This is a genomic window from Streptomyces sp. NPDC044061 (assembly GCF_056434305.1).
Genome location: NZ_JBWKFL010000014.1, coordinates 113,080 through 224,741 on the forward strand (window position 1 = coordinate 113,080; position 111,662 = coordinate 224,741).

Sequence of the window (111,662 nt, forward strand, 5' to 3'; positions counted from 1 at the left end):
GAAGTTCGCCTCCTCGCGGCTCGGCAAGACGGTCTTCGACCTCGAGGACGTCACCGTGCAGGCCGGACCCAAGGTGCTGCTCAAGCACGTCACCTGGCAGCTCGGCCCGGGCGACCGGATCGGTCTGGTCGGGGTCAACGGCGCCGGGAAGACCTCGCTGCTGCGGGCCATGGCCGACGCGGCGCGTACGGAGGGTGAGACGCAGCCGGCGGGTGGCCGTGTCGCCGTCGGCCGGACCGTGAAGCTCGCCTACCTCTCCCAGGAGGTCGCCGAACTCGACCCCACCTGGCGCGTCCTGGAGGCCGTGCAGCGGGTACGGGAGCGCGTCGACCTCGGCAAGGGGCGCGAGATGACCGCCGGGCAGCTGTGCGAGACGTTCGGCTTCAACAAGGACAAGCAGTGGACGCCGGTCGGGGACCTGTCGGGTGGTGAGCGACGGCGTCTGCAGCTCCTGCGCCTGCTCATGGACGAGCCCAACGTCCTCTTCCTCGACGAGCCCACCAACGACCTCGACATCGAGACCCTCACCCAGCTCGAGGACGTCCTCGACGGCTGGCCCGGCTCGATGATCGTCATCTCCCACGACCGGTTCTTCGTGGAGCGCACCACGGACCGGGTGTTCGCCCTCCTCGGCGACGGCGCCCTGCGGATGCTGCCGCGCGGCATCGACGAGTACCTGGAGCGGCGGCAGCGGATGGAGGAGGCGGTCGCCGCGCAGGCCTCCGCCGCGGCGACCAAGCCGGCCACCACCGAGAAGAGCGCCGCCGACCAGCGAGCGGCCAAGAAGGAACTCCAGCGGATCGAGCGCCAGTTGGACAAGATCTCCGAGAAGGAGTCCAAGCTGCACGCCCAGATCGCCGAGAACGCCACCGACTTCGGGAAGGTCGCCGAACTGGACGCCGAGCTGCGCGACTTGGCCGGCGAGCGGGAGGAACTGGAGCTGCGGTGGCTGGAACTGGCGGAGGATGCCTGACCTTTCAGGCATCTCACGCAAGGGGCGCGTGCGCCGCGTGAAGGGGGCGTGAAGGCGCATAACAACGGCATCACGGGCCGGTCCTCCCTTGGGAACAGGGGAGGGCGCGGCCCTCTGCGCTGTCTGCGCCGAGTGATAGAAAGAGCCGTCTGAGAACTGTCTGAGTACGACCTTGGGTCCGTGAACGAACCTCAGGGCGTGGCTAAAAATCAGTGAACGAGGGGGAAGAGCGCTGATGACTCAGCCGCCCGACCAGCCGCCGCAGGGCGGTTTCGGAGCACCGCAGGAACAGCCGCCGCACGGAGGTGGATTCGGCGCCCCGCCGCCGCCGCCCCCGCCGCCGGCGCAGCCGCCCCAGGCACCGGCTCAGCCTCCTCAGCCCCCGCAGCCCCAGCCCGGCTACGGCTATCCGCAGCAGCCCGGCCCCTACGCCCAGCCGGGCCCGTACGGGGCCCCCGGCGCACCCGCGCCCGGAGCGCCGGGCCCGTACGCCCAGCCCCAGCAGCCCGGGACGGGCCCCTACGCCGCCCAGCCCCAGCAGCCGGGGCCTTACGGCCCGCAGCCCGGCTACGGCTACCCGCAGCAGCCGGCCCAGTACCCGGGCGCCCCCGGCACCGTGCCCCCCTTCGGCCAGAAGCCGCCGTCCAAGGGCAGGACCGCGCTGATCATCGGTGCCGCGGCGGCCGCGCTGCTCGTCATCGGCGGCACCGTCTACGCGGTCAGCAGCGGCGGCGACGGCGGCGACAAGAAGCCGGTCGCCCACAAGAGCGACGACGGCAAGCAGTCCTCCGGCGCGCCGGTCGACTCCGGTGACGGCAAGGGCGCCGGCGGCGCGGACCCGGACAACCTCAACGACGGCCGCAAGCCCGGCGAGGCGAAGGTGCTCTGGTACAAGAGCGCACCCGACGCCCCCGGTTCCGGCGCCGACGCGGCCGGTATGTGGATCACCGACAGGACGGCGGTGAAGGCGGCGTACAAGCAGCTCTTCGCCTACGACGTCGGCAACGGCGACGCGGCCTGGGACCCGATCACCTTCCCGCAGAAGATCTGCGCGGTCACCCCGCAGAAGTCGGCCGACGGCAAGATCGTCGTGGCGTACATGAGCGGCGTCAGCGACCGCGCCAAGTGCAACCAGCTCCAGCAGGTCGACCTGGCCACCGGCAAGAAGGGCTGGAGCGGCGAGGTCGCCGACGGGGAGCTGTTCGACAGCGCGATCAGCGTGGAGCTGACCATCAGCGGCAGGACGCTGATGGTGGGCCGTTCGCAGTCGGGCACGGCGTACGACATCGACAACGGCCACAAGCTGTACGACAAGAAGAAGTACGGCTCGGCCTGCTTCCCGACCGCGTTCGCCGGTGGCGCGGGCCGGCTGGTCCAGGTGGCCTCCTGCGGTGCCGGCACCGGCAACGAGCACGACGAGATCCAGGAGCTGAACCCGGCCACCGGCAAGGTCAAGTGGACGCAGCCGGTCAAGAAGGGCTGGACGGTCGCGCGGACGTACTCCCTCGACCCGCTCGTGGTCTACCTGACCAACGAGGACAAGAAGGCCTGGAACATCTCCACCTTCACCAAGGACGGCAAGTTCCGCTCGGAGGTCAAGGTCAACGAGAAGTTCGCCCCGCGCTGCGGCTGGGCGATCCTCGAGCGCGACCTGCAGGGCTGCCAGGGCGTCGTCGTCGACGCCGACACGCTCTACCTGCCCACCGACGCCACGAGCGGCGCCAACGAGATCGTCGCCGTCAGCCTCGCCGACGGCAAGGAGAAGTGGCGGGTCAAGTCGCCGACGGACGAGTCGATGTCCCCGATGAAGATCGAGGGCGGCAAGCTCATCGCCTATGTGCGGCCGTCGTACGACGCGGGCGGACAGGTCGTGTCGATCCCGACCGGCGGTGGCTCGCACCGGCCCACCAAACTGCTGCAGAACCCCTCGGGCACCGCGCAGATCGAGAACGGCTTCTTCGACGGGGCCGTCGACTGGGCCGGTGGGCGCTTCTTCATCTCCTCCACGCGGCTGACCGGCAACGACGACTCGAAGGAGAAGCTGATGATGGCGTTCGGCAAGTGAGCCCCGGCCCGTCCCAGGTCTTCCTTCTCTTCCTTCTCTTCTTTCTCGTCGTCCCGCCGTCCGGCCCCGAGAGCGTCACCGAGGTACCTCTGTCATGACCCAGCCGCCCCCTCCGCCACCGAACCAGCCCCCGCAGCAGGGCGGTTTCGGCCCGCCCCAGGACCAGCCGCCCGCGAACCCGCCGGCGCCCCCGGCACCGCCGGGCTTCCAGAAGAACCCGCAGCCCGGTTACGGCTACCCGCAGCAGCCCCCGGCACCGCAGCCCCAGCCCGGTTACGGCTACCCGCAGGCCCCGCAGGCCCCGCAGGCCCCGCAGGCCCCGCAGGCCCCGCAGGCCCCGCAGGCCCCACAGCCCGGCTACGGCCATCCCCAGGCCCCGCAGCCGCCCCTGCCCGGCTACGGCTACCCGGGCACGCAGCAGAACCCTTACGCCCAGCCGGCCCCGGGTTCCTACACCCAGCCGCAGGGCTACGGCTATCCGGGCGTCCCCACCGCGCCCATACCGGCGCAGCCGGGTCGGCCCGGCGGCGGGAAGAAGAACACCGCCCTGGTCATCGTCGTCGCGGCGCTCGTCGTGATCGCCCTGATCGTCGGCGGCGGTGTCTGGTACGCCAAGTCCTCCGGTGACGGCGGCAAGAAGCACGACACCGCCGGCTCCAGCGGGGGCACGGGCGGCAAGGACGGCTCCGGGGGCACCACCGGCGGCGGCAAGGAGAAGGCACCGTCGAACCCCACCGCCAAGGTCCTCTTCAAGGTCCCGCTGCCCAAGTCCGACGGGACCGTCGTCACCGCGGGCTCCTGGCTGACCGACAAGGTGTACGCCAAGAGCGGCATCGCGGAGATCGTCGGCTACGACCCCGCCGGGGGCGCCAAGCTGTGGACGCTCAAGCTGCCCGGCCCGGTCTGCACGGCCGCCAAGCACGTGACGGCGGACAACCGGACGGCGATCGTCTTCCAGCCGAAGATGCCCGCCAAGAACTCCTCCGCGGGCTGCAGCCAGATCGCCGCCGTCGACCTCGACAAGGGCACCCGGCTGTGGACGAAGACGGTCAAGTCCGGTGACACGTCGATCAGCCTGGACAACGTGACGGTCGCACAGCACACCGTCGCGGTCGGCAGCACCAGCGGCGGTGGCGCGTTCGACATCGACTCCGGCAAGACGCTGTGGCAGCCGAAGCCGGGCGACTCCTGCTACGACGCCGGGTACGGCGGCGGCGCCAAGCTGGTCGCGGTGCGCAAGTGCGGCAGCTACGACAACCGCCAGCTGCACATCCAGACCATCGACCCGAAGTCCGGGAAGGTGATCTCCGAGTACAAGATGCCGTCGGGCATCGAGTACGCCAGCGTCGTCTCCACCGACCCGCTGGTGGTTGCCGCCGACGTCGGTGACAGCGCGGGCGACGGCAGCGGCATCTCGGACTACTTCTCCGTCGACAACAAGACCGGCAGACTGCTCGCCCGCATCTCCGCACCCGGCGACACCTACGCCGGCCGCTGCGACGGCATCACGCGCATGGAGGACTGCAAGGAGGTCGTGGCCGGCGCCGGCAAGCTGTACGTGCCGACCGAGGAGCACGACGGCTCCGGCAAGTACAGCAAGACCAACGAGATCGTCGCCTTCGACCTGACCACCGGCAAGGAGACCGGCCAGCGCGCCGAGGCCGGCGACGGCTACCTGCTCTCCCCGCTGCGCATGGACGGCGGCAACCTGCTCGCCTACGAGCGGCCGCCGTACGACAAGGGCGGCCAGGTCGTCAGCATCGACGGCGGCTCCTTCAGGACGACCAAGCTGCTGGAGAACCCGGCCACCCAGGACGTGCGGCAGGCGGAGACCACCATGCTCCCCGACTACGCGGAGATCCTTTACGGGCAGGGCCGGCTGTACATGTCGGCCGTGTACGCGCACAAGGCCTCCTCCTACGGCAAGGAGTACTTGCTGCTCGCGTTCGGCGCGGGCGGCTGACCGCACGCCCCGGGGTGCTTCCGAGCGCCCGGGGCGAATGCGAGGGATTACCAGGGAGTGCCCCGGATTTCATCGATCCGGGGCACTTCTCCTTCATAGGGGCAGCGCGACGTCGAACAAGCGTGTAGCTTCCGGGGGCATGAAGGGCGGGGTGCCGGGGGGCCCTCTGTCGTTGTGGACCGGTGGGCGTCCATAGTGGGGCATCCATGGGGGGGGACTGGGGGGTTGCTCTATGGGAGTGCGGCTCATGGTCGTCGACGACCATCGCCTGCTCGCGGAGGCGTTGGCGTCGGCGTTGAAGCTGCGCGGGCACCGGGTGCTCGCGGCGGCCGCGCCGGCCGCGGGCGCGGCGGATCTGGTGATCGCGCGGGCGCCGGAGGTGTGCCTGCTGGGCACGGCGGGGCCGGCCGAACCGGGGGCGTTCGACCCGGTGGTGAAGATCAAGCGGGAGCGGCCGCAGGTGGCGGTGCTGGTGCTGGGCCCGGTGCCGTCACCGAGGGGTATCGCGGCGGCCTTCGCGGCAGGCGCGTCGGGGTACGTACGGCACGACGAGCGGATCGAGGGAGTCGAGCGGGCCATCATGAAGGCCCGGGCCGGTGAGGCGGCGGTGGCTCCGCAGCTGTTGCAGGGTGCCTTCGGCGAGCTGCTCAATCCGGCGGCCCAGCCCGACGACGAGGCGCAGCGGCTGCTGGAGATGCTCACGCCGCGGGAGGTGGAGGTGCTGGTCAGGGTCGCCGAGGGGGAGGACACCCGGCTGATCGCCGCCGGGATGGGGATCGCTCCGAGCACGGCGCGTACACACGTGCAGCGCGTCCTGATGAAGCTGGGGGTCGGCTCCCGGCTGGAGGCGGCGGCACTGGCGGCGCGGACGGGCCTGCTGGACCGGGCGGGGCCGCTGACGGCGGGTCCGGAGGCGTACGGGCCGGAGTCTTAGGGGCCGGAGTCGTGCCGAACCCCGGCCCCGCGCCCTACTCCTTCTCCTGCGGCTCCTCCGGCAGCGCCTGCGGAGGCAGCGGCGGCGGGGTCGGCCGCAGCTTCAGCCATGCGAGGAAGAAGATGCCGAGGAGCAGCATGCCGATGCCGGTCCACAGGTTGATGTTGACGCCCTCGGCCTTGTCGATGGCGGCCTGGGAGTCGGTGATGCCGACGATCGTGACGATGACGCCGTAGACCACGAACAGGCCGCCGATGATGCGGCGCAGGTCGAACAGGCGGGCCGCGGTCTCGGACTTGCCCTCCAGCTCGGTGACTTCCCGCTGGACGTCGTCCTCGGAGTAGTGGAAGGGCTCGTGGTGCTCGGGGCGAGAGTGCTCGGTCATGGTTTCCTCATCCTCCCGCGGTCAGAACGAGAACGGGATGTAGCAGGCGGCGGCCAGGATGATCGCTCCCCAGCCCAGCAGGGCGGGCCTGCGGTACCAGGCCTCGTCGCCGGGCGCGGGCGGTTCGGCCATGCCGGGGGAACGGGTGCCGTAGACCAGGCCCTGCAGCTCGTGCGCCGGCTTCGGCCGGGTGAACAGGGACACGGCGAACATGACGACCGCGCCGGCGACGAAGCCCGCGATCGCGGAGACGAAGTTGGCGCCCTGGTCGGAGGGGATCGAGATGATGCCCCTCTTGTAGAACACGAAGTAGTTGATCATCGCGGTCACGGTGCCCGCGAGCAGCCCCCAGAAGCCGGCCTTGGCCGAGGCGCGCTTCCAGAACATGCCGACGATGAAGACGACGAACATCGGCACGTTGAAGAACGAGAACAGCGTCTGCAGGTAGGCCATGATGTTCGAGAACGAGGACGCCAGGAACGCCGTGCCGATGGAGGCGACGACGCCGACCGCGGTGATCAGGCGGCCGAAGCGCACGTAGTACGCGTCCTCGCGGCCCCGCACCACGTAGCGGCCCCAGATGTCGTTGGTGAACACCGTGTTGAACGACGAGACGTTGGCCGCCATGCCGGCCATGAACGCGGCGAGCAGACCGGTGACCGCGATGCCGAGCACGCCGTTGGGTAGCAGCTCCTGCATCAGGTACGGGATGGCGTCGTTGTACTGGTAGCCGGAGGCGGGGGTGCCGAAGTGCGGGACCAGCGCGGCGGCGACCAGGCCGGGGATCATCACCAGGAAGACGATGAAGACCTTCGGGTAGGCGGCGATCAGCGGGGTGCGCTGGGAGGCGGAGAGGTTCTTCGCGGACAGGGCGCGCTGCACCTCGGCGAAGTTGGTGGTCCAGTAGCCGAAGGACAGGACGAAGCCGAGGCCGAGGACGATCGTCAGCCAGTTGGCGCCGAGCGGGTTGGTGCTGCCGATGCCGGTGCCGCCCCACGCGGTGGTGAAGTTCGCGCCGTGGGACGCGGTGAGCTTGTCGGTCAGTCCGCCCCAGCCGCCGACCTTCTTCAGGCCCAGCACGACGATCGGGATGAGGGCCGCGAGGATCACGAAGAACTGGAGCACCTCGTTGTAGATCGCGGAGGACAGGCCGCCCAGCGTGATGTACGCCAGCACGAAGGCGCCGGCGACCACGATGGCCACCCACTGCGGCCAGCCGAGCAGGGCCTCGACGACGATCGCGAGGGCGTAGAGGTTGACGCCCGCGATCAGGATGGCGGCGAAGGCGAACAGGATCGAACTGAGCAGGTGGGCGCCCCGGTCGAAGCGCAGCAGCAGGAACTCGGGGACCGAGCGGACCTTGCTGCCGTAGTAGAAGGGCATCATCACCAGGCCCAGGAAGACCATGGCCGGGATGGCGCCGATCCAGTACCAGTGCACGGTGTAGGCGCCGTACTGGGCGCTGTTCGCGGCCATGCCCAGGATCTCGGTGGCCGCCAGGTTCGCCGAGATGAACGCGAGGCCGGTGATCCAGGCGGGCAGCGAGCGTCCGGAGAGGAAGAAGTCCAGGCTGGTCTTCACCGAGTGGCGGGCCGCGAAGCCGATGCCGAGGACGACGACGAAGTAGATCGCCAGGATCGTGTAGTCCAGCCAGTTGGTGGGGAGCCGTAGCGTCGCCGCCAGGTAGGCCGGGGCATCTGTGGGGGTTTGCATGAGAACTCGCTTCGTTGCGCGAACTGATCCAGTGCGGAACCTACGCCTCCGCGTTCAGAAATTGAACACTTCTGATGGGGTTCTTTGTTTGATTGTGATGGTCCTAGGTGTTGTCGGGTTGTGGTCTGTTATGTTTGATTGTGTTGAGTGATCGGGTCCGGGACGTAGAGGAGTCCGGCGTTGAAGAAGACATCGACACGGCTGGCCGACGGCCGTGAGCTGATCTACTACGACCTCCGCGACGACACCGTGCGGGACGCCGTCGACCGCCGCCCGCTGGACCGCACGGTCACCACGTCCGAGATCCGCTGCGATGTGCTGCTCGGCGACTCGGTCGCCGTCGCCTCCCACCGCCAGGGCCGCACCTATCACCCGCCGGCCGACGAGTGCCCGCTGTGCCCGACGCGGGGCGAGCGCCTCAGCGAGATCCCGGACTCCTCGTACGACGTCGTCGTCTTCGAGAACCGCTTCCCCTCGCTGGCCGGCGACTCCGGGCGCTGTGAGGTCGTCTGCTTCACCTCCGACCACGACGCCTCCTTCGCCGACCTCACCGAGGAGCAGGCGCGCCTGGTGCTGGACGCGTGGACGGACCGGACGTCGGAGCTGTCGCATCTGCCCTCCGTCGAGCAGGTGTTCTGTTTCGAGAACCGCGGGGAAGAGATCGGCGTGACCCTGGGCCACCCGCACGGTCAGATCTACGCCTACCCCTTCACCACGCCTCGCACCGCGCTGATGCTCCGCTCGCTCGCCGCACACAAGGAGGCGACCGGTGGGGAGAACCTGTTCGACGCCGTTCTGGAGCGGGAACTCGCCGGGGAGCGGGTCGTCCTTGAGGGTGAACACTGGGCGGCCTTCGTGCCCTACGCGGCGCACTGGCCGTACGAGGTCCACCTGTATCCCAAGCGGCGCGTCCCCGATCTGCTCGGCCTGGACGAGGCCGCACGCACAGAATTCCCCCAGGTCCATCTGGAACTCTTGAGGCGCTTCGACCGGATCTTCGGCCACGGAGAGCCTCCGACGCCGTACATCGCGGCCTGGCACCAGGCCCCGTTCGGCGCGCTGGAGGATTTCGACGGTGTCACGCGGGACGACTTCGCGCTCCACCTCGAGCTTTTCACCATCCGCCGCACTTCCGGCAAGCTGAAGTTTCTCGCGGGTTCCGAGTCCGGCATGAACGTGTTCATCAACGACGTGCCGCCGGAACGCGCGGCCCAGCGACTGCGAGAGGTAGCGAGTTCATGAAGTACCTGGTGACGGGTGGCGCGGGATACGTCGGCAGTGTCGTGGCCCAGCACCTGCTGGAGGCCGGCCACGAGGTCACCGTCCTCGACAACCTTTCCACCGGCTTCCGCGAGGCCGTGCCCGCCGGGGCCGCGTTCGTCGAGGGCGACATCCGCGACGCCGCCAAGTGGCTCGACGCCTCCTACGGCGGCGTCCTGCACTTCGCCGCCTTCTCACAGGTCGGCGAGTCGGTGGCGAAGCCGGAGAAGTACTGGGACAACAACGTCGCCGGCAGCATGGCCCTGCTCGGCGCGATGCGCGAGGCGGGCGTCCGCAAGCTGGTCTTCTCCTCCACGGCGGCCACCTACGGCGAGCCGGAGCAGGTCCCGATCGTGGAGACCACCCCGACCAGGCCGACCAGCCCCTACGGCGCCACCAAGCTCGCGGTCGACCACATGATCACCAGCGAGGCGAACGCCCACGGCCTGGCCGCGGTGTCCCTGCGCTACTTCAACGTGGCCGGCGCCTACGGTGCCCACGGCGAGCGCCACGACCCCGAGTCGCACCTGATTCCGCTGGTTCTCCAGGTCGCCCAGGGCCGCCGCGAGGCGATCTCCGTCTACGGCGACGACTACCCGACCCCGGACGGCACCTGCGTGCGCGACTACATCCATGTCGCGGACCTGGCCGAGGCCCACCTGCTGGCCCTGACGGCCGCGCGGCCGGGGGAGCACCTGATCTGCAACCTCGGCAACGGCAGCGGTTTCTCCGTCCGCCAGGTCATCGAGACCGTCCGCACGGTCACCGGCCACCCGATCCCCGAGGTCGTCGCCCCGCGCCGCGGAGGCGACCCGGCGGTCCTGGTCGCCTCCGCGGACACGGCTCGCGAGGAACTGGGCTGGAACCCGTCCCGCGCGGACCTCGCGGGGATCGTCGCGGACGCGTGGGAGTTCGCGCAGAGCATCGCAAGGGGGCAGTAGTGGGGGCACAGCAGGTCGCGGAGCGCTTCACCGAGCTGTACGGGACGGAGCCCGAGGGCGTCTGGGCGGCGCCCGGCCGGGTCAACCTGATCGGCGAGCACACCGACTACAACGACGGCTTCGTGATGCCGTTCGCGCTGCCGCACCAGGCGACGGCGGCGGTCTCCCGCCGCGACGACGGCGTCCTGCGCCTGCACTCGGCGGACGTCGAGGGCGGCGTCGTGGAACTACGGCTGGACGCCCTCGCCCCGCTGAGCGACGACAACTGGACGGCGTACCCGGCGGGCGTGGTCTGGGCCCTGCGCGAGGCCGGGCACCCGGTCACCGGCGCGGACGTCCACCTCGCCTCCACGGTCCCGACCGGTGCCGGCCTGTCCTCCTCCGCCGCGCTGGAGGTCGTGATCGCGCTCGCCCTCGACGAGCTCTACGACCTCGGTCTGCAACGCCGGCAGCTGGCCCGCCTGTGCCAGCGCGCCGAGAACGTCTACGTCGGTGCGCCGACCGGCATCATGGACCAGACGGCCTCCGCCTGCTGCGAATCCGGGCACGCCCTCTTCCTCGACACCCGGGACCTGTCCCAGCGGCAGATCCCCTTCGACCTGGCGGCCGAGGGCCTGCGCCTGCTCGTCGTGGACACCCAGGTCAAGCACGCCCACAGCGGCGGCGAGTACGGCAAGCGCCGGGCCGGCTGCGAGAAGGGCGCGGCCCTGCTCGGCGTGGACGCCCTGCGCGACATCGCATTCGCCGACCTGGACGCGGCGCTCGCCCGCCTCGGCGACGAGGAGGAGGTCGTCCGCCTGGTCCGGCACGTGGTGACGGAGGACCACCGGGTCGAGCGCGTCGTCGACCTGCTCCGCTCCGGCGAGACCCGCGCCATCGGTCCCGTCCTCACCGAGGGCCACGCCTCCCTCCGCGACGACTTCCGCATCTCCTGCCCCGAGCTGGACCTGGTCGTCGACACCGCCCTGGCCCACGGCGCCCTCGGCGCCCGTATGACCGGCGGCGGCTTCGGCGGCTCGGCGATCGTCCTCGCGGAGGCCACCGACGTGGACACCCTCACCAAGGCGATCCAGGAAGCCTTCTCGGCCTCCGGCTTCACGGCGCCCCGGGTCTTCGAGGCGGTACCGGCGCCGGGGGCACGACGAGTGGGCTGACAATACCTGCCCCTGCGCACCGCCACCGGCCCCGTACACGATCAGCGTGTACGGGGCCGGTGCCGTCGTTCCAGGCCCCTGCCCCGGGTCGCCGAAGTACCCGGCCCCGTAGGGCGCTTGGCACCGGCCGGTAATGTTCATCGCCATGACCGCCGGAGTCCGGCGGTGCAGGAGACACGGGGGAGGCCATACATGGCGTGGGAGGAGTGGGAGCAGCTGAAGGCCCAGACGGCCGACCAGCATTCCACACGGATGCAGCTCAATCAGTACCCGGCCGACCAAGGAGGCGGCGGCACGCAGGGAGACCTCGTCGTAGGACACAAGGATCTCGAGACGGTCGGCAAGGCGGCCCATGACCTCTTCGACGACTTCACGACCTACAGCGGGCACGCGCGCGTGGCCTCCGAGGCTGCCGCGGGCGGCCTCAAAGGTGAGGGTTTCGCCCTGGGTGGCGCGCTGGAGCATGTGACGGAGCGCTGGAGCGAGCAGTGCAAGACGCTGCTGGACGCCTGCGCCCACATCTCCAACCACCTGCGGTACACGAAGAACCAGCACGACGCCGACGACTCCTACATCGCCGGCGCGGTCAGCAGCATCGCCACGCTCGACGAGGGCTTCGACGACCGGAAGGGCCACTGACCGCCGATGCATCTCGACACACTGCGCCACGGCAACTTCGCCAAGCTCGGTGACGCGGTCACCGACTGGGAGCAGATGACGAAGAAACTCGCCGAGCTGAAGGACGACGCCGAGGGCAAGCTCAAGGCGAAGGCGGACACTGCCAAGTGGAAGGGGGTCAACGCCACTGTCAGCCGCGAGTTCATCGCCCGGACCGCCGCCGAGTTCGGCGACGCGCACACCCAGGCCGACTCCATCACCAAGATCCTCAGCGACACGCGGGGCGAACTGATCAGCTACCGCACCCAGGTGAACGATGCGATCAAGCGGGCCAACGACCAGCATCTGACCGTGGTCGACAATCATGACGGCACGTTCTCCGTGATGGGCAACACCCGGCCCGACTGGTCTTCGGACCCCAGCGGAAAGACCGGCGCGACGGACCAGAAGGTCGTGGACGCCTTCGCCAAGGAGATCCAGGGCATCCTGACCAAGGCCACAGAGAGCGACAACACCGCCTCGGAGGCTCTGCGCCTCCTCGTCGACCAGGTCAAGTACGGCTTCTCCGACGCCTCCTACGCGAACCGCGACGAGGCGGCCGAAGCCGTCGCGGCTGCCGAGAAGCTGGCCAAGATGGCCAAGAAGCCGTCCGACATGTCCCTGGACGACATCAAGTCCTTCAACCGCACGATGGCGAAGTACCACGACGATCCGCTGTTCGCGGAGAAGTTCGCGGCAGGCCTCGGAGCCAAGGGGACGCTGCAGTTCTGGACCGAGATGTCCTTCACCCATGCAGGTGCCAGGGGCTCGGAACTCGACACGATGAAGGACCTGCAGTCCAACCTGAGCATGACGCTGGCCACGGCGTCCTTCTCGGACTCGGACGCGATGAAGGACTGGAAGAAGGACCTCCTCGCCGAGACCAACACCAACTTCCTCGCGGACAAGTCGCCCAGCCCGATCGGCGCCCTCGGCTCCCAGGTCATCAGCAGCCTCATGCGCCAGGGCCAGTACGACACCGAGTTCCTCGACGACTACCGCGAGAAGCTGTTCAAGCAGGACAGGGGAGCGGGGGAGTCGAACACCGACGACCTGTGGGTCAAGGGCTACAACGCGACGGACCTCGTCTTCGGCGACGGCAACGGCCGGGACCCGCTGGAGGGACTGTTCGACGGCCTCTCCCACAACCCGGAGGCGGCCGAGCACGCCTTCGAGTCCAAGTCGGACCTGGACCACATGCTCGGCACGACCAGGTACACGGAGCGGGGCGAGTCTCTGGGGCGGGCTCTGGAGAGCGCGGTCACCGGAGTCGCGGACGACGACACGACCTCCGCGGCCCCGCCGCACAGCGCGGCCCAGATCAAGATCATGGCCAACGTGATGCAGGCGGTGGCTGACCCCGACAGGGGCGCGGACCTGGTGACCAAGGGGCTGGGCGAGAGTTTCGGGGACATGGCCGCGGCCTATATGCCGGAGATCAGCCAGGCCCTGGCCGGTCCCAACTCGGAATCCGCTTTCCTGACGAACAGTGAAGTCCCCGATGCCTTCCGAGGAAAGCGCATCCCCGATGTCGTGCGATTCCTTTCCGCCACTTCCGCTGACCCGGCGGGCAGGGCGGGGATCATCTTCGGTGAGAGTATCTACACCGGAAGTCTTCTCGAGTCACACCTTTCCGACCCTTCTTTGTTCCATGGATCCCGTGACCACGTCCTTCAGAACATCGGCAGAAATTCGGGCGTCATCGAGGGTATTGTCGGTCATTCCGTCGCTGACGGCGAAGTGAAGGCCGCCGTAGACGGAGAGACGGACTACAACAGCGCCCTGAAGGACAAGGGGGACGCAGCGAAGAGCTGGGTCTCGATCGCGTTCAGTGGCCTTGAGCTCCCCGCGGAATACGGTGGGAAAATCATGGGATCCGTAGTCGGGGGAACAGCTGGAGTCGTCGCCAATGGGGCTGTCGACCGGCTGATCGAGGCACAGCAGATGCACGGCGCCAAGGACAATGGGCTGTACACAAGTGCCAAGGACCTGTACGCGATGCGAGATTCCGTCAGTCAGCAGACACAGTGGTCGACTGAGGACGCGCTCGCTCGACATCATGTGGACCTGCCCAAGGACGATGCCAACGATCTGATCCGCACTTCCGTCAACGAAGGCTGGGACGAGAGTAGTCACTACTTGAGTAATACGAAGGAGCGTCCCTAGTGGAAGAGCAGAAGAGTCGAACGCGACTTGCTTCCTGGCGGAACACGAGAGTAATCCTTGTATTCTTTGTGGCTCTCGGGCTCTTCTGTGGCGCTGGATGGCTGTTCTTGAACAAGGGCCTCTATCTACTCCCGGACAAGATGTGTGAAGGCACTCTGAAGCGGGACCTGGTAAAGGAAGTGCTGCCCAGGGCACAATCGGCCGAAAGCGGCTCCGACACTCAGGGCGGAGGGGACCACCTCAGTTTCTGGTGCCATGTCACCACCAGCGACGACGTTTCCCTCTCCGGGGAGGCGCGGGTGCAGTCCGCCTCCCGTAAAAACTGGCTCGAATTCTATCGAGGCTCCGGGCTCCGCCATCACATCGTCCGTGTATCCGTGGGTGACGTGGAAGCGCTGGCCCAGATCGATAGCGAGGCGGACACGTCATCGGTCTACGTGCCCTGTACGCCGCGCGGCCTGACCAAGGACGACGCATCCCAGCCTTACGCCGTCATCGGTGAGACCCGGACATACGGCCGCGCCAAGGCCACCGGAGTGCCGCTGCGACAGGCCCTGACCGACTTCGCTTACCGGCTGGCTGAGCACGCCTACAAGCTGGCCGAGTGCAAGGAGTCCCGCGACTTTCCCGAGGAACTGCCCCGCTACAAGGACAGCTGATGAGGGACGAGGAGATCGTCGCGCACTTCGACGGCCGTGGCCGGGCGCACCTGCGGTTCGGCCACGTCGACGTCGAGAAGGCTCGCCGCATGGTGAAGACTGCTCACGCGCTCGGCTACCGGCCGCTCTCCACCGGCACGCTCGGCCGCGGGGGCGTCCCTCGCTACTACGAACGTGACGACGCCCCGCACGCCCGCCGCCGGGCCGAGCAGACCATCGAGCGGCTGCGGGCGGGCGGCCCGGTGTTGCCTGCGGTGGAGCCGTCTCCGCCTCCACCGCCACCTTCGCCCCCGGCCCCGCCCCTCACGCCCCGGCCGCCAGCACCCCGCCCCCGCCGGTCGATGGAACCCCAGCTACCTGGAGACGATCGCCGGAGCTCGTCGCCAACGCCCTGGAGCACAGCGACAGCCGCACTGTCACGGTCACCTGCGCCCTCATGGCCGACGTGGTCACGATCAGCGTGACCGACGAGGGTAATGGCCGCGCATCGGTGACTCCCGCCACGCCGCCCACAAGGCCAGGGCCGGATCAGGAACAGGGCCGTGGCTTACTGATCACTCAGGCCTTGGCGAACCGCTGGGGGACGTGGCGGATCGGCAGCGGCCTGATGGTCTGGGCCGAGATCCTCATCGGGGCCGGCGCTCAGCCCATTCCCACCCCACAACCCGCACCGGCAGGTCGTCGCCGTCATACTGAGAGTCGGGAGGACCGATGACTCAGCAGATCCTGTACCGGCGGCTGCGGGAGCGCCGTAATCGCATCACTCCGCCGCCGGGCTTCGCCTGGCCCGAGATCAGCGACGGACAGCTTGTGATGATGATGAGCCCGCGGCCTCGCCACCAGTTCACGGCGAAGCTGGTCTCCCGGCAGCTCGACGCGCAGGTTCCGCATGGCTACTTCGCGTTCGAGGCGACCGACACGGACGACGAGTCCCTTGGCAAGCTGCGGATCCCGGACATTCTCGTGTGCTCGGGCGAGGCCATGCAGACCGATGACCCGCTCGACCCGCACGAGATCGTCCTTGCGATCGAGATCGTCTCGCCGTCCAACCCCGAGAACGACTACGAGCACAAGACCCGTGACTATCCGGCCATGGGCATCGCCCACTACTTGATCCTGGACCCCCGCGACGGGACGTGGACCTACCAGTGGGGAATCGGCCGGACCGAGGGCCGACCCTGCTACGAGAACCGGTTGCACCTCCCGTACGGCAAGCCTGTCACCGTCGCCACCGACCTGGGCACCTGGACGATCGACACCACCGGTCTGCCCCGGTACAGTGCGAAAGAGCTGGGACTCCCTCCGGAGTGAGTGAAGGGGCGCCGGCGCTTCAGCCCAGCCGCTTGGTCAGGGTGTACTCCGTGATTCCGGGCGGGTAGTCGGGGATGACGCACACCACCTCGTAGCCCTGCTTCCGGTAGAAGCGCGGTGCCTGGAAGTCCCAGGTCTCCAGGCGGGCGGACGTGCAGCCGCGGTCGGTGCGGGCGATGCGCTCGGCCGTGTCGAGGAGGTGCGAGCCGAGGCCCGCGCCGCGGTGGCGGGAGTCGACCCACAGGTAGGTGACGTGCAGCCAGGTCGTCCAGGTGTGGCCGACCAGTCCGCCGGCCAGGTTGTCCGAGGAGTCCAGGGCCCAGACGTGCAGGGGGACTTCGCGTTCGCCGGGCGTGCCGCGCAGCGCGGCCAGGACGGGGGACGCCGCCGTGTTGGTGTCCCGCAGCCGGGAGCGGAGCAGATCACGTCGGACTTTGTCGACTTCCGCCTCAATACGAAACATGCGGCACACCATAAACGTGCCGGACGGCCAGTTCTGTAAATCGGCTTCCCCTCCCTGCTCCCATCCGTACTCTGATGAGCAGTGCCGGTGGGGGCCGGTGCTGATCAGGGGGCGAGACAGGCGGGTACGACGCCTGCGGTGGGGGTAGCAGTTTCCGCAACGGCGGCGGCCATGCGGTCGGCGTTCCCTCCGTAGGTGTCGTGTCCGCGCGGGTCGTCGTTCTCCGGACCTTGGGTATCCCCTGCTCCGCGCGGAGCCTGGGGAAGGGGGTTTCGTGGTTCGCATCCGAGTCCTGGTCGTCGACGACCACCGCATCTTCGCCGAGTCACTGGCCGCGGCGCTTGCCGCCGAGCCCGACGTCGACGTCTCCGCCGCCGGCAGCGGCCCCGCCGCGCTGCGCTGCCTGGAGCGCGCGGTCACCGAGGGCCGCCGCTACGACGTCCTGCTCGTCGACGCCGACCTGGGCGGCAACCTGCCCGGTGCCCGGCGGGCCGTGCCCGTCCAGGAGGGCAACGAGGAGGGCCTGGTCGACGGCATCTCGCTGGTCACGGGCGTCCGCTCGGCGCAGCCCGCGGTGCGGACCGTGGTCCTCGCCGAGAAGGACGACCCCCGGCGCGCGGCCCTCGCCCTGCAGGCAGGCGCCTCCGGCTGGGTCGCCAAGGACTGCTCGCTCTCCCGGCTGCTGACGGTGATCCGGGGTGTGCTGCGCGACGAGACCCATCTGCCGCCGGCCCTGCTCACCGGAGTCCTCAAGGAGCTGACGGCCGCGCGCAAGCACCGTACCGAGAGCGAGCGGCTGGTGGAGTCGCTGACCCCGCGCGAGCGGGAGGTGCTGCGCTGCATGGTCGCGGGCCTGGGCCGCAAGGCCGTCGCCGAACGGCTCTTCCTCTCCCCGCACACCGTGCGCACCCACATGCAGAACGTCCTCGGCAAGCTGGGCGTCCATTCGACGCTCGCCGCCGTGGCGCTCGCCCGGCGGGCGGGCGTGGGACCGGTGGACCTAGCCGGGGATGTTGTCGAACGGGGCGGTCAACTGGCGTAGCAGGCCGGCCAGTTCGGCCCGCTGGGCGCGGGACAGCTCGGCGAGGATCGCCCGCTCCTGGTCCAGCAGGCCCGCCAGCGCCTGGTCCGCGCGGTCCTGGCCCGTGGCGGTCAGCCGGACCAGCACGCCCCGCCGGTCGCTCGGGTCGGGCAGCCGCTCCACCAGGCCCTTCTTCGCAAGCCGGTCGATGCGGTTGGTCATCGTGCCCGAGGTGACCAGAGTCTGCGTCAGCAGCTGCCCGGGGGAGAGCTGGTACGGCGTTCCCGCGCGCCTGAGCGCGGTCAGTACGTCGAACTCCCAGGGCTCGAGCTGGTGCTCGGCAAAGGCGAGCCGCCGTGCGCGGTCCAGATGCCGGGCCAGTCTGCTGACGCGGCTGAGCACCTCGAGCGGCTCCACGTCGAGGTCCGGGCGCTCCCGGCGCCACGCTGCGACCAGCCGATCGACCTCGTCCTCCATGGAGATCAGTGTAGTGGTTGTGTCGACATGAAGTCTCTTGAGTTCAAGTTTCTTGACATCAAGATAAGTGGGCGGGACAGTGGGACGCATGACGACCCCCACCTGGGACCCCGCCCAGTACCTCCGCCACGCCGGCCACCGGGCCCGCCCCTTCCTCGACCTCCTCGCCCGGGTACCGGACCTGCCCGCCGGCCGGCCGCGCATCGCCGACCTCGGCTGCGGCCCGGGCAACGTCACCGCCCTGCTCGCCGAACGCTGGCCGACCGCCCACATCACCGGCTACGACAACTCGCCCGAGATGCTCGACAAGGCGCACGTCGACCACGAGGGAGCGACGGCAGGGGGCGGCCGGCTGGACTTCGCCCAGGCCGACGCCCGCGTCTGGACGCCCGAGGAGCCGTACGACCTGATCATCTCCAACGCCACCCTGCAGTGGGTGCCGGGCCACGCCGACCGCTTCGCGGACTGGACCGCCGCCCTGAAGCCCGGCGGCACCTTCGCCTTCCAGGTCCCGGACAACATCGACGCCCCGCTGCACGCCCTGATGCGCGAGCTGGCCGCCGGCCCCCGCTGGAAGTCCCGCCTCGCCGACGTCCTGCGCCACACGGACTCCGTGCACCGACCGGAGGTGTACCTGGACCGTCTCGCCCGCCTCGGCTGCGCGGCCGACGTGTGGCAGACGACGTACCTCCACGTCCTGACCGGCGAGGACCCGGTCCTCGACTGGGTGAAGGGCACGGGCCTGCGCCCCGCCCTGACCGCGCTGGCCGACGACCCCGAGGCCCGCGACGCGTTCGTCGGCGAGTACCGGGACCTGCTGCGGGAGGCCTACCCGAGCGCGCCGTACGGCACGGTGCTGCCGTTCCGCCGGCTGTTCGCGGTGGCGGCGAAGGGGGAGTGAGGATGCTCGTCGCGGTCGACCATGTGCAGCTCGCGGCACCGCCGGGGACGGAGGACGCCCTGCGGGCGTACTACGGGGACGTCCTCGGGATGACGGAGATCCCCAAGCCGCCCGCACCGGCGGCACGCGGCGGCTGCTGGTTCGCGGCGGGCACCGTCCAGCTCCACCTGGGCGTCGAGGCGGACTTCCGGCCCGCGCGCAAGGCCCACCCGGGGCTGCGGGTGGCCGGCATCGAGGCGTACGCGGCCCGGCTGGCGGCCCGCGGGGCGCCCGTCACCTGGGACGACGACCTGCCGGGCCACCGGCGCTTCTACTCCGAGGACCCGGTGGGGAACCGGCTGGAGTTCCTGGAGCCGGTGGAGCCGGCCGGGTGATCGGGCCCCGCTGCCCCGGTGGGCTCAGCTCTTGCGGTGCCCTATCAACCGGGGCTTCTGCTCGAGACCGTCCAGCCCGTGCCACGCCAGATTCACCAGATGCGCCGCGACCTCGGCCTTCTTCGGGCGGCGCACGTCCAGCCACCACTGGCCGGTCAGCGCGACCATGCCGACCAGCGCCTGGGCGTACAGGGGAGCCAGCTTCGGGTCGAAGCCCCGGCTCTTGAACTCCCGGCCCAGGATGTCCTCCACCTGGGTGGCGATGTCGGAGATGAGGGAGGCGAAGGAGCCGGTGGACTGGGGGATGGGGGAGTCACGGACCAGGATGCGGAAGCCGTCCGTGTACTCCTCGATGTAGTCCAGCAGCGCGAAGGCCGCCTGTTCGCACAGCTCGCGGGGGTGGCCGGCCGTCAGCGAGCTGGTCACCATGTCCAGCAGCCGCCGCATCTCGCGGTCGACCACCACCGCGTACAGGCCCTCCTTGCCGCCGAAGTGCTCGTACACCACCGGCTTGGACACCCCGGCCTTCGCCGCGATCTCCTCCACCGACGTGCCCTCGAAACCCTTCGTCGCGAAGAGTGTGCGACCGATCTCCAGCAGCTGCTGGCGGCGCTCCGCACCGGTCATACGGGTGCGGCGGGTCCGCCGCTGCTTGTCACTGCCGGGAGTGCTGCTGGAATCGGTCGCCACGGCGTCAATCATGCCGCCTCAGCGGTCTCCTTCCGGCGCCGGGAGCCGCCTTCCCCGGTGTCACGGCGCGAATCGATACGCGAGCGTGACGGCCAGCGCACGTCGTACGCCCAGCCGAGCAGCTCGAACCAGCGGATGAAACGCGCGGAGGAGTCGATCTGGCCGCGCATCACACCGTGCCGGGCCGAGGTCGGGTCGGCGTGGTGCAGGTTGTGCCAGGACTCCCCGCAGGACAGGACCGCCAGCCACCACACGTTGCCCGAGCGGTCCCGCGACTTGAACGGCCGCTTGCCCACCGCGTGACAGATCGAGTTGATCGACCACGTCACATGGTGCAACAGCGCCACCCGCACGAGTGATCCCCAGAAGAACGCGGTGCACGCGCCCCACCAGGACATCGTCACCAGACCGCCGACCAGCGGAGGCAGCGCGAGGGACACGGCCGTCCACAGGACGAACTGGCGGGAGACCGCCCGGATCGCCGGGTCCTTGATCAGGTCCGGGGCGTACTTGTCCTGCGGTGTCTGCTCCTCGTCGAACATCCAGCCGATGTGCGCCCACCACAGGCCCTTCATCAGCGCGGGGAGCGTCTCCCCGAACCGCCACGGCGAGTGCGGGTCACCCTCCGCGTCGGAGAACTTGTGGTGCTTGCGATGGTCGGCCACCCAGCGCACCAGCGGGCCCTCGACCGCCAGCGACCCCATGATCGCCAAAGCGATCCGCAACGGTCGTTTGGCCTTGAACGAACCATGGGTGAAGTACCGGTGGAAACCGATCGTGATGCCGTGGCACCCCAGGAAGTACATGAACACCAGCAGGCTCACGTCGAGCCAGCTCACCCCCCACCCCCAGGCCAGCGGCACGGCCGCCACGAGAGCCAGGAACGGCACGGTGATGAACAGGAGCAGCGTGATCTGCTCGATCGAACGCTTCTGCTCGCCACCCAGCGTGGCGGAGGGGATGGAAGTGTCGTTGGCCTTACGGGCTTCTTCGATCACATCGGAACTCGAGGTCATGCGCGTCCCCTGTGGGGTCGAGGGTAGAGGCAGGTGCCGGGCCGCCGGGACCGGACGGGACTCGGAGCGGTACTTTCCCTACGGTTCCGTAACCTACGGCGACGTAAGTATGGCAGCGCCTCGCTCGGCGACAAGAGCCCGAGAGTCTGCGCGTCCTCATCGACACCTATCCTTGGAGTCGGTCGGACAGCGCGGTCCGCTCTGAATCCTTCCCGGACGCTCCGGCCCGTATGCGGCACTCGCCGCGTGGTGGATGGATGCACCGGGTTCCCTCCCAGACGAGCTTCAACACTGCAAGGAGCCGCACCTGTGAGCAGTGCCGACGACCAGACCACCACGACCAGCAGCGAGTTGCGCGCCGACATCAGGCGACTGGGTGACCTCCTCGGCGAGACCCTCGTACGGCAGGAAGGCCCCGAACTCCTCGACCTGGTCGAGAAGGTCCGCCGCCTCACCCGCGAGGACGGCGAGGCCGCCGCCGAGCTGCTGCGGGGCACCGAGCTGGACACCGCGGCCAAGCTGGTCCGCGCCTTCTCCACCTACTTCCACCTGGCCAACGTCACCGAGCAGGTGCACCGGGGCCGCGAACTGCGCGCCAGGCGCGCCGCCGAGGGCGGCCTGCTCGCCCGCACCGCCGACCGCCTCAAGGACGCCGACCCCGAGCACCTGCGGCAGACCGTCGAGCACCTCAACGTTCGCCCGGTGTTCACGGCACACCCCACCGAGGCCGCGCGCCGGTCGGTCCTCAACAAGCTCCGGCGCATCGCCGCGCTCCTGGACACCCCCGTCCTCGACTCCGACCGCCGCCGCCACGACGTCCGCCTCGCCGAGAACATCGACCTGGTGTGGCAGACGGACGAGCTGCGCGTGGTGCGTCCCGAGCCCGCCGACGAGGCCCGCAACGCCATCTACTACCTCGACGAACTCCACGCCGACGCCGTCGGCGACGTCCTGGAGGACCTCACCGCCGAACTGGAACGCGTCGGCGTCAAGCTCCCCGACGACGCCCGCCCCCTCACCTTCGGCACCTGGATCGGCGGCGACCGCGACGGCAACCCCAACGTCACCCCCCAGGTCACCTGGGACGTCCTCATCCTCCAGCACGAGCACGGCATCAACGACGCCCTGGAGATGATCGACGAACTGCGCGGCCTGCTCTCCAACTCCATCCGCTACAGCGGCGCCACCGAGGAACTCCTCGAGTCCCTGGGGGCCGACCTGCAGCGGCTGCCCGAGATCAGCCCCCGCTACAAGCGCCTCAACGCCGAGGAGCCCTACCGGCTCAAGGCCACCTGCATCCGGCAGAAGCTGGAGAACACCAAGCAGCGCCTCGCCAAGGGCACCGCCCACGAGGAGGGCCGCGACTACCTCGGCACCAGCGAGCTGCTCGACGACCTGCGGATCGTCCAGACCTCCCTGCGCCGGCACCGCGGCGCCCTCTTCGCCGACGGCCGCCTCAACCGCACCATCCGCACCCTGGCCGCCTTCGGCCTCCAGCTCGCCACCATGGACGTCCGCGAACACGCCGACGCCCACCACCACGCCCTCGGCCAGCTCTTCGACCGCCTCGGCGAGGAGTCCTGGCGCTACGCCGACATGCCCCGCGAGTACCGCGCCAAGCTCCTCGCCAAGGAACTGCGCTCGCGCCGGCCGCTGGCCCCCACCCCGGCCCCCGTCGACGCGGCCGGCGCCAAGACCCTCGGCGTCTTCGAGACCGTCAAGCGCGCCCTGAAGGTCTTCGGACCCGAGGTCATCGAGTCCTACATCATCTCCATGTGCCAGGGCGCCGACGACGTCTTCGCCGCCGCCGTCCTCGCCCGCGAGGCCGGCCTCCTCGACCTGCACGCCGGCTGGGCGAAGATCGGCATCGTCCCGCTCCTGGAGACCACCGACGAGCTGCGCGCCGCCGACACCATCCTCGAGGACATGCTCTCCGACCCGTCCTACCGGCGCCTGGTCGCGCTGCGCGGCGACGTCCAGGAGGTCATGCTCGGCTACTCCGACTCCTCCAAGTTCGGCGGCATCACCACCAGCCAGTGGGAGATCCACCGCGCCCAGCGCCGCCTGCGCGACGTCGCCCACCGCTACGGCGTCCGCCTGCGCCTCTTCCACGGCCGCGGCGGCACCGTCGGCCGCGGCGGCGGCCCCTCCCACGACGCCATCCTCGCCCAGCCCTGGGGCACCCTGGAGGGCGAGATCAAGGTCACCGAGCAGGGCGAGGTCATCTCCGACAAGTACCTCATCCCCTCCCTCGCCCGGGAGAACCTCGAACTGACCGTCGCGGCCACCCTGCAGGCCTCCGCCCTGCACACCGCGCCCCGCCAGTCCGACGAGGCCCTCGCCCGCTGGGACGCCGCCATGGACGTCGTCTCCGACGCCGCCCACGCCGCCTACCGCAGGTTCGTCGAGGACCCCGACCTGCCGACCTACTTCCTCGCCTCCACGCCGGTCGACCAGCTCGCCGACCTGCACCTCGGCTCACGGCCCTCCCGCCGCCCCGGCTCGGGCGTCTCCCTCGACGGCCTGCGCGCCATCCCGTGGGTGTTCGGCTGGACCCAGTCCCGGCAGATCGTCCCCGGCTGGTTCGGCGTGGGCTCCGGCCTGAAGGCCCTGCGCGAGACGGGCCTCGACACCGTGCTCGGCGAGATGCACGAGCAGTGGCACTTCTTCCGCAACTTCATCTCCAACGTCGAGATGACCCTCGCGAAGACGGACCTGCGGATCGCCCAGCACTACGTCGACACCCTCGTCCCCGACGAACTCAAGCACGTCTTCGACACCATCAAGGCCGAACACGAGCTGACCGTCCGCGAGGTGCTGCGGGTGACCGGGGAGCAGGAACTGCTCGACGCCCAGCCCGCCCTGAGGCAGACCTTCACCATCCGCGACGCCTACCTGGACCCCATCTCCTACCTCCAGGTCACCCTGCTCAAGCGCCAGCGCGACGCGGCGGCCGCCGGCGACTCGCCCGACCCGCTGCTCTCTCGCGCCCTGCTCCTCACCGTCAACGGCGTGGCGGCGGGCCTGCGCAACACCGGCTGACGGTTCCGGCCGCACGGCCGCACAGCCGCACAAAGAGGGTGCCCCCGAGGTCCTTACGACCTCGGGGGCACCCTCTTTGCCTACGGCATCCTCAGCCCTGTCGGGCCCGGCGGCGCCTGGCCACCAGCCAGCCGCCCGCACCGACCAGCGCGGCGGCAGCGGCCGACAGCGGGCCCACCGGAACGCCGTTGCCGGTCTCGGCCAGATCGCCGCCGGCACCCTGCGCCGACGGAGCCGAGGACGGGGACGACCCGGAAGAGGGCGCCGCCGAGGAGGGGGCCGCGGAAGCCGGAGCCGCGGACGAGGGGGACGCGCCCGGAGCCGTACCCGAGGGCGAGGCGGACGCCGAGCCGGACGGCTTGCCGCCGCCGCCCCCGGAGCCCGAGCAGTCGGTCCAGAACACCTTGTGCTTGGCCGACCCCTTCTCACCCTCGAAGTTCCAGAACAGTTTGTAGTGGCCGTCCGGCAGTGACAGGTCCTCCGTACGGCCGTGACCGGCCGCGTCCAGGGTCAGGGCACCGGACTTCACGGTCTCGCCCTTCACGGCGGCCGTCGGCGCCCAGGCCTCGATGTGCCAGTCGACGCTCTGGACGCCGTCGAAACCGAAGGCGTCCAGGTAGAAGGTGCACACGTGCGGCTCGTTGCGGCGCAGCTCCTCGCCGGTCCGGGCGTCGTGGATCTTGACGGTGCCGTTGTCGCCGGGAGCTGTGGCGTGCGCGGCGGTGGGGACGGCGAGCAGAGCCGCCGAAGCGAGGGCGGTCAGCACGCCGACGCGAGTGAGGGTGGGCATAGGGCAGTCCATCTTCGAGATGCGAACAGGAAGACAACAGGAAGATGTGGAGGGGGCGGTTCAGCTTCCAGTTCCACCGGGCAGCCGGTCAATCACGAACAGGCAACACACAGGCCCCGCACAGACGTGAAGAACGCCCCAATCCCTCACAGCGCCACGAACGCCGCCGTCAGCAGCGCCGCCCCCGCCCCCGCCAGCAACCACGCCGGCCGCGTCAGCCGCATCCCGCCCGCGACCACCACAGAGGCCAGCAGCAACGCCCCGCCGAACGGTATCCAGGCGTACAGGATCCCCGCCGGCCCGGACCGCACCACCTCATCGGTCCCCGGCTTCACCACCACGTCGTAGGTCAGCCCCTTGCGCACCGCGACCGTCCGCGCGATCACCACCCGCGCACGGGCCCGCGCACCGTCCGACCCCGGCGTGAACGGACCACTGCACGAGTCCTCCGTACAGCCCGTCACCTTGATCGTGCCGCGCTCACGTCCCTTGGTCAGCATCACGTGCTGCGCGGTACCCCAGGAACCCCACACCCCGGCGAACAGGATCAGCGCGGCGACCGCACCCATCGCCGCGACCCGCCCGAACCGCAGCGCGGTCACGGAACCCTGGCGAGAGCTGGTGGCTGTGGCAGGCATGGCCGGGATCATTGGCCATACGACTACGATCGGTCAACTCGCCCGGGCGCCATGACAGGACAAGTCAGGAGTTGTACGCGCTCTGCGCCCGCTCCAGCCCCTCCGACACCAGACACTCCACCGCGTCCGCCGCCCGGTCCACGAAGTAGTCCAGCTCCTTGCGCTCCGCCGAACCGAAGTCCTTCAGCACGAAGTCCGCCACCTGCATACGACCCGGAGGACGCCCGATCCCGAACCGCACCCGGTGATAGTCCGCCCCCATCGCCTTCGTCATCGACTTCAGACCGTTGTGGCCGTTGTCGCCACCGCCCAGCTTCAGACGCAGCGTCCCGTAGTCGATGTCCAGCTCGTCATGGACCGCCACGATGTTCGCCAACGGCACCTTGTAGAAGTCCCGCAACGCGTTCACCGGACCTCCCGACAGGTTCATGAACGACATCGGCTTCGCCAGGATCACCCGCCGGTTCGCCGGCCCCACCGGACCGATCCGCCCCTCCAGCACCTGCGCCTGCGCCTTGCCCGCCCGCTTGAACTTCCCCCCGATCCGGTCCGCGAGCAGATCCACCACCATGAAACCGACGTTGTGCCGGTTCATGGCGTACTCCGGCCCGGGATTACCGAGCCCGACGACGAGCCAGGGGGCGTTGGCAGGGGTGGTCACGTCCATGTCTCCTTATGCAACAGCCGCTGCTCCCCCAAGGGAAGCAGCGGCTGTATACCACTGTGGGCAGTCGTTCCGCCACGGCGGAACGGGTGGGCACAGCCTGCGGCACCGGGACCCCGAAAAAGGCTCCCGGCCCCGCCACGGCCAGAAGCGCCGATGGGCCGGCTCAGGCCTCGGCGACTTCCTCGCCCTCGGTCTCCTCGCCCTCCACGGCCTCCTCGATCTGCGCCTGCAGGACCTGCAGGACGACCGCGTCCTCCTCGACGGCCAGCGTGACGCCGGACGGCAGGGTGATGTCCTTGGCGTGGATGGAGGCACCGGCCTCCAGGCCCTCCACGGACACCGTGACGGCCTCGGGGATGTGCGTGGCCTCGGCCTCGACCGGCAGCGCGTTCAGCACGTGCTCGAGCAGGTTGCCACCCGGGGCCAGCTCGCCCTCGGCGTGCACGGGAATCTCGACCGTGACCTTCTCGCCGCGCTTGACCAGCAGCAGGTCGACGTGCTCCAGGAAGCCCTTGATCGGGTCACGCTGCACGGACTTCGGGATCGCCAGCTCGTTGGACTTGCCGTCGATGTCCAGGGAGATCAGGACGTTCGGCGTACGCAGCGCCAGCAGCAGCTCGTGGCCCGGCAGGGTCAGGTGCAGCGGGTCGGAACCGTGGCCGTACAGGACACCCGGAACCTTGCTGTCACGGCGGATGCGACGGGCCGCACCCTTGCCGAACTCGGTGCGGGTCTCGGCGGTGAGCTTCACCTCGGACATATCGATCACTCCTCGTAGGAACTCGGAACGGACGTGGTCACCCGGCCACGAACGGCCTGCTACGAAGAGCGCGTCGATAACGGACCGCCGTGCCCCCGTCAGAAACGGAGTACGGCCTCCCTCGCCGAGCAACTGCAGCAGTCTACTCGGCAGGGGAGGCCGCATCCAAAAGGATCTTCAGCTAGCCCACGACAGGGGCCCGCAGAAACCTCACTGCTCGTCGAAGAGGCTGGTCACCGACCCGTCCTCGAACACCTCACGCACCGCACTCGCGATCGTCGGAGCGATCGACAGCACCTTGATCTTGTCCAGATCCACCGCCAGCTCACCCGGCGTCGGCAGCGTGTTCGTGAACACGAACTCACTCACCCGCGAGTTCTTCAACCGGTCCGCCGCCGGACCCGACAGCACACCGTGCGTCGCCGTCACGATGACATCCTCCGCACCGTGCGCGAACAGCGCGTCCGCGGCCGCACAGATCGTGCCACCCGTGTCGATCATGTCGTCCACCAGGACACACACCCGACCCTTGACCTCACCCACGACCTCGTGGACGGTCACCTGGTTCGCCACGTCCTTGTCCCGACGCTTGTGCACGATCGCCAGCGGCGCACCGAGCCGGTCACACCACCGGTCCGCCACCCGCACACGACCCGCGTCCGGCGACACGACCGTCAGCTTGTCCCGGTCCACCTTGTCACCCACGTAGTCCGCCAGCAGCGGCAGCGCGAACAAGTGGTCCACCGGCCCGTCGAAGAACCCCTGGATCTGGTCCGTGTGCAGATCCATGGTCAGAATCCGGTCCGCACCCGCGGTCTTCATCAGATCCGCGATCAGACGCGCCGAAATCGGTTCACGACCCCGGTGCTTCTTGTCCTGCCGCGCGTAACCGTAGAACGGCACGATGACCGTGATGGAACGGGCCGACGCACGCTTCAGCGCGTCGATCATGATCAGCTGCTCCATGATCCACTTGTTGATCGGAGCCGTGTGGCTCTGGATCAGGAAGCAGTCCGCACCACGAGCCGACTCCTGGTAGCGGACATAGATCTCGCCATTGGCGAAGTCGAAGGCCTTCGTCGGGACAACCCCGACACCCAGCTGCTGGGCGACCTCCTCGGCAAGCTCGGGGTGGGCGCGGCCGGAGAAGAACATCAACTTCTTCTCGCCGGTCGTCTTGATCCCGGTCACAGCACTGTCTCCTCAGAGGTGTCTCAGCCAGCCGGCTGCTCGGCGACCTCTCGGCTGGGCATGAGAGGCCGAATCAGCTGGTCGGGGTGCGGGGTGCACTCGTGCGGATGCGCACTTATCACGGTACGCCGTGTTCGGCGCACCCGTTTCCGGTCAGCCCTCGCGCTCGCCCTGCCGCGACGCCGCCTCGGCCGCCTTCGCGGCCGCACTCCCAGGACGCTTACGAGCCACCCAACCCTCGATATTCCGCTGCTGACCGCGGGCCACGGCCAGCGAACCGGGCGGCACATCCTTCGTGATCACAGACCCGGCAGCGGTGTAAGCACCGTCCCCGACCGTGACAGGAGCCACAAACATGTTGTCCGAACCCGTCTTGCAATGCGACCCGACCGTCGTGTGGTGCTTGCTCTCACCGTCGTAGTTCACGAACACACTCGCCGCCCCGATGTTCGTGAAATCACCGATCGTCGCATCACCCACGTACGACAGATGCGGAACCTTCGTCCCCTCACCGATCGAGGAGTTCTTCGTCTCCACATACGTCCCGATCTTGGCCTTCACCCCCAGACGCGTCCCCGGCCGCAGATACGCGTACGGCCCCACCGACGCCTGCGCACCGATCCGCGCACCGTCCGACACCGTGTTGTCCACCCGCGCCCCCGCACCCACCCGGGTGTCGTTCAGCCGGCTGTTCGGACCCACCTCGGCACCCGCACCGATGTGCGTCGAACCGGTCAGCAACGTGTTCGGCAGCACCACCGAATCCTGCTCGAACGTCACGGTCACATCGACCCAGGTACTCCCCGGATCCACCACCGTCACCCCGTCCAGCATCGCCCGGGTCAGCAGACGGTCGTTGAGGATCCGACGGGCCTCCGCCAGCTGCACCCGGTTGTTGATCCCCGCGATCTCCCGGTGATCGCCGGCCACCGAAGCACCGACCCGATGCCCGGCCTCCCGCAGAATCCCCAGCACATCGGTCAGGTACTCCTCACCCTGACTGTTGTCCCTCCGCACCTTCTTCAGCGCGTCCGCCAGCAACGACCCGTCGAACGCGAACACCCCGCTGTTGATCTCCCGGATCGACCGCTGGGTATCCGTCGCGTCCTTGTGCTCCACGATCGCCGTCACGGCACCGGACGCGTCGTCACGGACGATACGGCCGTAACCGGTCGCATCCGGAACCTCCGCGGTCAGGACCGTCACCGCGTTGCCGTCCGCGTGGTGCGTCGCCGCGAGCTGCTTCAGAGTGTCGGCGGTCAGCAGCGGGGTGTCCCCGCAGACGACCACGACAGTCCCGTCCACGGACCCGCCCAGCTCCTCCAGCCCCATCCGTACGGCGTGCCCCGTGCCGTTCTGCTGCGCCTGCACGGCCGTCCGCACACCGGGGTCGATCTCGGTCAGGTGCTCGGTGACCTGCTCACGGGCGTGGCCCACGACGACGACCAGGTTCGCGGGGTCCAACTCACGGGCCGCGGCCAGCACATGACCGACCAGGGAACGGCCGCAGATCTGGTGCAGGACCTTCGGCGTGGCCGACTTCATACGGGTGCCCTCACCCGCTGCGAGAACGACGACGGCTGCCGGGCGAATGGCGCTCACGGGGTTGCCCTTCGGCTCTGGATGGGTGGGGGTGACAGCCGCAGGATACCGGGGGGAGATCTGGGGGAAATGAGTGCGGGCCCTGACGGTGGTGTTACCGGTCAGGACCCGAACGTAGGTTTTGTGTGCTGTGGCTCCCGGAGAAGGATTCGAACCCTCATTCAACGGACCAAAACCGTTTGTCCTACCTTTAGACGATCCGGGATAGTTTGCACGCTATGTCCGATTCGATTGATCGGCTTCGCATGCGGCCTCCACTATGCCGCACCAAGAGCCTTCGATGCGACGGTACAAGTCGGCTCCTTTAAGGACTTTAACCGTGAGGCAACCCCGGTAGTCATCGCCGGTGTTCTTGCGGACCGTCTTGGGATTGTGCTTCTTGAGGTTCGTCTTGCAGAAGGAGGAGCGGTCCGCGCCGACGAGTCCGGCCCAGTACTCTTCCGCGCCTTGCACGTCTGCGGTTTCGTGGATCATCACGGTGTATCGGAGACGCTCGCGCTCCACCCCCAGGAGGTCGAGCCAGGCGAGGAAGACCTTGATCATGCCGGGGTCGCTGTTGACGAAGGTGACGTTTTCACGACGGGCGTAAGGCTTGTCCTTCCCACCCTCGGCCCAGTAGAGCCCCACGCCGACGAGGAAGAGCTCGCGGGCTGACAGGCCGCCCACGGCCTGCTTGGCTTCGTCCTTGGTTCGTCGGCGTTCTCCGTCCCGGATGCGCAGCTTCTCCTCCCAGCCCTTCTTGGCGATGGCTGCCGCCTCCTCCGGAGTGCGCTTGCGCTCCGGCTTCGGCAGATCCCGCACCCATAGCGAGATCGAACTCTTCGAGCACCCCAGCGCCACCTGAATCTGGTCGTACGTCCAGCCCTGGAGCCGTAGCTCGCGCGCCTTCTCCCTCACGTCGTCTTTCGCGTTGGGCCGCTTCGTCCACTCCGGCGGCGGTTCCCCCTCCAGGAGCCGGTTGAGGATGTCGTTGTTGTCGACGTGAAGCCGGTCACGGATCTGCCGTCGGCTCAGCCCCTCGCGGCGCAGTGCGACCGCTCGCTCTCGCAACCCCTCGAAGTCCTCGTACTTGCCGCTCTTGCCCGCTGAATGTGCCATGTGCATACCGTCCGGGCGGAATGTGCGCCTCCGGGCTCGAACGGGTGTGGTTCAGCAGTTCGAGGGATACCGGCGGGTTTCGAGGTCATTCGATTACGGAGTGTGGTGTGTGGCGGTAGGCGAAAGTCACCGGAAAAGCCGCCCCCGCCGCCCGTAGGCTGGACGCATGACCACGACGGGGGAAGAGCACGCCAGGGCCCTGACCGGCCCGTGGTGGTGGGCCAGGTGGCGCAGTGCGGTGTTGGACGGGAGTCTCGCGCTGGTGTCCGCCGTGGAGTGCGCCGCGGAGGGGATTCCGTTCGCCCGGGACGCGGGGCTCCCGGTGTCGGTGGGGATCGTGTTCGGGCTGATCGCCGGTTCGGTCCTGCTGGTGCGTCGTAAGTGGCCGATCGCCGTCGTGCTGGTAGCGATCGCGATCACGCCGGCCCAGATGGGTTTCCTGATGGGGATCGTCGGCCTGTACACGCTGGCTGCGTGCGAGCTGCCGCGGCGGATCATCGTGGCGTTGGCGGGGATGAGTCTGCTGGGCACGATGATCGTGACGTTCGTGCGGGTGCGGCAGGACATGGCGCGGGGTGATCTGACCCTCGGTGACTGGTTTGTGCCGTTCGCGTCCATCGCGACGTCGCTGGGGCTGACGGCTCCGCCGGTGTTGCTGGGGTTGTACGTGGGGGCGCGGCGCCGGCTGATGGAGAGTCTGCGGGAGCGGGCGGACAGTCTGGAGCGGGAGCTTCAGTTGCTTGCGGAGCGGGCGGAGGAGCGGGCGGAGTGGGCGCGCAACGAGGAGCGGACGCGGATCGCCCGGGAGATGCATGACGTCGTCGCGCATCGGGTGAGTCTGATGGTGGTGCATGCCGCCGCGCTGCAGGCGGTGGCGCGGAAGGATCCCGAGAAGGCGGTGCGGAATGCCGCGTTGGTGGGGGACATGGGGCGGCAGGCGCTGACGGAGTTGCGGGAGATGCTCGGGGTGCTGCGGTCGGGGGAGGCCGCGGGGCGGCGTGCGGCGGTGGTGCCGTTGGCGGCGGTGGCCGCGGCGGAGGCCGTGTCGAGGGTGGTGGACGAGGCGGAGGGTCCGTGTCTGTCCGAGTTGGACGAGTTGGTCGGGCAGTCGGCCGCTGCGGGCATGGTGGTGAATCTGTCCGTGGAGGGTGAGGTGCGGTCGTATGCGGCGGAGGTGGAGCAGACGGCGTTCCGGGTGGTGCAGGAGGCGTTGACGAACGTCCACAAGCATGCGGCGGGTGCGAAGACGCATGTGCGGCTGGCGCATCGGGGTGTGGAGATCGCGATGCAGGTGGAGAACGAGCCGCCGCCGGAGCCGGGGTCGGCGTCGGCGGCGCGGTTGCCGTCGGGTGGCAACGGCCTGGTGGGGATGCGGGAGCGGGTCGTGGCGCTGGGTGGGGTGTTCGTGTCGGGGCCGACGGATGCGGGGGGTTTCCGGGTGTCGGCGGTGATTCCGGCGGTGTGATCGCGGGGCCGGTCGGTGGTGGGGCGCAGTCGCTTTGTGTTCCGGCTGTCCTGGGTCTCCGGCGTCGGCCGGCTGCCGGTCGTGCCGGCGCCGCGGCTGCCGTCTGCCGTGCGGGCTGTGCGGCTGCTGTGGGTCGAACCGGCTGCTCAGCCGGCTTTCAGGCGTGCGGGTTCCGTGCCGGCGATGAGGGTGGAGAGGGCGTGGTCGATGTCGGGGCCGACGTACCAGTCGCCGGTGTGGTCGAGGGCGTAGACGCGGCCGTCGGTGTCGATGGCGAGGAGGGCGGCGGTGTCGGTTTCCTCGCCGAGGGGGCTGACCTCGGTGCCGAGGGCGCGGCCGAGGTCGCCGAGGGTGCGGGCGAGGTGGAGGCCGTGCAGGGGGTCGAGGTGGAGGGTGGCGGGGGCGACCTGGCGGCCGGGGCCGGTGGGGGTGATGCGGAGTCCGCCGAATTCGGCCCAGGCTTCGACCGCGGCGGGGAAGACGGTGTGCCGGTGCCCGGCGGGTGAGGTGTGGTCGCGCAGGGTGTCGGCCCAGATTTCCGCCTGCTTTATGTCCCAGCGTCCGGGTTGCCAGCCTGCGGTGCGCAGGGCGGCGTCGACGGGTACGGGGAAGCGGGTGGTGGAGGTGCGGTCGGGGTGCATCGGCCCTTCGATCGTCGTGTGTGCGGGGTGGTTCCGGGGACGCCGGGTTTCAGTCGTCGGTTGCGGTGGGGTCGACGATGCGGACGCCGAAGTGGGCGCTGAGGGCGGTGCAGGCGCGGCAGGGTGTGGCGAAGCTGCCGTGGAGGGGGTCGCCGTCCTCGCGTATGCGGCGGGCGGTGAGTTTTGCCAGTTTGAGGGTCTTGCGGGCTTCGCCGTTGGTCATGGGTTTGCGGGCGGCGCGTTTGCTGCGGGCGGCGTCTGCGGCGGCGATGTGCCGGGAGATGAGGATGGTTTCGGCGCAGCGGCCGGTGAAGCGGTCGCGTTGGGCGCTGGTGAGGGTGTCGAGGAAGTCCTGGACGAGGGGGTGGAGGGCTGGGGGCTGGTCGCCGCGGGCGGCGGTGCCGGTGAGGGTGGCGCCGCGGACGGAGAGGGCGGCGGCGACGGTGGGCAGGATGCCGTCGCGGCGGTGCAGGAGGGTGGGGACGGGGGGTGTGTCGGTGCCGCTCCAGCCGATGCGAGGGTCGCCGGCCCGCACGTCGCCACCTCCGGTCTGCAAGGCGTTCATGATCGTCATTCCCCTCCCGGGCATCCCCCCGAAGGACACAGAGTGCCAAATGCCGTGGCGGGTGCGGAAGCTGGGGCGGCGCGACACGCCCGTGTTCGGGTGGGCTGTCACGATGGGGTGACGGCTGGTCACGGAAGGGGAGGCGGGAAGTGGAGGGGTGGGGTGGAGGGCCGGTGACCCGTGTCCGTGTACCGCATAGGCTGTCGGCATCCGCGATCGACACCGCCGTTCAGGCCAGAGAGAACGCCGCAGGGGGCAACCGCCATGACGACAGGTCGGCTCGGGCAGCAAGCCGCGCCGCCGAACGCGGCCTATGCCGGGCAGGTCGTGCACTTCCCGGATCCGGTTCGGGCGGCGCGTCACCCGAGAGGGGTACGCATCGATGAGCGCGGTTACCCGGATTTCTCGCCGTATGCGCGCGCGGCGGCGGAGATCGCCGATCCGCCGGAAGGTTTCGGTGTCGACGAGCTGCGGCTGACCGACTATGTGTCGGCGAATGCCGCGCTGGCGGCGTCGGGGCACGAGTTGTGGGACACGGTGCCGGATGTGGCGACGCCGCACGGCTGGACGTGGCATCACGTGGTGGGTTCGCGGCGGCTGGAGTTGGTTCCGGTCGAGGTGAAGGCGTTGCTGCGGCACCACGGTGGGGTGGCGACGGCCCGGGTGGAGCAGGGCAAGCGGGGGACGCGGCCGTTGCAGGAGACGCGGCCGGCGCACTTCGGGCTGCCGAAGTCGGGTGTGGCGGTGACGGAGTCGCAGGTGCAGGGTGTCGAGGAGGATCTGGGCTACCGGTTGCCCGGTGCCTATCGTTCGTTCCTGAAGGCGGCGGGTGGGTGTGCGCCGGTGGGCGCTGCTCTGGACGCCGAGTTGGGGCTGCTGCTGGACCAGCCGTTCTTCACGGTGCGGGACGAGGCGGCGGTGAATGACCTGGTGTACGTCAACAAGTGTCTGCGTGACCACCTGACGAAGGACTACCTGGGCGTCGGTTTCGTGCAGGGCGGGTTGCTCGCGGTGAAGGTGAAGGGCGAGCGGATCGGTTCGGTGTGGTTCTGCGCGTACGACGATGTGCGGGACGTGGATCCGTCGTGGTCGCCGGCCGAGCGGGTGGAGCGGTTGTTGCTGCCGTGCGGTGAGGATTTCGATGTCTTCCTGTCGCGGCTCGCGGGTAATCCGCCGGAGTTGGAGACGGTGGCGAACCTGATGGTGGACGGCGGTTTCGCGCGTGCCGTTGCGGTGTCTTCCGGCTCGGTGGGGGAGTGAGTTCCAGGCGATGGTGACGTTCGCGCAGGCGCAGGAGCGCGCCGAGGAGTGGATCAACGGGGATGTCCCGGCGTACCAGCATCGTGAGGTGCGGGTGCGGGAGTTCGAGCTGGGTTTCGTGGTGTGGGGCGAGGACCGTGCGGAGGGCCCGCGTTCGGACGCGGGTGGGCAGCGGCTCGTCATCGCCCGGGACAGCGGTGAGGCGACGTTGTGGCCGGCGTTGCCGGTGGGTGAGGTGATCCGCCGGTACGAGGAGGAGTACGGCCGTGGTGACGACGTTCAGGACGCGGTGCCGGCGCCGGCTGCGCGGGTGGATCTGAATCAGACGTCGTTCCTGCTGTCTCCGCCGGAGTGGTTGCAGGAGGCGGCGGACAAGCTGGGGATCCCGGATCGGCGCGCGGGTGAGGGGTCGGGCGCTGCGGCGTCGGCTTCGCCCTCGGCCGTGGCGGATTCCGGTGCTGGTGCTGGTGCTGGTGTTGTGTCCGGTCGGGTCGGTGGGGGTTCCGCCGGGGGCGGGGCGCTCGCCGAGACGCAGGCCGGGGTGCCGGTGGGTGCGGATGCCGCGGCTTCGGCCGGAGCCGGCGGTGCGGGTGCGCCCGGTGGACCGGGGAGCGGTGCGTCGTGGCCGGGTGCCGGTGCGCCGCAGGTGCCTGTGGGTGCCACGCCGTGGGCCGGTACGGACACCAACGCGGATGCCGGTGAGGACCGTTCGGTGCCGTTGCCCGCGACGGTGTTCGCGCCGCCGTTGAGCGACCCGGACGGCGAGGCCCCGCGGCCGCCGGCGGCCGCGCCGGACGCGAAGACGGCGTTGATCTCGGGGGGCAGCCAGCTGCCGCCCACGGCGGTCGCGCCGGCGCTGGACTCGTCGAACGTGCCGGGGGCGCAGAGCTTCCCGCCGGGGGTGCCGGGTGCCCCGCAGGGGAGTACGCCTCCGCCGCCTGCGGGTGCGACGCCGTACGGCTATCCGCAGGCTGCGCCGGCGCCGGGTGCGCCGGCGCCGGGTGCGCCCGCCTACGTTCCGGCGCCCGGTACTGCGCCGGCGCCTCCTGGTGTGCCTGGCGCACCGGGTGCTCCGCAGGGGAGTACGCCTCCGCCGCCTGCGGGTGCGACGCCGTACGGCTATCCGCAGGGCCCGGGAGCGCCGGGTGTCCCCGGTTACGGCTATCCGCAGGCGCCGGGCGCCGGTCCGGACGTGCCGCAGCCTCCGGTCGGTCCGAACGCGCCTCACCCGCCGGCCGGGCCGGCCGCGCCGGGGCGGCCGCTCGCGCCGAACGCCGGGGACATCGCGGACGCCGCGACCAGCAAGGCAGCGCCGCCGCCGCGCAAGCCGCGCGCCGGGCTGGGCACGCCTCCGCCTCCGCCGGGCGCCCCGGGTGCGCCGGGTGCGCGCCCGGGGAGCACGCCGCCGCCGGCGCCCGGCGCGCCGGGTGGGCCCGCGGGTGGCTACGTACCGACGCAGCTCGTGTCGGCGCTCGGACCCGAGGGGCCTGAGGGCCCGGGTGTCCCGGGCGTTCCCGGTGGTCCCGGGGGCGCCGACGCGGCGCGGGGGCAGGGTGCGCCGAATGCGCCGGGTGCTCCCAACGCGCCTGGCGTACCTGGTGCTCCCGGTGGCACGCCCCCTGGGGGCGTGCACCATGCGGCCACGGTGCTGGCCGACCCGAGCCAGATGGGAGCCGCGCCGCAGCCGCCGGGCGCTCCGGGCGCCCCGGGCATGCCGAACCCGCCCGGCGCTCCCGCGGCTCCTGGCGCCCCCGGCATGCCTCCGGCCCCCGGCGCGCCTCACCTCGCGGGCTTCCCGGGCGCGCCTCAGCCTCCTGGCGCGCCCGGTGTCCCTGGCGCCCCCGCCGCGCCTCAGCCTCCCGGCGCGCCCGGCGTTCCCGGAGGCCCGGGCGGTGCCGTGCATCACGCGGAGACCGTGCTGGCCGCTCCTCCCGTGGGCGGCCCGGGCGCGCCCCCGCCGCCGCCCGCTCCGGGCGCACTCGGCGCCCCCGGCATGCCGCCCGGCGCTCCCGGTGTCCCGGGTGCCCCGCAGCCGATGCCGCCGGGCGCGATGCCGCCGCCGGGCGGTCCGCTGCCGGGGCAGCCTCAGGGGTACGGCTATCCGCAGCCGGGGCAGCCGACGGTGGGCCCGGGGTATCAGGCCGTGCTGCGCTACCGCGCGCAGGACGGTTCGGAGCAGCAGCTGATCCGGCGTTCGGCGCCGGGTACGCCGCACCCGGAGTGGCAGATCTTCCACGAGCTGCGCGCGATGAACGTGCCGCCGGACCAGGTGCTGGAGCTGCACACGGAGCTGGAGTCGTGTGAGCTGCCGGGTGCCTACTGCGCGCGGATGATCCGGGAGCAGTGGCCGCAGGCGCGGATCGCGAGCATCGCGCCGTACGGCACGGATCACGCGAGCCGGCAGCAGGGCATGCAGCAGTTGCTGGCGCACCAGGGCGAGTTGCACCAGGTGGCGGACGGTCCCGCGCGGCCGGCGCCGGTGCGGGCCCCGCTGGTGCCGGTGCAGGCCGTGCCGCCGATCCCGCCGGAGGGCATCGCGCAGGAGCTGGCGGCGGCGTTCGGGCCGGGGATCTTCCGGTTCGAACAGCAGGCGGTGTCGCGTCAGGGTGTGCCGCCGGTCGTGGCGCACACGCTGGTGGTGGCCGGACTGCCGTTGGACATGGGCCCGTTCTTCTGGGCGCAGGCCCAGCCGGGCCGTCCGGTGCCGACGCTGGCGGAGCTGGCGGCCGAGCGAGGGGTGCAGCCGGCTCCGGACGCGGGTTCGTACCTTGTGATGGGTACGGACTTCGGCAAGGCGCTCTGTGTGCAGTACGGGACGGCGAACATCGTCGCGGTGCCGGTGGAGGCGGGTCCGGGTGGTGCGCCGGTGCCGCCGCAGTTCGTGAACTCGGGGCTGCCGGAGTTCGCGCGGTGCCTGGCGCTGCTGGGCCGGATGTGGCGTCTGAGGTTCGGGTTGAACCAGGAGCAGGCGGGCCGCTGGACCGTCGACTTCCAGGCGCAGTTGGCCGCCCTGGACCCGGCGGCGCTCGGTTCGCCGGAGAGCTGGTGGTCGGTGCTGCTGGAGCAGATGTGGGACGGTCTGCTGTAGTCCGCTTGCCCGGAGCCCGGCAGTTGGTGCCGTAGCGGCTCGAAGTCCCCGTTCGTCATGCCCTTCACGCGTGCGTGGAGGGCATGACGCGTTTTCGCAGGCCGGTCCAGGGTGCCGGGCCCGCACCGCCGCATGGTCGGCCACGGCCTGTCGCTGATCGGAAAGTGCCGCATGTGGGGGAGATTTCGACCGTGACATGTATGCGGAGTGTCGCGTTATGCGCGATTACGCCCGATCCATCAAGATGTGCGCCACATCGTCCTGTCGTGTGTGTCCGGTGGAGAGGGGTTCCCAGCGTGAGCAGCGCATCGATGACGCCGCACCGTTTCGTGACTGTCCGGGGGCGCGCCTACCGCCCGGAACAGGTCGACGCCTACCTCGTGACGCTGTGGCAGGACCGGGACACCGCGTGGGAGCGTGCCGCGCGGCTGACCGTGCTCGCCAAGGACATGGAGGCGGAGGCCGCGCGGCTGCGCGAGGCGGTCGCGGGGCTCGAGCCGCAGACCTACGAGACCCTCGGGGAACGGGCGCGGCGCATCCACGAACTGGTGCTGCAGGAGGCGGTGGCCGTCCGTGAAAGCGCCCGGAGCGAAGCGCGGGAGCGGCTCGCGCGGGCCGAGGCGTACGCGCTCGAACTGAGCCGGGCGGCGGGGGAGGCGGCGGACGCGCTCGGCGTGGACGCCGAGGAACACGCCCGCCGGTGCCTCCTCGCGGCGCGCGCCGAGGCCGACGACCTGCGCGTCGGCGCCCGGCGCGAGGTGAAGGAAGGGCGTGGTGCGGCGCTCTCGGCGCTGCGCGAGGAGCGGCAGCGCACCACCGACGAGCTCGCCGAGCAGTCCAGGGAGCACGCCGAGCGGTGGTCCGCGGCCGAGCGTGAGGAGGGCGAACGGGTGGCCGAGTTCGAGGCCCGTCACGCCGAGCGGGCCGCCCTGGCGGAGGCCGCCCTGTCCGCCGCCGAACGTGAGCGCGTCGAGGCCGAGGAGGCCGCGCGCCGCTGCCAGGAGGAGGCACACGCGCGTGCCGCCGGCATCGTCGCCGAGGCACGCGCGCGTGAGGAGCGGATCGCGCGGGACACGGAACAGGTGCTGCGCGAGCACGGCGAGACCTGGGACTGCGTCCAGACACAGATGGATTCGGTGCGCGACAGTCTCATCTCGCTGACGGGCAGAGCGGCCCTGGACTAGCGGGCGCCGCCGCCGCGGGCGGCGCCCGTGGCGCCCTCTCAGCCGCCCCTGCGCACCGCCCCCGCCAGGATCCAGCCCTCCACCGCCTCGTACTGGTGCCGCTGTTGCTCCGCCTTCCGGCGGCCCGAGACGACCGTGCCCAGCCAGCCGAAGAAGAAGCCGGCCGGGATGGAGACGATGCCGGTGGTGGTGAACGGGAACCAGTTGAAGTCGGCCTGCGGGAAGGCCGAGACGGGCGAGCCGGAGACGAGGTTGGTGCCCGGCATGAGCAGCAGCACCGTCAGCGAGCCCCCGATCAGCGTGCACATCAGCCCGCTTCGGGTGTAGCGGCGCCAGAACAGGCCGTACACCAGGGCGGGCGCGAGGGCGGAGGCGCCCAGGCAGAAGGAGAGGGTCACCAGCGGCTGCAGGCTGTGGTGCTGCACCAGGGTGGCCAGCAGGATCGTCGGCACTCCTGTGGCGAGCGCGGAGAGCCGGGCCAGGGCCATCTCCCGGCGGGCCGGCATCTCCTGCACCCGGGCCGCGAACACGTCGTGGGCCAGGGAGTTGGCGCAGGCGAGGATCATCCCGGCCACGGAGGCGAGCAGGGTCAGGAAGATCGCCGTCGTCACCAGGGTGAACAGGAACGTCTCCGCCGTCGAGACGTCGGCGCCGAACACCGCCCGCGAGCCGAGCAGGTAGGCGGTGTTGCCCTGCGGGTCGGCCGCGGCGATCGTCGCACGGCCGACCAGGGCGGTGGCGCCGAACCCGACCACCGTGATGACCAGTACGAACAGGGCCACGATCGACACCGCCCAGGACATCGAGCGGCGCACCTGGCGGGCGTTGGTGGCGGTGTACATGCGCATGGTGATGTGCGGCAGACAGGCGCCGCCGAGGACGACGGTCAGCTCCGAGGCGATCATGTCCACCCGGGAGCGGGAGCCGGTGCCGAACTCCAGCCCGGAGCGCAGGAAGGCCGGGCCGGCCCCGCTCTGCGTCGCCGCCGCGTGGAACAGCGCGCCCGGGTCCCAGTCGAAGCGGCGCAGGATCAGCAGGGCGACCACGGCGCCGGAACCGACCAGCATCACGATCTTCAGGATCTGGATGAGCGCGGTGCCCTTCATGCCGCCGATCGCCGCGTAGGCGATCATCAGTGCGCCGAGGCCGACGACGCAGCCGGTCTTCAGCGACTCGTTGGTGAAGCCCAGGATGAACGCCATCAGCTGCCCGGTGCCGGCCAGTTGGACGAGCATCAGCGGCAGCAGCGAGGCGATGGTCACCGCGCAGACCGTGATGCGCACACACCGGCCCGGCAGCCTGCGGGCCAGCGCGTCGCCCATGGTGAACCGGCCCGCGTTGCGCAGTGGTTCCGCCAGCAGGAACATCAGCAGCATCAGCGACAGCGCCGTACTGAGGGCGAGCACGAGCCCGTCGTAGCCGCACAGGGCGATGACCCCGCCGGTGCCGAGGACGGTGGCCGCGGAGATGTAGTCGCCGGCGATGGCCAGGCCGTTGCGCAGCGGGGAGAGGGAGCCGTAGCCGGTGTAGAACTCGTCGAGGTCGTCGCGGTCCGGGCCGGTCATCACGCACAGCAGCAGGGTCAGGGTGGCCACGGTGGAGAAGGCCACCAGCGACATGGCCTGCGCCGAGTCGCTGAAACCGGTGAAGCCGGTGAGGCCGTTCGGGACCGGGGAGGCGCTGGTGGTCATCGGGCCGCTCCTCGCCGGGCGTTCAGTTCGGCCTCCTTGCGGATGCGGTCCGCGAGCGGGTCCACATGGCGGCGCGCGGTGTGCTCGTACAGGGCGATCGCCAGCCAGGTGACGGGGAGTTGGAGGAGGGCGAGCAGCAGGCCCGCCGGGATGCCGTCGGCGACCGTCCGGGTCATGACCTGCGGCGCGAACGCGGACAGCACGAGGAACAGGGTGAAATAGCCGAGCGCGGTGAGTGTGGCGGTGCGGCGCTGCCAGCGGTAGGCGCTGCGCAGCACGCGCAGGTCGCTGTGGTGTCCGAGGGCTTCGCGGGGCGGGGTGCGGCGTGGGCGGGGCGGTTCCGGGGGCGGGGGCTGCCAGGGGTAGGTGAAGTACGACGGCGGGTGCGGCGGGTCGTAGGACATCCCATTGGCTCCTTGCGTGGCTCGGGTCCGTGGCGGCGGACCGCAGGGAGGTGGGGGGCGCGGAGCCACGCACGCTACTCGCGGGGCCGGGGGCCGCGTGGCGTTTTCACCTAACTGGCCGGTCGGTATGCGACTACCTCCACGGAAGCGGCTGCGAGCGCGGGTGTCACCCGCGTTGACCCGCGGGAGCGGGAGTCACTCCTGCCGCATCGGGAACCGCCGCGGCGCCACCACCAACAGCACCACGAACGCCAGTGCCGCCGCGCAGGCGGCGCCGACGTACACCGCGTGCACCGCCGCGGCGATCGCCTCCCGGGTCGCCTCCGGCGCCGTACCGGCGTCCAGCGCGCGCGTGATCGACTCCAGGTCGCCCGCCCCGCCCAGCCGGGCGGCCAGCACCCCGTTGGCGACGGCGCCGAACACGGAGGCACCCACGGTCTGCCCGGTCTGCCGGCAGAACAGCACCGACGCCGTCGTGGTACCGCGCTCCGACCAGCCGACCGAGGACTGCACCCCGATGATCAGCGGCAGCTGGAACAGTCCCAGCGCCGCGCCCAGTACCAGCATCAGCAGCATCGGCTGCCACCAGGACCCGGGGTACGGCAGGAACGGGAACGCGAGCAGGATCAGCGTGCCGAGCCCGATGCCGATCAGCGCGGTGTCCCGGAAACCGATGCGCCGGTACACGTGCTGGCTGAGCGCCGCGGACGCCGACCAGGTCAGCGTCCACACGCACAGCACGAGTCCGGCGGCCGCGGGGCCCAGCCCGAGCACCGACTGCGCGTACGTCGGCAGGAACACCGACGGCGCCACCATCAGCAGCCCCAGCGCACCGAACGCCAGGTTGACGGCCGCGATCGTACGGCGCCGCCACACCCACCCAGGGATGATCGGCTCGGCCGCCCGCCGTTCCACCCACACCACGACCCCGGCCAGGGCGAGCCCGGCGCCGAACAGCGCCAGCGAGGGCGCCGACAGCCACGCCCAGGCCACCCCGCCCTGCACCAGCGCGGTCAGCAGCACCCCGCCGCACGCGAACACCGCGAGCGCGCCCGCCCAGTCCACGCGCGCGTGGGGCGCCTTCTCCCGCTCGGGCTCGTGGAGATGGCGGACGATCAGCCACAGCGCGGCGGCGCCGATCGGCAGGTTGACGAGGAAGATCCACCGCCAGTCGGCGTACGCGGCCAGCACCCCGCCGAGACCCGGCCCGGCGACCGCCGACACCGCCCACACCGTGGACAGCCTGGCCTGGATCCTCGGGCGCTCCGCCAGCGGGTACAGATCGGCGGCCAGCGTCTGCACCGTCCCCTGCAACGCCCCGCCGCCCAGCCCCTGCACGACGCGGAACGCGATCAGCGCGGCCATGTTCCAGGCGCCCGCGCACAACAGCGAGCCCAGCAGGAACACGGCGGCGCCCGCGACCAGGACCGGCTTGCGGCCGAAGGTGTCGGACAGCTTGCCGTAGACGGGCAGGGTGACCGTGACGGCCAGCAGATAGCCGGAGAACAGCCAGGAGAAGACGGAGAACCCGCCCAGGTCGCCGACGATCTGCGGCACGGCGGTGGAGACGATGGTGGCGTCGAGCGCGGCCAGCGCCATCGAGAGCATCAGCGCGGCGACGACCGCGCCTCTGCCGCGGGTGCCCTGCCCCGTGGCCGCGCCGTCGCGTGTCGCGGGTGTCGTACTCCCCACCGGAACCCCTCCCCGTGCCCCCTGCACCTATATGTCGTCCGACAGCTTCCCACTTGACCCTGACGCGACGGGAGGGTGGAGCCTTGCTGGGCCGGAAGGTGGAGCCGACCCCGACAAGGACTCCACCCGGCGGTGGACCACCCCTAGGGGTACCTCCGTACTACGGCTCGGGGAGGGTTCGTCCCGCCGGAGGACGAGAGGGGCCGGGTGCCGTCCTTAACCTGGCTTTACGCCGCTGGGGGGCGGCTGACCGAACCGGCGGGGGTGGGGTTTTCCCCCGCACAAGAGGGGTCTTCACACCAGCGCGCGGCCCACCCGCCGCACGCGAGACTCGTCGACGTACCCAGAACGACGCACCGGTCCACCGGGGCGCATCCGCAACTTGTCGACCGACATAGGAGACATACCGTGACATCGGCTGTGACCATTCCCAGGCACGGGGGCACTGGAGGGCGTACGGCCGTTGCCGCGCGGGCGCGGCAGGTCGTGAAGGCGTACGGGTCCGGCGAGACCCGTGTCGTCGCCCTGGACCACGTCGACGTGGACATCGCCCGCGGCCAGTTCACCGCGATCATGGGCCCCTCCGGGTCCGGCAAGTCCACCCTGATGCACTGCCTCGCCGGCCTCGACACCGTCACGTCCGGGCAGATCTACCTGGACGAGACCGAGATCACCGGCCTGAAGGACAAGAAGCTCACCCAACTGCGCCGGGACCGGATCGGGTTCATCTTCCAGGCGTTCAACCTGCTGCCGACGCTGAACGCGCTCGAGAACATCACGCTGCCCATGGACATCGCCGGCCGCAAACCGGACCGGGCGTGGCTGGACCGGGTCGTGGAGACCGTCGGCCTCGCCGGACGCCTCAAGCACCGGCCGACCCAGCTCTCCGGCGGCCAGCAGCAGCGGGTGGCCGTGGCCCGGGCGCTCGCCGCCCGCCCGGAGATCATCTTCGGCGACGAGCCGACCGGAAACCTCGACTCGCGCGCCGGCGCCGAAGTCCTCGGCTTCCTGCGGAAGTCCGTGGACGAACTCGGCCAGACCATCGTGATGGTCACCCACGACCCGGTCGCCGCCTCCTACGCCGACCGCGTCCTCTACCTCGCCGACGGCCGCATCGTGGACGAGATGTACCAGCCGACGGCCGATCAGGTCCTGGACCGCATGAAGGACTTCGACGCCCGGGGGCGCACGTCATGACCGTCCTGAAGACCTCGATGCGCAACTTCTTCGCGCACAAGGGCCGCATGGCGCTGTCCGCCGTCGCGGTGCTGCTGTCGGTGGGCTTCGTCAGCGGCACCCTGGTGTTCACCGACACGATGAACACCACCTTCGACAAGCTCTTCCAGGCGACGTCCTCTGACGTGACGGTCAGCGCCAAGGGCGCCTCCGACAACGGCGAGACCACCTCCCGCACCGGCAAGCCGCCGGTCATGCCGGCCTCCGTGCTCGGCGACGTCCGCAAGGCGCAGGGCGTGCGCAAGGCCGAGGGCACGGTGTTCTCCACCTCGGTCACCGTCATCGACGCCGACAGGGACAAGCTGTCGCCCAGCAGCGGCGCGCCGACCATCGTCGGCAGCTGGAACGGCAACGACGCCCGCACCATGAAGATCACCTCCGGTGCTGCGCCCAAGGGCCCGGGCCAGGTCATGGTCGACGCGGACACCGCCGACAAGCACCACCTGAAGCTCGGCGACGACATCGGCCTGATCTCCGCCGTCGGCACGCACCACGCGCGCGTGTCCGGCATCGCCACCTTCCAGGTCACCAACCCCGGCGCGGCCATCTTCTACCTGGACACCAGGACCGCCCAGCAGACCCTGGTCGGCCGGACCGGCGTGTACACCAACGTCAACGTCACCGCCGCCAAGGGCGTCACCGACGCACAGCTGAAGAAGAACGTGACCGCCGAACTCGGCCACGGCTACAAGGTGCAGACCGCCAAGGAGGTCGCCGATGCCAACCAGAAGGACGTCGAGAGCTTCCTGAACGTCATGAAGTACGCGATGCTCGGCTTCGCCGGGATCGCCTTCCTGGTCGGCATCTTCCTGATCATCAACACCTTCTCGATGCTGGTCGCCCAGCGCACCCGGGAGATCGGCCTGATGCGCGCCATCGGCTCCTCCCGCCGCCAGGTCAACCGGTCCGTGCTCGTCGAGGCGCTGCTGCTCGGCGTCATCGGGTCCGTCCTCGGCGTCGGCGCCGGCGTCGGCATCGCGGTCGGCCTGATGAAGCTCATGGGCAACATGGGGATGCACCTGTCCACCGACGACCTGACCGTCGCGTGGACCACCCCCGTGCTCGGCCTGCTGCTCGGCGTGGTCGTCACCGTCCTCGCCGCCTACCTGCCCGCCCGGCGCGCCGGCAAGGTCTCCCCGATGGCCGCCCTGCGCGACGCGGGCGCCCCGGCCGACGCCAAGGCCGGCATCGTCCGGGCCCTGCTCGGCCTGGCCCTCACCGGCGCCGGCGTCGCGAGCCTGTACGTCGCCGCCACCGCCGACAAGGCCAAGGGCGGCTCCGCGTGGCTGGGTCTCGGCGTGGTGCTGACCCTGATCGGCTTCGTCGTCATCGGCCCGCTGCTCGCCGGCGGACTGGTCCGCGTCCTCGGCGCGGTCATGCTGCGGATCTTCGGCCCCGTCGGACGGATGGCCGAGCGCAACGCGCTGCGCAACCCGCGCCGCACCGGCGCCACCGGCGCCGCGCTGATGATCGGCCTGGCCCTGGTGGCCTGCCTGTCGGTGGTCGGCTCCTCGATGGTGGCCTCCGCCACCGACCAGCTCGACAAGACCGTCGGCACGGACTTCATCATCCAGGAGGACCACGGCCAGGTCATCAACCCGCAGGCCGTCAAGGCCATCAAGGACACGCCGGGTCTGGCGCGGGTCACCGAGTACCGGTCGACCGTGGCCGACTACACCACTCCCGACGGCCGCACGCTCAAGGACACCGACATCACGGCGGCCGACCCGACGTACGCGCGCGACCTGCGCAAGAAGACCGTCGCGGGCAACCTCGAGGACGCCTACCGGCCCGACTCGATGTCCGTCCACGAGAAGTTCGCCAAGGCCCACGGCATCCACCTCGGCTCGAAGATCGGCGTCGCGTTCAAGGACGGCTCCACGGCCCATCTGACGGTCCGCGCGATCACCAGCAGCGACGAGGTGATCGACCAGGGCGCCATGTACACCTCGATCGCCACCCTCGCGAAGTACGTCCCCGCCGACAAGATGCCGCTCGACCAGCTGGTCTTCGCCACCGCCGAGAGCGGGCAGCAGGCGTCCGCGTACAAGGCGCTGAAGTCGGCGCTGCGCGACTACCCGCAGTACACCGTGCGCGACCAGACCGACTACAAGAAGGCGCTGAAGGACCAGATCGGCCAGCTGCTGAACATGATCTACGGCCTGCTGGCGCTCGCGATCATCGTCGCGGTCCTCGGTGTGGTGAACACCCTCGCCCTCTCCGTGGTCGAGCGGACCCGTGAGATCGGCCTGATGCGGGCGATCGGTCTCTCCCGCCGCCAGCTGCGCCGCATGATCCGCCTGGAGTCCGTGGTGATCGCCGTCTTCGGCGCCCTGCTGGGCCTCGGTCTCGGCATGGGCTGGGGCGCGACCGCCCAGAAGCTCCTCGCCCTGGAGGGCCTGAAGGTTCTGGACATCCCCTGGCCCACGATCATCACCGTCTTCGTCGCCTCGGCCTTCGTGGGCCTGTTCGCGGCGCTGATCCCGGCGTTCCGGGCGGGCCGGATGAACGTCCTGAACGCGATCGCGACGGACTAGCGCGCGGGCTTGGCCGACGGTCACCACACGGGCGTACGGCCGACGACCACCGCATACGGGGGTTGCGGGGGAGATCCCGGTGCCGGGGAGTCTTGGGGGACTTCCCGGCACCGGGTTTTCGGCGTGTCCCCGGCGTGTCCCCCGGCGGTCTCTTCGGCGTCTCTTCGGCTCTCGCTGTCCAGCGGACCGGGACGGGTGGGCATGGTGGGATGCCGGGACGGTCCACTGCGGCACCGGGCACCACGAAGCGGAGGTTGTCCACAGCCCCGGCACCCGCAGGCGCAGCGTCGTAGGCTGGACACCCCCGGCCCTGCACACGAGTCGGGCTCTTCGCGTTGCCCACACCCGGACGGAAAGCCTCCTCCATGAGCCTGCACGGTCTGCTCGACGCCGTAGTCAAGGACCCCGCCCTCGCGGAAGCGATCACGGCGGCCGCGGACGGCAACCGCATGCACGTCGACCTCGTCGGCCCCTCGGCCGCCCGCCCCTTCGCGGTGGCCGCCCTCGCCCGTGAGTCCGCCCGCCCGGTGCTCGCGGTGACGGCGACGGGGCGCGAGGCCGAGGACCTGGCGGCGGCCCTGCGCTCGCTGCTGCCCTCTGAGGGCGTCGTGGAGTACCCCTCCTGGGAGACCCTCCCGCACGAGCGGCTCAGCCCCCGCAGCGACACCGTCGGCCGCCGCCTCGCCGTCCTGCGCCGCCTCGCCCACCCCAGCCCGGACGACCCCGAGACCGGCCCGGTCTCCGTGGTCGTGGCGCCCGTACGGTCCGTGCTGCAGCCACAGGTCAAGGGCCTCGGCGATCTGGAACCCGTCTCCCTGCGGACCGGCCGGACCGCCGATCTGAACGAGGTCGTGGAGGCCCTCGCGGCCGCCGCCTACGCGCGCGTGGAGCTGGTCGAGAAGCGCGGCGAGTTCGCCGTGCGCGGCGGCATCCTCGACGTGTTCCCGCCCACCGAGGAACACCCCCTGCGCATCGAGTTCTGGGGCGACGACATCGAGGAGATCCGCTACTTCAAGGTCGCCGACCAGCGCTCCCTCGAAGTCGCCGAGCACGGCGTGTGGGCCCCGCCCTGCCGAGAGCTGCTGCTGACGGACGACGTGCGCGCACGCGCGCGTGCCCTCGCCGAAGAGCACCCGGAGCTGGGCGAACTGCTGAACAAGATCGCCGAGGGCATCGCGGTCGAGGGCATGGAGTCCCTCGCCCCCGTCCTCGTCGACGACATGGAGCTGCTCCTCGACGTCCTGCCCAAGGGCGCCATGGCCGTGGTGTGCGACCCGGAGCGGGTCCGCACCCGTGCCGCCGACCTGGTCGCCACGAGCCAGGAGTTCCTGCAGGCCTCCTGGGCGGCCACCGCGGGCGGCGGCGAGGCCCCGATCGACGTCGGCGCCGCCTCCCTGTGGTCCATCGCCGACGTCCGCGACCGCGCGCGCGAGCTGGACATGATGTGGTGGTCGGTGTCGCCGTTCGCGGCGGACCTCGAACTCGACTCCCTCGACGGCGACACCCTCAAGCTCGGCATGCACGCGCCCGAGACGTACCGCGGCGACACCGCCAAGGCACTCGCCGACACCAAGGGCTGGCTCGCCGACGGCTGGCGCACGGTCTTCGTCACCGAGGGCCACGGCCCGGCCGCCCGCACGGTGGAGGTGCTCGGCGGCGAGGGCATCGCGGCCCGCCTGGACGCCGACCTCGGCGAGCTCAGCCCCTCCGTGGTGCACGTCTCCTGCGGCTGCATCGACTACGGCTTCGTGGACCCGGCGCTCAGACTCGCCGTCCTCACCGAGACCGACCTGTCCGGCCAGAAGGCCGCCGGCCGCGACGGCACCCGGATGCCGGCCCGCCGCCGCAAGACCATCGACCCGCTCACCCTGGAGCAGGGCGACTACATCGTGCACGAGCAGCACGGCGTCGGCCGCTACATCGAGATGGTGCAGCGCACCGTGCAGGGCGCCACCCGCGAGTACCTGGTCGTGGAGTACGCCCCCGCCAAGCGCGGCCAGCCCGGCGACCGCCTCTACATCCCCACCGACCAGCTGGAGCAGATCACCAAGTACGTCGGCGGCGAGGCCCCCACCCTGCACCGCCTGGGCGGCGCGGACTGGACGAAGACCAAGGCACGCGCCAAGAAGGCGGTCAAGGAGATCGCCGCCGACCTGATCAAGCTCTACAGCGCCCGCATGGCCGCACCCGGCCACGCCTTCGGCTCCGACACGCCCTGGCAGCGCGAGCTGGAGGACGCCTTCCCGTACGCGGAGACCCCCGACCAGCTCACCACCATCGCCGAGGTCAAGGAGGACATGGAGAAGTCGGTCCCCATGGACCGCCTGATCTGCGGCGACGTCGGCTACGGCAAGACCGAGATCGCGGTCCGCGCCGCCTTCAAGGCCGTACAGGACGGCAAGCAGGTCGCGGTCCTCGTGCCCACGACCCTGCTGGTGCAGCAGCACTTCGGCACGTTCTCCGAGCGGTACGGGCAGTTCCCGGTGAGCGTGAAGGCGCTGTCCCGCTTCCAGACCGACACCGAGGCCAAGGCCGTCCTCGAGGGCCTGAAGGACGGCGCGGTGGACATCGTCATCGGCACCCATCGCCTGTTCTCCTCCGAGACCAAGTTCAAGGACCTCGGACTGGTCGTCGTCGACGAGGAGCAGCGCTTCGGCGTCGAGCACAAGGAGCAGCTGAAGAAGCTCCGCGCCAACGTCGACGTCCTGACCATGTCCGCCACCCCGATCCCGCGCACCCTGGAGATGGCGGTCACCGGCATCCGCGAGATGTCCACCATCACCACCCCGCCCGAGGAGCGGCACCCGGTGCTCACCTTCGTCGGGCCGTACGAGGAGAAGCAGATCGGCGCGGCCATCCGCCGCGAACTGCTGCGCGAGGGCCAGGTCTTCTACATCCACAACCGCGTCGAGTCCATCGACCGCGCGGCGGCGCGACTGCGCGAGATCGTCCCCGAGGCGCGCATCGCCACGGCACACGGCCAGATGTCCGAGTCGACGCTGGAGCAGGTGGTCGTCGACTTCTGGGAGAAGAAGTTCGACGTGCTCGTCTCCACCACGATCGTCGAGTCCGGCATCGACATCTCCAACGCCAACACGCTGATCGTGGAGCGCGGCGACAACTTCGGCCTCTCCCAGCTGCACCAGCTGCGCGGCCGCGTCGGCCGGGGCCGCGAGCGGGGCTACGCCTACTTCCTCTACCCGCCGGAGAAGCCGCTCACCGAGACCGCGCACGAGCGGCTGGCCACCATCGCCCAGCACACCGAGATGGGCGCGGGCATGTACGTGGCGATGAAGGACCTGGAGATCCGCGGCGCCGGAAACCTGCTCGGCGGCGAGCAGTCCGGGCACATCGCGGGTGTCGGCTTCGACCTGTACGTCCGCATGGTCGGCGAGGCGGTCGCCGACTACCGGCGCCAGCTGGAGACAGGGGAGGTCGAGGAGGAGGCACCGCTCGAGGTCAAGATCGAGCTGCCCGTCGACGCGCACGTCCCGCACGACTACGCCCCCGGCGAGCGGCTGCGTCTGCAGGCCTACCGGGCCATCGCCTCCGCCAACTCCGAGCAGGACATCAAGGCCGTCCGCGAGGAACTCACCGACCGCTACGGCAAGCTGCCCGAACCGGTGGAGAACCTGCTGCTGGTGGCCGGCCTGCGGATGCTCGCGCGAGCGTGCGGCGTCGGCGAGATCGTCCTGCAGGGCACCAACATCCGGTTCGCGCCGGTGGAGTTGCGCGAGTCGCAGGAGCTGCGGGTCAAGCGCCTGTACCCGGGCACGGTCATCAAGCCGGCCGTGCACCAGGTCCTGGTCCCGCGCCCGAAGACCGCGAAGGTCGGCGGCAAGCCGCTCGTCGGCCGCGAACTGCTGGGCTGGGTGGGCGAGTTCCTCGCCTCGATCCTGGGGTCGTAGAGGATCGGGCCCCGCTCGCCGAACCAAGCGCCGAGCGGGCCGGGCCGGGCAGTCCTGCCCGTGTCGGGTTCTGGGCGGTCGCACGTGAGGGCCGGACCGGGTGAGGGGCACGTCCGCGGCTGGAGCGGTGAGCAGTGACCGGCCGCCCGGGTCCGTCCGGCCGCCCGGGTCCTGGTCGAGCCGGACGGTACTGCCACGGAGGCGGGCCCTGCCCCGCGCCGCGGAGGAGGACACCGACCGCCTGGCCGCCGGCCCCTGGCGGGTGCTCGGCCGCGTCGCCACCCACCGCCTCGCCGGCCTCCTCCGCGACTACTGGTTCGCGGTCCTGTCTCTCCGGGCTGCTGTCCTCCGAGTCCACCCTGGGCATCGGCAAGGCGTGAGCGGGCGCACGGGCACGGCCCGTGGGCTCCGCCGGCACGCCGCCCCATGCCCCAAGTCGGTCCCGGATTGCCCCGGATCACCCCTTTGGGGCCCATCCGGCTGCAGCCGTACGCCCGTTACCGTGGGGGCAGGAACGATCCGCCCGCCACATCAGGGCGGACCAGGGCGAGCGAGGGGGACGCACCGTGACGCGTCTGAGGGGCGGGGCGGTCACCGCGGTGGTCGTCATGACGGTCGCCGTGGCCGGCTGCAAGAACGAGGGGATCACGGGATCCTCCGGTCCGCAGGAGACCGGGCGCGGCGGAGCGGCCGTCGCCGCGGCCGACTCACTGACCGCCAAGGGGCGTGCCCCGAAGACCGGTTACTCCCGCGCCCGCTTCGGCACCGCCTGGGCCGACACCGACTCCAACTCCTGCGACACCCGCGACGACATACTCAAGCGCGACCTGAAGGAGGTGAAGTTCACCGGCGGCACCTGCAAGGTCTCCTACGGCCGGCTGGAACCCGACCCCTACTCCGGCAAGGACATCACCTATCGGCGCGGCCGCAGCCAGGTCGACATCGACCACGTCGTCGCCCTCTCGGACGCCTGGCAGAAGGGCGCCAAGTACTGGGAACCCAGTAAGCGCATAGCCCTGGCCAACGACCCCCTCAACCTCATCGCGGTCGACGCGAGCACCAACCGCGGCAAGGGCGACGGGGACACCGCCACCTGGGTCCCGCCCAACAAGTCCTACCGCTGCACCTATGTGGCCGCCCAGGTGGCCGTGAAGAAGAAGTACGGCCTGTGGGTCACCGCCGCCGAGAAGGCCGCGATGAAGAAGGTCCTCGCCACCTGCCCGGACCAGAAACTCCCCACGGGCGGCAACCCGACCAACGCCCCGGAGCGCTTCCGGGCACACTGAGCCGCCCCCGCGCTCGGCGGCCGGACAATCGGTTCTCCGGGCCGGCCGCGCACCGCATACGGTGGCCGGCATGGACGTGCGTGTTAACAGCCTCGCCGAGCGGCCCGACCGGCTGCCGGCGGTGCTCGCGATGGCCGACGCATGGCCCGAGTTCGTGACCAACGACCCCGTGGGCACCGCCCACTACGGCCGCATCCCCACCGAACTGCCGCAGTACGCGCTGTTCGCCGAGGACGAGCGGGGCGAGATCGTCGCCCACGCCTTCAGCGTGCCCTGCTCCCTCGCCGCCGAGGGCCGGGGCGCCCTGCCCGCCCGCGGCTGGGACCAGATCCTGCTGTGGGCCTTCGCCGACCTGCGCCACGGCACCCCCCCGACACGGTCAGCGCGATCTCCGTCGTCGTCGCCCCGCACGCCCAGGGACACGGCCTGTCCGCCGTCATGCTCTCGGCGATGCGGGACAACGCCCGCGTCCACGGCTCTCGCGAGGTCGTGGCCCCCGTCCGTCCCAGCGCCAAGCACCGCGAACCGCACACCCCTGTGGGCGAGTACGCCCACAGGATCCGCCCCGACGGCCTCCCGCAGGACCCGTGGCTTCGCGTCCACGCCCGCGCCGGAGCCACCATCGACTCCGTCGCGCCGGCCTCCATGACCGTGGGCGCCTCACTGGAGGAGTGGCGCCGCTGGACCGGGCTGCCCTTCGACAGCCCGGGGGACGTCGAGGTGCCCGGCGCGCTGATCCCGGTCCGCTGCGAACCGGAGCGCGGGTACGGCGTCTACGTCGAGCCCAACGTCTGGATGCGCCACCCGCTCTGACCCGCGCGCCGGGCCCCCGCCCGGCTCAGCCGCCCAGGGCGTCCAGGTCGATGACCTTCCCGGAGGGCTTCTGCGCCGGGACCGGCTTCTCGTAGTCGGCGAAGGCCAGGTGCACCGGCTCCTTCGCGCCGGAGGAGCTGTCGACGCGCAGCAGATACGGCTTGCCCTCGGTCGCCACGTACAGCGTGTAGCGGTCCTTGCCGTCCTTCTCGTGCAGGACGATCGCCGGCTTGCCGTCGATGGTGGTGGTCTTCCCGCGAGTGGCGTCCGAGCTGACGTCACCCGCCCCGCCGAGGACGGAGTCCAGATCGCAGAAGCCCGCGATGTCCTTGGCGTCCTGGCCCTTCACCGCCATCTTGGTCCACTTGCCGGCCAGCATCGAGACGGCCGCGTCGGTGTCCGCCTTCGACTCGCCCTCGCTCTGGGCGCGCAGGAACGCCTCGTCGTACTTCATGTAGACGGTGTCCCCGGTCTTGACCAGGTCGGCCTTGCCCTGGCCGCCCATGCTCATCGTGCCGGCGCACTCGCCCCGCTTGTTCAGGGCCATGTCGATGCTGATGGTGCCCTTGCTCTGGTCGTCGGCGACATCGCCCTTCATCCGCAGCGACGAGGCCCCAGTGGTGGCCTTCATCGCGCGGTCGGCGATCCGCCCGCCGCTCAGGCCGGCGAACGGGCCCTTCGGCTTGCTGTCCGCCTTGTCCTGCCCCGGCAGACAGCCGGTGAGCCCCGCGGTGGCCGCGGCGGCGAGACAGAGAGCGGCGATTGCGGTACGGCGCATGGGAGTTCCTTGCTGCGAGAAGTGGAGTGAGAAGTGGGGTGAGAAGCGGAGTGAGCGGTGAGGTGAGTGATGCGGTGAAGTGAGTGATGCGGCGCGGTGAGTGCGTGGCGCGGCGAATCACGTGGCGTGATGTGCCGTGCCCCGCGCCGGGTGACCCGTCGGGTCAGCCCGTCTTCTTCCAGTCGCCGCAGCCGGTCGTCTTGAAGTAGGCGTCCGTGGAGCGGATGGTGACCACGGCCGTGCCGGACGCGTTGTCGTTGGCGATGATCGAGTCGAGCCCGTGCTCGGCGTCCTTGGCGCGCTCCCAGTAGCAGGAGTCGTCCTTGTTCCCGGCCGACCTGTAGGTGCCAGGGGCGATGTCCGTGCCGACCTTGAACATCCCCCCGTCGCCGTCCGCCGAGGAGGCGGGCGTGCCCTTCGCCTTCGGGCCGACGGCCTCCCAGTCGTGGCAGCCGGTCGACTTGAACAGCTTGTCGCCGGCCTTGACGGTCACGTAACTCGTGCCGGTGACGTTGTCGTTGGCGAGGATCGAGTCCGTCTCGCCCGAGGCGTCCTTGGCGCGCTCCCAGTAGCACATGTCGTCGGTGTTGCCGGTGGTGCGGTAGGTGCCGGGCTTGACGTCGGAGCCGACCTGGAAGTCGCCGTCCCCGTCGAAGGCGGCCTTCTTCTTCTCGGCCGCCTTGGCGCCCCCCGTGCCCTTCTTCGCGCCGGGCCGGTGCGCGGCGGAGGCCGCGGAGTCCTTGCCGCTGCCGCCGGAACCGCCCTCCTTGCTGTCGCTGCCGGCGTTCGCCGATACGACCCCGATGACGACGACCCCTACGACGGCGCTCAGCGCGATCTTGCCCTTCATGCCCATGACGGACCCCCTCCGATACGGCGGCCGCCCCCTCCGGCTGACCGCTCGTTCGCTGGGTCAATAAGACCAGAGCCTGTGAACCGAGTCAACACGATTCACATCTTCTAGTGTGTACACGAGCGTGAATGCAGGGATCTTGTGTACGCCGGTATGCTCGGCGCACACACGGGACGAGGGGAGCGGGGCCGGTGCAGGACAACGCGACAGAGGTGACCGCGGCCGGTATCGCGCGGCTCGCCGGAGTGGGCCGTGCCGCGGTCAGCAACTGGCGCCGCCGGCACGCCGATTTCCCCAAACCGGTCGGGGGCACCGAGACCAGTCCGTCCTTCGCGCTCGTCGCGGTCGAGGCGTGGCTGCGCAAGCAGGGCAAGCTCGCCGAGGTCCCGCTGCGCGAACGCGTCTGGCAGCAGCTCGCCGGGCATCCCGAGGGGCCGGTCACCGCCCTGGTGCACGCGGGCTGCGTCCTGCTGCTCATCCACGAGCGCCCCACCGTCTGGCTCGACGTGAGCGCCGGCTCCGACGAGCGGCTGGCCGCGATGCTGCCCGGTGCGCTGGAGCAGGTGCTCACCCCGCGCTTCGGCGCCGCGCCCGGCCGCGCTGTTCACACCGCCCGAGCCGGACACGTCTCATCGGCTGTGAACAGCCCGCTCTCTGTGAACAGCGGTACGGCGGATCACCATCCGGCCCACCCCCAGGCCGCGGGAGCTGTGAACGCCGCGCTGCCCGTGAACACCGAGCAGGCGGCTCACACCCAGCCCCACGCCCAGACGCCCGGGGCCGTGAACACCCCACCCGCTGTGCACAGCCCATCCGCCGTGCACAGCCCATCCGCCGTGCACAGCCCATCCGCCGTGCACAGCCCGCCCCCCGCCGCCGAGTCCGTCTCCGCCGCGCCGGCGGTCCACACCCCGACCGGCCCCCAGCTCCTCCCCTCCGCCCCCCTCCTGCGCGGCGCCGCCGAGCTGGCAGCCGACATGGGGGCGCGGCAGACCTTCGAGTTCCTGCTGGGCCGGCACCTGGACGCCAACCCGCGGCAGTACACGCTCACCCCGGCCGAACTGGCCCGTCTGATGGCCGACCTCGCAGGCCCGGCCCGCACCCTCCTCGACCCGGCCTGCGGCACCGGCGCCCTGCTGCGCGCCGTGGACACCCGCCCCGACCAGGAGCTGTACGCCCAGGACAGCGCAGCCGACCTCGCCGCGCTGACCGCGCTGCGCCTCGCCCTGCAGTCCCGGGCCACCGTGCGCGCAGCCGTCGGCGACACCCTGCGCGGCGACGCCCACCCGCAGCTGCGCGCCGACGCCGTCCTGTGCCACCCGCCGTTCAACGAGCGCAACTGGGGCCACGACGAACTCGCCTACGACCCCCGCTGGGAGTACGGCTTCCCCGCGCGCACCGAGTCCGAGCTGGCCTGGGTACAGCACGCGCTGGCGCGGCTCGCCGACGGCGGCACCGCCGTCCTGCTCATGCCGCCGGCCGCCGCCTCCCGGCGTTCCGGCCGCCGGATCCGCGCCGACCTGCTGCGCCGGGGAGCGCTGCGGGCCGTGGTCGCGCTGCCGGTCGGGGCGGCGCCGCCGTACAACATCCCGCTGCACCTCTGGGTGCTGCGCAGGCCCGACCGGACGCCCGCGGCGCCCGAGGTGCTGCTCGCCGACACCGGGCGGTTCGCGGGCGAGGCGCGCGGCGGCCCGGACTGGCAGGCGGTGCGCGAGGCGGCCCTGGGCACCTGGCGTGCCTTCGAACGCGCGGGGCGGCTGGAGGAGCGCCCGGGGCTGGCGCGTTCCGTGCCGGTCATCGAACTGCTCGACGACGACGTGGACCTCGCGCCCGCCCGCCATCTGCCGCCCCCGGCCGTGGCCGACGGCGTGGAACAGCTCGTGGCGGTGCGCGAGCGCCTCGGCGCGACCCTGCGGCTGACCGCCGACCTCACCCCGCCGCCCGCCGACCCGGTGCCGCCCGCCCGCTGGCCGCTCACCACCGTCGGCGAACTCGCGCGCGGGGGCGCGCTGGTGCTGCGTACCGGCGGAAACGGCGGCCACGCGCGCGTGCCCGCGCTCACCGACCATGACGTGCTCGCCGGAACGGCACCGTCCGGGACGCTTCCGGAGAGCGACGAGGAGGCCGTGCTGACCGAGCCGGGCGACGTCGTCCTCCCGGTGCTCGGCGGCGGTTCGGTGGCGCGCGTGATCGACGACGCGACCGGGGGCGCCGCCCTGGGGCGCAACCTCGTGCTGCTGCGCCCCGACCCCTCGGCGCTCGATCCCTGGTTCCTCGCCGGCTTCCTGCGCGGCACGGCCAACCACCGCCAGGCCAGCAGCTACGCGTCCACGGCCGCCCGCCTGGACGTGCGCCGCCTCCAACTGCCCCGGCTCCCGCTCGACGAACAGCTGCGCTACGGCGCGCGGTTCCGCGCACTCGACGAGTTCGAGCGGGCACTGCGCCGTGCGAGCCGGCTGGGGGAGCAACTCGTGCGCGGGATGTACGACGGGCTCACGGACGGCACCGTCGCGCCTGATTGACCGGAGCGCCCGGACAACGGTTCGGTACAACCTGGACCGGTTGTCCGTGTCGGGCCATATGCTCGAAGCGACCATCGCACGAGTGGTGTTGTCGGCCCGGCGGAGCACACCGGGCGGACACCTACGCCCATTTCAGGCATCAGGAGCAAGCATGCAGGGCCACGGCTACGCCCAGCCGGTGAAGCAGCCGCCGCACCCCGCGTGGCTCGTCTTCCTGCGCGTGCTGTTCGTCGCGGTCGGAGTCTTCAGCATCGGCTTCCTGACCTGGGTGATCCTGCTGCGGCTGGCCGTCGTGACGCGCAAGTCCCTGGACTGGGGCCTGTTCGTGGCGGTGCTGGCGGCCGACATCCTCAGCATCGTGCTGCTGGGCAGCGAGCCCGGCGACGAGATCCACACCCCGGGCGGCTACCTGGGCCTGGCCCTGCTCCTCGGCACCCTGGCCGTCGCGGTCGTGTACTACCTCGTGGCGGACAGCCGGCACTTCCAGGGGCTCCGGCAGGCGTACGGGGGCGGCCCGACGGTGTCCGGGTACGGATATCCGCGGCCTCAGTCACCGTTCACCGCGACGACCGTGCCGCAGAACCCCGCGCCCGTGCAGTCCCCGCCCGCCACGCCCCCGCCCGTCACGCCCCCGGTGGCGCACACGCCCGTACCGCAGCCCCCGCCGCCCCGGCGCCCGGCGCCCGCCCGGATCGACCAGGTGCGCGCCGAGCTGGACGAGCTGAGCGACTACCTGCGCAAGCACGACGGCCCCCATGACGGCCGTCAGGACGCCGGCCACGAGGGCGGACGGTGACCGTGGCGACAGGACGTGTCGTCGCCGGCCGCTACGAACTGTCCACCCTCATCGGCCAGGGCGGCATGGGCCAGGTCTGGACGGCGTACGACCAGCGGCTCGACCGGCGCGTGGCCGTGAAGCTGCTGCGCCCCGACAAGGTGGCCGGGCAGGAGGCGGACGAGTTGCGCCGCCGCTTCGTGCGCGAGTGCCGGGTGACCGCTCAGGTCGACCATCCGGGCCTGGTCACGGTGCACGACGCGGGCAGCGAGGGCGAGGAGTTGTTCCTCGTCATGCAGTACGTCGACGGCGCCGACCTCTCCGACCACCTCGCCGAACACGACCCGTACCCGTGGCAGTGGGCGGTCGCGGTGGCCGCGCAGCTGTGCGCCGTGCTGAGCGCCGTGCACGCCGTACCGATCGTGCACCGCGACCTCAAGCCGCGGAACGTGATGGTCAAGCAGGACGGCACGGTCACCGTCCTCGACCTGGGCGTCGCCTCCGTGATGGACACCGACACCACGCGGCTGACCCACACCGGCTCACCGATCGGCTCGCCCGCCTACATGGCGCCCGAGCAGGCGATGGGCGGCGCGGTCGGCCCGTACACCGATCTGTACGCGCTCGGCGTGCTGCTGCACGAACTGCTCAGCGGGGACGTGCCGTTCGCCGGTTCCACGGCGCTCGGCGTGCTGCACCGGCACCTGTACGAGCCGCCGCTGCCCGTGCGCCGCATCCGGCCCGAGGTACCCGAGGCGCTCGAGGCGCTCGTGCTGCGCCTGCTCGCCAAGGACCCGCAGCACCGGCCGGCCTCGGCGCAGGAGGTGTACGAGCACCTCGCGCTGCTTCTGCCCGCGCGCGGGATGCCGACCGGGGCGCCACTGGACCCCACGCGCCCCTTCCTCCGCCCGCACGCCCCCTGGCCGGACCGCGCCCGGACGCCCGCGCCCCAGCCCGCCCCCGTCGCGCCCGCGCCGGCGGTGACCGAGAAGCCCGACGTCGCCGCCGCCGTGGACGAGGTCAAGCGGCTCCTCGGGGAGGGGCGTATCACCCAGGCCGTGGACATACTCGGGGCGATCCTGCCCGCCGCGGCCGAACAGCACGGCGAGCACTCCCCGGTGGTGCGCACCCTGCGCAAGCAGTACGCGGCCACCCTCATGGACGACGGCCAGTACCGGCGCGCGCTGCCCGAACTGCGCCGCCTCGCCGACGAGCGCGCCGCCGAGGCGGGCCAGGCCGACCCGCAGTCCCTGCGCTTCCGCTACGAGGCCGCCCAGTGCCTGGAGCAGCTCGGGGAACCGGCGGCGGCACTCGCCGAGTACCGGGCGCTGCTGCCGTACTACGAGAACCAGTACGTCTCCGGCGACCCGCAGCTCGCCCACGACGTCCGGCGCCGCATCGGCCACCTGCTGCTCGCCCTCGGCGACCGCCCCGCCGCCCACGACACGCTCGCGCGGCTGCTGATGGACGTGGAGCGCTTCCACGGTCCCGGCCACCCGCTGGCCGCGGAGATCCGCCGCACCCTGCAGTGGCTGGGGCAGGTGCGCGGCTAGATTTTGCTGTTCCCTGGGGGATTCTTGTGATCTTCACGGGGTTGGGTTTCCCGAAGGCAGGAACGGCGCCGGATAGGTTGCGCTTCGTTTTCGCCACGGCACGCACGAGCAGGGGTGGGGTTTCATGTCCGGCCATCGGCAGTCGAAGAAGCGCAGGTACGTCACGTGGGCGGTGGCCGGGGCGGCCGTCGTCGCCGGCGCCGGCATCGCGGCGCAGACCTCCATGGCCGCCACCACCTGGCCCGCGCAGAAGACGTTCACCGGCCGTGCCTTCGACACCTGCACCGCGCCCTCCCAGTCCACGATGAAGGCTTGGCACACCGGCTTCTACGGCGCCGCCGCGGTCTACGTGGGCGGCAAGAACCGCGGTTGCGGCCAGCCCAACCTCACCGCGTCCTGGGTCAAGTACGTCACGGGCCTCGGCTGGAAGCTGATCCCGATCTACGTCGGCGCCCAGCCGCCCTGCCAGTCCGGCTCCAACCCGGAGAAGCTGACCGCCTCCACCGCGGCCTCCCTCGGCGCGACGGACGCCGCCGACGCCGTGGCCAAGGCCTCCGCCCTCGGCATGAAGGCGGGCAGCGCGATCTACCTGGACATGGAGGCGTACGACATCACGAACAAGTCGTGCAACGACGCCGTGCTGACGTACGTGCGCGCCTTCGACAAGGGGCTGCACGCCAAGACGTACCGCGCGGGCTACTACGGCTTCAGCAGCTCCAGCGCCAAGGCCGTCGCCACCGCCACCGACAAGACGGACCTGCCGGGCAACCTCTGGTACGCGCTGTGGGACAAGAACAACACCACCACCACGGACTGGCCGTGGGGCTCCACCCAGTTCACCGGCCACAGCCGGGCACACCAGTACATGGTCAACAGCAAGGAGTCGCACGGCGGCGTCACGCTCACCGTCGACCGTGACGCGTGGGACGCCCCGGTGGCCATCACCGGCTGACCGGAGCGGGGCGGCCCGACGGTGCCCGAAGCGCGCGTGAATCGTTGGTCGAATGGGTTGGCCGCAGGCTGCCGACTGCCTACCATCGATCACCGCAAGACTTTGTGCACCGTCGCACAATCTCCCTTGGAGGTTTCCTTGCACCGCCGCCGTCGCACCGCGCTCCTCCTCTCCGCCGCGATCGCCGCCGCGGCCCCCCTCCTCACCGCCTGCGGAAACGAAGCGCACCCGGGTGCGGCGGCCGTCGTGGGAGGGCAGCGGATCACGGTCGCCCAGCTGGAGAGCCGGGTCGACGAGGTGCGCGCGGCGCAGCGGGCCGCGGTGCCGGACGAGACCCAGTACCAGCAGGTCGTCGCCTCCACCGGCAGCCTCACCCGCGACACCCTGCACAACATGGTCCTGGACCGGGTGCTGCACCGCGCCGCGCAGGACGCGGGGATCACGGTCACCCGCAAGGAGGTCCTGCAGATGCGCGCCGGCCTGGAGCAGCAGGCCGGCGGCGCCAAGGGACTGCAGACCGCGTGGCTGCAGAAGTACGGGATCGCGCCCAAGCGCCTGGACGACAACCTCCGCCTCCAGCTGGAGGCCCAGAAGCTCGCCGCGAAGCTGGGCACCGACACCAGCAGGCCCGCCTTCTGGAAGGCCCTGTCCCAGGCGTCCGGTGAACTCCGCATCGACCTCAACCCGCGCTACGGCTCCTGGGACGTGCAGAAGAGCAGCCGGGTGGACGCCGGGACGCCCTGGGTGCGTGAGGTCACGGCGGGAACGCAGCAGCAGACGACGTGACGGGCGGTGCGGGGGGTGCCGTAACGGTACGGCGGAGGCCGCCGAAAGGCCGCCGGTCATAAGATCGCACGGCACCCTCACCCCTGTGGACAACCGATCCCGCCCGTCCGCGGAGTGGGTTACGTTCGGACCGTGAACGCAACCAGCCCCGAAGCCGCCCCCGGCCGCATCGTCCTGCTCACCACCAGCCACCGTGTCGCGCCCGGCCTGCTGTCCTGGCCCGCCTGGCAGGCGCTGCGCGCCGCCGACGCCGTGCTGTGCGCGGACGGCGCGCACCCGCAGCTGCCGTATCTGCGGGAGGCCGGGATATCCGTGGCGGAGGCGTCCCCCACCGCACGGGAGCTGGTCGACGCCTGCGCCGGCGGGCGGACGGCGGTGGTCGTGGCCACGGGCGAGGGAGAGCCGGCCCTCACCGACGGTCTGGCCCGCCTGGCCGGCTCCGGCAGGGTGCGCATGCCGGAGCTGGAGCTGCTGCCCGCCTCCTACGACCTGCCCGGCGCCCGCCTCCTCGACCTCGTCCAGGTCATGGACCGCATCCGCGCCGAATGCCCCTGGTCCTCCCGGCAGACCCACAAGGGCCTGGCCAAGTACGGCATCGAGGAGGCGTACGAACTGGTCGAGGCGATCGAGGCCGGCGACCGCGAGGAGTTGCGGGAGGAACTGGGCGACGTCCTGCTCCAGGTCGTCTTCCACTCCCGCATCGCCGAGGAGGACCCGGACGAGCCGTTCTCCATCGATGACGTGGCCGGCGGCATCGTCGCCAAGCTGATCCACCGCCACCCCCATGTCTTCGGCGAGGAGACGGCCGAGACTCCGGAGGACGTCAAGGAGCACTGGCTGCGCACCAAGGCCGAGGAGAAGCGGCGCACCTCGGTCACCGAGGGCGTCCCCCTCGGCCAGCCCGGCCTCGCCCTGACCGCCAAACTCGCCTCCCGCGCCCGCACGGCGAACCTGGACGTGCCCCTGCCCCAGGGCGAGGGCATCGGCTACGAACTGCTGGCACTGGCGGTCCGCGCCGAGACGGAGGGCGTGGACCCGGAGGCGGCACTGCGGGCGGCGGCTCGGGCGTACCGGGATGCGGTGCGGGCTGCTGAGGGGCTGCCCGGTCAGAACCGTTGCCTCGACGGGCGGGTGGGTGTTTCCGGAGACGCTTCCCCGCCACCCCGGCGCACCCGTGCCGACGAGCCGGATACCGTCGAGGAGTGACCGACCAGCCCCACCCTCCGACCGCCCCCGAGCTCTTCACCTGGGAGTTCGCCACCGACCCCTACCCCGCCTACGCCTGGCTGCGCGAGCACGCGCCCGTGCACCGGACGCGGCTGCCGAGTGGGGTGGAGGCCTGGCTGGTCACCCGGTACGCCGATGCCAAGCAGGCGCTGGCCGACCAGCGGCTGAGCAAGAACCCGGCGCATCACGACGAACCCGCGCACGCCAAGGGGAAGACCGGTATCCCGGGCGAGCGCAAGGCCGAGCTGATGACGCACCTGCTGAACATCGACCCGCCGGACCACACCCGCCTGCGCCGGCTGGTCAGCAAGGCGTTCACGCCCCGCAGGGTCGCCGAGTTCGCGCCCAGGGTGCAGGAGCTGACCGACCACCTCATCGACCGGTTCGCCGGGACCGGCTCGGCCGACCTCATCCACGACTTCGCCTTCCCGCTCCCCATCTACGCCATCTGTGACCTGCTCGGCGTCCCGCGCGAGGACCAGGACGACTTCCGGGACTGGGCCGGCATGATGATCCGGCACGGGGGAGGACCGCGCGGCGGGGTCGCGCGGTCCGTGAAGAAGATGCGCGGCTACCTCGCCGAACTCATCCACCGCAAGCGCGCGGAGCTGCCCGACACCCCGACGGCCGGTGAGGACCTGATCTCCGGTCTCATCCGGGCCTCCGACCACGGCGAGCACCTCACCGAGAACGAGGCCGCGGCCATGGCCTTCATCCTGCTGTTCGCCGGGTTCGAGACGACCGTCAACCTGATCGGCAACGGAACGTACGCCCTGCTCACGCACCCCGAGCAGCGCCACCGGCTGCAGGGCTCCCTGGCCCGCGGCGAACGCGGCCTCCTGGAGACCGGTGTCGAGGAACTCCTGCGCTACGACGGCCCGGTGGAACTGGCCACCTGGCGGTTCGCCACCCGGCCGCTCACCATCGGCGGACAGGACATCGCGGCCGGGGACCCGGTGCTCGTCGTCCTCGCCGCCGCCGACCGGGACCCGGAGCGGTTCGCCGACCCGGACGTGCTGGACCTGTCCCGGCGGGACAACCAGCACCTCGGGTACGGCCACGGCATCCACTACTGCCTCGGCGCCCCGCTCGCCCGTCTGGAGGGCCAGACCGCGCTCGCCACCCTTCTCACCCGCCTCCCCGACCTGCGGCTCGCGGCGGACCCGGCCGAGCTGCGCTGGCGCGGCGGCCTCATCATGCGCGGACTGCGCACGCTGCCAGTGGAGTTCACGCCGGTGGGCGGCGCCGCCGGTGGTCAGTAGTCCAGCGCCGCGAACCAGTCGCCACGGCCGCCCGGCGTCAGATCGAGGAGGTGCCAGACGGGGTTGAGCAGGTCGATGCCACGCTGGTCGATGTCCTCGGCCATGCGCGGGTGGGCGGAGTAGAAGTGGCGGACGGTGCCGTCGGCGTCCCGGGTGAAGACGGAGACGGTGGAGTCCTGCACGCCGTCCTCGTCCTCGCTGCCCAGGTCGTACTTGAAGGTGTTCTCCCCACAGCTCAGCAGGCGCAGCCGGGACCAGCCGCGGTCACGGGCGTGCCGGCGCAGGGCGGGCGGGTCCGCGGCCGCGGCGACGGCGAGGTCGGCGTTCCGGGCGAGGTGGCGGGCGACCCCGTTGAAGCCGTCGATCCACAGCGTGCACATCGGGCACGGGTCGGTCTGCCGCTTGCCGTACATCAGGTGGTAGACGATCAGCGGTCGGTCCGGGCCGGTGAACAGCTCGCTCAGGCAGACCTCGTGGACCGGGGTGTCGCCGGCGTCGAGGCCGGCGGGCCCTTCGAGGAAGACGTAGTCATCGACCCCGGGGCCCAGGGGAAGGGCCCGCCGCCGGACCGCGACCTCCTCGCGGTGCCGCATGAGGTCGATTTCGGCCCGGCGGAGTTCTTCACGGGCGGCGAGATAGTCCTCGGACTCGCCGGGCAGTCGGGTGTGCCGCAACATCGCTTCCTCCTGGCTGGGAACCCCCCTCAGGTCGTTTCGCGTCCATGGTTCCGGTTGCCCTTCGCGCCCGTCGGGAGACACCGCCGTGCCCTACGGGTGACAGCGCGAATGACCGTATAAGCGACAGCGAGGGACAAGCCGGAAGTAGTGCTGTCACAGGCAGAGATGACAAGCGTTCAACTCTGTGATCTTCACGTGATCTGTGCGGCATTAACTTGTGACAAGTGATCGTCTGCCGCTACGTTCACCCATCAGCGCGGCGTCGAGCCCCACCCGCCGCGCCGCTCCCGCTGTCGCACGAAAGGTTTCCGCATGCTCTCCGGGAACGGTCGTCACCGTCGCCCCCGTCAGGCTCCGGCTCTCCTCGTCGCGGCCGGAGTGACCGGCTCCGCCATCGCCATCCCGCTGCTCGGCGCCGCGAGCGCCAACGCGGCCGACGGAACCACGTGGGACAAGGTGGCCGAGTGCGAGAGCGGCGGCTCCTGGAGCGCCGACACGGGCAACGGCTACTACGGCGGTCTGCAGATATCCCAGGACGACTGGGACAAGTACGGCGGCGGTCAGTACGCGTTCAGCGCCGACCAGGCCAGCCGCTCGCAGCAGATCGCCGTCGCCGAGAAGATCCTCGCCGACCAGGGCACCACTCCCTGGGCCACCTGTGCCCTGCTGTCCGGTCTGACCTCCAACTCCGGCTCCGTGGACGTCGACACGGGCGTCGGCGGCTCCGGCAAGGGCAACTCCGGCAAGGACTCCTCGGACTCCGGTGACTCCTCCGGGTCCACGGATGCGTCCGGATCGGCCGGTACATCCGACTCGTCCGGCCTGCCGGATTCGTCGTCCTCGTCCGACTCCTCCTCGGATACGGCGACTACGCCCTCCCCCGGCGCGAGCAAGGACTCCGACTCCTCCGGCTCCGGCAAGAAGAACGAAGCCCCCAAGTCCGACAAATCCGCATCGCCGGACTCCGGGAGCGCGCAGGGGAGCGGGTCCGGTGTCACGGATCCCGCAACGGATGACTCGGACAATTCGTGGCAGACCGGCGGCTCTTGGAGTCTGGTCGACACCGGCTCCCTCAGCAGTGGCGGACGCCACCGCGGCGGCGGCGCGGACGAAAGCGTGACAAACGGTCAGAACGCCACTTCTTCGGGCCGGCACGCCTCCCGTGACGAGAGCACCTACACGGTCCGCGAGGGGGACACGCTCGCCTCCATCGCCGACTCCCTTGACGTCGACGGCGGATGGCACGCGCTCTACGCCCACAACAAGAAGGCCGTCGGCTCCGACCCGAACCACATCGCAGCCGGTCAGACCCTGGAAGTCGGTACCGAAACGGGCGATAAGTAGCGCGAGTTGACGCCCCGCTTCACGCCTAATGTCCGTTTTGGCGAAAGTGTGGGATGAGTCTCAGAAGCCCTGATCGTCTTTGAAATTCCGCCGAACGCATGTCTACGGTCGGGACCGCTCGTCACCACGAGCCCCGGCAGTCGCAACGCCGAATCCTGCCAGCGGTTGCCCGGGAACAGTCGTCGCGTCATGCGCCGCAGGCAGGAGCGGGGGACCCAAGGTAAGTGCCGGGCCCAGCAGTTGAGGCTGGATCCGGCTAGGGGTGAAGCCGTGCCTCCCCAGGGGGTGCGGCCGGGCAACTCAACCGGCCCGAACCCGACAGCTCACCTCGCAGGCGTCGGTGAGGGGATCGATCCATGCTGTTTTCCGGCAAGGGCAAGCACCGTCGTCCGTCCAAGGCCACCCGTGCCATCGCGCTCGCCGGTGTCACCGGCGCCGTCGTCGCCGCCCCGCTGATGGCGGCCGGCAGCGCCTCCGCCGCCACCTCCGCGGAGTGGGACAAGGTCGCCCAGTGCGAGTCCGGCGGCAACTGGTCCATCAACACCGGCAACGGCTACTACGGCGGTCTGCAGTTCTCCGCCTCCACCTGGGCCGCGTACGGCGGCACGCAGTACGCCGCCACCGCCGACAAGGCCACCAAGGCGCAGCAGATCCAGATCGCCGAGAAGGTCCTCGCCGCCCAGGGCAAGGGCGCCTGGCCGGTCTGCGGCACGGGCCTGTCCAGCACCCCCTACTCCGGTGGCTCCGCCTCCACGAGCGCGAGCGACAGCACCGCCACCCGCTCCACCGACCAGCAGGCCGCCACCCGCTCCACCACGCGCACGGCCCCGTCGGCGAGCAAGACCGTCACCACCCCGACCGGCAAGAAGGTCAAGAAGGGCGACGGCGAGTACAAGGTCGTCAAGGGCGACACCCTCAGCACCATCGCCGACAAGCACCACGTGCAGGGCGGCTGGAAGAAGCTGTTCGAGCTGAACAAGGACATCGTCCAGGACGCCGACCTCATCTACCCGGGCCAGCAGCTGCACCTGAAGTGACACCTGGTTCCCGCCCGGACCACAGCGCTCTCACATCACGGGCCCGCACACTGAGGGCCTCGTGAGGGTCGTCCCCCGTCCCCACGGGCTCCCCGCCCCGGCGCGTTTTCCCCCGAACGCGCCGGGGCGGGGTTCTTTGTTTCCCCGCTCTTCGCGCGGACCTCACCGACACCCCTCTTTGTTCCGCGCGTGAACAATGGGTACGGTCTCCCTGTCCGTCCTTGTCTCTCGCTGTCTTCCTCTGTCCACGGGACGGTCGGTCGGTGGCCGACGCCCCCGGGACGGTTAGGCTCTAGTCGCAAGGCACACCAGCCCCGCACAACCAGCGTCACATCCACGAAGGAGATGCTCGTGCCGTCCATCGACGTCGTCGTAGCCCGGGAAATCCTGGACTCCCGAGGCAACCCCACGGTCGAGGTCGAGGTCGGCCTCGACGACGGCAGCACGGGTCGTGCCGCCGTTCCGTCCGGCGCCTCCACCGGCGCCTTCGAGGCCATCGAGCTCCGCGACGGCGACCCCAACCGCTACCAGGGCAAGGGCGTCGAGAAGGCCGTCCTCGCCGTCATCGAGCAGATCGGCCCGGAGCTGGTCGGCTACGACGCCACCGAGCAGCGCCTGATCGACCAGGCCATGTTCGACCTGGACGCCACCGACAACAAGGGCTCCCTCGGCGCCAACGCCATCCTCGGCGTCTCCCTCGCCGTCGCGCACGCCGCCTCCGAGGCCAGCGACCTCCCCCTCTTCCGCTACCTGGGCGGCCCGAACGCGCACCTGCTGCCGGTGCCGATGATGAACATCCTGAACGGCGGCTCGCACGCCGACTCCAACGTGGACATCCAGGAGTTCATGATCGCCCCGATCGGCGCGGAGTCCTTCTCCGAGGCCCTGCGCTGGGGCACCGAGGTCTACCACACGCTGAAGAAGGTCCTGAAGAACAAGGGCCTGTCCACCGGCCTCGGCGACGAGGGCGGCTTCGCCCCGAACCTCGGCTCCAACCGTGAGGCCCTCGACCTCATCCTCGAGGCCGTCAAGGAGGCCGGCTACGCCCCCGGCCAGCAGATCGCCCTCGCGCTCGACGTGGCCGCCTCCGAGTTCTACAAGGACGGCAAGTACCTCTTCGAGGGCAAGGAGCGCTCCGCCGCCGAGATGACGGAGTACTACGAGGAGCTCGTGGCGGCCTACCCGCTCGTCTCCATCGAGGACCCGCTGTTCGAGGACGACTGGGCCGGCTGGAAGGTCATCACCGACCGTCTCGGCGACAAGGTCCAGCTGGTCGGCGACGACCTGTTCGTCACCAACCCCGAGCGCCTCGCCCGCGGCATCGAGGAGGGCACCGCCAACGCCCTGCTGGTGAAGGTGAACCAGATCGGTTCGCTGACCGAGACCCTGGACGCCGTCGAGCTGGCCCAGCGCAACGGCTTCAAGTGCATGATGTCCCACCGCTCCGGCGAGACCGAGGACGTCACCATCGCCGACCTCGCCGTCGCCACCAACTGCGGCCAGATCAAGACCGGCGCCCCGGCCCGCTCCGAGCGCGTCGCCAAGTACAACCAGCTGCTGCGCATCGAGGAGATCCTCGACGACGCGGCGGTCTACGCCGGCCGCAGCGCGTTCCCGCGCTTCCGCGGCAGCATCGAGGTCTCCAAGGGCTGACCTCCACCGGGCTAAGTCCTAGCCAGTCGTACGTACGTCCCCGCACCCGGTCCCGTACCGTGTCCGGGGACGTACGCACGTGTGAGGCAACCGGCAAGGGGAGGCGAGAGCCAGATGGCCGTGAAGGACCGGGACCGTTTCTCCACCGCGACCAGGCTGCGACTGCTCGGCGAGCAGACCGCGGCCCGGGTCTACCGTTCCCAGACCAAGCGGCAGGCCCGCCGCTCCCGGCTCACCGGCCGCGCCGCGCTGCTCGCGCTGGTGCTGTGCTCGCTGATCGTCGCCCTCGCCTATCCGATGCGGCAGTACGTCTCCCAGCGCGCCGAGATCGCCGACCAGCAGCGCCGGCAGGAGCAGGCCCGCAAGCGCGTCGAGCAGCTGCGCGACCTGAAGGCGCGCTGGCAGGACGACGCCTACGCCGAGCAGCAGATCCGGCGCCGGCTGCACTACGTGATGCCCGGGGAGACCGGGTACGTCGTGATCGACCCGGGCGCGGCCAAGCAGTCCCGCGCCGACCTCGGGGCCGCCCACCGGCCCTGGTACGCGAACGTCTGGGACGGGGTCGACAAGTCCGACGCCTCCGACCAGTGAACCGACAGAAAGCCACCCTGAAAGCAGTCATGGAAACGCCTCCGCCGCCCACTCCGCGCACCGAGCCCACCGACGCGGACGTCGAGGCCTTCAAGCAGCAGCTCGGCCGCCCGCCGCGGGGCCTGCGGGCCATCGCGCACCGCTGCCCCTGCGGTCAGCCGGACGTCGTGGAGACGGCGCCCCGCCTGCCCGACGGCACGCCCTTCCCGACGACGTACTACCTGACGTGCCCGCGCGCCGCCTCGGCGATCGGCACGCTGGAGGCGAACGGCGTCATGAAGGAGATGACCGAGCGGCTGGGCAAGGACCCCGAGCTGGCCGCCGCCTACCGGGCCGCGCACGAGGACTACATCCGGCGCCGGGACGAGATCGAGGTCCTGGAGGGCTTCCCGAGCGCGGGCGGCATGCCGGACCGGGTGAAGTGCCTGCACGTGCTGGTGGGCCACTCGCTGGCCGCGGGACCGGGCGTGAACCCCCTCGGCGACGAGGCGATCGCCATGTTGCCGGAGTGGTGGCGCAAGGGGCCCTGCGTGCAGCCGCTCGAGGCGCCCGACCCGGCGGACGAGCACCCCGGCGAGGAGGGCGCGATCCTCGACCCCACGGAGGTCCGCAGCGGTTTCTTCGCGACCAGGCCGATGGTCCCGCCCGGCTTCACCCGGGTCGCCGCCGTCGACTGCGGCACGAACTCCATCCGGCTGCTCGTCGCAGACGTCAACCCGGCCACGGGTGAACTCCTGGAGCTGGACCGGCGCATGACGATCGTGCGGCTCGGCCAGGACGTGGACCGCACCGGCCGGCTGGCCCCCGAGGCGCTGGAGCGGACCTTCACCGCGTGCCGCGAGTACGCCGGGGTGATCCGTGAACTCGGCGCCGGCAAGGTGCGGTTCGTCGCCACCTCCGCCTCCCGCGACGCCGAGAACCGGGACGACTTCGTGCGCGGGGTCGTGGACATCCTCGGTGTCGAGCCCGAGGTCATCAGCGGCGACCGGGAGGCCGAGTTCTCCTTCACGGGAGCGACCAGGGAACTCAAGGGCCGCGAGGACCTCGCCCGGCCCTACCTGGTCGTGGACATCGGCGGCGGCTCCACCGAGTTCGTCGTCGGCGACGACCACGTGCGGGCCGCGCGGTCGGTGAACGTCGGCTGTGTGCGGATGACCGAACGGCACCTGGTGCACGACGGCAAGGTGAGCGACCCGCCCACCGAGGAGCTGATCGCCGCCATGCGGGCGGACATCGAGGCCGCCCTGGACCTCGCCGAGGAGACCGTCCCGCTGCGCGAGGCGCGCACCCTGGTCGGCCTCGCCGGCTCGGTGACCACCGTGTCCGCGATCGCCCAGGACCTGCCCGAGTACGACTCCGCCCGCATCCACCACTCCCGCGTCTCCCGCGACCGCGTCCGGGAGATCACCGAGCGGCTGCTGCGCTCCACGCACGCCGAGCGTGCGGTGATCCGGTCCATGCATCCCGGCCGGGTCGACGTCATCGGCGCGGGCGCCCTCGTCCTGCTCGCGATCATGGAGCGGACCGGGGCCGAGGAGGTCGTCGTCAGCGAGCACGACATCCTCGACGGCATCGCGTGGTCGGTGGCGTAGCTCTCTTTTGTTACTGATCGGTAGTCATCGACTGAGCAGGTCGGATAACGTCTGAGCGGGACCGAGAGGCCCCTCGAGGGCCCCTCGGTGACGGTCGGTCCGGAAACTTCGTGAAGTTCTTCACAAGGAATTCCGCCTCGTGGAACCGTGAAACGGGGCCGATTGGCCCTTCCGGGAGCTCCGGGGCCGTTTGAACATGTTCAGACGGTAGGCGGGGGAGGGGCCTGGAAGGGGGTGCTCCACGGGTGTTGCGAGGTGCTCACAACCGCCCGGGTCGCCCAGAGAGGCAGCTCACGCGGCCTTGACAACGGGTCAGACCGCCCGCGGGTTCCCCGGCGCCACCATGACCTGCGTCACGCGGGTCGCGGAGTTTAGCACAGGCCCTGCCGGAGCTTGTGAAGGGGCGCACGAGCAGCCCTCCTTGGGCGGGTGGATACTCGATGGCATGAGCACCACGGAGCGTCCCAGGATCCTCGTAGTAGGCGGTGGGTACGTAGGCCTGTACGCAGCTCGGCGCATTCTCAAGAAGATGCGCTACGGAGAGGCGACCGTCACGGTCGTCGACCCCCGGTCGTACATGACCTACCAGCCCTTCCTCCCCGAAGCCGCCGCCGGCAACATCTCCCCTCGCCACGTCGTCGTCCCGCTGCGACGCGTGCTGCCGAAGGCGGAGGTCCTCACCGGCCGGGTCACCACCATCGACCAGGACCGCAAGGTCGCCACGATCGCCCCGCTGGTGGGCGAGGCGTACGAGCTGCCCTTCGACTACCTGGTCATCGCGATGGGCGCGGTCTCCCGCACCTTCCCGATCCCCGGCCTCGCCGAGCAGGGCATCGGCATGAAGGGCATCGAGGAGTCCATCGGCCTGCGCAACCACGTCCTCGAGCAGCTCGACAAGGCCGACTCCACGACCGACGAGGAGATCCGCCGCAAGGCGCTCACCTTCGTCTTCATCGGCGGTGGCTTCGCGGGTGCGGAGACCATCGGCGAGGTCGAGGACATGGCCCGGGACGCGGCCAGGTACTACAAGAACGTGTCCCGCGAGGACATGCGGTTCGTCCTCGTCGACGCCGCCGACAAGATCCTTCCCGAGGTCGGCCCGAAGCTCGGCCAGTACGGCAGGGAGCACCTGGAGAGCCGGGGCGTGGAGATCTACCTCTCCACCTCCATGGACTCCTGCGTCGACGGCCACGTCGTGCTGAAGAACGGCCTCGAGGTCGACTCCAACACGATCGTCTGGACCGCCGGCGTCAAGCCGAACCCGGCCCTCGCCCGCTTCGGCCTGCCCCTCGGCCCCCGCGGCCACGTCGACTGCGAGCCGACCCTCCAGGTCAAGGGCACGGACTACATCTGGGCCGCCGGCGACAACGCCCAGGTCCCGGACCTCGTCGGCCGCAAGGCGGGCAACGAGAACGCCTGGTGCCCGCCGAACGCCCAGCACGCGCTGCGTCAGGCCAAGGTCCTCGGCGACAACGTGATCTCCGGTCTGCGGGGCTTCCCGCAGAAGGAGTACGAGCACGCCAACAAGGGTGCGGTCGCCGGTCTCGGCCTGCACAAGGGCGTCGCGATGATCGTCATGGGCAAGGTGAAGATCAAGCTCAAGGGCCGCCTCGCCTGGTACATGCACCGTGGCTACCACGGCATGGCGATGCCGACCTTCAACCGCAAGATCCGCGTCTTCGCCGACTGGACCCTCGGCATGTTCCTCAAGCGCGAGGTCGTCTCCCTCGGCGCGATGGAGAACCCGCGCGAGGAGTTCTACGAGGCCGCCAAGCCCGCGCCGGTCGCCGCCGCGAAGACCGAGGAGAAGGCCAAGGCCTCCTGACCCCAGGTCCACCCCGGCCAACCCGAAGGGGCCGCCCGCCATCCGTGGTGCGGGCGGCCCCTTCGGGGTCTGCGCGGACTTCTTCGCCGTCGGCCGGACGGCCCGGGAGGATCAGGTGGACCGGGAGGCCCTGTCGGACTGTGCGGCGCTGTGGCCCGGCACCCGGACGCTGTCCAGGACCTGCTGGTGGTCCCTGTCCATGAGGGCCTGGTTCCCGCCGGTGGAGACGGTCATGACGACAATCATGTGCTCGCCGAGGTCGATGAGGCGGATGTGGCCCCGGGAGCCGTCGGCGGCTGTGAGATCGGCCGTGAGGTCGGGGTTGCCCTTGGTGGTGCCCGCCTGGACACCGGTGCTGCGCAGCACGTCGCGGGAGGACTTGGAGTCGCTGTTGTAGCCCTCCAGTACGCCCTTGAGAGTGGCCTTGAGATCCCAGGGGGCGGACGGATCCTTGCCGGGTGCTTCGAAGACCGAGACGCCGATGGCCCCGTACTCGGTCGGCACCAGGTAGAAGCGGCTGCGGACGCCGTCCTCATTGTCCTGCTGGACCTTGGCCCGGCCCGGAAGCTGGACGCTGATGCCGCTCGCGGCGTCGGTGGTACGTGTCCATCCCGCGGCGGTGTCCCCGTTGCCCGCGTCGGCCGTGGTGACGGTCGCGGTCTGCGGTGCCGGGGCCGCGAAGGCACTGGTGGGCAGCAGCACGCCACCGGTGATCACGCTGGTCGAGGCGGCGAGCAGGACGAGGCGCTGGAGCTTGGAACGACGAGGCATGGCAATGCACATCCAATGTGTGGGGGGAGGGGGAGGCGAACGAAATGTTCTGCCTCCATTGACCCCCGTCCCGGGAGCGGGGTCATGCCCCTGTTTTCCGTGGCACGCGAACTCGGGACTTGACCGACCGGGGAGCGCGGGGTAACGCGACCGTGTGACGGTTCGGCCATCGTGTCGGCATGAGCGCGTGGAGGGGAATGACGTCGGCGTGCGGGGTCGTTTCCCTCCATCGGGACGGAGACGATCCAGCGGGCCGATTCCTTTCAGCGGAGGTGCGCCATGGCCGACGCCGCGTCGCGGCTGACGAGTGTTGCCGAACAGATGCTGGGAGCACCGCTCCCCCTGCGGATCCGCGCCTGGGACGGTTCCCAGTCCGGCCCACCGGGTGTCCCGACCCTCGTGGTCCGCAACCGCCGAGCCCTGCGCCGGCTGCTGTTCAAGCCCGGGGAACTGGGCCTGGCCCGCGCCTGGGTCGCGGGGGACCTGGACATCGAGGGGGACCTGTACACCGCTCTCGAAGCCATGGCCGGCTCCGTCTGGGAGCGTGGCGAGGACGCCCGCACCCTGATGGAGGCGCTGCGCGATCCCGACGTACGGGCCGCCGGGCGCGAGCTGTTGAGGCTCGCCGGGCCGCCCATCCCGCCCGCCCCGCCGAGCGAGGAGGTCCGCAGGCGCCGGCATCTGCACACGAGGCGCAGCGACAAGCGCGCCATCAGCCACCACTACGACGTCGGCAACGACTTCTACGAGCTGGTCCTCGGGCCGTCGATGGTCTACTCGTGCGCCTACTGGGAGGACGACGGCACCCTGGAGTCCGCCCAGCGAGACAAGCTCGAACTCGTCAGCGTGAAGCTGGGCCTGACGAAGGGCCTGCGACTGCTGGACGTCGGCTGCGGCTGGGGCTCGATGGCGATCCACGCGGCCCGTGAGCACGACGTGAGCGTCGTCGGGATCACGCTGTCGCAGGAACAGGCCGCCTACGCCCGCAAGCGCGTCGCCGACGAGGGGCTGACCGACCGGGTGGAGATCCGCGTCCAGGACTACCGGGACGTCGTGGACGGCCCCTATGACGCCATCTCCTCCATCGGGATGGCCGAACACGTCGGCTCCGAGCGCTACCTGGAGTACGCGAGCGCCCTGTACGCCCTGCTGAAGCCCGGCGGACGGCTGCTCAACCACCAGATCGCCCGCCGCCCGCAGAGCGACGAATCGGAGTACGAGGTGGACCAGTTCATCGACGCCTACGTCTTCCCGGACGGCGAACTCGCGCCGATCGGCACCACCGTCACCCAGCTGGAGCGGGCCGGCTTCGAGGTCCGGGACGTGGAGTCCATCCGCGAGCACTACGCCCGCACCCTGCGCAAGTGGGTCGCCAACCTGGAGGCCGGCTGGGACCGCGCGACGCGTCTGACCAGCCCCGGCCGCGCGCGGGTCTGGCGCCTCTACATGGCCGCCTGCGCGCTCGCCTTCGAGCGCAACCGCATCGGCGTCAACCAGGTCCTGGCGATCCGCGCCCCGCTGTCGGGTGCCTCCGGCCTCCCGTTGCGGACCCGTACCTGGAACCCCTGACACGGCGAGGGCCCCGCTCCGGTCACGGAACGGGGCCCTCGGTCGCGTCGCACGGCCACTCGGCCGCCGAACGGCTACTCGGCCTTGATCGCCGCCAGCATGTTCAGCCGGGCCGCGCGCCGGGCCGGCCACAGCGCGGCCAGCACGCCGACCACCGCCGCCAGCAGCAGGAAGACCGTCATCCGGCCCCAGGGCAGGACCAGTTCGTACGTCGGCATCTTCGTGCCGAGCAGCTCACCGGCCGCCCAGCCGAAGAACACGCCCAGGCCGATGCCCAGCACACCGCCGAACAGGGAGATCACCAGGGACTCCAGGCGGACCATCCGCTTGACCGACCTGCGGTCCAGGCCGATCGCGCGGAGCATGCCGATCTCCTGGGAGCGCTCGAAGACCGACATGGCCAGGGTGTTGATGACACCGAGGACCGCGACGATCACCGCCATGCCGAGCAGGCCGTAGACCATGTTCAGCATCAGCGTGAACATCTTCGCGATGTCGTTGGAGATGTCCTGCTTGTCCTGGACCCGGATCGCCGGGTTGGTGCCGAGGGCCTTCTCCAGCTTCTCCTTCGCCGCGCCGGAGGCGCCGTCCGCGGTCTTGACCATGACCTGCATGTCGGCCGGATCGGTCAGGTGCGGGGTGAGGACCTTGTTGTCGAGCATGATCCCGTTGATCATGTCGTTGCCCTCGTAGACCCCGGAGACGGTCAGCTTCTTCGACCTGCCGTCCTCGAAGTGCGCGGTGAAGCCCGAACCGGCGTGCCAGCCGTGCGCCTTGGCGGTGTCCTTGTCCACGACGACCCGCGAGCCGCCCACCCCGAAGGAGCCGTCGTCCACCTTCAGGTCCGTCAGCTCGCCGATCACCGGCCCGTTGACGCCGGTCAGGAACTCGGTGGTGCCGTCGATGCGGGACTCGCCGTTGCGCAGCGGGCTGCTGGCCGTGACGCCGTCGGCGGCGGCGAGTTTCGTGGCCACGTCGGGGGAGAGCGGGCCGCGGTTGGCCATCGAGACGACGTAGTCGGCGCGGATGGCCGAGCCGGCCATCCTGTCGATCGACGTCTGCAGGCTGCCCGCCATGACCGTCATGCCGGTGATCAGGGTCAGACCGATCATCAGCGCGGACGCCGTGGCCGCCGTACGGCGCGGGTTGCGCACCGAGTTCTGGCGGGCCAGTTTGCCCGAGACACCGAACGCGCGCAGCACCGGGGCGGCGGCCGCGATCAGCGGACGGGACAGCAGCGGCGTCAGGATGAACACGCCGGTGATCAGGAGTACGGCACCGAGACCCATCGGGCCCTCGGCGGCGTCGGCGTCCATCGAGGTGGCCGCGAGGACCACCGCGACACCGGCCGCCGAGAACAGCGCGCCGAGCGTGTTGCGCAGCACCAGCGACTTGGTGGTCGCCGCAGCGTGCACGCTGCTCATCGCCGCCACCGGCGGGATCTTCGCGGCCCGGCGGCCCGGCAGCCAGGCGGCCAGCACGGTGATGACGATGCCGACCGCGAGAGCGGCCACCACGGTGCCGGGCGTGATCACCAGCGGCCCGTCCGGGACGCTCGCGCCGAACGAGCCCAGCAGGCCGCGCAGTCCCGCGCCGATGCCGACGCCGGCGGCCAGACCGGTCACACCGGCGACCGCACCGACCACGAACGCCTCGATCAGCACCGAGCGGGTGACCTGGCGACGGGAGGCGCCGACCGCGCGCAGCAGGGCCAGTTCCTTGGTGCGCTGGGCGACCAGCATGGTGAAGGTGTTGGCGATGATGAACGTGCCGACGAACAGGGCGATGCCGGCGAACACCAGCAGGCTCTGCTTCAGACCGCTCATCGACGAGGAGATCATCCGCGCCTGGTCGTCGGCGAGCTGCTTGCCGGTGGTGGTCTCCACCAGACGGGACGGCAGCGCCTCGTCCAGACCGGACTTGAGCGCACTCTGGCTGGTTCCGGCCGCTGCCTTGACGTCGATCTCGTCGTACGTGCCCTTCTTGCCGAACAGGGCCTGCGCGGTCGGCGTGTCGAACAGCGCGAGGCTGCCGCCCGCGGCGACGTTGCCGTCGTCGGTGGTGAAGACGCCGCTGACGCGCGGGGTGAGGACCGGGCCGTCGACGGAGATGCGCACGGTGTCGCCGACCTGGTAGCCGGCGCGCTTCGCGGTCCTGGAGTCGAGCAGCACCTCGTCCTTGCCGTGCGGGGCGTGACCGCTGACGAGGGGGTAGCGCGCGTCCTCGGTGCCCCAGTAGTTGCCGCCCTCGGACTGCCAGCCGTCGCCGAGCAGCCTGCCGTTCCTGCCGGCGATCGCGGTGAAGCCGGTGACGACACCGGTGGCGGAGGCGGCGCCCGGGACCTTGGCGGCCCGGTCGACCTGGGCCTGGGTCAGCTCGGCTTCCTTGCCGACCTTGTCGCCTCGGGAATCCTGGTACTTGGGCCGTACGGCGACGTCGACCTGGTCGAAGCCCTTGGCCGAACTCTTCTGGTAGGCGTCGGAGATGGTGTTGGTGAAGACCAGGGTCCCGGACACGAACGCCACGCCGAGCATGACGGCGAGCACGGTCATCAGGAGCCGGGCCTTGTGCGCGAGGACGTTGCGCAGGGCGGTGCGGAACATCAGCTGGTACGGCCCTTCGCGTCGAACTGCTTCATCAGGTCGAGGACGGAGTCGGCCGTCGGGGAGTACATCTCGTCCACGATCCGCCCGTCCGCGAGGAAGACGACGCGGTCGGCGTAGGCCGCGGCCACCGGGTCGTGGGTCACCATGACCACCGTCTGGCCCAGCTCGCGCACGGAGTTGCGCAGGAAGCCCAGCACCTCGGCGCCGGAGCGCGAGTCGAGGTTTCCGGTCGGCTCGTCACCGAAGATGATCTCGGGCTTGGAGGCGAGGGCACGGGCGACGGCGACCCGCTGCTGCTGGCCGCCGGACAGCTGCGAGGGCCGGTGGCTGAGCCGCCCGGACAGCCCGACCATCTGGATGACCTGGTCCAGCCACGCCTTGTCGGCCTTCCGGCCCGCGATGTCCATCGGAAGGGTGATGTTCTCCAGCGCGGTCAGCGTCGGCAGCAGGTTGAACGCCTGGAAGATGAAGCCGATCTTGTCCCGGCGCAACTTGGTGAGCTGCTTGTCCTTCAGGGAGCCCAGCTCGGTCTCGCCGATCCGCACGGAGCCCGAGGAGAAGCTGTCCAGGCCCGCCACGCAGTGCATCAGCGTGGACTTGCCGGAGCCGGACGGACCCATGATCGCGGTGAACTCGGCCTGCCGGAAGTCGACGGAGACCCGGTCCAGGGCGACCACCCGGGTCTCACCCTGTCCGTAGATCTTCGACAGCTCGGTGGCGCGTGCGGCCACGGCCGTGGCCCGGCCGGCGGTGGGTGTGGTGGTCACGGGAAGGTGCTCCTGTCGGGACGACGTCGGTTCGTGGGGACCGATCCATCGTCCCGGCCGCCGGCGCCCGTGTAGTCAGTCGCTGTTCCGGTTCCGAGGGGCGACTGCGGTCGGACGGAGCGGGGCCGTGTCATACCTGGGGAGGACGGGCGGCCCTGAGAGCCGCACGGTTTCAGAACAGGTGGACCGCCCTCGTTCGGTAGGTGAAATTCCGTCATTCCGCGTACGCGCGCGCCCACGTCACGTCACGCTATTGGCAAGTGCGGATGGCCCGTTCCGCGGGCTGATGCACCCTCAGACCTCAATAAAATAAGACAACATCGGGCTGTCCCCTCCGCTGGACGGGGGATGCGTCCCGATAGGCTCGAACCCTCGAAGCGGAGCCCATGGCCTGCCCGGATGGTGGAATGCAGACACGGCGAGCTTAAACCTCGCTGCCCCTTCGCGGGCGTGCCGGTTCAAGTCCGGCTCCGGGCACTTTCCGCCTCCGAATCCACCCCTCGTACCGCCGCGCGACCGTTGACAGCGGAGCGGGTGCGGTCGCAGACTCACGCCTGTAAGTCAGTGAAGGAAACTTCACCACGCGAACAAGACAGCGCCGGGGTGAAGAGAAGGGAACGACCGATGCGTACCACCGTCGGGATCATCGGAGCCGGTCCGGCCGGGCTGCTCCTCGCGCGGCTGCTGCACCGCGCCGGCATCGAGTCGGTCGTCCTGGAGAGCCGCGACCGCGCCTACGTGGAGCACCGGCAGCGCGCCGGAATCCTGGAACAGGGCACGGTGGACGTGCTGCGGGCGGCCGGCGCCGGGCGGCGGATGGACCGGGAGGGGCTGCGGCACGACGGGATCGAGCTGCGCTTCGGCCGGCGCCGCCATCGCGTCGACTTCCCCGGGCTGACCGGCGGGCGGTCCGTGATGGTCTACGCCCAGACGGAGGTCTGCAAGGACCTCATCGCCCTCCAGTTGGAGGAGGGCGGCCCGCTGCTGTTCGAGGCGGAGGCCCTGGCCGTCGAGGGCGCGGACGGCGGCCGGCCGCGCATCCCCTTCCGGCACCAGGGGCGCGAGGACGTGCTGGAGTGCGAGTACGTCGTCGGGTGCGACGGCTTCTGGGGCGTGGCCAGGAACGCCTTCCCGGCCGCCGCCTCCCGGGTGTTCGAGCGGACGTACCCCTACGCCTGGCTCGGCATCCTCGCCGACGTCGCCCCCTCGCACGACGAACTGGTCTACGCCCGCCACGACCGCGGGTTCGCCCTGCTGTCCATGCGCCCGCCCGTCGCCCGCCACCACCCTTCCAAGGAAGTCGCTTCGCTCCCCATCGAATCCTTCGTCTCCCGCCTCTACCTCCAGGTGCCCGCCGGGACCAAGGCCGAGGAGTGGGGCGACGAGGAGATCTGGGCCGAACTGGAGCGGCGCCTGGAGACCGACGACGACTGGAAGCTGGAGCGGGGCCCGATCACCCAGAAGTCCGTCACGCCCATGCGGTCCTTCGTGCACGAGCCGATGCGCCACGGCCGGCTCTTCCTCGCCGGCGACGCCGCCCACATCGTGCCGCCCACCGGCGCCAAGGGCCTGAACCTGGCCGTCGGAGACGTCGTCACCTTCGTCCGGGCGCTCGTCCACGAGAAGGAGACCGGCTCCGCCGACCTCCTCGACGCCTACTCGGCGAACTGTCTGCGCCGGGTCTGGCAGGCCGAGCGGTTCTCCTACGACATGACGACCCTGCTGCACCCCGCCCCGGACGCCACCGACTTCGACGCCCGCCTTCAGCTGGCCCGGCTGGAACGCATTGCCTCCACCCGGTCGGCGGAGACCGACCTCGCCGAGGCCTACACGGGCTTTCCGCTGGACTGATCCGGTGATGTCGCGGTCGCGTCATGGAATGCGGGCCTCCGTCGCCGGGAATGAGCCCTCCGCGTAGCGTGTTGCGCAGCACGGCGAGGGAAAGATCCTCCTCAGGTATCACGGTCGATCCTTTGCCAATCCATTACCCTTGAGGCCAAGGCCGCGCAGGGTGGCCATGGAGGAGTGAAATGAGGAGCAGCAACCCGGTCTTCTCGCGACGGGGGTTCAGCCGCGACAACGGCTACGCCGGCTTCAACACCGCAGCGCAGGCCGGGTACGCACAGGGCAACCCCTACGCGCAGAACCCGTATGCGCAGAACCCGTACGCCCAGCAGGGCGTGCAGTACGGCGCCCCGCCGCAGGCCCCGGCCACCACCGACCGGATGACGATGGACGACGTCGTCACGCGTTCGGCCCTCACGCTCGGCACGGTCGCCGTCGGCGCCGTCCTCGCCTGGGTGCTGCTGCCGGTCTCGGCGACCAGCTACGGCCTGGCCTTCGGCTCCGCGATCGTCGCGATGGTCCTGGCGCTGGTGCAGAGCTTCAAGCGCACCCCGTCGCCCGCGCTGATCCTCGGCTACGCCGCCTTCGAGGGCGTCTTCCTCGGCGTCATCAGCGAGATGTACAACAGCCGCTGGAGCGGCGCCCCCTTCCAGGCGGTGCTCGGCACCATGGCGGTCTCGGCCGCGACCCTGCTCGTCTACAAGGCCGGCTGGGTCCGCGTCACCGCCCGCTACGCGCGCATCGGCCTCGCCATCGCCGTGGCCTTCGTCCTGGTCATGGCGGTCAACCTGCTGCTCGTCGCGTTCGGTGTCGCCGAGGACGGCGGCCTGCGCAGCTTCGGCCCGCTCGGCGCGATCGTCGGCATCATCGCCATCGTGCTCGGCGCGTTCTTCCTGACCCTCGACTTCAAGCAGATCGAGGACGGCATCGCCTACGGAGCCCCGCGCAAGGAGTCCTGGTTCGCGGCGTTCGGCCTCACCCTGACCCTGGTGTGGATCTACGTGGAGATGCTGCGCCTGGTGGCCATCTTCAGCAGCAACGACTAGCCGCCGGTCCCGCGAAAGGGCCCCGGGGTTCGCCCCGGGGCCCTTTCGGCGTCTCAGAGCAGCTTGCGTGCTGCCCTGCGCAGGTCGTACTCGTGGACGATCGCCTTCGCGTGGCCGTACGCGAGGTCGTACTCGTGCCGGAGCCAGCTGACCTTCTCCTCGAAGCGGAACAGGGCGGGGCCTTCTTCTACGGTGCGCAGCCAGTCGGAGACTTCACGACCGGTGCAGTGGGGGATGCGGGCGAGCAGGTTGCGGTGGGTCTCCTCGGAGAAGAGTTGGGACATCGGCGCCTCCGAACGCAAAGGGGATGTAAGCCGGTCCTTCACGTCACCGTGCCTGAGCGTTCGCGTATTGGCAACAGTGCGGCACGTTACGCTCTGCGCGTGGTTGATACGACGCCGTTGACCCGAGCAGTGGATCACTTCGCCGACCGGTTGCGGGCGGCGCCCCAGAGTCGGCTCCAGCGCAGCGCCGCCGCCGAGGCACTGGCGCTGGCCAGGGAGTTGGCGCGCTGGGCGCAACGGGTGGAGGAGCCGTCCACCGAGCCGCGCGAGATGCCGGACGCGGGGATGTTCGCCGTCGCCGACCAAATCCTGGTGGCCGCGCACGACTTGGCCGTGGTGCTGGACAGCGACGATCAGGTCGCCGAGGCGGTGCGGCTCGTGGAGGAGGCGCGCAAGAGGGCGGGTGTCTGAGGCCGGTACGGCCCGACACGCGCCCCCCTTCCGCCGAGCGGGTGTCAGAGGGAGGCGATGACCCGGTCCGCCAGGATGTAGACCGTGTCCTCGCCGCACGCGAACGTCAGCGTGTAGGCGCCCGAGATGCCCGAGCCGCCGAGGAGGTACGGCAGCTCGCCCTCGCGCAGTGCCGCCGCCAGGCGTTCGGCCGTCTCGCGGTGGCCCGGGGTCATGCACAGGGTGGTGCCGTCGGCGAAGACGTAGACGTCGAGGGTGCCGAGGGGGCCCGGGCGGACGTCGGAGAGCTCGACCCGGTCCGCGGCCAGCTGCTCCAGCGCGGTAGCCGTGCGCTCGTGGTCGTTCACGACCGGCGACTGCACCGGGACGAAGTCCGGGTGTGAGGGGTGACGGCGGCGGGCCGCGGCGAGCTCGGGGGACTCCCCGGCGAACTCGTCGGCCTCGGTGGTCGGCTCGGAGACCGGCTCCAGCGGCTCGAGACCCGAGAAGTCGGCCTGCCGGGGCAGGAAGGGCTCGCCGTCGGCCAGGCCCAGCAGAGAAGGCGCGTCGGAGGCGTCACGGGCCTCCTGGGCGGCCCAGAACGCGCGGGCCTCGGCCAGCTCCCGCTCCCGCTCCTCGGCGAGCGCCTCGGCCACGGCCGCGCGTATCTCGTCCGCGTCGGCGGCACGGGCTGCGGGCAGCAGCGCCCCCGCGGCGGCGGCCTGGTTCTCGGCGAGCTGGGCCTGCAGCTGCGTGAGCTGGCGGCGCAGCTTCAGGACCGTGCGCAGGACGGCGACGCCCACGGCGCCCGTGGCGGCCGTGGTGAGCAGCAGGGCGATGGGCATGGCGCTCACTGACGTACTCCCAGGTTCAAAGTCGACCCCCGACTTCCTACATCAGCTTGAAGGGCGGACTAAGCAGCTGTCAGTGCGTAACGTCACGAAACGGACGGGACTTTGGGTTCGTGGTTTCGTGGGTCATCGCGCCGACCTGTGCTGACCTGCGGCGTTACCCCCTCCGAGGGAGATAGGTCACATCCTGAGGGAGATTGGATCACAAAACGGCCCAGAACCCTGGTGTTTTCCGGGTTCCGGGCCGTTCGATGACCTGCCGTGCTCGGCCGACTACCGGCCGTGGATCAGCTGAGGCGCTCGATGACCATCGCCATGCCCTGGCCGCCGCCGACGCACATGGTCTCCAGACCGAACTGCTTGTCGTGCCACTGCAGCGAGTTGATCAGCGTGCCGGCGATACGGGCGCCGGTCATGCCGAAGGGGTGGCCGACGGCGATGGCGCCGCCGTTGACGTTCAGCTTGTCGATGTCGATGCCGAGGTCGCGGTACGAGGGGATCACCTGGGCGGCGAAGGCCTCGTTGATCTCGACCAGGTCGATGTCGTCGATGGTCAGGCCGGCGCGGCGCAGGGCCTGCTTGCTGGCCTCGACCGGGCCGAGGCCCATGATCTCCGGGGAGAGGCCGGAGACGCCGGTGGACACGATGCGGGCGAGCGGGGTCAGGCCCAGCTCGCGGGCCTTGGTGTCGCTCATGATGACCAGCGCGGCCGCGCCGTCGTTCAGCGGGCAGCAGTTGCCCGCGGTGACCAGGCCGTCGGGGCGGAAGACCGGCTTGAGGCCGGCCACGCCCTCCAGGGTCACGCCGGCGCGCGGGCCGTCGTCCTTGCTCACCACCGTGCCGTCGGGGAGGGTCACCGGGGTGATCTCGCGCTCCCAGAAGCCGTTCTTGATGGCCTCTTCGGCGAGGTTCTGCGAGCGGACGCCGAACTCGTCCATCTCCTGGCGGGTGACGCCCTTCCAGCGGGCCAGGTTCTCGGCGGTCTGGCCCATCGAGATGTAGGCGTCGGGGACGAGCCCGTCCTCACGCGGGTCGTGCCACGTGGTGCCCTCCTGCTGGGCGACGGCGGCGGTACGGGCCTCGGCCTCGGCGAACAGCGGGTTGTGCGTGTCCGGCAGGCCGTCGGAGCTGCCCTTGGCGAAGCGGGAGACCGTCTCGACGCCGGCGGAGATGAACACGTCGCCCTCGCCGGCCTTGATGGCGTGCAGGGCCATGCGGGAGGTCTGCAGCGAGGAGGAGCAGTAGCGGGTGATCGTGCAGCCCGGCAGGTGGTCCATGCCCATCTGTACGGCGACGATCCGGCCGAGGTTGTGGCCCTGCTCGCCGCCGGGGAGGCCGCAGCCGAGCATCAGGTCGTCGATGTCCTTGGGGTCCAGCTCGGGGATCTTGGCGAGCGCCGCCTGGATGATGGTCGCGGTCAGGTCGTCGGGGCGCAGGTCCTTGAGGGAACCCTTGCCGGCGCGGCCGATGGGGGAGCGGGCGGTCGAGACGATGACGGCTTCGGGCATCACGGCTCCAGTGGACGGGGTTTCGGGCAGGGCCGGTTCGGAAGTTACCCGTACGTATGGTCCAGGTCACCGGTGTTGTGGTGTGACACTGGCCGCAATTGTCTAAGCGCTTGCTTGGCAAGGGTGGACCGTCCCAGGGGGCGCTGCCCTTCGGACCCCCCTTTTCCCACCCTCCCACTCGTCTCGGTAAGTCGGGCGGTGAAAGTCCAGAACGCGGGAGCCGGGGCGGCGCCCACGCGTCACGCTGTGGGGCGGGCCGGTTCGGCCTCGGGTACGCGGCGGCGGCGCCTGCGCTTGAGCAGCGCCCACGGTCCACGCGGCCCCGTGGGCATCGCCGCGGTGACCTCCGTGCCCGCCTCCGACGCCGCCTCGGCCGCGGCGCGGGCAACCGGCAGGAAACCCTCGCGGCGGAACACGTCCGGCCGCTCCTCCTCCGCCGGCCACAGCCCCAGCGCCGCGCACACCGTCGGCAGCACCGCCATCGCAGCCGTGGCGTACCCCTCGGCGGAGGGGTGGTAGTTGTCCGGCCCGAACAGCTCCCGCGGGTTCGCCTCGAACTCGGGCCCGAGCAGGTCGCCCAGCGACACCGTCCGCCCGCCCTGCTCCACCGCCCCGATCGTCTGGGCCGCCGCCAGCTGCCGCGAGGCCCGGCGGGCCAGCCAGCGCAGCGGCTGCTGCACCGGCTCGATGGTGCCCAGGTCGGGGCACGTGCCGACGACCACCTCCGCCCCGGCCGTGCGCAGCCGCCGTACCGCCGCCGACAGATGCCGTACCGAACGCGTCGGCGGCATCCGGCGCGTGACGTCGTTCGCGCCGATCATGATCACGCAGACGTCCGGAAGGGGGGAGGAGGGCGAGAGGACCAGCGCCACCTGCCGGTCCAGGTCGTCCGACTGGGCCCCGCAGAGGGCCACGTTGCGCAGTTCGACCGGGCGCTCCGCCACCGCCGCCAGCCCCGACGCCAGCAGCGCCCCCGGCGTCTGTCCGGCCCGGTGTACCCCCTGCCCGGCCGCGGTGGAGTCGCCGAGCATGACCAGCCTGAGGGGCGGCTCACCGGGAACGTCGTACGCGTGCCCGTACACACCCTCCGCCTTCGGCACCCGGCCGCCGCTGCCGTTGCCCACATGGCGCCGGGCCAGCCGCACCTCCGCGAGCAGCAGGCCGACGGCGGCCGCCCCGACCAGCCCCGCCCCGCCACCGCCGTACGCCGCTCCGGCCGCGATCCGCCGGGCCACCCTCGCCCTCGACATGCTCGTCATGCGTCGCCGCCACCTCCTCTCAGCCGTACATCCACTCCTTGCCCCGTACAGCCCGTTCGTCAATCGCAACGGGGAGTGAACCCCAGTCCCCTGTCACCCCGGGGCCTTAGGCTGGCGACACCACATACGACCACTGTTTTTTGCAAGCAACCGGAGACAACGGTGCAATTCCACGACTCGATGATCAGCCTCGTCGGCAACACCCCGCTGGTGCGGCTCAACAACGTGACCAAGGGCATCCGGGCTACCGTCCTGGCCAAGGTGGAGTACTTCAACCCGGGCGGCTCCGTGAAGGACCGCATCGCCCTGCGCATGATCGAGGCCGCCGAGCAGAGCGGGGAGCTGAAGCCGGGCGGCACGATCGTCGAGCCGACCAGCGGGAACACCGGTGTGGGTCTCGCCATCGTGGCCCAGCAGAAGGGCTACAAGTGCATCTTCGTGTGCCCTGACAAGGTGAGCACCGACAAGATCAACGTGCTGCGGGCGTACGGGGCGGAGGTCGTGGTGTGCCCGACCGCCGTCGCGCCCGAGCACCCGGACTCGTACTACAACGTCTCCGACCGGCTGGTGCGCGAGACGCCCGGCGCCTGGAAGCCCGACCAGTACTCCAACCCCAACAACCCGCTCTCGCACTATCACTCGACCGGCCCCGAGCTGTGGGAGCAGACCGAGGGGAAGATCACCCACTTCGTGGCGGGAGTCGGCACCGGCGGCACCATCTCCGGCACCGGCCGCTACCTGAAGGACGTCAGCGACGGCACGGTCAAGGTCATCGGCGCCGACCCCGAGGGCTCGGTGTACTCCGGCGGCTCCGGGCGGCCGTACCTGGTCGAGGGCGTGGGCGAGGACTTCTGGCCCACCGCGTACGACCGGACCGTCGCCGACGAGATCGTCGCGGTGTCCGACAAGGACTCCTTCCAGATGACCCGGCGCCTCGCCAAGGAGGAGGGCCTGCTGGTGGGCGGCTCCTGCGGCATGGCCGTCGTGGCCGCGCTGGAGGTCGCCGAGCGGCTCGGCCCGGACGACGTCGTGGTCGTGCTGCTGCCGGACAGCGGGCGCGGCTACCTCAGCAAGATCTTCAACGACGAGTGGATGGCCGACTACGGCTTCCTCGAGGACGAGGGCCCCAGCGCCCGTGTCGCCGACGTCCTCAACGACAAGGAGGGCGGCTCCATCCCGTCCCTGGTGCACATGCACCCGGAGGAGACCGTCGGTCAGGCCATCGAGGTGCTGCGCGAGTACGGCGTCTCGCAGATGCCGGTCGTCAAGCCGGGCGCCGGTCACCCGGACGTGATGGCCGCCGAGGTCGTCGGGTCGGTCGTGGAGCGGGAGCTGCTGGACGCCCTGTTCTCCAAGCGGGCCTCGCTCGACGACCCCCTGGAGAAGCACATGTGCTCCCCGCTGCCCCAGGTCGGCTCCGGCGAGCCGGTCGGCGACCTGATGCAGGTGCTGGGCTCGGCGGACGCGGCGATCGTCCTGGTCGAGGGCAAGCCGACCGGCGTGGTCAGCCGGCAGGACCTGCTGGCCTTCCTGGCCAAGGGCGGGAACAAGTAGCAAACCCGCCGTGAACTGCCCGTGGCGGCGGCGAACTTGCGGTGACCTCGGGCGATCCAGCCGTTCCGGAAGTGGTACGAGCGTGTCACGTGCGCGCAGCACCCGCTTAACACGGGTCCGGCACATTGGTGGGTGTCGGCAGGGCGGGAGCGGCTCCCCGCCCAGGCCGGCGCCGAACGGCGCCAAGGACCTCCGGAGCGGCTCCCGGACCTCCATGGACGCCACGGACGCGCAAGCCCGGCCCTGACCCGGCCCGCGTCCCTCGCGGGGACCGCCGTCGTCCCGCCCCCCGGCAACGGGGGTGCGGCGGTCCCCGCGCAAGCCTCTTCCGGCGGGCGGAAGCCGATTCCCGCCGACCTGGCGGGCGGCCCCGTCACTCCTCCTCGGCGGACCGGTCCCGGCGCCCGGTGACGATCTCGGGGTTGTGCCGTACGGCCTGGGCCACGTTGACGCCGACGATGCCGACCCAGGCGGTCACCAGCCCGGACATCCCCGCGAGGCCGCCGCCGATCGCGGACAGCGGAATCGCGAGGACCAGCGAGACGACGGCGAAACCGAACCGCTCGGCCCAGTTGTCGGCCCCCTTCGGCCGCCGGGTGCCGCGCGCGTCCGCCATCCGCTGCTCGGCCAGGTGCCGTCGCACCCGGCGGTCCACCGTGCCGTCGATGCGCTGCTCGACCTTCTCCAGGAAGGAGTCGACGAGCGCGGAGTCGTACTCCTCGCCCAGTTCCCTGCGTGCCCGCACGGTGGCGTCAAGGTCCTTCTTGAGGTCGGCGTCCCGTGGGTCCAGTGCGCTCATGCGCTCCACCCTAGGGAGCGGTGACCTCGGCCCGCACTGGGGACAACCCCCCTCTTCGCACCGCGAAGGACCGTCACCGTGCCAGGCCGTGCTGCCTCGCGTACGCGTTCGCCACGTCCTCCGGGTCCTTCTTGTCCTTGTCCACCTGGCGGTTGAGCTCGGTGAGCTGGGCGGTGGTCAGGATGTTGCCGAGCCGGGCGAGGGCCTTGCGGACGGTGTCGTCGGCCTTGCGGTCGGCGATGAGCGGGACGATGTGCTGGCTCGGGACGAGGTGCTCGGGGTCGGAGAGCACCACCCAGTCGTCGGCCTTGATGTCGGTGTCGGTGGTGAAGAGGTTCGCCACGTCCACGTCGCCCTTCTTCAGGGCTCCCTTGACCAGCGGGCCGTCGGAGTCCAGCGACTTGAACTCCTTGAACTCGACGCCGTACACCTCCTTCAGGCCGACCGCCCCCACCTGACGCTTCTTCACCTCGGGAGCGGCCCCGATGACCAGCCGGCCGTTCTGCTTCCTCAGGTCGGCGAGCGAGGCGAGCCCGTACTTGCGCGCCGTGTCGCGGGTGACGACGAAGGCGTCCGAGTCCTCCGCCATCCCGTACGGCAGTACCTGGAGACCGGCCGGCAGGGCGAGGGTCAGGGCGTTCTGCATGGCGCCCTGCTCGGTGGGCGTGGCCTTCGGGTCGAGGTAGTTGAGGAGAGCGCCCTGGTACTCGGGCAGCAGGTCGATGTCACCGCTCCTGAGGGCGGGGATGACGATCTCGCGGGTGCCCAGGTTGGGGCGGACGGTCACCTTCACGCCGGCCGCCCGCAGGGCCGCGGCGTACAGGTACCCGAGCACCTGGTTCTCGGTGAAGTTGGCCGTGCCGATGGTGACTCCGCCCTTGCTGGAGCCACCACCGCCTGTGGTGCCGCCCTGGCCGTTCAGGGAGGTGATGCCGCTCGAACAGGCGGACAGGGCGGGAACGGAGGCGACCGCGAACAGGCCGCCGAGGACAGTACGACGATTCATCGGGGTTCCTAGGCAGTGCGGTGGAGGAAGAGGAAGCGCTGCAGGCCGGCCAGGGCCACGTCCAGGACGACGGCGACGGCGGCGACCAGCACCGCGCCGCCGAGCACCTGGACGAGGTCGCGCTGGGCGAGGCCGTCGAAGACGTAGCGGCCGAGGCCGCCGAAGGAGACGTACGCGGCGATGGTCGCCGTGGCGACCACCTGGATCAGCGCCAGGCGCAGGCCGGTCATGATCAGCGGGAGGGCGAGCGGCAGCTCGACCTGGAAGAGGACCTGGTGGCCGCGCATGCCCTGGCCGCGGGCCGCGTCCTTCACGTCCGGGTCGACGGCCGTCATGCCCGCGTAGGTGTTGGTGACGATCGCGGGGACCGCGAGGGCGACCAGCGCGACGTACACCGGCAGCATCGACAGGCCGCCGGCCAGGAAGACCAGGACGACCAGGCCGACGGTGGGCAGGGCGCGGCCGAAGGACGCGAGGTTGATCGCCAGGAAGGCGCCCCTGCCGGTGTGGCCGATCAGCAGCCCGAGCGGGAGGCCGATGGCGGCCGCGATGAGCGTGGCCAGCAGCGAGTACTGGAGGTGCTCGGCGAGGCGGTGGGCGATGCCGTCGGGCCCGGACCACTGGGAGCCGCTGACCAGCCAGCCGCCGAGGTTCTCGAAGAGTTCGTACATCTCAGGCTCGCCGCCTCTTCCACGGGGTGAGGACGTACTGGAGGGCGACCAGGGCCGCGTCCGCGAGGACGGCGAGCAGGAGAGTGAGGACCACTCCGGCGATCACCGGGGTCGGGAAGTCGCGCTGGAAGCCGTCGGTGAAGAGCTGGCCGAGGCCGCCGTCGCCGATGTAGGTCGCGACGGACACCAGGGAGATCGACATGACCGTGGCGATGCGGACGCCCGCCATGATCACGGGGAGTGCCAGCGGGAACTCGACCGTGAGGAGGGTGCGAAGGGGGCGCGTGCCCATCGCCTTCGCGGCCTCCTTCACCTTCACGGGGACCGAGTCCAGGCCCTCGACCGTGTTCCGCAGCAGGACGACCAGGGTGTAGATCGTCAGACCGGTCACGGTGGTGGTGCGGGTCAGTCCGCTCACCGGCAGCAGGAGCACGAAGACGGCGATCGACGGGATCGTGAACAGGACGTTCGAGGCGCCGAGGAGGAAGCCGCGCAGCGGGCGGATCCGGTGGGCGAGCACGGCCAGCGGCAGGGAGATCAGCACGCCCAGCAGGACGGCTGTCAGGGCGGCCTGCAGATGGGAGAGGGTGAGGGCGGTGAGGTCGTCGGTGTGGGCGGCTATCCAGGACCAGTCGATCGTCATGCCGCCACGCTCACTTCGGCGTGGGCCCGGCCCGCGCGTGCGTGGATGTCGTCCCGGGAGGAGACGCCGGTGAGGACGCCGTCCGCGTCGACCCGGGCGATCAGGCCCGTGGGGGAGGCGACCGACTCGTTGAGGGCCGACAGCAGCGAGTCGGTGTCCCTGAGCGGGCGTACGGGGAGTTCGGCGTCCTGGGACGCCCAGTGCAGCGGCCTGCCCGCGCCGTCGAGGACGAGGGTCCAGTGGCCGCCCTCGGGGGCGGGACCCTGCGGGAGGTCGGCGAGGTCCGTCAGGGACAGCAGCTTCAGCCCGCGCTCCGCGCCGAGGAAGCCGGCCACGAAGTCGTCGGCGGGGCGGGCGAGCAGTTCGGCGGGCGGTGCGCACTGGACCAGGTGGCCGCCGGTGCGGAAGACGGCGATCTGGTCGCCGAGCCGGACGGCCTCGTCGACGTCGTGGGTGACGAAGACGATGGTCTTGCTCAACTCCTTCTGCAGCCGCAGCAGTTCGTCCTGGAGCTGGGCGCGCACGACCGGGTCGACCGCGCCGAAGGGCTCGTCCATGAGCAGCACCGGCGGGTCGGCCGCCAGGGCGCGGGCGACGCCCACGCGCTGTTGCTGGCCGCCGGAGAGCTGGTGCGGGTAGCGCCGGCCGGCGTCGGCCGCGAGACCGACGGTCTCCAGCAGCTCGACCGCGCGGGCCCGGGCCTTCCTGCGGTTCCAGCCGAGCAGCAGCGGAACGGTGGCGATGTTGTCGAGCACCGTGCGGTGCGGGAAGAGCCCGGCCTGCTGGATGACGTAGCCGATGGAGCGGCGCAGTTCGGCCGCGTCCTGCCGGGTGACGTCCCTGCCGCCGACGCGGATGGTGCCGGAGGTCGGTTCCACCATCCGGTTGATCATCCGCAATGTGGTCGTCTTGCCGCAACCGGAGGATCCGACCAGGACGGTGACGCCGCCCTCCGGCATCTCCAGGCTGAGGTCGTGGACTGCTGTGGTGCCGTTGGGGAAGCGCTTGTGGACCGCATCGAACTGGATCATGAGATGTCCCTTGCCCGGCTGCATAACGTCATGCAGAGTTCTTGGTGTCTGAATAGGTTGTCAATGCTCCGGAGTTAATCCGAGGCAGCCGATGACCACGGAGCAAGATCGAATGTCCGGGTTGAGGGGAGTTTGGGCTTGATGTCGTCTCGCATCATGGACGCGCCTGAGTCCGTACGGTCCGCGACGGTGGTCCTCCAGGGGGCGGGACTCGGCGTCGAGGACGTCGTACACCTCGCCGACGGGGCCGCACGGCCGGTCCCGCAGGCCGATGCGATGCTGCGGGCGGAGGAGTCCTGGAACGCCGCCCGGCGGATCGCGGCCACCGGGCGCGTGTACGGCCGCTCCACCGGCGTGGGCGCGAACCGGAACGAGGACGTGCCCACCGAGGCCGCCACCGGTCACGGCCTGCGCCTGCTGCGCAGCCACGCCGGCGCCGTCGGCGAGGAACTCCCCGCCCGGCAGGTGCGCGCCATGCTCGCCATAAGGGCCAACCAACTGCTCGCCGGCGGTGCGGGGTTGCGGCCCAGCGTGGTCACCGCCCTGTGCGAGGCGCTGGAGACCGGCGCCCATCCGGTCGTCAACGAGTTCGGCTCCGTCGGCACCGGCGACATCGCGGCCCTGGCCCAGGTGGGGCTCGCGCTGGCCGGCGAGCATCCGTGGCGGGGCGGGGGCGCACCCGAGCCGCAGCCCCTCGACAACAACGACGCCCTCGCCCTGATCAGCAGCAACGCCCTCACCCTCGGCCAGTCCGCGCTCGCCCTGCACGAACTGCGCGGCCTGATCGGCGCCACCCAGGTGGTCGCGGCACTGTCCCTGCTCGCCGTCGACGGCTCGCACGAGGCGTACGCCGCGCCCGTGCACGCCGCCCGCCCGCACCGCGGGAGCACCGAGGTGGCCCGGCGGATGCGGGAGCTGATCGGCGCCGCGGACCGGCCGACGCCGCCGCTCGGCCGGATCCAGGACCCGTACGGCTTCCGCTGCCTGCCCCAGATCCACGGCCCCGCGCTCGACGCGGCCGACGCCCTCGAACAGGTCCTGGCCGTGGAGATCAACGCGGCGGCCGAGAACCCGCTCATCGCCCCCGGCGATCTGGCCGCCTACCACCACGGCGGCTTCTACCAGGCCCAACTCGCTCTCGCCCTTGACCACTTCAGGCTCGCGGTGACCCAGGTGGCCCGCCTGTCCACCTCGCGCCTGTCCACGCTCAACGAGCCCGCCTACACCCGCCTGCGCCCCTTCCTCGCCGACCACGAGCCGGCCTCCTCGGGCGTGATGATCCTGGAGTACGCGGCCGGAGCGGCCCTCGGCGACCTGCGGGCCTTCTCCGCCCCCGCGTCGCTCGGGCACGCTGTACTCTCCCGGGGCGTCGAGGAACAGGCGAGCTTCGCCTCGCTCGCCGCGCGGCAGACCCTGCGCGCGTGCGGTGCGTACCGTCTGGTGGTCGGCTGCGAACTCGTCGCCGCGGTCCGCGCGCTGCGCCAGCGCGACCTGAGGCCCGACCCGGGGCTCGAGGCCGGACGGGCGTTCGCGCTCGCCGAGTCGGTCCTCGACGACGACCCGGCCGACCGGCCGCTCACGGACGACGTGACGACGGCGGCCGCACTGCTCGACCGGTTCACGGACATCTGGAGGGGGAGCACGTCATGAGCGTGGACAGGACCACGGCCGCGACGGCCGGTGTGACGGACAGCCCGGCCACCCGGCTGCAGGCCCTCTTCGAGGGGCACCGGCTCACACCGACCCAGCGCCGCATCGCGCACAGCATGGTGCGGCGGGCCGCCGACGTGCCCTTCCTGTCCAGTGTGGAGCTGGCCGAGCTGGCCGGGGTCAGCCAGCCCTCGGTGACCCGGTTCGCGGTCGCCCTCGGCTTCGACGGCTACCCGGCCCTGCGCAAGCACCTGCGCGAGGTCGTGCCCGCCGAACCGGCCGCCGAGGCGGGCTCGTACAACGAGTACCAGCAGGCCGTCGAGGCCGAGATCGAGAACCTCAAGCACCTCGCGGAGCTGCTCGCCGACCCCCGCCCGGTGCAGAAGGCCGGGCGGATCCTGGCCGCCTCCCGCCCGCTGCCGGTGCTCGGGCTGCGCGCCGCCGCGTCCCAGGCGTACGGCTTCGCGTACTTCGCCGCCAAGGTCCACCCGGACGTCCGGCTGCTCAACGAGGGCGGCACGATGATCCACGACCGCATCGACGCGGCCGTCCGCGCCGGCGCCACGGCCCTGCTGTGCTTCGCGCTGCCCCGGCACCCGCGCGAGGTCGTGGACACCCTCGCCTACGCCAGGGAGGCCGGCCTGACCGTCGTCACGGTCGCCGACTCCGCCTTCGCGCCGGTCGCCAAGCACTCCGACCTGCTGCTGCCCGCCGCCGTCGGCACCGGCCTCGCCTTCGACACCGCGTGCGCGCCGATGCTGCTCGGGCGGGTGCTGCTGGAGGCCCTGTGCGACGACCTGCCGGACGCCCAGGCCCGGTTGGAGGAGTTCGACGCGAACGCCGCCGCCCGCGGTCTGTTCGTCGAGTGACCTGCCGCGTTCTCAGACTCGTCTCACCTTCTGCCACTAGCTTCGTGCCGGAACGCAGGCGCTGAGGGAACACGTGACACGGGAGGCTGACGTGGCGCGCGCAGAGCACAGAGGGCACGGAGAACACAGAGAACACAGAGGACACAGAGGACGCGGACTGGCCCGGGTGGCCGTCGTCGTACGGGCCGGGGCCGCACCGCTGTGGTGGTTCGGGGTGTTCGCCGCCGGGATCGGCGTCCTGGTGCCCGGGGTGACCGGGCGCCGGATCGGGGTCACGGCGGGGGCCACTCTCTTCCTGGTGACGGCGGCCGCCGTGGCGCTGGTACGGCGCAAACGGTACGCCGCCCTCGCCCGCGGGGCGGCCCGCGCGGGCAAGTACGACGTCCTGCAGGACCGGGCGGTGACCGTGCGCACCTGGCGCCGCGGACACCGCTGGTGGCTGCTGCTGGGCTTCGCCGTCGCGCTCTGCAGCAGCATCGCGGTGCCCGCGGCCGGGGGCATGCTGCTGGCCGGGGCCGGCGCCGGGCTGCGGTTGAAGGCCGCCTGGCTCGGGCGGCACGAGCGGGCCGGGGGCACGCTGCTGTGGGTGCGCGTCGACTGGCTCGACAAGCAGGGCGGGAACCCCGCGGGCAGGACCGTGAAGGGCCTGCGCGGTACGGGCATCGCGGCCGGCGACGCGGCGCCGGGCGGGGCCCGCCGCCGTACCGCGGCGCTCGTCTGATCCGGAGTCCGCCCGATCCGGAGGAGAGGCCCTAGACCTCCAGGTCCTCCTCGATCCTCTTCAGCTGGTGCCGGGCCATCGCCAGGTTGGCCCGGGAGGCGTCCAGGACGAGGTAGAGGAAGAGACCGTTGCCGCCGCGGCCCTTGAGCAGGCGGATCAGGTGGTACTGGTCCGACAGCGTGATCAGGATGTCGTCGATCTCGGCCTTGAGGCCCAGGTGTTCCATCGTGCGCATCTTGGCGCGGATCACGTCCGTGTTGCCGGCGGCGGCCACGTTCAGGTCGAAGCTCTTGCTGCCGCCCATCGTGCCCAGCGCCATCCCGCTGGTGTAGTCGACGAGCGCGACGCCGGTGGCGCCCTCGATGGAGGTCAGCGCCTCTTTCAGTGCGGTCTCGGTGTTGGCCATGACGGTCCTCTCAACTGTCGGTTGCGGTGCGCGCTTCGGTGGCCGTGGTGCGTGGCACGCGCGTCGTTCGGGTACGTGGTGCGGGTGTGGTTCTGGTGGCGGGCCGGGTGGCCTGCGCCGCCGCCTCGGCGGCGTCGAGCAGTTCCCCGATGCGGGCGCCGGACCGGCGGCCCTCCAGGTGCAGTCGGCCGACGTTGACCCGGTCCTGGGTGAGCAGCGTCAGCACGGCGGTGCGGCCGGCCGCGTAGGTGGCGACGTAGCCGTGTTCGCCGCGCACCAGCAGCTCCCGGAAACCGCCGTTGCCGGTGGCGTCGGCGACCCGTATGGCCACACCCAGCGCGGCCGCGGTGAGCGCCGCGAGGCCCTCCGGGTCGACACCCGGGGTGTCGTGGGCGACGACGAGACCGTCGACGCCGGCCGCGAGCGCGCCGGTGAGCTGCGGGACCCGGGTCCGCAGCCGGCGCAGTTCGTCCAGGACGACCTCCAGGTCCTGTTCGGGCACCATCAGCTCTCTCCTCTCGGCGGGGCGGTGCCGTTCAAAGCGCCTCCAGCGCATCCCTGAGCCTCTTCAGCAGCGCGATGTCGGGGTCGGTGACCGTGAGCGGGGGAGTCGGGAGACTCGGGGGTGGAGCGGGAGCCGTGGCCACCGGCCGGACGAGCCCGGCCGCCGCGAGCCGGCGTGCGTCCACCAGCGTGTGGAACGCCTGCCTGCCCAGGTTGCGGGCGATCTGCGGGGCCGAGCGGACGCCGTCCACCCGGTCCAGGACCGCCCTCTGGCGGGGAGTGACCGGCGGCGCAGCGGCCGGGTCGGCCCGGATCAGCGGGGCGCTGTCGGCTGCCGGGTCCGGCCAGAGGCGGTGCAGCAGCAGACGGCGGCGCAGCGTCTCGCGTTCCAGCGCGATGACCGGAACCGAGGGCAGCGGTCCGAGGCGGGGCCCGCTGTCGTAGCGGAAGCGGCCCGGGGTGCTGCTCGGCGAGAGCGCGAAGTAGCCCGCGTCGTACAGCGCGTCCAGGTGGCACAGCTCCAGGGCGCCCTCGGGCAGCAGCCCCGCGTCCAGCAGCCGGCGGGCCGCTCCCCTAGCGTCGCCGGCCTGGTCGGCGGCCTGTTGCCAGGCGGTGCCGGCCAGGGTGCCGTGGGCCGTGAGGAGCACGTCGAGACCGGGGGCATGAGGGCTCTCGGCGTGCACCACCCGGCCCTCGGCGAGGTACAGGGTGCCGTGCTCCCGGACGAGGACGCCGGTGGCCTGCTCCTCGGCGAGCCGCCGGAGCATCGGCGAGAGCGCGCCCGCCGTTCTCTCCTGCGCGCCGGTCCTGTCCCGCACCGGCAGCGGCGGAGGTGTCCCGACCACAGTCATCCCAGCACCAGCCGGGCAGCCATGTCGCCGAGCCGGATCCGCGCGAGGGCGAGATTGCCCTCCTCGCGGCTGAGCCACAGGTGCAGGAAGACGCTGCTGTCGAAGGACGTGTCCACGAACCGCAGCAGGTGGTAGCTGTCGCGGTTGCTGACGATCAGGTCCTCGACCGGCGGGCGCCCGTCCTCACCCTCGCCGGGCGCGAAGGCGCCGTGTTCGGCGGCCAGCCGGGCCAGTTCGGCGGCCTCCGCCGCGGTGGTCTCGTGGTCACCGCCGGGGGCTTCCCCGACGGTGCCCAGGGCCAGTCCGCTCGTCCAGTCCACCAGGGCGGCTCCCCGGGCCCCGGGCAGCCGCATCGCTTCCAGTAGGCACTCGTCGATTCCGGGCACGCCGGCTCCCCTCCCCGCCTGTGACTCCGGTTGAGTGACAGAGACACTACGCAACGTGTGCGCGAGGGGTGAGCGCTTTGGCATTTTCCAGTGGAACGTGCGCCCGGCGTACTAGTGTTGGTCAACTGACGACTGTTTCAAGAGAGTTAAACCATTTGTTCGAGAAGCGCTCGGGGTGAGTCAACGGCTCCCGGAGGCGCGCAGGGCGGTGAGCGTGGACGCGTGCGCTCCTCCGGATTCGGCCACGACCTCCGCCACCGTCTGCGGCTCCCGTACCGTCGCGAAGGTCACGCCCCCCGTTCCGTCCGGCGCGAAGCCGTAGATGCCCGGCCGCACCAGGGAGTTGTAGGCGTAGTGGTGGGCGAAGCCGTACGCGCCGGTGTCCAGCGCCGCCGCGTAGTCGCCCTGCTCCAGCAGCGGCAGCGCGCGCCCCTCGGCGAGCAGGTCGCCCGAGAAACAGGCCGGCCCCGCCACGTCCTGCACCACTTCGGGTCCCGCCTTGGGCCGGCCCTTCGCGTCGTACGCGGCGATCCTGAGCGGCCACGCCCCCGGCGCGTACACGGTCCGCGTGGCCACCTGCACGCCCGCGTGCGTCACCGCGATCCGCCGCCCGCCGGAACTCTTGGCGTACTCCACCCGCGCCACCACCGTGCCGTGCTTGGCCAGCAGCGACCGCCCGAACTCGGTCACCAGCCCGTACCGCCCGTCGAACAGCCCCGGCACCTCCCGGGCCAGCAGCCGCGCGTACTGTGCGTAGGTCGGCGCCGTCCCCTCTGCGGTGAAGTCGACCGGCAGCCCGCCGCCGAGGTCGAGCGTGTCGATCTGCGGCCGCCCGATCCGCGCGTTGATCTCCTCCGCGAGCGCGTAGGTCTCCGCCACGCCCCGCGCCATCAGCGGCAGTGGGATGCCCTGCGAGCCGGTGTGCGTGTGCAGCCGCGTCAGCCACGGCCGGTCCGCACAGGCCCGGACGACCCACTCCCGGGCCCCCTCGTCGCGCAGCGCCACCCCGAACTTGGAGGTCTCCGTCGCCGTCGAGGTCGCCCCGATGGTGCCTCCGCCGACCTGCGGGTTGACCCGGATGCCCAGCGGTGACCGGGTGGGCGCCGCCCCGACCAGCGCGTCCAGCCGGTCCAGCTCCTGCGGGTTGTCCGCGTTGACGGCGATGCCCAGCGTGAGCGCCTCGCGCAGTTCGGCCGGCGTCTTGGCGGGCGAGTCCAGCACCGTGCGGTCCGGCGGCAGCCCCGCCGCCCGTGCCAGTGCCAGCTCGCCCGGGCTGGCCACCTCCGCCCCGATGCCCTCCTCGTGCAGCAGCCGCAGCACCGGCACGAGCGGGGTCGCCTTCACGGCGAAGGCGTGCAGCACCGGCGTGCCCGGTGCCGTCACCGCCTCGAACGCCGTGCGCAGGGCCACCGCGGACTTACGGATGCCGGTGACGTCCAGCAGGCCCACCACGGCCGCGTCCGGGCCCAGCAGCCCCTGCTCCACCGCGCCGCGTACCGCCTCGTCGCGCCGCGCCGCCCGGTCCCGGGCCTCGCCGTCGGTCTCGTGCTCCACGACTTCTCCCCTCCATCCGCTCCTGACCGCCTCTGTCTGCCTTCGGGTACTTCCAGCCAAACATCCGGGACACCGGGACGTGGCCGCCCGAATGTATTGACTAGTTCTATTCAGAGGGTCAGGATGTGAATAGAGATAGCAACAGGAGGAGGCAGACGATGTCGGGACCCCGCCCCGTACGAGCACCGCGCGGCACGGAACTGAGCACCCTGGGATGGCAGCAGGAAGCCGCCCTGCGGATGCTGCAGAACAACCTCGACCCCGAGGTCGCCGAGCACCCCGACAAGCTCGTCGTCTACGGCGGCACCGGCAAGGCCGCCCGTGACTGGCGCTCCTTCGACGCGATGGTGCGCACGCTGCAGACCCTCAAGCAGGACGAGACCATGCTGGTCCAGTCCGGCCGCCCGGTCGGTGTGATGCAGACCCACGAGTGGGCCCCGCGCGTCCTCATCGCCAACTCCAACCTGGTCGGCGACTGGGCCAACTGGGAGGAGTTCCGCCGTCTGGAGGCCCTCGGCCTGACCATGTACGGCCAGATGACCGCCGGCTCCTGGATCTACATCGGCACCCAGGGCATCCTCCAGGGCACCTACGAGACCTTCGCCGCCGTCGCCGCGAAGAAGTTCGGCGGCACCCTCGCCGGGACCATCACCCTGACCGCCGGCCTCGGCGGCATGGGCGGTGCCCAGCCCCTCGCCGTCACCATGAACGACGGCGTCGCCATCTGCGTCGACTGCGACCCGCGCGCCATCGAGCGCCGCATCGAGCACCGCTACCTGGACGTCAGGGCCGACAACCTCGACCACGCGCTCCAGCTGGCCACCGAGGCCCGCGACGCCCGCCGCCCGCTGTCCATCGGCGTCCTCGGCAACGCGGCCGAGCTGGTCCCGCAGCTGCTCGCGATGAACGCCCCCATCGACATCGTCACCGACCAGACCTCCGCCCACGACCCGCTGTCCTACCTGCCCGTCGGCGTGGCCTTCGAGGACATGGCCGACGCGGCCGCCAAGGACCCGGCCGGCTTCACCACCCGCGCCCGCGAGTCCATGGCGAAGCACGTCGAGGCCATGGTCGGCTTCATGGACGCCGGCGCAGAGGTCTTCGACTACGGCAACTCCATCCGCGGTGAGGCCCAGCTGGCCGGATACGACCGAGCCTTCGCCTTCCCCGGCTTCGTCCCGGCCTACATCCGTCCCCTCTTCTGCGAGGGCAAGGGCCCGTTCCGCTGGGCGGCCCTGTCCGGCGACCCCGCCGACATCGCCAAGACCGACAAGGCGATCCTCGACCTCTTCCCGGAGAACGAGTCCCTGGCCCGCTGGATCAAGTTGGCCGGCGAGCGCGTCCACTTCCAGGGCCTGCCCGCCCGCATCTGCTGGCTCGGCTACGGCGAACGCGACAAGGCCGGCGAGCGCTTCAACGACATGGTGGCCTCCGGCGAGCTGGCGGCTCCGCTGGCCATCGGCCGCGACCACCTGGACTGCGGCTCCGTCGCCTCCCCGTACCGCGAGACCGAGGCCATGCTCGACGGCTCCGACGCGATCGCCGACTGGCCGCTGCTGAACGCCATGGTCAACGTGGCCTCCGGCGCGTCGTGGGTCTCCATCCACCACGGCGGCGGCGTCGGCATGGGCCGCTCCATCCACGCCGGCCAGGTCACGGTGGCCGACGGCACGAAGCTGGGCGGCGAGAAGATCCGGCGCGTCCTGACCAACGACCCCGGCATGGGCGTCATCCGGCACGTGGACGCCGGGTACGACATCGCGGAGTCCGTCGCGCAGGAGCGCGGGGTGCGGGTGCCCATGCGCGAGGGTGACCAGGCGTGACCTTCCACAGCATGTGGGCGGAGCTGCTGCCGATCGGCCGCAGCTCCGCCTCCGGCGGTTACCGCCGTTACGCCTGGACCGGCGCCGACGCCGAGTGCCGGGCCTGGTTCAAGGAGCAGGCCGAGGCCCGCGGGCTGACCTACGAGGTCGACCGCAACGGCAACCAGTGGGCCTGGCTCGGGGATCCGTCCGCCGGGGACGCGGTCGTCACCGGGTCGCATCTGGACTCGGTGCCGGACGGCGGCGCCTTCGACGGGCCCCTCGGGGTCGTGTCCTCGTTCGCCGCCCTGGACGAACTGCGCGGGAGGGGAGCGCGGTTCACCAAGCCCCTGGCCGTCGTCAACTTCGGCGACGAGGAGGGTGCCCGGTTCGGGCTGGCCTGCGTCGGCTCCCGGCTCACCGCCGGAGAGCTGACCGTCGAACAGGCCCACCGGCTCACCGACGGCGAGGGCGTCACGCTGCCCCGGGCCATGGAGGCCGCCGGCCACGACCCCGACGGCATCGGGGCCGACCCGGAGCGGCTCGCCCGTATCGGTGCCTTCGTCGAGCTGCACGTCGAGCAGGGCCGCGCGCTGGACCTGTCCGGCGACCGGGTCGGTATCGCCAGTGCCATCTGGCCGCACGGCCGCTGGCGCTTCGACTTCCGGGGCGAGGCCAACCATGCGGGCACCACCCGGCTGGTCGACCGGCGCGACCCGATGCTGTCGTACGCCGAGACCGTGCTCGCCGCCCGCCGGGAGGCCGAACTCGCCGGTGCCGTCGCCACCTTCGGCAAGATCTCCGTCGAGCCGAACGGCGTCAACGCCATCCCCTCCCTGGTGCGCGGCTGGCTCGACTCCCGCGCGGCCGACCAGCAGACCCTGGACACGGTCGTCGGCGGCATCGAGAAGGCGGCCCGGGAGTACGCGGACGCCCACGGCATCGACCTCGACGTCGTCCGGGAGTCCTTCACCCCGGTCGTCGAGTTCGACCACGCCCTGCGCGACGAACTCGGCCGCATCCTGGGAAGGGACACCGCCCTGAAGGTGCCCGTCCTCGGGACCGGCGCCGGACACGACGCCGGAATCCTCTCCGGGCGCATTCCGACCGCCATGCTGTTCGTGCGCAACCCCACGGGTGTCTCGCACTCCCCGGCCGAGTTCGCGGCCGAGGACGACTGCGTGGCCGGGGTGAGCGCGCTCGCCGACGTACTGGAAGGGCTGGCCTGCACGTGACCACACGGACGTACTGGCTGGAGCACGCCTGGCTCGACACGAACGTCGAGCCGGGTGTGGCGGTGCAGGTCGCGGACGGCCGGATCACCGCCGTCCGCACCGGCGTACCCACCCCGCCGCCCGGCGCCGAGCCCCTGCGCGGCCTGACCCTGCCCGGCCTGGCGAACGCCCACTCGCACGCCTTCCACCGGGCCCTGCGCGGCACGGTCCAGGTGGGCAGTGGCACCTTCTGGACCTGGCGCGAGGTGATGTACTCCGTCGCCGACCACCTGACCCCGGAGACCTACCACGCGCTCGCCCGCGCGGTGTACGCCGAGATGGCGCTGGCCGGCATCACCTGTGTCGGCGAGTTCCACTACGCGCACCACGCGCCCGGCGGCACTCGCTACGCCGACCCCAACGCGATGGGCGAGGCGCTGATCGCGGCCGCCGCCGAAGCCGGGATCCGCATCACCCTGCTGGACACCTGCTACCTCTCCGCCGGCTTCGGCGAGCCGCCCAGCGCCCACCAGCTGCGTTTCTCCGACGGCAGCGCCGAGGCCTGGGCCGAACGCTGTGCAGTTCTCAAGGAACGGGATCACGCGCGGATCGGAGCGGCCATCCACTCCGTGCGGGCCGTGCCCGCGGACCAGCTGGCGACCGTGGCGGGGTGGGCCGAGGAGCGGCGGGCCCCGCTGCACGTGCACCTGTCGGAGCAGACCGCCGAGAACGACGCCTGCCGGGCCGCGCACGGCCGCACCCCCACCCGGCTCCTCGCCGACCACGGGGTCCTCGGACCGCGCACCACCGGGGTGCACAACACCCACCTCACCGACGAGGACATCGCGCTGCTCGGCGGGTCCGGCACCGGCACCTGCATGTGCCCGACGACCGAACGCGACCTGGCGGACGGCATCGGCCCGGCGGCCGCCCTCCAGCGGGCGGGCTCCCCGCTCTCCCTCGGTTCCGACAGCCACGCCGTCATCGACCTGCTCGAAGAGGCACGCGCGATGGAGCTGAACGAGCGGCTGCGCACCCGCACCCGGGGCCACTGGACGGCCGCCGCACTGCTGCGCGCGGCCTCGGCGGACGGCCACGCGGCACTGGGCTGGCAGGACGCGGGCAGCCTGCAGTCGGGTGCGCTCGCCGACTTCACGACGATCGCCCTGGACTCCGTCAGGACAGCGGGGCCGCTGCCGCGGCTCGGCGCCGAGACAGCCGTATTCGCCGCGTCCGCCGCGGACGTACGCCACACCGTCGTGGGCGGCCGGCATGTCGTACGGGACGGAGTCCACGCCCTCGTACCCGACGTTCCGTCGGCACTGGCGGACGCCGTCGCGGCCCTGCGGGGCTGACACCCGCCGACCCCCACCCGGCCACCCCTGAGGACCCCATGAGCAGCAGCACCGTCATCACCAACATCGCCACGCTGGTCACCAACGACCCCTCCTCGGGATGGGGAGGCTCCCCCCTCGGCCTGATCCAGGACGCGGCCGTCGTCATCGACGGCGACCGCGTCGTCTGGACCGGTGAATCCAGCAAAGCACCCGCCACTGACAACCGGGTCGACGCGGGTGGCCGGGCCGTGCTGCCGGGCTTCGTGGACTCCCACTCCCACCTGGTCTTCGCCGGTGACCGCACGCAGGAGTTCAACGCCCGCATGTCCGGCCGCTCCTACAGCGCGGGCGGCATCCGCACCACGGTGGCGGCCACCCGCGCCGCCACCGACGCGGAACTGGAGCAGAACCTCACCCGCTACCTGGCCGAGGCCCTCCGCCAGGGCACCACCACCTTCGAGACGAAGTCGGGCTACGGCCTCACCGTCGAGGACGAGTCCCGCGCCCTGCGCATCGCGGCCCGCCACACCGACGAGGTGACCTACCTCGGCGCCCACATCGTCTCCCCCGACTACGCCGAAGACCCGGCGGCCTACGTCGCCCTGGTCACGGGCGAGATGCTGGACGCCTGCGCGCCGCACGCCCGCTGGATCGACGTCTTCTGCGAGAAGGGCGCCTTCGACGGCGACCAGGCCCGCGCGATCCTCACCGCGGGCAAGGCGAAGGGCCTGCACCCGCGCGTCCACGCCAACCAGCTCTCCTACGGCCCCGGCGTGCAGCTCGCCGTCGAACTGGACGCCGCCAGCGCCGACCACTGCACCCACCTCACGGACGCGGACGTCGACGCCCTCGCCAACGGCGGCACGGTCGCGACCCTGCTGCCCGGAGCCGAGTTCTCCACCCGCGCCGAATGGCCGGACGCCCGCCGCCTGCTGGACGCCGGCGTGACGGTCGCCCTGTCCACGGACTGCAACCCCGGCTCGTCCTTCACCTCCTCGGTGCCCTTCTGCATCGCCCTGGCCGTCCGGGACATGCGCATGACGCCCGACGAGGCCGTGTGGTCCGCCACGGCGGGCGGCGCGGCGGCCCTGCGCCGCACCGACATCGGCCGCCTCACCCCGGGCGCCTTCGCCGACCTGACCCTGCTGGACGCGCCCAGCCACGTCCACCTGGCGTACCGGCCGGGCGTGCCGCTGGTCAGCGGGGTCTGGCGCAGGGGCGAGCGGGCCGTGTGACCGTGCGGGCCGGGGCCGGGTTCAGACGGCCCCGGCGCGCCACCGCTGTGCCCGGCCCCCGTCCAGCGGCTCCAGCGCCACCCCGTCCCCGCCGTCCGGCGTCACCGCCGTCTCGATGGCGATCTCCGGGCGGATCGTGCCGTCGGGGTCCACGGTGAAGCGCAGGTTCCGGCCGTTGCGGCCGTAGACCGAGTCGCAGCCCCAGATGCCCACGCCCCGGTCGGTCGAGCCGCGGCTGTCCAGGCAGTAGTCGGAGTCGGCGGCCGAGCGCAGGACCCCCAGGTCGGCGTCGACGCGCCAGCGCTGCGTGCGGGAGGAGTCGCAGCGCGCCGTGACGACGTCGTTGCCCTCCGACAGGTCGCCGTCGCGAATGTCCAGACAGCGGCCGGTGGCGAGGTTCACCACCTGGGCGTAGCTACTGCCCGGGGGCGAGGGTGTCGGGGACGGGCTCGGTGTGGGGCGGCGCGGCGGCTGTGTGGTCGGAGGGGGCGAAGTCCTGCTGGGGGACGGCGACTTGCTGGTACGGGAGGGCGTCGGGGAGGGGGACGGGGACGGGGACACGGAGACCGTCGCCGTCACCGTCACCGGTGGCGGAGCGGGCGTCGCCGCCACCGGCTGCCGGTCGGCTTCGTCCGCGGAGGACAGCAGGAACACCAGCAGCGGCGCCAGGGCCACGCCCAGGGCCGCCGAGGCCAGCAGGTAGCGCCGCCGGGGCGGCCAACTCCGGGGGAGCTGGGCCACCTTGGGTGCCGGCACGGGTTCGCCCTGGCGCAGGTACGACGTCCCGTTCCACGGCAGCAGGCCCTCCGCCAGCGTCTGCCTCGGGGTGTCCCGCAGGGCGGTCAGGTCCTCGAACGCGGCCGTGCAGTGCGGGCAGTGCGCCTTGTGGGCGTCCAGGTCGGGGCTGCGGCGGGGGCCGTCCTGCCGTACCGCCTCCTCGATCAGGCGGCGGAAGTCGGCGCAGCGCGGGTCGTCGGAGGCGGCGAGGCGGTGTCTCAGGCACGCCTGGCCCAGGGCCTTCATCGCCTGCGGGGTGCCGTAGGCGACGTCGGTGCGGCTCAGGCCCAGGAAGGCGGCGGTGCGCTCCATGGGCTGCTCTTCGAGGACGCCGTACCAGATCAGGCCCTGCGTGCGGGACGGGAGCGTCTGGAACGCCGGGAGCAGGGGCGGGGTCGGGCCGTCGGGCAGGCCGCTGGAGTTCAGCACCAGCAGCAGGGCGGGGTCCACGCCCGCCGAGCGCTCGTCGGTGGCCCATGCTGCCGCCAACCGTGCCGTGAGCAGCAGGAGTTGGTGGCGCAGGGGAACGCTCGGCTCCCGGCCCCGGGCCGTCTCGCGAGCCGCCGTGGTGAAGGCCTCGGCCGCCAGCCGACGTGCGGCGGACTCGGTCGTGGCGCACAGCCGGGCGTAGGCGAGGACCGCCGGGTGGTGCCGGCGGCGCAGCTCCTGGAGCGCCGGGTAGGCCGTCGAGGTGGAAGCCCGCAGCAGTTCCGTCAGCCGTGTGTCCGGCGCGTCCGCGTGTCCGTCGCCCGCATCGGCCGGGTCGCCGCCCTGAGCCATCCCGCATCCTCCGTCCCCGAGGTCCTTGACCTACCCGTCAGTTCGGGGGCCCATCGTGATGCAGGGGACGGGTTCGGAAAAGAGGTTTCCCCGGGTAACCGCATAACGGTTCGTACCGCTCCGCGGGACGTTTCGCGCACCGGACGCGCGACGGTTCGCGCGCCGCCCCTACGGCAGTTCGCGCCCGGGCGCATGACGGCTGGACGACCGGGTACCGGCCACTCGAGGTGGTCCGGCCCTGACACGCCGAAGCGGCCCGGCACAGTCGGCCGAGCCGCCCCACGCGCGCATGCGGAGGGTCACTCCTCCAGGGTCAGCCCCTTGCGCAGCCGCACCAACGTCCTCGACAGCAGACGGGACACGTGCATCTGGGAGATGCCGAGTTCCTCGCCGATCTCCGACTGGGTCATGCCCGCGACGAAGCGCAGGGACAGGATCTTCCGGTCCCGGGGCGGGAGTTCGGCGATCAGGGGCTTCAACGACTCGACGTACTCGATGCCTTCGAGTCCGTGGTCCTCGTAGCCGATGCGGTCCGCCAGCGCGCCCTCGGAGTCGTCCTCCTCGGGCTGGGCGTCCAGGGAGGAGGCCGTGTAGGCGTTCGAGGCGGCCATGCCCTCGACGACCTGGTCGTTGGTGATGCCGAGCCGCTCGGCGAGTTCCGCGACGGTGGGGGCGCGGTCCAGCTTCTGGGCCAGCTCGTCCCCGGCCTTGGCCAGGTCCAGCCGCAGCTCCTGCAGGCGGCGCGGTACGCGCACGGACCACGAGGTGTCACGGAAGAATCGCTTGATCTCGCCGATGATGGTCGGCATCGCGAAGGTGGGGAATTCCACACCGCGGGAGAGCTCGAAGCGGTCGATCGCCTTGATCAGGCCGATGGTGCCGACCTGGACGATGTCCTCCATGGGCTCGCTGCGGGAGCGGAAGCGTGAGGCGGCGAACTTGACGAGCGCGAGGTTCAGCTCGACGAGCGTGTTGCGGACGTACGAGTACTCGTGCGTCCCTTCCTCCAGCGACTCCAGTCGCTCGAAGAGAGTCTTGGACAGGGCCCGCGCGTCGACCGGGCCGACCTCGTCGAAGGGGGGGATCTCCGGGAGTCCCTCGAGGGCGTCGATGGGATCGATGGGATCCAGTTGTTCCGGTGGGGGTGTCGACGTCGCGATCCGGGTATGCGATCCGTCGAGCCGGGGTGACATGGGTGTCCTCCATCGTTCTCGGCATATGGCTGCCGAAGCCAATACGTGCACTGCGGTGTGCGGCGCCTCCGAAGCCGGCGTGTAGGGGTGTGTGTCCTTACTAGCCCTACCTGCTTTCCCGAGCCGATCGCAAGTACGTTCTGTAGTGATATGTCCGATTGTGTGAGGTTGTTCGGGTGTCGGAGTGCGGAAGGAAGGCGTAATGTTCGAGGGCATCAACGGCCACGACCTCGGGAGAGAGACGGCATGGACCACGGGACGGTCGGCAGCGCACAGTCGGGCCGGCTTCTGGTGGAGGTGCGGGAAGAGGGCTCCAGCGCCGTAGTGACACCGGCCGGTGAGCTCGATCACCACACCGCCGATCTTCTGCGCGAGCCGCTCGACGACCTCCTGGACAAGGGGTTCTCGCGGCTTGTGGTGGACTGCTCGCGGCTGGAGTTCTGCGACTCCACGGGCCTGAACGTACTGCTCGGGGCCCGGCTGAAGGCGGAGGCCGCCGGCGGTGGAGTGCACCTGGCGGGGATGCTCCCCGTAGTCGCTCGCGTGTTCGAGATCACCGGGGCGGAGGCGGTCTTCACCGTCCACGACTCCGTGGAGGCGGCGCTGGCCGGCGAGGGCGACTGACCTCTGCCCGGCCGTCCCCCGCGGGGCGCTGCCCGCGCGTGGCATGAGTCATGCCCCATGCGGGGGTGTTTCGGCGGATCGGTCGGGCAGGAGACATCCTGAACCCCGGCGGTCGCCGGAGCCCCCGACGGCCCCGGGAACCGACGAACGGCCCAGGTGCGACATAAGTGCGTGGGGCGGACCGCCGGTGGATGGCGTACGGACCGGCCGGTACCTGCGGGTGCCGGACTATTGAATCGTGAACTGGTGAATCGGTGAGGTGAAGCGCTGATGACCACCCGGCCTTACTCGCCGGGCGACCGCGGCCCGGAGCCGAGCGGCGCTTCCGGGGCGTCCGAGGGGGGTGCGCCGGCCGACGGCGTGTCCGCGGGGGCGGCCGTGCCGTCCGTGCCGTCCGAAGGCGCGCGGGAAGCCCCGGGGCGGCAGGTCCGCAGGCTGAGCCTGGAAGGCGAGAGCGGCGTCGTTCCGCTCGCCCGTGACTTCACTCGCCAGGCGCTGTACGCGTGGGGCTGGCTGCCCGCGGCCGGCGCGGACCAGCGGGCCGCCGCCGAGGACGTGCTGCTCGTCGTGTCCGAGCTGGTCACCAACGCCTGCCTGCACGCCGAGGGCCCGGACGAACTGTTCCTCGCCTGCGACAACAAGGTGATCCGGCTGGAGGTGTCCGACCGCGGCACAGGCCAGCCGGCCCCCCGCACCCCGCACCGCGCCGGCCGCCCCGGCGGCCACGGCATGTTCATCGTGCAGCGGCTGTGTCTGGACTGGGGCGTCGTCCGCACACCGGGCCGCTCGGGCAAGACGGTGTGGGCGGAGCTGGGCGCTCCCGCCTGAGCGGACCGGCGGCGGTCCGGTCGCGCACCGACCGGTCCTCGGCCAACGGCCACCTGGGCTCCCGTCTCCACTCGAATCCCCCTTCGCGCACGCCGGATCGACACAACTCCGGCGTGTGACGCGTCTTCCCTCCTCACGACCCCGGGCGTACCTTGACGGCCGAATCTGATGTGCCGTCAGGAATGAATGGGGTGGACCGAACGTGTCGTACCCGAAACGAACCGCCGCGCTCGTGTCCGCCGCGGCCCTGGCAGGCTCGGCGGTGCTGCTCGCCGCACCGGCGGCCCACGCCGACGTCGTCGACGTCGACTACCACTGCAAGACGCCGATCGGCGACAAGAGCGCCGTCTCGCCGATCGACATCACGGGCGTCAAGAACGGCAGCGGCTACAGGATCACGATGTCCTGGCGGAAGGGCGTCTCCTCCAGTCCGGTGGAGTTGGGCAAGGGTGCGATGAACCCGAGCGCCACCATCCGGCTCGGCGGCGCCGACAGCGGCACCCTCGCGGTCTCCGGTCCCGCCAACTCCGCAGCGATCCCCGCCAACACTCCCATCAAGATCAGCGACCTGAGCGGCACCTACACGCCGAAGAAGACCGGCAAGGTCACCTTCACGGCGGCCACGCTCACCATCAAGGCGCTCGGCACGACGACCACCTGCACCCCCACCAACAACCCCAAGCCGTCCCTGACTCTGGACGTGACGGCGGCGGGCGGATCGTCGGCCTCGTCGTCCGGCGGCTCCGCCGACCGGCTCCCGCAGACCGGCCCCGAGGACTCCGCCGTCGCCCTCGGCACCCTGGGCGGCACGGTCGTCCTCGTGGGCGCGGCGGGCGCGCTGTGGCTGACCCGACGGAACCCGGCCGTACGCCGCTGAACCACAGCTCAAGACCGTGGAGCCGCCCATGCCGTCCGCCGCCCGTGTCCTCGGCCTCACCCTGCTCCTGCTGCCGGCGTCCGCACCGACCGCACAGGCCGCGGCCGGCTGGTCGGTCGCCCCCACCGGCTCCGGACGCCCCTCCCTCTACGCCGAGGGCGCCCCGGGCACGGTCCTGCGGGACACGGTGTCCGTGACCAACCGCGGCCGGCAGCCGATCACCGTACGGCTGCACGGCACCGGCCCGCGCATCGCGTTCGCCCGGACGGCCCTCCGCGTCCCCGCCCGCACCCGTGCCGAGGTGCCCTTCACGGTGACCGTGCCGACGGACGCCGCTCCCGGTGACCGCTCCGGCACCATCGCCGCCCGGGACACCGACGGCCGCACGGCGACCGTGGCGCTCCGGCTGCGCGTGGGCGGACCGGCACTGTCAGCGCTGACCGTCGAACATGTCGCGGTGCGCGGCGGCCGCATCACGTACGAGCTGGTCAACCGCGGTACGACCGTCCTCGTACCGAAACTCGCGGTGCACGCGGACGGTGTCCTCGGCCCGGTCCTCGACCGTCACGCCCGCACCCTGCCGGTGCGTCTGCCACCGGCAACCCGCCGGACCCTGAGCGAGCCGTGGCCAGACCGGCCGGTGCTGGACGACGTCGACGTACGGCTGACGGTGACCGCGGCGGGCGGCGCCCACGACACCACCCACGCGTCCGCCCGGTTCGTGCCCTGGGGCGCGGTGACGGGTGTCGCCTCGGCGGCGGCCGCGGTGCTGGCAGCGCTGTCGGGCGTACGGCGTCGCAGGCGGCGTGGGAGCACGGCGGACGACGACGGACATCCGGGTGCGGAGGTCGAGTTGACGGGAGCGGTGTCGTGAGCTGCAAGGCCCGGATTCCGGCGGCGGCGGTGCTCGCGCTGCTCGCGCTGCTCCTGTTGTCCGTCACCGCTCCCGCGGCCTCGGCGGACGGCCCGGTCGTGAAGCTGTCCGCGGCCCAGGCGGGCACGGGCGGTTCGGTGACCGTGAGCGGGAGCGGCTGGCGGCCGCGCACGCTGCTGATGATGCTGATCTGCGGGCGGGCCACGCCGTCCCGCGGTGTGATCGGTGGCACCAACTCCTGCGCCAACGGCGACGGCCGGGCCGTGACCACGGACGCCGGTGGCTCCTTCGCCAGGAAGCTGCCGGTCGCCGAACCGCCCGTGCCGTGCCCCTGCGTGGTGCACGTCGCCACGGTGACCGGTGCGAAGGCCGAGGCGGACGCCGTCCTCCAGGTCGCCGGGCATCCCGTGGCCCCGCTGCCCGCCGAGCCCTCCGGCGGCCGCCTGTCGATCCTCTCCGACACCCGGCTCACCGGCTCCGGCTCCGTGCTGACCTGGTTCGGAGCCCCGCCGAGCCGCACCCTGGTCTTCACCGCCGGCAACCTCGGCTCCGCCACGATCAAGGACCCGGTCTTCCGGGTCGGCACCGCGCACGGCGTCTTCGCCCCCGAGTGGGACGAGCAGCAGTGGCACGGCACCCTCGCGCCCGGGAAGAAGGCACAGATCAAGCTGCCCGTCGAGCTGTCGGCCGGGGCGCACGGCGACTACACCGTGTCCCTCCGGTACGACGGCAAGGTCCTCGCCGAGCAGCCCTGGGGCGTGGGCCGCCCCTGGGGCGTGACGCTGTTCTGGATCCTGCTCTGCCTGGTCGTCCCGGCCGCGCTGTTCCGCGCCGGAATGGCCGTGGTGGAGCGGGTACGGCCGGGCCGGCCGGGCGGCGTCCGCCACCGGCGCCCGGCACGGGCCGCCCTCCGCCTGCCCCGCTCCCGCACCCACGGGCCCGAGCCCGACACGACTCCGACCCTGCCGTGGTTCACCCCGGGATCCGTCCCGGGCGGCCCGGCCGGCCGGCTCTCCGCACCGCACGACGACAGCCCGACGAGTCCTACGACTCCCACCACGAAGGGACCCACGTGAGCATGCGAAGGAGAGGCACACCGGCCCGCCGGACGGGCGCATCGGGCGCCGCACTGGTGCTCTGCTCGGCAGGCGTACTGCTGGGCGTGGCCGCCACGCCCGCGCAGGCGGCCCAGGTGTCGTTCGCCACCCACTGCGTGCCGCCCGCGGGCATCGACCCGGTCGACGGCACCACGAAGGTCGAGATCACCGCGCCGGCCACTGCGAAGGTGGGCGACACGGTGGACATCGTGTGGAAGTTCGTACAGGCCGCCTCCAAGAACCCCGACATCATCGACCTGCCCGCCAACTCGGTGCAGCCGTCCGGGGTGCTGAAGGCGGCCGGGGCGCAGGCCGCCGACATCGCCATGCAGGGCCCGCGGGAGAACCCGGCGATCCCCAAGGGCGCCGACATGGTGCTGTCGGACATGAAGGGCAGCCTGAAGCTGACGACGGCCGGCGAGGTGACCCTGACGCCGGACGCGTACACGGTCAACGCGATGTCGACGGACACCAAGTGCACGCCGAAGGAGACCGTGCAGAAGGCGGCGACGATCGAGGTGACGCCGGGCAGCGGGGGCACGTCCAGTACGACCCCGACCCGGTCGACGACCCCGACGCACTCTTCGACGCCGACGAACACCGCGACCGCCACGCCGACGGCGACCGGCGGCTCCGGCCAGACCGACTACACGGGCAAGGAGGTCCAGGTTCCCTACGCCTGCAAGACGCCGATCGGCGACAAGAACGCGACCTCTCCGGTGCAGATCAACGCCAGGAGGAACAGCGGGAGTTTCGACCTCACTGTGCAGTTCAAGAAGTCGGTGATGAACAGCCCCGCCGACATCCCGAAGGACTCCGTGAAGCCGTCGATGGAGGTGGTGCTGGGCGGCGCGGACAAGGGCACCGTGCACGTGGAGGGGCCGACGAACCCCAACCCCATCAAGTCCGGCGACCCGATCGAGATCCCGGACCTCACCGGCACCTACAAGCCGGGCGCGAGCGGCACGTCGACCCTGTCCCCGGGCGTGCTCACCATCAAGGCGCTGGGCACCACCACGACGTGCACCCCGACCAGGACGGAGGTCTCCCTCACCCTGGACACCACCCAGCAGCCGGGCGGCGCCTCGGGCGGCACCTCGACCTCCGGCGGCTCGTCGTCGTCCGGCGGCAGCAGCGGCGGCGCGGGCGGCCTCGCCGAGACCGGCTCCGGCGACCACGGCGCCCTGAAGGCGCTCGGCCTGGTGGCGGGCACGGCGATCCTGCTGGGCGGCGCGGTGTTCACGTTCATGCCGAAGCGCAGGACGCGGTAGCTCCCGGACAACGGAGGAGGGGGGGGGGGGGGGGGGGGGGGGGGGGGGGCGAGTCCGCTATGGGCCTACTAGCATGCCGCCACCCCCCCCCCGCCCCTCTCCTT

94 protein-coding genes, 2 tRNA genes, 3 pseudogenes and 1 riboswitch (1 of these 100 running past the window's edge) are annotated in these 111,662 nt (G+C 71.2%); of the genes and pseudogenes, 58 read left to right on the plus strand and 41 right to left on the minus strand.

Translation table 11 applies throughout. From position 1 onward, the window contains the following. The 4 genes from AC07CM_RS23580 to AC07CM_RS23595 form a co-directional block, all read left to right on the plus strand. Positions 1-973, plus strand: the 3' portion of a protein-coding gene (locus tag AC07CM_RS23580) for an ABC-F family ATP-binding cassette domain-containing protein (protein ID WP_478878418.1). The gene continues 836 nt to the left of window position 1, outside the view; 973 of the gene's 1,809 nt are visible here — the last part of the coding sequence; its start codon lies off the left edge, out of view; it ends in the stop codon at positions 971-973. 235 nt (positions 974-1,208) lie between these two features. Further along, complete coding sequence (locus AC07CM_RS23585; protein ID WP_478878419.1) at positions 1,209-3,038, plus strand: outer membrane protein assembly factor BamB family protein; 1,830 nt, start codon at positions 1,209-1,211, stop codon at positions 3,036-3,038. Positions 3,039-3,132: 94 nt separating this feature from the next. Then, positions 3,133-5,001 (plus strand): outer membrane protein assembly factor BamB family protein, encoded by a 1,869-nt coding sequence (locus tag AC07CM_RS23590; RefSeq protein WP_478878420.1) that lies wholly within the window; start codon positions 3,133-3,135, stop codon positions 4,999-5,001. Positions 5,002-5,233: 232 nt separating this feature from the next. Next, entirely contained in the window at positions 5,234-5,935 is a 702-nt protein-coding gene (locus AC07CM_RS23595; RefSeq protein ID WP_478878421.1) for a helix-turn-helix transcriptional regulator, read from the plus strand. 34 nt (positions 5,936-5,969) lie between these two features. Here AC07CM_RS23595 and AC07CM_RS23600 read toward each other — a convergent pair whose 3' ends face one another. Beyond that, on the minus strand, positions 5,970-6,320 hold the full coding sequence (locus AC07CM_RS23600) for a hypothetical protein (RefSeq protein ID WP_478878422.1): 351 nt from the start codon (positions 6,318-6,320) through the stop codon (positions 5,970-5,972). A 21-nt stretch (positions 6,321-6,341) separates the two neighbouring features. Beyond that, positions 6,342-8,033, minus strand: coding sequence for a sodium:solute symporter family protein (locus AC07CM_RS23605; protein WP_478878423.1), 1,692 nt, complete (start codon positions 8,031-8,033; stop codon positions 6,342-6,344). A 180-nt stretch (positions 8,034-8,213) separates the two neighbouring features. On the opposite strand from AC07CM_RS23605, the gene galT reads away from it, so the two are divergent. The 8 genes and pseudogenes from galT to AC07CM_RS23645 all read left to right on the plus strand — a co-directional run bounded on the left by galT (position 8,214) and on the right by AC07CM_RS23645 (position 16,181). Then, positions 8,214-9,275 carry a galactose-1-phosphate uridylyltransferase gene (galT, locus tag AC07CM_RS23610; protein ID WP_478878424.1) on the plus strand — a complete coding sequence of 354 codons (1,062 nt, stop codon included), beginning with the start codon at positions 8,214-8,216 and terminating at the stop codon, positions 9,273-9,275. Beyond that, on the plus strand, positions 9,272-10,234 hold the full coding sequence (galE, locus tag AC07CM_RS23615; RefSeq protein ID WP_478878425.1) for a UDP-glucose 4-epimerase GalE: 963 nt from the start codon (positions 9,272-9,274) through the stop codon (positions 10,232-10,234). Before galT ends, galE begins: the two co-directional genes overlap by 4 nt. Further along, positions 10,234-11,388: a galactokinase gene (gene galK, locus AC07CM_RS23620; RefSeq protein WP_478878426.1), complete on the plus strand. Its 1,155-nt coding sequence runs from the start codon at positions 10,234-10,236 to the stop codon at positions 11,386-11,388. The genes galE and galK overlap by 1 nt, the downstream gene beginning before the upstream one ends. 192 nt (positions 11,389-11,580) lie before the next feature. Beyond that, on the plus strand, positions 11,581-12,027 hold the full coding sequence (locus AC07CM_RS23625) for a hypothetical protein (protein ID WP_478878427.1): 447 nt from the start codon (positions 11,581-11,583) through the stop codon (positions 12,025-12,027). Positions 12,028-12,033: 6 nt separating this feature from the next. After that, positions 12,034-14,211 carry a hypothetical protein gene (locus tag AC07CM_RS23630; protein WP_478878428.1) on the plus strand — a complete coding sequence of 726 codons (2,178 nt, stop codon included), beginning with the start codon at positions 12,034-12,036 and terminating at the stop codon, positions 14,209-14,211. 107 nt (positions 14,212-14,318) lie between these two features. After that, complete coding sequence (locus AC07CM_RS23635; RefSeq protein ID WP_478878429.1) at positions 14,319-14,870, plus strand: hypothetical protein; 552 nt, start codon at positions 14,319-14,321, stop codon at positions 14,868-14,870. Positions 14,871-15,255: 385 nt separating this feature from the next. Beyond that, positions 15,256-15,585, plus strand: a pseudogene (locus tag AC07CM_RS23640) (ATP-binding protein); the annotation flags it as partial. Continuing rightward, positions 15,582-16,181, plus strand: coding sequence for a Uma2 family endonuclease (locus tag AC07CM_RS23645; protein WP_478878430.1), 600 nt, complete (start codon positions 15,582-15,584; stop codon positions 16,179-16,181). The pseudogene AC07CM_RS23640 and the gene AC07CM_RS23645, both read left to right, overlap by 4 nt. A 19-nt stretch (positions 16,182-16,200) precedes the next feature. Here the strand turns inward: AC07CM_RS23645 and AC07CM_RS23650 are convergent, their stop codons facing one another. Then, the gene (locus AC07CM_RS23650) at positions 16,201-16,656 is read right to left on the minus strand and encodes a GNAT family N-acetyltransferase (RefSeq protein ID WP_478878431.1); all 456 of its coding nucleotides are present in this window, start codon (positions 16,654-16,656) and stop codon (positions 16,201-16,203) included. A gap of 262 nt (positions 16,657-16,918) precedes the next feature. Between AC07CM_RS23650 and AC07CM_RS23655 the strand changes: the two genes are divergently transcribed. Further along, positions 16,919-17,686 carry a LuxR C-terminal-related transcriptional regulator gene (locus AC07CM_RS23655; protein WP_478878432.1) on the plus strand — a complete coding sequence of 256 codons (768 nt, stop codon included), beginning with the start codon at positions 16,919-16,921 and terminating at the stop codon, positions 17,684-17,686. Here the strand turns inward: AC07CM_RS23655 and AC07CM_RS23660 are convergent. Beyond that, entirely contained in the window at positions 17,645-18,142 is a 498-nt protein-coding gene (locus AC07CM_RS23660) for a MarR family winged helix-turn-helix transcriptional regulator (RefSeq protein ID WP_478878433.1), read from the minus strand. The genes AC07CM_RS23655 and AC07CM_RS23660 overlap by 42 nt on opposite strands. Positions 18,143-18,230: 88 nt before the next feature. On the opposite strand from AC07CM_RS23660, the gene AC07CM_RS23665 reads away from it, so the two are divergent. Continuing rightward, positions 18,231-19,043, plus strand: coding sequence for a trans-aconitate 2-methyltransferase (locus tag AC07CM_RS23665; protein WP_478878434.1), 813 nt, complete (start codon positions 18,231-18,233; stop codon positions 19,041-19,043). A gap of 2 nt (positions 19,044-19,045) precedes the next feature. Then, positions 19,046-19,417, plus strand: a complete 372-nt coding sequence (locus tag AC07CM_RS23670; protein WP_478878435.1) for a VOC family protein — start codon at positions 19,046-19,048, stop codon at positions 19,415-19,417. A 24-nt stretch (positions 19,418-19,441) separates the two neighbouring features. Here the strand turns inward: AC07CM_RS23670 and AC07CM_RS23675 are convergent, their stop codons facing one another. Together AC07CM_RS23675 and AC07CM_RS23680 are read right to left on the minus strand one after the other, a co-directional pair. Beyond that, a complete protein-coding gene (locus tag AC07CM_RS23675) occupies positions 19,442-20,119 on the minus strand; it encodes a TetR family transcriptional regulator (protein ID WP_478878436.1) in 678 nt (225 codons plus the stop codon). After that, entirely contained in the window at positions 20,116-21,123 is a 1,008-nt protein-coding gene (locus tag AC07CM_RS23680; protein WP_478878437.1) for an acyl-CoA desaturase, read from the minus strand. Before AC07CM_RS23680 ends, AC07CM_RS23675 begins: the two co-directional genes overlap by 4 nt. Before the next feature lie 309 nt (positions 21,124-21,432). Here AC07CM_RS23680 and ppc point away from each other — a divergent pair, with 309 nt between their 5' ends. Beyond that, positions 21,433-24,165, plus strand: coding sequence for a phosphoenolpyruvate carboxylase (gene ppc / locus AC07CM_RS23685; RefSeq protein ID WP_478878438.1), 2,733 nt, complete (start codon positions 21,433-21,435; stop codon positions 24,163-24,165). Positions 24,166-24,256: 91 nt separating this feature from the next. Here the strand turns inward: ppc and AC07CM_RS23690 are convergent, their stop codons facing one another. The 8 genes from AC07CM_RS23690 to AC07CM_RS23725 form a co-directional block, all read right to left on the minus strand. Beyond that, entirely contained in the window at positions 24,257-24,955 is a 699-nt protein-coding gene (locus tag AC07CM_RS23690; protein ID WP_478878439.1) for an LPXTG cell wall anchor domain-containing protein, read from the minus strand. A 146-nt stretch (positions 24,956-25,101) separates the two neighbouring features. After that, positions 25,102-25,605 (minus strand): hypothetical protein, encoded by a 504-nt coding sequence (locus AC07CM_RS23695; RefSeq protein WP_478878440.1) that lies wholly within the window; start codon positions 25,603-25,605, stop codon positions 25,102-25,104. Between the two features lie 52 nt (positions 25,606-25,657). Further along, the gene (gene pth / locus AC07CM_RS23700; protein WP_478878441.1) at positions 25,658-26,260 is read right to left on the minus strand and encodes an aminoacyl-tRNA hydrolase; all 603 of its coding nucleotides are present in this window, start codon (positions 26,258-26,260) and stop codon (positions 25,658-25,660) included. Positions 26,261-26,423: 163 nt separating this feature from the next. Beyond that, a complete protein-coding gene (locus tag AC07CM_RS23705; RefSeq protein ID WP_478878442.1) occupies positions 26,424-27,020 on the minus strand; it encodes a 50S ribosomal protein L25/general stress protein Ctc in 597 nt (198 codons plus the stop codon). 210 nt (positions 27,021-27,230) lie between these two features. After that, entirely contained in the window at positions 27,231-28,211 is a 981-nt protein-coding gene (locus AC07CM_RS23710) for a ribose-phosphate diphosphokinase (RefSeq protein WP_478878443.1), read from the minus strand. Positions 28,212-28,364: 153 nt separating this feature from the next. Continuing rightward, positions 28,365-29,813: a bifunctional UDP-N-acetylglucosamine diphosphorylase/glucosamine-1-phosphate N-acetyltransferase GlmU gene (gene glmU / locus AC07CM_RS23715; RefSeq protein WP_478878444.1), complete on the minus strand. Its 1,449-nt coding sequence runs from the start codon at positions 29,811-29,813 to the stop codon at positions 28,365-28,367. 131 nt (positions 29,814-29,944) lie between these two features. Further along, a tRNA-Gln gene (locus AC07CM_RS23720) sits at positions 29,945-30,018 on the minus strand. 11 nt (positions 30,019-30,029) lie between these two features. Then, entirely contained in the window at positions 30,030-30,911 is an 882-nt protein-coding gene (locus AC07CM_RS23725; RefSeq protein ID WP_478878445.1) for a hypothetical protein, read from the minus strand. A 166-nt stretch (positions 30,912-31,077) separates the two neighbouring features. Here AC07CM_RS23725 and AC07CM_RS23730 point away from each other — a divergent pair, with 166 nt between their 5' ends. Further along, positions 31,078-32,376: a sensor histidine kinase gene (locus AC07CM_RS23730; protein ID WP_478878446.1), complete on the plus strand. Its 1,299-nt coding sequence runs from the start codon at positions 31,078-31,080 to the stop codon at positions 32,374-32,376. 146 nt (positions 32,377-32,522) lie between these two features. On the opposite strand, the gene AC07CM_RS23735 is transcribed toward AC07CM_RS23730, so the two are convergent. Both AC07CM_RS23735 and AC07CM_RS23740 read right to left on the minus strand, forming a co-directional pair. Next, positions 32,523-33,017, minus strand: a complete 495-nt coding sequence (locus tag AC07CM_RS23735; protein ID WP_478878447.1) for an SUKH-3 domain-containing protein — start codon at positions 33,015-33,017, stop codon at positions 32,523-32,525. 49 nt (positions 33,018-33,066) lie between these two features. After that, the gene (locus tag AC07CM_RS23740; RefSeq protein ID WP_478878448.1) at positions 33,067-33,591 is read right to left on the minus strand and encodes a YwqJ-related putative deaminase; all 525 of its coding nucleotides are present in this window, start codon (positions 33,589-33,591) and stop codon (positions 33,067-33,069) included. 255 nt (positions 33,592-33,846) lie between these two features. Between AC07CM_RS23740 and AC07CM_RS23745 the strand changes: the two genes are divergently transcribed. The 3 genes from AC07CM_RS23745 (at position 33,847) to AC07CM_RS23755 (ending at position 39,114) form a co-directional block, all read left to right on the plus strand. After that, on the plus strand, positions 33,847-34,842 hold the full coding sequence (locus AC07CM_RS23745; RefSeq protein WP_478878449.1) for an SMI1/KNR4 family protein: 996 nt from the start codon (positions 33,847-33,849) through the stop codon (positions 34,840-34,842). Between the two features lie 10 nt (positions 34,843-34,852). Next, positions 34,853-37,930 (plus strand): SUKH-4 family immunity protein, encoded by a 3,078-nt coding sequence (locus AC07CM_RS23750; protein WP_478878450.1) that lies wholly within the window; start codon positions 34,853-34,855, stop codon positions 37,928-37,930. Positions 37,931-38,226: 296 nt separating this feature from the next. After that, positions 38,227-39,114, plus strand: coding sequence for a cellulose-binding protein (locus tag AC07CM_RS23755; protein WP_478878451.1), 888 nt, complete (start codon positions 38,227-38,229; stop codon positions 39,112-39,114). A 38-nt stretch (positions 39,115-39,152) separates the two neighbouring features. Here AC07CM_RS23755 and AC07CM_RS23760 read toward each other — a convergent pair whose 3' ends face one another. The 3 genes from AC07CM_RS23760 to AC07CM_RS23770 form a co-directional block, all read right to left on the minus strand. After that, a complete protein-coding gene (locus AC07CM_RS23760; RefSeq protein ID WP_478878452.1) occupies positions 39,153-40,805 on the minus strand; it encodes a sodium/solute symporter in 1,653 nt (550 codons plus the stop codon). Then, positions 40,802-41,209, minus strand: coding sequence for a DUF485 domain-containing protein (locus AC07CM_RS23765; protein ID WP_478878453.1), 408 nt, complete (start codon positions 41,207-41,209; stop codon positions 40,802-40,804). The genes AC07CM_RS23760 and AC07CM_RS23765 overlap by 4 nt, the downstream gene beginning before the upstream one ends. A gap of 195 nt (positions 41,210-41,404) precedes the next feature. Then, positions 41,405-42,901, minus strand: a complete 1,497-nt coding sequence (locus AC07CM_RS23770) for an MFS transporter (RefSeq protein ID WP_478878454.1) — start codon at positions 42,899-42,901, stop codon at positions 41,405-41,407. Between the two features lie 408 nt (positions 42,902-43,309). On the opposite strand from AC07CM_RS23770, the gene AC07CM_RS23775 reads away from it, so the two are divergent. From AC07CM_RS23775 to AC07CM_RS23795, 5 genes and pseudogenes are all read left to right on the plus strand, one after another. Next, the gene (locus AC07CM_RS23775) at positions 43,310-44,098 is read left to right on the plus strand and encodes an ABC transporter ATP-binding protein (protein ID WP_478878455.1); all 789 of its coding nucleotides are present in this window, start codon (positions 43,310-43,312) and stop codon (positions 44,096-44,098) included. Then, positions 44,095-46,674, plus strand: a complete 2,580-nt coding sequence (locus AC07CM_RS23780; protein WP_478878456.1) for an ABC transporter permease — start codon at positions 44,095-44,097, stop codon at positions 46,672-46,674. The genes AC07CM_RS23775 and AC07CM_RS23780 overlap by 4 nt, the downstream gene beginning before the upstream one ends. 365 nt (positions 46,675-47,039) lie before the next feature. Beyond that, the gene (mfd, locus tag AC07CM_RS23785; RefSeq protein ID WP_478878457.1) at positions 47,040-50,582 is read left to right on the plus strand and encodes a transcription-repair coupling factor; all 3,543 of its coding nucleotides are present in this window, start codon (positions 47,040-47,042) and stop codon (positions 50,580-50,582) included. Positions 50,583-51,148: 566 nt separating this feature from the next. Further along, positions 51,149-51,868, plus strand: coding sequence for an HNH endonuclease family protein (locus AC07CM_RS23790; protein WP_478878458.1), 720 nt, complete (start codon positions 51,149-51,151; stop codon positions 51,866-51,868). 70 nt (positions 51,869-51,938) lie between these two features. Beyond that, positions 51,939-52,681 (plus strand): annotated as a pseudogene (locus tag AC07CM_RS23795) (N-acetyltransferase). A 25-nt stretch (positions 52,682-52,706) separates the two neighbouring features. Here AC07CM_RS23795 and AC07CM_RS23800 read toward each other — a convergent pair. Together AC07CM_RS23800 and AC07CM_RS23805 are read right to left on the minus strand one after the other, a co-directional pair. Further along, on the minus strand, positions 52,707-53,459 hold the full coding sequence (locus AC07CM_RS23800; protein WP_478878459.1) for a hypothetical protein: 753 nt from the start codon (positions 53,457-53,459) through the stop codon (positions 52,707-52,709). A 163-nt stretch (positions 53,460-53,622) separates the two neighbouring features. Further along, a complete protein-coding gene (locus AC07CM_RS23805) occupies positions 53,623-54,315 on the minus strand; it encodes a hypothetical protein (protein ID WP_478878460.1) in 693 nt (230 codons plus the stop codon). 188 nt (positions 54,316-54,503) lie between these two features. On the opposite strand from AC07CM_RS23805, the gene AC07CM_RS23810 reads away from it, so the two are divergent. The 7 genes from AC07CM_RS23810 to AC07CM_RS23840 all read left to right on the plus strand — a co-directional run bounded on the left by AC07CM_RS23810 (position 54,504) and on the right by AC07CM_RS23840 (position 63,389). Further along, positions 54,504-56,834, plus strand: coding sequence for an N-6 DNA methylase (locus AC07CM_RS23810; RefSeq protein ID WP_478878461.1), 2,331 nt, complete (start codon positions 54,504-54,506; stop codon positions 56,832-56,834). A gap of 151 nt (positions 56,835-56,985) precedes the next feature. Further along, a complete protein-coding gene (locus AC07CM_RS23815; RefSeq protein WP_478878462.1) occupies positions 56,986-57,630 on the plus strand; it encodes a hypothetical protein in 645 nt (214 codons plus the stop codon). 38 nt (positions 57,631-57,668) lie between these two features. Continuing rightward, entirely contained in the window at positions 57,669-59,162 is a 1,494-nt protein-coding gene (locus tag AC07CM_RS23820; protein ID WP_478878560.1) for a protein kinase domain-containing protein, read from the plus strand. A gap of 124 nt (positions 59,163-59,286) precedes the next feature. Continuing rightward, a complete protein-coding gene (locus AC07CM_RS23825; protein WP_478878463.1) occupies positions 59,287-60,114 on the plus strand; it encodes a glycoside hydrolase domain-containing protein in 828 nt (275 codons plus the stop codon). 138 nt (positions 60,115-60,252) lie between these two features. Further along, positions 60,253-60,900 (plus strand): SurA N-terminal domain-containing protein, encoded by a 648-nt coding sequence (locus AC07CM_RS23830; RefSeq protein ID WP_478878464.1) that lies wholly within the window; start codon positions 60,253-60,255, stop codon positions 60,898-60,900. A 132-nt stretch (positions 60,901-61,032) separates the two neighbouring features. Beyond that, positions 61,033-62,106: a nucleoside triphosphate pyrophosphohydrolase gene (locus AC07CM_RS23835; protein ID WP_478878465.1), complete on the plus strand. Its 1,074-nt coding sequence runs from the start codon at positions 61,033-61,035 to the stop codon at positions 62,104-62,106. Beyond that, positions 62,103-63,389, plus strand: a complete 1,287-nt coding sequence (locus tag AC07CM_RS23840) for a cytochrome P450 family protein (protein ID WP_478878466.1) — start codon at positions 62,103-62,105, stop codon at positions 63,387-63,389. The genes AC07CM_RS23835 and AC07CM_RS23840 overlap by 4 nt, the downstream gene beginning before the upstream one ends. Here the strand turns inward: AC07CM_RS23840 and AC07CM_RS23845 are convergent. Continuing rightward, a complete protein-coding gene (locus AC07CM_RS23845; RefSeq protein ID WP_478878467.1) occupies positions 63,383-64,066 on the minus strand; it encodes a DUF899 family protein in 684 nt (227 codons plus the stop codon). The two genes, AC07CM_RS23840 and AC07CM_RS23845, sit on opposite strands and share 7 nt — an antisense overlap. Before the next feature lie 312 nt (positions 64,067-64,378). On the opposite strand from AC07CM_RS23845, the gene AC07CM_RS23850 reads away from it, so the two are divergent. The 7 genes and pseudogenes from AC07CM_RS23850 to AC07CM_RS23880 all read left to right on the plus strand — a co-directional run bounded on the left by AC07CM_RS23850 (position 64,379) and on the right by AC07CM_RS23880 (position 72,108). Next, entirely contained in the window at positions 64,379-65,410 is a 1,032-nt protein-coding gene (locus AC07CM_RS23850) for a transglycosylase family protein (RefSeq protein ID WP_478878468.1), read from the plus strand. A 182-nt stretch (positions 65,411-65,592) separates the two neighbouring features. After that, a riboswitch (cyclic di-AMP (ydaO/yuaA leader) is annotated at positions 65,593-65,762 on the plus strand. A gap of 4 nt (positions 65,763-65,766) precedes the next feature. Beyond that, positions 65,767-66,447: a transglycosylase family protein gene (locus tag AC07CM_RS23855; protein WP_478878469.1), complete on the plus strand. Its 681-nt coding sequence runs from the start codon at positions 65,767-65,769 to the stop codon at positions 66,445-66,447. A gap of 345 nt (positions 66,448-66,792) precedes the next feature. Continuing rightward, entirely contained in the window at positions 66,793-68,100 is a 1,308-nt protein-coding gene (eno, locus tag AC07CM_RS23860) for a phosphopyruvate hydratase (protein WP_478878470.1), read from the plus strand. Between the two features lie 114 nt (positions 68,101-68,214). Beyond that, positions 68,215-68,691, plus strand: coding sequence for an FtsB family cell division protein (locus tag AC07CM_RS23865; protein WP_478878471.1), 477 nt, complete (start codon positions 68,215-68,217; stop codon positions 68,689-68,691). Between the two features lie 29 nt (positions 68,692-68,720). After that, positions 68,721-69,122 (plus strand): annotated as a pseudogene (locus AC07CM_RS23870) (DUF501 domain-containing protein); the annotation flags it as partial. Positions 69,123-69,326: 204 nt separating this feature from the next. Then, positions 69,327-70,283, plus strand: coding sequence for a Ppx/GppA phosphatase family protein (locus AC07CM_RS23875; protein ID WP_478878561.1), 957 nt, complete (start codon positions 69,327-69,329; stop codon positions 70,281-70,283). A gap of 445 nt (positions 70,284-70,728) precedes the next feature. Beyond that, positions 70,729-72,108: an NAD(P)/FAD-dependent oxidoreductase gene (locus tag AC07CM_RS23880; protein WP_478878472.1), complete on the plus strand. Its 1,380-nt coding sequence runs from the start codon at positions 70,729-70,731 to the stop codon at positions 72,106-72,108. Positions 72,109-72,219: 111 nt separating this feature from the next. Here the strand turns inward: AC07CM_RS23880 and AC07CM_RS23885 are convergent, their stop codons facing one another. Continuing rightward, positions 72,220-72,879: a hypothetical protein gene (locus AC07CM_RS23885; RefSeq protein ID WP_478878473.1), complete on the minus strand. Its 660-nt coding sequence runs from the start codon at positions 72,877-72,879 to the stop codon at positions 72,220-72,222. Between the two features lie 279 nt (positions 72,880-73,158). Between AC07CM_RS23885 and AC07CM_RS23890 the strand changes: the two genes are divergently transcribed. Then, a complete protein-coding gene (locus AC07CM_RS23890; RefSeq protein WP_478878474.1) occupies positions 73,159-74,448 on the plus strand; it encodes a class I SAM-dependent methyltransferase in 1,290 nt (429 codons plus the stop codon). Positions 74,449-74,522: 74 nt separating this feature from the next. Here the strand turns inward: AC07CM_RS23890 and AC07CM_RS23895 are convergent, their stop codons facing one another. Both AC07CM_RS23895 and AC07CM_RS23900 read right to left on the minus strand, forming a co-directional pair. Then, positions 74,523-77,051: an ABC transporter permease gene (locus AC07CM_RS23895; protein ID WP_478878475.1), complete on the minus strand. Its 2,529-nt coding sequence runs from the start codon at positions 77,049-77,051 to the stop codon at positions 74,523-74,525. After that, complete coding sequence (locus AC07CM_RS23900) at positions 77,051-77,821, minus strand: ABC transporter ATP-binding protein (protein ID WP_478878476.1); 771 nt, start codon at positions 77,819-77,821, stop codon at positions 77,051-77,053. Before AC07CM_RS23900 ends, AC07CM_RS23895 begins: the two co-directional genes overlap by 1 nt. 393 nt (positions 77,822-78,214) lie before the next feature. On the opposite strand from AC07CM_RS23900, the gene AC07CM_RS23905 reads away from it, so the two are divergent. The 3 genes from AC07CM_RS23905 to AC07CM_RS23915 all read left to right on the plus strand — a co-directional run bounded on the left by AC07CM_RS23905 (position 78,215) and on the right by AC07CM_RS23915 (position 80,712). Beyond that, a tRNA-Leu gene (locus AC07CM_RS23905) sits at positions 78,215-78,298 on the plus strand. A 147-nt stretch (positions 78,299-78,445) separates the two neighbouring features. Continuing rightward, positions 78,446-79,672, plus strand: a complete 1,227-nt coding sequence (locus tag AC07CM_RS23910) for a 4-hydroxybenzoate 3-monooxygenase (RefSeq protein ID WP_478878477.1) — start codon at positions 78,446-78,448, stop codon at positions 79,670-79,672. Between the two features lie 179 nt (positions 79,673-79,851). Next, complete coding sequence (locus tag AC07CM_RS23915) at positions 79,852-80,712, plus strand: Bax inhibitor-1/YccA family protein (protein ID WP_478878478.1); 861 nt, start codon at positions 79,852-79,854, stop codon at positions 80,710-80,712. A gap of 53 nt (positions 80,713-80,765) precedes the next feature. Here AC07CM_RS23915 and AC07CM_RS23920 read toward each other — a convergent pair whose 3' ends face one another. Continuing rightward, complete coding sequence (locus AC07CM_RS23920) at positions 80,766-80,996, minus strand: DUF4287 domain-containing protein (protein WP_020940491.1); 231 nt, start codon at positions 80,994-80,996, stop codon at positions 80,766-80,768. 99 nt (positions 80,997-81,095) lie between these two features. Between AC07CM_RS23920 and AC07CM_RS23925 the strand changes: the two genes are divergently transcribed. Then, positions 81,096-81,407 carry a hypothetical protein gene (locus tag AC07CM_RS23925; protein WP_478878479.1) on the plus strand — a complete coding sequence of 104 codons (312 nt, stop codon included), beginning with the start codon at positions 81,096-81,098 and terminating at the stop codon, positions 81,405-81,407. Between the two features lie 44 nt (positions 81,408-81,451). On the opposite strand, the gene AC07CM_RS23930 is transcribed toward AC07CM_RS23925, so the two are convergent. The 3 genes from AC07CM_RS23930 to AC07CM_RS23940 form a co-directional block, all read right to left on the minus strand. Further along, positions 81,452-82,240 (minus strand): hypothetical protein, encoded by a 789-nt coding sequence (locus AC07CM_RS23930; protein WP_478878480.1) that lies wholly within the window; start codon positions 82,238-82,240, stop codon positions 81,452-81,454. 284 nt (positions 82,241-82,524) lie between these two features. Next, the gene (locus AC07CM_RS23935) at positions 82,525-83,745 is read right to left on the minus strand and encodes an acetyl-CoA C-acetyltransferase (protein WP_478878481.1); all 1,221 of its coding nucleotides are present in this window, start codon (positions 83,743-83,745) and stop codon (positions 82,525-82,527) included. A 239-nt stretch (positions 83,746-83,984) separates the two neighbouring features. Continuing rightward, positions 83,985-85,004: an SGNH/GDSL hydrolase family protein gene (locus tag AC07CM_RS23940; RefSeq protein ID WP_478878482.1), complete on the minus strand. Its 1,020-nt coding sequence runs from the start codon at positions 85,002-85,004 to the stop codon at positions 83,985-83,987. Positions 85,005-85,166: 162 nt separating this feature from the next. Between AC07CM_RS23940 and AC07CM_RS23945 the strand changes: the two genes are divergently transcribed. Next, complete coding sequence (locus tag AC07CM_RS23945; protein WP_478878483.1) at positions 85,167-86,558, plus strand: cystathionine beta-synthase; 1,392 nt, start codon at positions 85,167-85,169, stop codon at positions 86,556-86,558. A gap of 373 nt (positions 86,559-86,931) precedes the next feature. Here the strand turns inward: AC07CM_RS23945 and AC07CM_RS23950 are convergent, their stop codons facing one another. From AC07CM_RS23950 to AC07CM_RS23970, 5 genes are all read right to left on the minus strand, one after another. Next, positions 86,932-87,357: a hypothetical protein gene (locus AC07CM_RS23950; RefSeq protein WP_478878484.1), complete on the minus strand. Its 426-nt coding sequence runs from the start codon at positions 87,355-87,357 to the stop codon at positions 86,932-86,934. A gap of 73 nt (positions 87,358-87,430) precedes the next feature. Beyond that, entirely contained in the window at positions 87,431-88,363 is a 933-nt protein-coding gene (locus AC07CM_RS23955) for an ABC transporter substrate-binding protein (RefSeq protein ID WP_478878485.1), read from the minus strand. A gap of 8 nt (positions 88,364-88,371) precedes the next feature. Further along, entirely contained in the window at positions 88,372-89,034 is a 663-nt protein-coding gene (locus tag AC07CM_RS23960) for an ABC transporter permease (protein ID WP_478878486.1), read from the minus strand. Position 89,035: 1 nt separating this feature from the next. Further along, the gene (locus AC07CM_RS23965) at positions 89,036-89,677 is read right to left on the minus strand and encodes an ABC transporter permease (protein WP_478878487.1); all 642 of its coding nucleotides are present in this window, start codon (positions 89,675-89,677) and stop codon (positions 89,036-89,038) included. Next, positions 89,674-90,708: an ABC transporter ATP-binding protein gene (locus AC07CM_RS23970; protein WP_478878488.1), complete on the minus strand. Its 1,035-nt coding sequence runs from the start codon at positions 90,706-90,708 to the stop codon at positions 89,674-89,676. Before AC07CM_RS23970 ends, AC07CM_RS23965 begins: the two co-directional genes overlap by 4 nt. A gap of 141 nt (positions 90,709-90,849) precedes the next feature. Here AC07CM_RS23970 and AC07CM_RS23975 point away from each other — a divergent pair, with 141 nt between their 5' ends. From AC07CM_RS23975 to AC07CM_RS23985, 3 genes are all read left to right on the plus strand, one after another. Continuing rightward, positions 90,850-92,358: an aromatic amino acid ammonia-lyase gene (locus AC07CM_RS23975; protein ID WP_478878489.1), complete on the plus strand. Its 1,509-nt coding sequence runs from the start codon at positions 90,850-90,852 to the stop codon at positions 92,356-92,358. Further along, complete coding sequence (locus AC07CM_RS23980) at positions 92,355-93,227, plus strand: MurR/RpiR family transcriptional regulator (protein WP_478878490.1); 873 nt, start codon at positions 92,355-92,357, stop codon at positions 93,225-93,227. The genes AC07CM_RS23975 and AC07CM_RS23980 overlap by 4 nt, the downstream gene beginning before the upstream one ends. Positions 93,228-93,393: 166 nt before the next feature. Then, on the plus strand, positions 93,394-93,948 hold the full coding sequence (locus tag AC07CM_RS23985; protein WP_478878491.1) for a hypothetical protein: 555 nt from the start codon (positions 93,394-93,396) through the stop codon (positions 93,946-93,948). Between the two features lie 31 nt (positions 93,949-93,979). On the opposite strand, the gene AC07CM_RS23990 is transcribed toward AC07CM_RS23985, so the two are convergent. From AC07CM_RS23990 to AC07CM_RS24010, 5 genes are all read right to left on the minus strand, one after another. Beyond that, complete coding sequence (locus tag AC07CM_RS23990; RefSeq protein WP_478878492.1) at positions 93,980-94,354, minus strand: roadblock/LC7 domain-containing protein; 375 nt, start codon at positions 94,352-94,354, stop codon at positions 93,980-93,982. A 10-nt stretch (positions 94,355-94,364) separates the two neighbouring features. Beyond that, positions 94,365-94,859, minus strand: a complete 495-nt coding sequence (locus AC07CM_RS23995; protein ID WP_478878493.1) for a roadblock/LC7 domain-containing protein — start codon at positions 94,857-94,859, stop codon at positions 94,365-94,367. Positions 94,860-94,890: 31 nt separating this feature from the next. Then, complete coding sequence (locus AC07CM_RS24000) at positions 94,891-95,709, minus strand: transcriptional regulator (RefSeq protein WP_478878494.1); 819 nt, start codon at positions 95,707-95,709, stop codon at positions 94,891-94,893. Next, positions 95,706-96,095: a hypothetical protein gene (locus tag AC07CM_RS24005; RefSeq protein WP_478878495.1), complete on the minus strand. Its 390-nt coding sequence runs from the start codon at positions 96,093-96,095 to the stop codon at positions 95,706-95,708. The genes AC07CM_RS24000 and AC07CM_RS24005 overlap by 4 nt, the downstream gene beginning before the upstream one ends. A 180-nt stretch (positions 96,096-96,275) precedes the next feature. Continuing rightward, positions 96,276-97,649, minus strand: a complete 1,374-nt coding sequence (locus AC07CM_RS24010; protein WP_478878496.1) for a type III PLP-dependent enzyme domain-containing protein — start codon at positions 97,647-97,649, stop codon at positions 96,276-96,278. A gap of 158 nt (positions 97,650-97,807) precedes the next feature. Here AC07CM_RS24010 and hutU point away from each other — a divergent pair, with 158 nt between their 5' ends. The 4 genes from hutU to hutI are packed head-to-tail and all read left to right on the plus strand — an operon-like array spanning position 97,808 to position 103,237. Continuing rightward, complete coding sequence (gene hutU, locus AC07CM_RS24015; RefSeq protein WP_478878497.1) at positions 97,808-99,472, plus strand: urocanate hydratase; 1,665 nt, start codon at positions 97,808-97,810, stop codon at positions 99,470-99,472. Further along, complete coding sequence (locus tag AC07CM_RS24020) at positions 99,469-100,686, plus strand: allantoate amidohydrolase (RefSeq protein WP_478878498.1); 1,218 nt, start codon at positions 99,469-99,471, stop codon at positions 100,684-100,686. The genes hutU and AC07CM_RS24020 overlap by 4 nt, the downstream gene beginning before the upstream one ends. Beyond that, positions 100,683-102,020 carry a formimidoylglutamate deiminase gene (locus AC07CM_RS24025; protein ID WP_478878499.1) on the plus strand — a complete coding sequence of 446 codons (1,338 nt, stop codon included), beginning with the start codon at positions 100,683-100,685 and terminating at the stop codon, positions 102,018-102,020. The genes AC07CM_RS24020 and AC07CM_RS24025 overlap by 4 nt, the downstream gene beginning before the upstream one ends. Before the next feature lie 38 nt (positions 102,021-102,058). Beyond that, positions 102,059-103,237, plus strand: a complete 1,179-nt coding sequence (gene hutI, locus AC07CM_RS24030; RefSeq protein WP_478878500.1) for an imidazolonepropionase — start codon at positions 102,059-102,061, stop codon at positions 103,235-103,237. 21 nt (positions 103,238-103,258) lie between these two features. On the opposite strand, the gene AC07CM_RS24035 is transcribed toward hutI, so the two are convergent. Together AC07CM_RS24035 and AC07CM_RS24040 are read right to left on the minus strand one after the other, a co-directional pair. Beyond that, complete coding sequence (locus tag AC07CM_RS24035; RefSeq protein ID WP_478878501.1) at positions 103,259-104,794, minus strand: ricin-type beta-trefoil lectin domain protein; 1,536 nt, start codon at positions 104,792-104,794, stop codon at positions 103,259-103,261. 299 nt (positions 104,795-105,093) lie between these two features. Beyond that, on the minus strand, positions 105,094-105,987 hold the full coding sequence (locus AC07CM_RS24040) for an RNA polymerase sigma factor SigF (protein ID WP_478878502.1): 894 nt from the start codon (positions 105,985-105,987) through the stop codon (positions 105,094-105,096). A gap of 246 nt (positions 105,988-106,233) precedes the next feature. On the opposite strand from AC07CM_RS24040, the gene AC07CM_RS24045 reads away from it, so the two are divergent. From AC07CM_RS24045 to AC07CM_RS24070, 6 genes are all read left to right on the plus strand, one after another. After that, positions 106,234-106,611, plus strand: a complete 378-nt coding sequence (locus AC07CM_RS24045; RefSeq protein ID WP_478878503.1) for an STAS domain-containing protein — start codon at positions 106,234-106,236, stop codon at positions 106,609-106,611. 267 nt (positions 106,612-106,878) lie between these two features. Then, on the plus strand, positions 106,879-107,439 hold the full coding sequence (locus AC07CM_RS24050; protein ID WP_478878562.1) for an ATP-binding protein: 561 nt from the start codon (positions 106,879-106,881) through the stop codon (positions 107,437-107,439). 202 nt (positions 107,440-107,641) lie between these two features. Then, positions 107,642-108,316 (plus strand): LPXTG cell wall anchor domain-containing protein, encoded by a 675-nt coding sequence (locus AC07CM_RS24055; RefSeq protein WP_478878504.1) that lies wholly within the window; start codon positions 107,642-107,644, stop codon positions 108,314-108,316. A 28-nt stretch (positions 108,317-108,344) separates the two neighbouring features. Then, positions 108,345-109,190: a COG1470 family protein gene (locus AC07CM_RS24060; RefSeq protein WP_478878505.1), complete on the plus strand. Its 846-nt coding sequence runs from the start codon at positions 108,345-108,347 to the stop codon at positions 109,188-109,190. Beyond that, on the plus strand, positions 109,187-110,266 hold the full coding sequence (locus tag AC07CM_RS24065; protein ID WP_478878506.1) for a hypothetical protein: 1,080 nt from the start codon (positions 109,187-109,189) through the stop codon (positions 110,264-110,266). The genes AC07CM_RS24060 and AC07CM_RS24065 overlap by 4 nt, the downstream gene beginning before the upstream one ends. Positions 110,267-110,268: 2 nt before the next feature. Beyond that, on the plus strand, positions 110,269-111,558 hold the full coding sequence (locus AC07CM_RS24070) for a hypothetical protein (protein WP_478878563.1): 1,290 nt from the start codon (positions 110,269-110,271) through the stop codon (positions 111,556-111,558). Positions 111,559-111,662 lie beyond the last annotated feature (104 nt).

Bases quoted from the DNA above. Each gene is read 5' to 3' on its own strand.
- AC07CM_RS23980 (WP_478878490.1), top strand. From the start codon at position 92,355: ATGAGCGTGGACAGGACCACGGCCGCGACGGCCGGTGTGACGGACAGC.
- AC07CM_RS23765 (WP_478878453.1), bottom strand. From the start codon at position 41,209: ATGTCCTACGACCCGCCGCACCCGCCGTCGTACTTCACCTACCCCTGG.
- AC07CM_RS24045 (WP_478878503.1), top strand. From the start codon at position 106,234: ATGGACCACGGGACGGTCGGCAGCGCACAGTCGGGCCGGCTTCTGGTG.
- AC07CM_RS24060 (WP_478878505.1), top strand. From the start codon at position 108,345: ATGCCGTCCGCCGCCCGTGTCCTCGGCCTCACCCTGCTCCTGCTGCCG.
- AC07CM_RS23605 (WP_478878423.1), bottom strand. From the start codon at position 8,033: ATGCAAACCCCCACAGATGCCCCGGCCTACCTGGCGGCGACGCTACGG.
- AC07CM_RS23625 (WP_478878427.1), top strand. From the start codon at position 11,581: ATGGCGTGGGAGGAGTGGGAGCAGCTGAAGGCCCAGACGGCCGACCAG.
- AC07CM_RS23745 (WP_478878449.1), top strand. From the start codon at position 33,847: ATGACGACAGGTCGGCTCGGGCAGCAAGCCGCGCCGCCGAACGCGGCC.
- AC07CM_RS23890 (WP_478878474.1), top strand. From the start codon at position 73,159: ATGGCCGACGCCGCGTCGCGGCTGACGAGTGTTGCCGAACAGATGCTG.
- AC07CM_RS23660 (WP_478878433.1), bottom strand. From the start codon at position 18,142: ATGGAGGACGAGGTCGATCGGCTGGTCGCAGCGTGGCGCCGGGAGCGC.
- AC07CM_RS23990 (WP_478878492.1), bottom strand. From the start codon at position 94,354: ATGGCCAACACCGAGACCGCACTGAAAGAGGCGCTGACCTCCATCGAG.
- AC07CM_RS23885 (WP_478878473.1), bottom strand. From the start codon at position 72,879: ATGCCTCGTCGTTCCAAGCTCCAGCGCCTCGTCCTGCTCGCCGCCTCG.
- AC07CM_RS24070 (WP_478878563.1), top strand. From the start codon at position 110,269: ATGCGAAGGAGAGGCACACCGGCCCGCCGGACGGGCGCATCGGGCGCC.
- AC07CM_RS23695 (WP_478878440.1), bottom strand. From the start codon at position 25,605: ATGATCCCGGCCATGCCTGCCACAGCCACCAGCTCTCGCCAGGGTTCC.
- AC07CM_RS23975 (WP_478878489.1), top strand. From the start codon at position 90,850: ATGTCGTCTCGCATCATGGACGCGCCTGAGTCCGTACGGTCCGCGACG.
- AC07CM_RS23675 (WP_478878436.1), bottom strand. From the start codon at position 20,119: ATGATTGACGCCGTGGCGACCGATTCCAGCAGCACTCCCGGCAGTGAC.
- AC07CM_RS23800 (WP_478878459.1), bottom strand. From the start codon at position 53,459: ATGCGCCGTACCGCAATCGCCGCTCTCTGTCTCGCCGCCGCGGCCACC.
- AC07CM_RS23965 (WP_478878487.1), bottom strand. From the start codon at position 89,677: ATGACGATCGACTGGTCCTGGATAGCCGCCCACACCGACGACCTCACC.
- hutI (WP_478878500.1), top strand. From the start codon at position 102,059: ATGAGCAGCAGCACCGTCATCACCAACATCGCCACGCTGGTCACCAAC.
- AC07CM_RS23915 (WP_478878478.1), top strand. From the start codon at position 79,852: ATGAGGAGCAGCAACCCGGTCTTCTCGCGACGGGGGTTCAGCCGCGAC.
- AC07CM_RS23665 (WP_478878434.1), top strand. From the start codon at position 18,231: ATGACGACCCCCACCTGGGACCCCGCCCAGTACCTCCGCCACGCCGGC.
- AC07CM_RS23750 (WP_478878450.1), top strand. From the start codon at position 34,853: ATGGTGACGTTCGCGCAGGCGCAGGAGCGCGCCGAGGAGTGGATCAAC.
- AC07CM_RS23735 (WP_478878447.1), bottom strand. From the start codon at position 33,017: ATGCACCCCGACCGCACCTCCACCACCCGCTTCCCCGTACCCGTCGAC.
- mfd (WP_478878457.1), top strand. From the start codon at position 47,040: ATGAGCCTGCACGGTCTGCTCGACGCCGTAGTCAAGGACCCCGCCCTC.
- AC07CM_RS23680 (WP_478878437.1), bottom strand. From the start codon at position 21,123: ATGACCTCGAGTTCCGATGTGATCGAAGAAGCCCGTAAGGCCAACGAC.
- galE (WP_478878425.1), top strand. From the start codon at position 9,272: ATGAAGTACCTGGTGACGGGTGGCGCGGGATACGTCGGCAGTGTCGTG.
- AC07CM_RS23760 (WP_478878452.1), bottom strand. From the start codon at position 40,805: ATGACCACCAGCGCCTCCCCGGTCCCGAACGGCCTCACCGGCTTCACC.
- AC07CM_RS23955 (WP_478878485.1), bottom strand. From the start codon at position 88,363: ATGAATCGTCGTACTGTCCTCGGCGGCCTGTTCGCGGTCGCCTCCGTT.
- AC07CM_RS23725 (WP_478878445.1), bottom strand. From the start codon at position 30,911: ATGGCACATTCAGCGGGCAAGAGCGGCAAGTACGAGGACTTCGAGGGG.
- AC07CM_RS23590 (WP_478878420.1), top strand. From the start codon at position 3,133: ATGACCCAGCCGCCCCCTCCGCCACCGAACCAGCCCCCGCAGCAGGGC.
- AC07CM_RS23645 (WP_478878430.1), top strand. From the start codon at position 15,582: ATGACTCAGCAGATCCTGTACCGGCGGCTGCGGGAGCGCCGTAATCGC.
- AC07CM_RS23875 (WP_478878561.1), top strand. From the start codon at position 69,327: ATGGTCCCGCCCGGCTTCACCCGGGTCGCCGCCGTCGACTGCGGCACG.
- AC07CM_RS24035 (WP_478878501.1), bottom strand. From the start codon at position 104,794: ATGGCTCAGGGCGGCGACCCGGCCGATGCGGGCGACGGACACGCGGAC.
- AC07CM_RS23780 (WP_478878456.1), top strand. From the start codon at position 44,095: ATGACCGTCCTGAAGACCTCGATGCGCAACTTCTTCGCGCACAAGGGC.
- AC07CM_RS23600 (WP_478878422.1), bottom strand. From the start codon at position 6,320: ATGACCGAGCACTCTCGCCCCGAGCACCACGAGCCCTTCCACTACTCC.
- AC07CM_RS23740 (WP_478878448.1), bottom strand. From the start codon at position 33,591: ATGACGATCATGAACGCCTTGCAGACCGGAGGTGGCGACGTGCGGGCC.
- AC07CM_RS23880 (WP_478878472.1), top strand. From the start codon at position 70,729: ATGAGCACCACGGAGCGTCCCAGGATCCTCGTAGTAGGCGGTGGGTAC.
- AC07CM_RS23865 (WP_478878471.1), top strand. From the start codon at position 68,215: ATGGCCGTGAAGGACCGGGACCGTTTCTCCACCGCGACCAGGCTGCGA.
- eno (WP_478878470.1), top strand. From the start codon at position 66,793: ATGCTCGTGCCGTCCATCGACGTCGTCGTAGCCCGGGAAATCCTGGAC.
- AC07CM_RS23650 (WP_478878431.1), bottom strand. From the start codon at position 16,656: ATGGTGTGCCGCATGTTTCGTATTGAGGCGGAAGTCGACAAAGTCCGA.
- AC07CM_RS23940 (WP_478878482.1), bottom strand. From the start codon at position 85,004: ATGACGAGCATGTCGAGGGCGAGGGTGGCCCGGCGGATCGCGGCCGGA.
- AC07CM_RS23855 (WP_478878469.1), top strand. From the start codon at position 65,767: ATGCTGTTTTCCGGCAAGGGCAAGCACCGTCGTCCGTCCAAGGCCACC.
- AC07CM_RS23850 (WP_478878468.1), top strand. From the start codon at position 64,379: ATGCTCTCCGGGAACGGTCGTCACCGTCGCCCCCGTCAGGCTCCGGCT.
- AC07CM_RS23630 (WP_478878428.1), top strand. From the start codon at position 12,034: ATGCATCTCGACACACTGCGCCACGGCAACTTCGCCAAGCTCGGTGAC.
- AC07CM_RS23815 (WP_478878462.1), top strand. From the start codon at position 56,986: ATGCAGGGCCACGGCTACGCCCAGCCGGTGAAGCAGCCGCCGCACCCC.
- AC07CM_RS23910 (WP_478878477.1), top strand. From the start codon at position 78,446: ATGCGTACCACCGTCGGGATCATCGGAGCCGGTCCGGCCGGGCTGCTC.
- AC07CM_RS23690 (WP_478878439.1), bottom strand. From the start codon at position 24,955: ATGCCCACCCTCACTCGCGTCGGCGTGCTGACCGCCCTCGCTTCGGCG.
- AC07CM_RS23995 (WP_478878493.1), bottom strand. From the start codon at position 94,859: ATGGTGCCCGAACAGGACCTGGAGGTCGTCCTGGACGAACTGCGCCGG.
- AC07CM_RS23845 (WP_478878467.1), bottom strand. From the start codon at position 64,066: ATGTTGCGGCACACCCGACTGCCCGGCGAGTCCGAGGACTATCTCGCC.
- AC07CM_RS23895 (WP_478878475.1), bottom strand. From the start codon at position 77,051: ATGTTCCGCACCGCCCTGCGCAACGTCCTCGCGCACAAGGCCCGGCTC.
- AC07CM_RS23705 (WP_478878442.1), bottom strand. From the start codon at position 27,020: ATGTCCGAGGTGAAGCTCACCGCCGAGACCCGCACCGAGTTCGGCAAG.
- AC07CM_RS23970 (WP_478878488.1), bottom strand. From the start codon at position 90,708: ATGATCCAGTTCGATGCGGTCCACAAGCGCTTCCCCAACGGCACCACA.
- AC07CM_RS23670 (WP_478878435.1), top strand. From the start codon at position 19,046: ATGCTCGTCGCGGTCGACCATGTGCAGCTCGCGGCACCGCCGGGGACG.
- pth (WP_478878441.1), bottom strand. From the start codon at position 26,260: ATGGACGTGACCACCCCTGCCAACGCCCCCTGGCTCGTCGTCGGGCTC.
- AC07CM_RS23585 (WP_478878419.1), top strand. From the start codon at position 1,209: ATGACTCAGCCGCCCGACCAGCCGCCGCAGGGCGGTTTCGGAGCACCG.
- AC07CM_RS23935 (WP_478878481.1), bottom strand. From the start codon at position 83,745: ATGCCCGAAGCCGTCATCGTCTCGACCGCCCGCTCCCCCATCGGCCGC.
- AC07CM_RS23960 (WP_478878486.1), bottom strand. From the start codon at position 89,034: ATGTACGAACTCTTCGAGAACCTCGGCGGCTGGCTGGTCAGCGGCTCC.
- AC07CM_RS23730 (WP_478878446.1), top strand. From the start codon at position 31,078: ATGACCACGACGGGGGAAGAGCACGCCAGGGCCCTGACCGGCCCGTGG.
- AC07CM_RS23920 (WP_020940491.1), bottom strand. From the start codon at position 80,996: ATGTCCCAACTCTTCTCCGAGGAGACCCACCGCAACCTGCTCGCCCGC.
- AC07CM_RS23825 (WP_478878463.1), top strand. From the start codon at position 59,287: ATGTCCGGCCATCGGCAGTCGAAGAAGCGCAGGTACGTCACGTGGGCG.
- hutU (WP_478878497.1), top strand. From the start codon at position 97,808: ATGTCGGGACCCCGCCCCGTACGAGCACCGCGCGGCACGGAACTGAGC.
- AC07CM_RS24040 (WP_478878502.1), bottom strand. From the start codon at position 105,987: ATGTCACCCCGGCTCGACGGATCGCATACCCGGATCGCGACGTCGACA.
- AC07CM_RS23595 (WP_478878421.1), top strand. From the start codon at position 5,234: ATGGGAGTGCGGCTCATGGTCGTCGACGACCATCGCCTGCTCGCGGAG.
- AC07CM_RS24000 (WP_478878494.1), bottom strand. From the start codon at position 95,709: ATGACTGTGGTCGGGACACCTCCGCCGCTGCCGGTGCGGGACAGGACC.
- AC07CM_RS23950 (WP_478878484.1), bottom strand. From the start codon at position 87,357: ATGAGCGCACTGGACCCACGGGACGCCGACCTCAAGAAGGACCTTGAC.
- AC07CM_RS23805 (WP_478878460.1), bottom strand. From the start codon at position 54,315: ATGGGCATGAAGGGCAAGATCGCGCTGAGCGCCGTCGTAGGGGTCGTC.